The organism is Streptomyces sp. NPDC025833 (assembly GCF_055558055.1).
Genome location: NZ_JBVHNF010000001.1, coordinates 1 through 112858 on the forward strand (window position 1 = coordinate 1; position 112858 = coordinate 112858).

Annotated in this window: 95 protein-coding genes and 11 pseudogenes (1 of these 106 cut by a window edge); 53 read left to right on the forward strand and 53 right to left on the reverse strand. The window is 72.6% G+C overall.

The window, feature by feature from the left end; translation table 11 throughout:
- Together ACZ4K2_RS00005 and ACZ4K2_RS00010 are read left to right on the forward strand one after the other, a co-directional pair.
- Nucleotides 1-295: pseudogene (locus ACZ4K2_RS00005) on the forward strand (IS701 family transposase); the annotation flags it as partial.
- A gap of 660 nt (nt 296-955) precedes the next feature.
- Nucleotides 956-1222, forward strand: coding sequence for a GlsB/YeaQ/YmgE family stress response membrane protein (locus tag ACZ4K2_RS00010; protein ID WP_467769933.1), 267 nt, complete (start codon nt 956-958; stop codon nt 1220-1222).
- 181 nt (nt 1223-1403) lie between these two features.
- Here the strand turns inward: ACZ4K2_RS00010 and ACZ4K2_RS00015 are convergent, their stop codons facing one another.
- The 4 genes and pseudogenes from ACZ4K2_RS00015 to ACZ4K2_RS00030 form a co-directional block, all read right to left on the reverse strand.
- Entirely contained in the window at nt 1404-1925 is a 522-nt protein-coding gene (locus tag ACZ4K2_RS00015; protein WP_467477446.1) for a cobalamin-dependent protein, read from the reverse strand.
- A complete protein-coding gene (locus ACZ4K2_RS00020) occupies nt 1894-2280 on the reverse strand; it encodes a hypothetical protein (protein ID WP_467477448.1) in 387 nt (128 codons plus the stop codon). Before ACZ4K2_RS00020 ends, ACZ4K2_RS00015 begins: the two co-directional genes overlap by 32 nt.
- 17 nt (nt 2281-2297) lie before the next feature.
- Nucleotides 2298-2607, reverse strand: a pseudogene (locus tag ACZ4K2_RS00025) (M15 family metallopeptidase domain-containing protein); the annotation flags it as partial.
- Nucleotides 2571-4415: an APC family permease gene (locus tag ACZ4K2_RS00030; protein ID WP_467477450.1), complete on the reverse strand. Its 1845-nt coding sequence runs from the start codon at nt 4413-4415 to the stop codon at nt 2571-2573. The gene ACZ4K2_RS00030 and the pseudogene ACZ4K2_RS00025, both read right to left, overlap by 37 nt.
- Nucleotides 4416-4666: 251 nt before the next feature.
- Here ACZ4K2_RS00030 and ACZ4K2_RS00035 point away from each other — a divergent pair, with 251 nt between their 5' ends.
- The 3 genes from ACZ4K2_RS00035 to ACZ4K2_RS00045 all read left to right on the forward strand — a co-directional run bounded on the left by ACZ4K2_RS00035 (nt 4667) and on the right by ACZ4K2_RS00045 (nt 6752).
- Complete coding sequence (locus ACZ4K2_RS00035; RefSeq protein WP_467477453.1) at nt 4667-5467, forward strand: DUF4118 domain-containing protein; 801 nt, start codon at nt 4667-4669, stop codon at nt 5465-5467.
- Between the two features lie 473 nt (nt 5468-5940).
- Entirely contained in the window at nt 5941-6522 is a 582-nt protein-coding gene (locus ACZ4K2_RS00040) for an MmyB family transcriptional regulator (RefSeq protein ID WP_467477455.1), read from the forward strand.
- 35 nt (nt 6523-6557) lie between these two features.
- Nucleotides 6558-6752: an ATP-binding protein gene (locus tag ACZ4K2_RS00045; protein WP_467477458.1), complete on the forward strand. Its 195-nt coding sequence runs from the start codon at nt 6558-6560 to the stop codon at nt 6750-6752.
- Between the two features lie 139 nt (nt 6753-6891).
- Here the strand turns inward: ACZ4K2_RS00045 and ACZ4K2_RS00050 are convergent, their stop codons facing one another.
- A complete protein-coding gene (locus ACZ4K2_RS00050) occupies nt 6892-7461 on the reverse strand; it encodes a TetR/AcrR family transcriptional regulator (protein ID WP_467477462.1) in 570 nt (189 codons plus the stop codon).
- 103 nt (nt 7462-7564) lie between these two features.
- Between ACZ4K2_RS00050 and ACZ4K2_RS00055 the strand changes: the two genes are divergently transcribed.
- Together ACZ4K2_RS00055 and ACZ4K2_RS00060 are read left to right on the forward strand one after the other, a co-directional pair.
- Nucleotides 7565-8473, forward strand: coding sequence for an alpha/beta hydrolase family protein (locus tag ACZ4K2_RS00055; protein WP_467477465.1), 909 nt, complete (start codon nt 7565-7567; stop codon nt 8471-8473).
- 1321 nt (nt 8474-9794) lie between these two features.
- Nucleotides 9795-9965, forward strand: a pseudogene (locus ACZ4K2_RS00060) (NUDIX domain-containing protein); the annotation flags it as partial.
- Between the two features lie 165 nt (nt 9966-10130).
- Here ACZ4K2_RS00060 and ACZ4K2_RS00065 read toward each other — a convergent pair.
- Nucleotides 10131-10535, reverse strand: coding sequence for a hypothetical protein (locus ACZ4K2_RS00065; RefSeq protein ID WP_467769939.1), 405 nt, complete (start codon nt 10533-10535; stop codon nt 10131-10133).
- A 202-nt stretch (nt 10536-10737) separates the two neighbouring features.
- Here ACZ4K2_RS00065 and ACZ4K2_RS00070 point away from each other — a divergent pair, with 202 nt between their 5' ends.
- Entirely contained in the window at nt 10738-11001 is a 264-nt protein-coding gene (locus ACZ4K2_RS00070; RefSeq protein ID WP_467477468.1) for a transposase, read from the forward strand.
- A 34-nt stretch (nt 11002-11035) separates the two neighbouring features.
- Here ACZ4K2_RS00070 and ACZ4K2_RS00075 read toward each other — a convergent pair whose 3' ends face one another.
- Entirely contained in the window at nt 11036-11974 is a 939-nt protein-coding gene (locus tag ACZ4K2_RS00075; RefSeq protein WP_467477470.1) for a LysR family transcriptional regulator, read from the reverse strand.
- A gap of 97 nt (nt 11975-12071) precedes the next feature.
- Here ACZ4K2_RS00075 and ACZ4K2_RS00080 point away from each other — a divergent pair, with 97 nt between their 5' ends.
- Nucleotides 12072-12989 carry an EamA family transporter gene (locus ACZ4K2_RS00080; protein ID WP_467477473.1) on the forward strand — a complete coding sequence of 306 codons (918 nt, stop codon included), beginning with the start codon at nt 12072-12074 and terminating at the stop codon, nt 12987-12989.
- A gap of 400 nt (nt 12990-13389) precedes the next feature.
- Here ACZ4K2_RS00080 and ACZ4K2_RS00085 read toward each other — a convergent pair whose 3' ends face one another.
- Nucleotides 13390-13704 carry a hypothetical protein gene (locus tag ACZ4K2_RS00085; RefSeq protein ID WP_467477476.1) on the reverse strand — a complete coding sequence of 105 codons (315 nt, stop codon included), beginning with the start codon at nt 13702-13704 and terminating at the stop codon, nt 13390-13392.
- Between the two features lie 616 nt (nt 13705-14320).
- Nucleotides 14321-14527, reverse strand: coding sequence for a hypothetical protein (locus tag ACZ4K2_RS00090; protein WP_467477480.1), 207 nt, complete (start codon nt 14525-14527; stop codon nt 14321-14323).
- Nucleotides 14528-14686: 159 nt separating this feature from the next.
- On the opposite strand from ACZ4K2_RS00090, the pseudogene ACZ4K2_RS00095 reads away from it, so the two are divergent.
- A pseudogene (locus ACZ4K2_RS00095) lies at nt 14687-14797 on the forward strand (hypothetical protein); the annotation flags it as partial.
- 49 nt (nt 14798-14846) lie between these two features.
- Here the strand turns inward: ACZ4K2_RS00095 and ACZ4K2_RS00100 are convergent.
- Together ACZ4K2_RS00100 and ACZ4K2_RS00105 are read right to left on the reverse strand one after the other, a co-directional pair.
- Nucleotides 14847-15100: pseudogene (locus ACZ4K2_RS00100) on the reverse strand (IS630 family transposase); the annotation flags it as partial.
- Between the two features lie 70 nt (nt 15101-15170).
- The gene (locus ACZ4K2_RS00105; protein ID WP_467477483.1) at nt 15171-16925 is read right to left on the reverse strand and encodes an alpha-keto acid decarboxylase family protein; all 1755 of its coding nucleotides are present in this window, start codon (nt 16923-16925) and stop codon (nt 15171-15173) included.
- Nucleotides 16926-17488: 563 nt separating this feature from the next.
- Between ACZ4K2_RS00105 and ACZ4K2_RS00110 the strand changes: the two genes are divergently transcribed.
- On the forward strand, nt 17489-17830 hold the full coding sequence (locus ACZ4K2_RS00110) for a transposase (protein WP_467477487.1): 342 nt from the start codon (nt 17489-17491) through the stop codon (nt 17828-17830).
- 52 nt (nt 17831-17882) lie between these two features.
- Here the strand turns inward: ACZ4K2_RS00110 and ACZ4K2_RS00115 are convergent, their stop codons facing one another.
- Entirely contained in the window at nt 17883-19598 is a 1716-nt protein-coding gene (locus tag ACZ4K2_RS00115) for a long-chain-fatty-acid--CoA ligase (protein ID WP_467477490.1), read from the reverse strand.
- 508 nt (nt 19599-20106) lie between these two features.
- Here ACZ4K2_RS00115 and ACZ4K2_RS00120 point away from each other — a divergent pair.
- Both ACZ4K2_RS00120 and ACZ4K2_RS00125 read left to right on the forward strand, forming a co-directional pair.
- A complete protein-coding gene (locus ACZ4K2_RS00120) occupies nt 20107-21807 on the forward strand; it encodes a PHA/PHB synthase family protein (protein ID WP_467477493.1) in 1701 nt (566 codons plus the stop codon).
- A gap of 104 nt (nt 21808-21911) precedes the next feature.
- A complete protein-coding gene (locus ACZ4K2_RS00125; RefSeq protein WP_467477496.1) occupies nt 21912-23042 on the forward strand; it encodes a Glu/Leu/Phe/Val family dehydrogenase in 1131 nt (376 codons plus the stop codon).
- A gap of 258 nt (nt 23043-23300) precedes the next feature.
- Here the strand turns inward: ACZ4K2_RS00125 and ACZ4K2_RS00130 are convergent, their stop codons facing one another.
- The gene (locus ACZ4K2_RS00130) at nt 23301-24674 is read right to left on the reverse strand and encodes a transcriptional regulator (protein ID WP_467477500.1); all 1374 of its coding nucleotides are present in this window, start codon (nt 24672-24674) and stop codon (nt 23301-23303) included.
- A 1140-nt stretch (nt 24675-25814) separates the two neighbouring features.
- Here ACZ4K2_RS00130 and ACZ4K2_RS00135 point away from each other — a divergent pair.
- From ACZ4K2_RS00135 to ACZ4K2_RS00165, 7 genes and pseudogenes are all read left to right on the forward strand, one after another.
- A complete protein-coding gene (locus tag ACZ4K2_RS00135) occupies nt 25815-26714 on the forward strand; it encodes an alpha/beta fold hydrolase (protein ID WP_467477825.1) in 900 nt (299 codons plus the stop codon).
- Between the two features lie 2 nt (nt 26715-26716).
- Nucleotides 26717-28378 carry an FAD-binding dehydrogenase gene (locus ACZ4K2_RS00140; RefSeq protein ID WP_467477502.1) on the forward strand — a complete coding sequence of 554 codons (1662 nt, stop codon included), beginning with the start codon at nt 26717-26719 and terminating at the stop codon, nt 28376-28378.
- A 717-nt stretch (nt 28379-29095) separates the two neighbouring features.
- Entirely contained in the window at nt 29096-30877 is a 1782-nt protein-coding gene (ilvB, locus tag ACZ4K2_RS00145; protein ID WP_467477504.1) for a biosynthetic-type acetolactate synthase large subunit, read from the forward strand.
- 47 nt (nt 30878-30924) lie between these two features.
- Nucleotides 30925-31223: pseudogene (locus ACZ4K2_RS00150) on the forward strand (helix-turn-helix domain-containing protein); the annotation flags it as partial.
- Between the two features lie 151 nt (nt 31224-31374).
- A complete protein-coding gene (locus ACZ4K2_RS00155; protein WP_467477507.1) occupies nt 31375-31836 on the forward strand; it encodes a cupin domain-containing protein in 462 nt (153 codons plus the stop codon).
- A 554-nt stretch (nt 31837-32390) separates the two neighbouring features.
- A complete protein-coding gene (locus tag ACZ4K2_RS00160; RefSeq protein WP_467477509.1) occupies nt 32391-32894 on the forward strand; it encodes a hypothetical protein in 504 nt (167 codons plus the stop codon).
- Nucleotides 32895-33372: 478 nt separating this feature from the next.
- Nucleotides 33373-33699, forward strand: coding sequence for a hypothetical protein (locus ACZ4K2_RS00165; RefSeq protein WP_467477512.1), 327 nt, complete (start codon nt 33373-33375; stop codon nt 33697-33699).
- 186 nt (nt 33700-33885) lie between these two features.
- Here ACZ4K2_RS00165 and ACZ4K2_RS00170 read toward each other — a convergent pair.
- The 6 genes and pseudogenes from ACZ4K2_RS00170 to ACZ4K2_RS00195 form a co-directional block, all read right to left on the reverse strand.
- Nucleotides 33886-34230 (reverse strand): annotated as a pseudogene (locus tag ACZ4K2_RS00170) (hypothetical protein); the annotation flags it as partial.
- A gap of 99 nt (nt 34231-34329) precedes the next feature.
- Nucleotides 34330-34764 (reverse strand): fluoride efflux transporter FluC, encoded by a 435-nt coding sequence (locus ACZ4K2_RS00175; protein WP_467477514.1) that lies wholly within the window; start codon nt 34762-34764, stop codon nt 34330-34332.
- A gap of 124 nt (nt 34765-34888) precedes the next feature.
- Nucleotides 34889-35176 (reverse strand): DUF6510 family protein, encoded by a 288-nt coding sequence (locus ACZ4K2_RS00180; RefSeq protein ID WP_467477516.1) that lies wholly within the window; start codon nt 35174-35176, stop codon nt 34889-34891.
- Nucleotides 35177-35205: 29 nt separating this feature from the next.
- Nucleotides 35206-35958: pseudogene (locus ACZ4K2_RS00185) on the reverse strand (FAD-binding oxidoreductase).
- A pseudogene (locus ACZ4K2_RS00190) lies at nt 35958-36135 on the reverse strand (molybdopterin-dependent oxidoreductase); the annotation flags it as partial. The pseudogenes ACZ4K2_RS00190 and ACZ4K2_RS00185, both read right to left, overlap by 1 nt.
- Before the next feature lie 34 nt (nt 36136-36169).
- A complete protein-coding gene (locus ACZ4K2_RS00195) occupies nt 36170-36496 on the reverse strand; it encodes a hypothetical protein (protein WP_467477518.1) in 327 nt (108 codons plus the stop codon).
- 498 nt (nt 36497-36994) lie between these two features.
- Between ACZ4K2_RS00195 and ACZ4K2_RS00200 the strand changes: the two genes are divergently transcribed.
- Nucleotides 36995-37555, forward strand: a complete 561-nt coding sequence (locus ACZ4K2_RS00200; RefSeq protein ID WP_467477520.1) for a hypothetical protein — start codon at nt 36995-36997, stop codon at nt 37553-37555.
- A gap of 518 nt (nt 37556-38073) precedes the next feature.
- Here ACZ4K2_RS00200 and ACZ4K2_RS00205 read toward each other — a convergent pair.
- The 4 genes from ACZ4K2_RS00205 to ACZ4K2_RS00220 form a co-directional block, all read right to left on the reverse strand.
- Complete coding sequence (locus ACZ4K2_RS00205; protein ID WP_467477522.1) at nt 38074-38961, reverse strand: ACP S-malonyltransferase; 888 nt, start codon at nt 38959-38961, stop codon at nt 38074-38076.
- A gap of 1458 nt (nt 38962-40419) precedes the next feature.
- Complete coding sequence (locus ACZ4K2_RS00210) at nt 40420-42288, reverse strand: alkyl/aryl-sulfatase (protein WP_467477524.1); 1869 nt, start codon at nt 42286-42288, stop codon at nt 40420-40422.
- 34 nt (nt 42289-42322) lie between these two features.
- Nucleotides 42323-43498, reverse strand: coding sequence for an acyl-CoA dehydrogenase family protein (locus tag ACZ4K2_RS00215; protein WP_467477527.1), 1176 nt, complete (start codon nt 43496-43498; stop codon nt 42323-42325).
- A gap of 28 nt (nt 43499-43526) precedes the next feature.
- Nucleotides 43527-45089 (reverse strand): class I adenylate-forming enzyme family protein, encoded by a 1563-nt coding sequence (locus tag ACZ4K2_RS00220; RefSeq protein ID WP_467477529.1) that lies wholly within the window; start codon nt 45087-45089, stop codon nt 43527-43529.
- A 105-nt stretch (nt 45090-45194) separates the two neighbouring features.
- On the opposite strand from ACZ4K2_RS00220, the gene ACZ4K2_RS00225 reads away from it, so the two are divergent.
- A complete protein-coding gene (locus ACZ4K2_RS00225) occupies nt 45195-45791 on the forward strand; it encodes a TetR/AcrR family transcriptional regulator (RefSeq protein WP_467477532.1) in 597 nt (198 codons plus the stop codon).
- A 7-nt stretch (nt 45792-45798) separates the two neighbouring features.
- On the opposite strand, the gene ACZ4K2_RS00230 is transcribed toward ACZ4K2_RS00225, so the two are convergent.
- Nucleotides 45799-47145: an MFS transporter gene (locus tag ACZ4K2_RS00230; protein ID WP_467477535.1), complete on the reverse strand. Its 1347-nt coding sequence runs from the start codon at nt 47143-47145 to the stop codon at nt 45799-45801.
- A gap of 224 nt (nt 47146-47369) precedes the next feature.
- On the opposite strand from ACZ4K2_RS00230, the gene ACZ4K2_RS00235 reads away from it, so the two are divergent.
- Nucleotides 47370-47969 (forward strand): NUDIX domain-containing protein, encoded by a 600-nt coding sequence (locus ACZ4K2_RS00235; protein WP_467477538.1) that lies wholly within the window; start codon nt 47370-47372, stop codon nt 47967-47969.
- Here the strand turns inward: ACZ4K2_RS00235 and ACZ4K2_RS00240 are convergent.
- From ACZ4K2_RS00240 to ACZ4K2_RS00250, 3 genes are all read right to left on the reverse strand, one after another.
- Complete coding sequence (locus ACZ4K2_RS00240) at nt 47940-49250, reverse strand: outer membrane protein assembly factor BamB family protein (RefSeq protein WP_467477540.1); 1311 nt, start codon at nt 49248-49250, stop codon at nt 47940-47942. The two genes, ACZ4K2_RS00235 and ACZ4K2_RS00240, sit on opposite strands and share 30 nt — an antisense overlap.
- A gap of 84 nt (nt 49251-49334) precedes the next feature.
- Nucleotides 49335-51044 (reverse strand): serine/threonine-protein kinase, encoded by a 1710-nt coding sequence (locus ACZ4K2_RS00245; RefSeq protein ID WP_467477542.1) that lies wholly within the window; start codon nt 51042-51044, stop codon nt 49335-49337.
- A 253-nt stretch (nt 51045-51297) separates the two neighbouring features.
- Nucleotides 51298-51522: a hypothetical protein gene (locus tag ACZ4K2_RS00250; protein ID WP_467477544.1), complete on the reverse strand. Its 225-nt coding sequence runs from the start codon at nt 51520-51522 to the stop codon at nt 51298-51300.
- Between the two features lie 260 nt (nt 51523-51782).
- Here ACZ4K2_RS00250 and ACZ4K2_RS00255 point away from each other — a divergent pair, with 260 nt between their 5' ends.
- The 3 genes from ACZ4K2_RS00255 (at nt 51783) to ACZ4K2_RS00265 (ending at nt 53273) form a co-directional block, all read left to right on the forward strand.
- The gene (locus tag ACZ4K2_RS00255; protein WP_467477547.1) at nt 51783-51947 is read left to right on the forward strand and encodes a hypothetical protein; all 165 of its coding nucleotides are present in this window, start codon (nt 51783-51785) and stop codon (nt 51945-51947) included.
- A gap of 2 nt (nt 51948-51949) precedes the next feature.
- Nucleotides 51950-52225, forward strand: coding sequence for a DUF4190 domain-containing protein (locus tag ACZ4K2_RS00260; RefSeq protein WP_467477550.1), 276 nt, complete (start codon nt 51950-51952; stop codon nt 52223-52225).
- A 166-nt stretch (nt 52226-52391) separates the two neighbouring features.
- Nucleotides 52392-53273 (forward strand): DMT family transporter, encoded by an 882-nt coding sequence (locus tag ACZ4K2_RS00265; protein WP_467477552.1) that lies wholly within the window; start codon nt 52392-52394, stop codon nt 53271-53273.
- A 107-nt stretch (nt 53274-53380) separates the two neighbouring features.
- Here ACZ4K2_RS00265 and ACZ4K2_RS00270 read toward each other — a convergent pair whose 3' ends face one another.
- The 5 genes from ACZ4K2_RS00270 to ACZ4K2_RS00290 form a co-directional block, all read right to left on the reverse strand.
- On the reverse strand, nt 53381-54427 hold the full coding sequence (locus ACZ4K2_RS00270) for a cytochrome P450 (protein ID WP_467477554.1): 1047 nt from the start codon (nt 54425-54427) through the stop codon (nt 53381-53383).
- A gap of 123 nt (nt 54428-54550) precedes the next feature.
- Complete coding sequence (locus tag ACZ4K2_RS00275; RefSeq protein WP_467477828.1) at nt 54551-54631, reverse strand: tryptorubin family RiPP precursor; 81 nt, start codon at nt 54629-54631, stop codon at nt 54551-54553.
- Nucleotides 54632-55043: 412 nt separating this feature from the next.
- On the reverse strand, nt 55044-55547 hold the full coding sequence (locus ACZ4K2_RS00280; protein WP_467477556.1) for a carboxymuconolactone decarboxylase family protein: 504 nt from the start codon (nt 55545-55547) through the stop codon (nt 55044-55046).
- A gap of 164 nt (nt 55548-55711) precedes the next feature.
- Nucleotides 55712-57301, reverse strand: coding sequence for an alpha/beta fold hydrolase (locus tag ACZ4K2_RS00285; protein ID WP_467477559.1), 1590 nt, complete (start codon nt 57299-57301; stop codon nt 55712-55714).
- A complete protein-coding gene (locus ACZ4K2_RS00290) occupies nt 57298-58503 on the reverse strand; it encodes a serine hydrolase domain-containing protein (protein ID WP_467477562.1) in 1206 nt (401 codons plus the stop codon). Before ACZ4K2_RS00290 ends, ACZ4K2_RS00285 begins: the two co-directional genes overlap by 4 nt.
- A gap of 450 nt (nt 58504-58953) precedes the next feature.
- Between ACZ4K2_RS00290 and uppS the strand changes: the two genes are divergently transcribed.
- Together uppS and ACZ4K2_RS00300 are read left to right on the forward strand one after the other, a co-directional pair.
- Nucleotides 58954-59667, forward strand: a complete 714-nt coding sequence (gene uppS / locus ACZ4K2_RS00295) for a polyprenyl diphosphate synthase (protein ID WP_467477831.1) — start codon at nt 58954-58956, stop codon at nt 59665-59667.
- Entirely contained in the window at nt 59664-61166 is a 1503-nt protein-coding gene (locus ACZ4K2_RS00300; protein ID WP_467477564.1) for an oxygenase MpaB family protein, read from the forward strand. Before uppS ends, ACZ4K2_RS00300 begins: the two co-directional genes overlap by 4 nt.
- A gap of 25 nt (nt 61167-61191) precedes the next feature.
- On the opposite strand, the gene ACZ4K2_RS00305 is transcribed toward ACZ4K2_RS00300, so the two are convergent.
- Nucleotides 61192-62064 carry an SGNH/GDSL hydrolase family protein gene (locus ACZ4K2_RS00305; RefSeq protein WP_467477566.1) on the reverse strand — a complete coding sequence of 291 codons (873 nt, stop codon included), beginning with the start codon at nt 62062-62064 and terminating at the stop codon, nt 61192-61194.
- A gap of 409 nt (nt 62065-62473) precedes the next feature.
- Here ACZ4K2_RS00305 and ACZ4K2_RS00310 point away from each other — a divergent pair, with 409 nt between their 5' ends.
- The 9 genes from ACZ4K2_RS00310 to ACZ4K2_RS00350 all read left to right on the forward strand — a co-directional run bounded on the left by ACZ4K2_RS00310 (nt 62474) and on the right by ACZ4K2_RS00350 (nt 73330).
- Complete coding sequence (locus tag ACZ4K2_RS00310; RefSeq protein ID WP_014676832.1) at nt 62474-62629, forward strand: DUF6131 family protein; 156 nt, start codon at nt 62474-62476, stop codon at nt 62627-62629.
- Nucleotides 62630-63622: 993 nt separating this feature from the next.
- Nucleotides 63623-64396, forward strand: a complete 774-nt coding sequence (locus ACZ4K2_RS00315; RefSeq protein ID WP_467477570.1) for a polysaccharide deacetylase family protein — start codon at nt 63623-63625, stop codon at nt 64394-64396.
- 179 nt (nt 64397-64575) lie between these two features.
- Nucleotides 64576-65874, forward strand: coding sequence for an extracellular solute-binding protein (locus tag ACZ4K2_RS00320; protein ID WP_467477572.1), 1299 nt, complete (start codon nt 64576-64578; stop codon nt 65872-65874).
- Nucleotides 65871-66809, forward strand: a complete 939-nt coding sequence (locus ACZ4K2_RS00325) for a carbohydrate ABC transporter permease (RefSeq protein WP_467477575.1) — start codon at nt 65871-65873, stop codon at nt 66807-66809. Before ACZ4K2_RS00320 ends, ACZ4K2_RS00325 begins: the two co-directional genes overlap by 4 nt.
- Nucleotides 66806-67651, forward strand: coding sequence for a carbohydrate ABC transporter permease (locus ACZ4K2_RS00330; RefSeq protein ID WP_467477578.1), 846 nt, complete (start codon nt 66806-66808; stop codon nt 67649-67651). The genes ACZ4K2_RS00325 and ACZ4K2_RS00330 overlap by 4 nt, the downstream gene beginning before the upstream one ends.
- A 115-nt stretch (nt 67652-67766) precedes the next feature.
- Nucleotides 67767-68987 carry an imelysin family protein gene (locus ACZ4K2_RS00335; RefSeq protein ID WP_467477581.1) on the forward strand — a complete coding sequence of 407 codons (1221 nt, stop codon included), beginning with the start codon at nt 67767-67769 and terminating at the stop codon, nt 68985-68987.
- Entirely contained in the window at nt 68984-70207 is a 1224-nt protein-coding gene (efeB, locus tag ACZ4K2_RS00340) for an iron uptake transporter deferrochelatase/peroxidase subunit (protein WP_467477583.1), read from the forward strand. The genes ACZ4K2_RS00335 and efeB overlap by 4 nt, the downstream gene beginning before the upstream one ends.
- A gap of 175 nt (nt 70208-70382) precedes the next feature.
- Entirely contained in the window at nt 70383-72200 is a 1818-nt protein-coding gene (locus ACZ4K2_RS00345; RefSeq protein ID WP_467477586.1) for a phospholipase C, read from the forward strand.
- An 80-nt stretch (nt 72201-72280) separates the two neighbouring features.
- Nucleotides 72281-73330: a phosphotransferase gene (locus ACZ4K2_RS00350; protein WP_467477589.1), complete on the forward strand. Its 1050-nt coding sequence runs from the start codon at nt 72281-72283 to the stop codon at nt 73328-73330.
- Between the two features lie 24 nt (nt 73331-73354).
- On the opposite strand, the gene ACZ4K2_RS00355 is transcribed toward ACZ4K2_RS00350, so the two are convergent.
- Complete coding sequence (locus ACZ4K2_RS00355) at nt 73355-74245, reverse strand: SDR family oxidoreductase (RefSeq protein ID WP_467477592.1); 891 nt, start codon at nt 74243-74245, stop codon at nt 73355-73357.
- Nucleotides 74246-74324: 79 nt separating this feature from the next.
- A complete protein-coding gene (locus tag ACZ4K2_RS00360; RefSeq protein WP_467477595.1) occupies nt 74325-74507 on the reverse strand; it encodes a hypothetical protein in 183 nt (60 codons plus the stop codon).
- Between the two features lie 300 nt (nt 74508-74807).
- On the opposite strand from ACZ4K2_RS00360, the gene ACZ4K2_RS00365 reads away from it, so the two are divergent.
- Both ACZ4K2_RS00365 and ACZ4K2_RS00370 read left to right on the forward strand, forming a co-directional pair.
- Nucleotides 74808-75206: a VOC family protein gene (locus ACZ4K2_RS00365; protein WP_467477598.1), complete on the forward strand. Its 399-nt coding sequence runs from the start codon at nt 74808-74810 to the stop codon at nt 75204-75206.
- Between the two features lie 79 nt (nt 75207-75285).
- Complete coding sequence (locus ACZ4K2_RS00370) at nt 75286-76014, forward strand: hypothetical protein (protein ID WP_467477601.1); 729 nt, start codon at nt 75286-75288, stop codon at nt 76012-76014.
- A gap of 6 nt (nt 76015-76020) precedes the next feature.
- Here ACZ4K2_RS00370 and bla read toward each other — a convergent pair whose 3' ends face one another.
- A complete protein-coding gene (gene bla / locus ACZ4K2_RS00375; protein ID WP_467477604.1) occupies nt 76021-76950 on the reverse strand; it encodes a class A beta-lactamase in 930 nt (309 codons plus the stop codon).
- A gap of 126 nt (nt 76951-77076) precedes the next feature.
- Here bla and ACZ4K2_RS00380 point away from each other — a divergent pair, with 126 nt between their 5' ends.
- Nucleotides 77077-78054: a LysR family transcriptional regulator gene (locus ACZ4K2_RS00380; protein ID WP_467477607.1), complete on the forward strand. Its 978-nt coding sequence runs from the start codon at nt 77077-77079 to the stop codon at nt 78052-78054.
- A complete protein-coding gene (locus ACZ4K2_RS00385; RefSeq protein WP_467477610.1) occupies nt 78051-78986 on the forward strand; it encodes a serine hydrolase in 936 nt (311 codons plus the stop codon). The genes ACZ4K2_RS00380 and ACZ4K2_RS00385 overlap by 4 nt, the downstream gene beginning before the upstream one ends.
- A gap of 17 nt (nt 78987-79003) precedes the next feature.
- On the opposite strand, the gene ACZ4K2_RS00390 is transcribed toward ACZ4K2_RS00385, so the two are convergent.
- The 3 genes and pseudogenes from ACZ4K2_RS00390 to ACZ4K2_RS00400 form a co-directional block, all read right to left on the reverse strand.
- On the reverse strand, nt 79004-79657 hold the full coding sequence (locus ACZ4K2_RS00390) for a response regulator (protein ID WP_467477613.1): 654 nt from the start codon (nt 79655-79657) through the stop codon (nt 79004-79006).
- Nucleotides 79654-79776, reverse strand: a pseudogene (locus ACZ4K2_RS00395) (ATP-binding protein); the annotation flags it as partial. The pseudogene ACZ4K2_RS00395 and the gene ACZ4K2_RS00390, both read right to left, overlap by 4 nt.
- A gap of 885 nt (nt 79777-80661) precedes the next feature.
- Nucleotides 80662-81699: pseudogene (locus ACZ4K2_RS00400) on the reverse strand (sensor histidine kinase); the annotation flags it as partial.
- A gap of 240 nt (nt 81700-81939) precedes the next feature.
- Between ACZ4K2_RS00400 and ACZ4K2_RS00405 the strand changes: the two are divergent.
- Nucleotides 81940-82503 carry a GlcG/HbpS family heme-binding protein gene (locus ACZ4K2_RS00405; RefSeq protein WP_467477616.1) on the forward strand — a complete coding sequence of 188 codons (564 nt, stop codon included), beginning with the start codon at nt 81940-81942 and terminating at the stop codon, nt 82501-82503.
- A gap of 106 nt (nt 82504-82609) precedes the next feature.
- On the opposite strand, the gene katG is transcribed toward ACZ4K2_RS00405, so the two are convergent.
- Both katG and ACZ4K2_RS00415 read right to left on the reverse strand, forming a co-directional pair.
- The gene (katG, locus tag ACZ4K2_RS00410) at nt 82610-84835 is read right to left on the reverse strand and encodes a catalase/peroxidase HPI (RefSeq protein WP_467477618.1); all 2226 of its coding nucleotides are present in this window, start codon (nt 84833-84835) and stop codon (nt 82610-82612) included.
- A 33-nt stretch (nt 84836-84868) separates the two neighbouring features.
- A complete protein-coding gene (locus ACZ4K2_RS00415; RefSeq protein WP_467477620.1) occupies nt 84869-85306 on the reverse strand; it encodes a Fur family transcriptional regulator in 438 nt (145 codons plus the stop codon).
- Between the two features lie 929 nt (nt 85307-86235).
- On the opposite strand from ACZ4K2_RS00415, the gene ACZ4K2_RS00420 reads away from it, so the two are divergent.
- The 6 genes from ACZ4K2_RS00420 (at nt 86236) to ACZ4K2_RS00445 (ending at nt 91520) form a co-directional block, all read left to right on the forward strand.
- Nucleotides 86236-87384 (forward strand): acyltransferase family protein, encoded by a 1149-nt coding sequence (locus ACZ4K2_RS00420; protein WP_467477623.1) that lies wholly within the window; start codon nt 86236-86238, stop codon nt 87382-87384.
- 474 nt (nt 87385-87858) lie between these two features.
- Nucleotides 87859-88752 (forward strand): STAS domain-containing protein, encoded by an 894-nt coding sequence (locus ACZ4K2_RS00425; RefSeq protein WP_467477833.1) that lies wholly within the window; start codon nt 87859-87861, stop codon nt 88750-88752.
- Nucleotides 88749-89129 (forward strand): STAS domain-containing protein, encoded by a 381-nt coding sequence (locus ACZ4K2_RS00430; protein ID WP_467477625.1) that lies wholly within the window; start codon nt 88749-88751, stop codon nt 89127-89129. The genes ACZ4K2_RS00425 and ACZ4K2_RS00430 overlap by 4 nt, the downstream gene beginning before the upstream one ends.
- On the forward strand, nt 89129-89575 hold the full coding sequence (locus tag ACZ4K2_RS00435) for an ATP-binding protein (RefSeq protein WP_467477628.1): 447 nt from the start codon (nt 89129-89131) through the stop codon (nt 89573-89575). The genes ACZ4K2_RS00430 and ACZ4K2_RS00435 overlap by 1 nt, the downstream gene beginning before the upstream one ends.
- Nucleotides 89576-89580: 5 nt before the next feature.
- Nucleotides 89581-89865: a hypothetical protein gene (locus tag ACZ4K2_RS00440; protein ID WP_467769934.1), complete on the forward strand. Its 285-nt coding sequence runs from the start codon at nt 89581-89583 to the stop codon at nt 89863-89865.
- Nucleotides 89862-91520 carry a PP2C family protein-serine/threonine phosphatase gene (locus ACZ4K2_RS00445; RefSeq protein ID WP_467477632.1) on the forward strand — a complete coding sequence of 553 codons (1659 nt, stop codon included), beginning with the start codon at nt 89862-89864 and terminating at the stop codon, nt 91518-91520. The genes ACZ4K2_RS00440 and ACZ4K2_RS00445 overlap by 4 nt, the downstream gene beginning before the upstream one ends.
- A gap of 227 nt (nt 91521-91747) precedes the next feature.
- Here the strand turns inward: ACZ4K2_RS00445 and ACZ4K2_RS00450 are convergent, their stop codons facing one another.
- The 3 genes from ACZ4K2_RS00450 to ACZ4K2_RS00460 all read right to left on the reverse strand — a co-directional run bounded on the left by ACZ4K2_RS00450 (nt 91748) and on the right by ACZ4K2_RS00460 (nt 95106).
- Nucleotides 91748-94027: a catalase gene (locus ACZ4K2_RS00450; RefSeq protein WP_467477635.1), complete on the reverse strand. Its 2280-nt coding sequence runs from the start codon at nt 94025-94027 to the stop codon at nt 91748-91750.
- A gap of 421 nt (nt 94028-94448) precedes the next feature.
- Nucleotides 94449-94811 carry an Orn/Lys/Arg family decarboxylase gene (locus ACZ4K2_RS00455; protein WP_467477639.1) on the reverse strand — a complete coding sequence of 121 codons (363 nt, stop codon included), beginning with the start codon at nt 94809-94811 and terminating at the stop codon, nt 94449-94451.
- Complete coding sequence (locus tag ACZ4K2_RS00460) at nt 94753-95106, reverse strand: ANTAR domain-containing protein (protein ID WP_467477643.1); 354 nt, start codon at nt 95104-95106, stop codon at nt 94753-94755. The genes ACZ4K2_RS00455 and ACZ4K2_RS00460 overlap by 59 nt, the downstream gene beginning before the upstream one ends.
- Nucleotides 95107-95239: 133 nt before the next feature.
- Here ACZ4K2_RS00460 and ACZ4K2_RS00465 point away from each other — a divergent pair, with 133 nt between their 5' ends.
- Nucleotides 95240-96190, forward strand: coding sequence for a helix-turn-helix transcriptional regulator (locus ACZ4K2_RS00465; RefSeq protein ID WP_467477645.1), 951 nt, complete (start codon nt 95240-95242; stop codon nt 96188-96190).
- Nucleotides 96191-96335: 145 nt separating this feature from the next.
- Here ACZ4K2_RS00465 and ACZ4K2_RS00470 read toward each other — a convergent pair whose 3' ends face one another.
- The 4 genes from ACZ4K2_RS00470 to ACZ4K2_RS00485 all read right to left on the reverse strand — a co-directional run bounded on the left by ACZ4K2_RS00470 (nt 96336) and on the right by ACZ4K2_RS00485 (nt 102162).
- Nucleotides 96336-97157 (reverse strand): inositol monophosphatase family protein, encoded by an 822-nt coding sequence (locus ACZ4K2_RS00470; RefSeq protein ID WP_467477648.1) that lies wholly within the window; start codon nt 97155-97157, stop codon nt 96336-96338.
- A gap of 63 nt (nt 97158-97220) precedes the next feature.
- Nucleotides 97221-99005 (reverse strand): RICIN domain-containing protein, encoded by a 1785-nt coding sequence (locus ACZ4K2_RS00475; protein ID WP_467477650.1) that lies wholly within the window; start codon nt 99003-99005, stop codon nt 97221-97223.
- A 144-nt stretch (nt 99006-99149) separates the two neighbouring features.
- Entirely contained in the window at nt 99150-100307 is a 1158-nt protein-coding gene (locus ACZ4K2_RS00480) for an FAD-dependent oxidoreductase (RefSeq protein ID WP_467477652.1), read from the reverse strand.
- Between the two features lie 187 nt (nt 100308-100494).
- The gene (locus ACZ4K2_RS00485) at nt 100495-102162 is read right to left on the reverse strand and encodes a phosphodiester glycosidase family protein (RefSeq protein ID WP_467477655.1); all 1668 of its coding nucleotides are present in this window, start codon (nt 102160-102162) and stop codon (nt 100495-100497) included.
- Nucleotides 102163-102586: 424 nt separating this feature from the next.
- Here ACZ4K2_RS00485 and ACZ4K2_RS00490 point away from each other — a divergent pair, with 424 nt between their 5' ends.
- Nucleotides 102587-103588, forward strand: a complete 1002-nt coding sequence (locus ACZ4K2_RS00490) for a Ppx/GppA family phosphatase (protein WP_467477658.1) — start codon at nt 102587-102589, stop codon at nt 103586-103588.
- A gap of 121 nt (nt 103589-103709) precedes the next feature.
- On the opposite strand, the gene ACZ4K2_RS00495 is transcribed toward ACZ4K2_RS00490, so the two are convergent.
- From ACZ4K2_RS00495 to ACZ4K2_RS00510, 4 genes are all read right to left on the reverse strand, one after another.
- On the reverse strand, nt 103710-104264 hold the full coding sequence (locus tag ACZ4K2_RS00495; RefSeq protein ID WP_467477661.1) for a flavoprotein: 555 nt from the start codon (nt 104262-104264) through the stop codon (nt 103710-103712).
- A gap of 90 nt (nt 104265-104354) precedes the next feature.
- On the reverse strand, nt 104355-104915 hold the full coding sequence (locus ACZ4K2_RS00500) for a CGNR zinc finger domain-containing protein (protein ID WP_467477664.1): 561 nt from the start codon (nt 104913-104915) through the stop codon (nt 104355-104357).
- A 45-nt stretch (nt 104916-104960) separates the two neighbouring features.
- Nucleotides 104961-105155 (reverse strand): hypothetical protein, encoded by a 195-nt coding sequence (locus ACZ4K2_RS00505; protein ID WP_467477667.1) that lies wholly within the window; start codon nt 105153-105155, stop codon nt 104961-104963.
- Nucleotides 105156-105264: 109 nt separating this feature from the next.
- Entirely contained in the window at nt 105265-106308 is a 1044-nt protein-coding gene (locus tag ACZ4K2_RS00510) for an alpha/beta fold hydrolase (RefSeq protein WP_467477669.1), read from the reverse strand.
- An 820-nt stretch (nt 106309-107128) separates the two neighbouring features.
- Here ACZ4K2_RS00510 and ACZ4K2_RS00515 point away from each other — a divergent pair.
- From ACZ4K2_RS00515 to ACZ4K2_RS00525, 3 genes are all read left to right on the forward strand, one after another.
- Nucleotides 107129-109300 carry a glycoside hydrolase family 31 protein gene (locus tag ACZ4K2_RS00515; RefSeq protein ID WP_467477837.1) on the forward strand — a complete coding sequence of 724 codons (2172 nt, stop codon included), beginning with the start codon at nt 107129-107131 and terminating at the stop codon, nt 109298-109300.
- A 119-nt stretch (nt 109301-109419) separates the two neighbouring features.
- Nucleotides 109420-110628 carry a chitinase gene (locus ACZ4K2_RS00520; protein ID WP_467477670.1) on the forward strand — a complete coding sequence of 403 codons (1209 nt, stop codon included), beginning with the start codon at nt 109420-109422 and terminating at the stop codon, nt 110626-110628.
- A 248-nt stretch (nt 110629-110876) separates the two neighbouring features.
- Nucleotides 110877-111338, forward strand: coding sequence for a hypothetical protein (locus tag ACZ4K2_RS00525; RefSeq protein ID WP_467477673.1), 462 nt, complete (start codon nt 110877-110879; stop codon nt 111336-111338).
- A gap of 20 nt (nt 111339-111358) precedes the next feature.
- On the opposite strand, the gene ACZ4K2_RS00530 is transcribed toward ACZ4K2_RS00525, so the two are convergent.
- Nucleotides 111359-112858, reverse strand: the end of a protein-coding gene (locus ACZ4K2_RS00530; protein WP_467477676.1) for a pyruvate carboxylase. The gene runs 1875 nt beyond the window's last position; the window shows 1500 of its 3375 coding nt (coding positions 1876-3375); the start codon falls outside the window, past its right edge; its stop codon occupies nt 111359-111361.

Consider the following 112858-nt stretch of genomic DNA (forward strand, 5'->3'; position numbering starts at 1 on the left):
CGACCGGCTCGTACGCGTTGCCGGGCTCCGGTGGGCGATCGAGGAATGCTTCCAGGCGGCGAAGAACGAGTGCGGCCTGGACCAGTACGAAGTCCGCCGCTACGTCGGCTGGATGAGGCACATTACCCTGGCCATGCTCGCGCATGCCTTTCTCGCGGCCACGGCGGCACAGGCGGCGGCAAAGGGGGATGCAGAAACGGTTCCACCCTGGTTCCGCTCACCGTGGCAGAAGTCCGCCGGCTCCTGGCAACTGGCCCCGCACACCAGCCCCGCCCGCCTCGCATCCATGCGCTGAGATGGTCACGATGGCGGCGAAGGCGTCAGGCCGTGGCCCGGCACTGTCACTACCGACGACGATGTCATTCGTTGGAGGGGCGGTCCGGCAAGACCGCCCCTGACGTTCCAGCAGCCCACTACACTCCCGGCGATGCCTGTGACCAGGCAAGATAGCGAAACGCTGCTGGAGTACTAGCGCGACCCGGCCGCCCGCCGGGAAGCCACTGGTCTCCTGCCGCCGCCGGTCCTCGCCCACGCCGCGCTGCTCGCCGAACTCGTCCGCTTCCCGGCGCTGACATCAACCAGCTCGCGCTCGCGGCCCGTATCGACACCGGCGAGCCCGAAGCCGCCGGCGCGCTCGCCCTCTTCCTCGCCCGCGTCCGGCCTGAGGATTACTGACCTCGGCCGCAACTGCCCGGTGACCCGTGACCGCGAACCCGGACCGACTGACATCGAAGCTGGACCAGTCACCGAGTCCGCCGTCGGCCGGAGCGGCCGACGGGTCGGGTGCCGGGCGGGCCGGTGTCGGAGGGGACGGGACCTTGGTCCCGTGTGGAGTGCTCCCGAGGGGATATCCGTATGTCGCCGGTCGTCCGCGCGGAGCAACCGGCGGGCAGCTTCGGCGGAACCCCCCTCGGGCCTTCCCTGACACCACCAAAAGCAAAGGACGCACACCACCATGGGTATCATCGCCTGGATTCTCATCGGCCTCATCGCGGGCGCCATCGCCAAGGCACTCACGCCCGGCAAGGACCCGGGCGGCTGCCTCGTCACGATGCTCATCGGTATCGTCGGCGGTCTGCTCGGCGGCTGGCTCGGCAAGGTGATCTTCGGCGTGCACTCCATCAACGGCTTCTTCCACCTCTCGACGTGGATCGCCGCGGTCGTCGGCTCGGTGATCGTGCTCCTGCTGTACCGCCTCTTCACCGGGCGGCGGTCGCGCTGACCGCGACCGGCGATCCGCGTCCGTCCGTAGCCGCATTACTTGCCCGGGCCCGTGTCCGGACGCCGCATGTGGGACTCCGTATCCGGACAGCGAAACGGAACGGCATCGGCCCCGGGGGGGTTCGCCCCCGTGACCGGTGCCGTTCGCCGTTTCCCGGCGACAGAAGACGGACTGCCGCAGGTCAGCGCGCTGGAAGCGACCGAGGTAGTGGCTGGGAGACGAACAGCGGACGTCTCCGGGCCACGGCTCTCGTCTCGCCCTCGCCGACGACCAGAGCGGCGACGTTGTGGAACCGCTCGTCGCGCAGGACCTTGGTAGGGACGGCCTTGGCATGGTGCCCGCCAGCCATGACCAGGATCTCGGGGGCGAGCGCGGCGGCGATCCGTGCGGTCAGGTCGTACGTAAGCGCCAGCAGGTTGAACGCTGCAAACCGGGGCCGCAGCCCGTTGACGATCTCGGCGGTGCGCCCGATGCCCAGGCCGTGCGCCTCAGCGTCCAGGACGCCGACGTTGAGCCTGGCGAGGTGGGCGACGGTGGCGATGTAGCCCATGCCCAGGACCGGCAGCGTGAAATCGTTGACCCGGGCACGCCGGCCGTAGTCACGTAAGGGTGCGTTGACGAACAGGCAGTCGAGCACCCGGTCCGGGCTGGCTCCGGCTATCAGGGTGCGGTCAGGGACCGGTGCGCTCAGCGGTGCGGGCATGCGCCCCCCAGGTGAGTGTGGCCAGGGTAAGAGTGTGCAGGTCAGCGCGTTCGGAGCCGGCAAGGCGGCGCCAGGACTTCTCGAGGGCTCGGCCGGTCCTGTCGCGCAGCGGCCAGTCCAGGGACGGTGCGATACGCGCCGCCCAGGTACGCACGGCGAGGTCAGAGTGCGGGTAGACGGCGAAGTCGCCGGTGTAGTCGGCCGCGGCGGCATGGGCCGTCCACGGGCCGATGCCCGAGACACTCATCAGAGCGGCGGCGAGCCCGTCCGGCGACAGCTGCACCCAGTCCTCCTCGTGGCGCAGGATCGCGTCCACGGCCGCCCGCAGCTTGGGCCGGTGCAGCTTCGCACCCACCGCCGCGAACAGGCCTACGCCGTCAGCGCGCGCCCCAGATCCAGCTCACGGCCGTCCGCATCCACGAGCGTAAGATCCACTGCCGCTCCCGCGCTGTGCGGCGCGATCTCCGGTGGCGAGGCGAAACGGCTCGTCGCCGACCGAATTTGCTCGTCGGTCCATCCAGGCTGCTCAGCTCGCAAGCTCGCCGCGTATTTCTCGACGTAGCGGCGCTGCGACGCCCAGAGGGCGGTAGCCCTCGACCACCAAGAGCCCCAGGCCGGTCGGCAAGAGCTGAGACCTTGCCGTGGTCAGCGCGGCAGTGTGATCCGGAAGCGCAGGCGGCAGATGACCGCCTCGGTGTGGCGGCGGATGGCGCGGTCCAGGACTGCGCCGCGCCGGTTCTGCAGCAGGCGCTGCCATGCCTTGGGCAGGTGCATTTCGGGGATCAGGACCACCAAGTGGTCGTGGCCCTCCTCGGCACCGAGGGCGCACAGGTAGTCGACGATCGGCCTCGTCAGTGACCGGGTGCGGCTGTGCAGGACGGTGAGCGGCACGTCGGGTTGCCAGGTGTTCCATGCCTGGCGGACCTCATCGGCGGAGGGCGCTTCCGGATCCTCGGGGTGGACCACCGTGACGGCGCGTACCTGATCACCCAGTGAGAGGGCGGCGCTGATCGCCTCCTGGGTGAGTTTGTTGACCGCTCCCACCGGAACGACGACGAGGGAGCGGCGGTATTCCGGGCGGGCGGGGACCTCACCGAGGTGCAGGGCTGCGCCGATGCGCTGGTAAGTGTGGTGGACCGCTTCGAACAGCATGACCAGTACCGCGACGGTGACGAGGACGAGCCAGCCGCCTTCGTGGAATTTGGACACCATCTCGATGACCAGGGCCGCGGCGGTCAGAAGTGCGCCCAGACCGTTGAGGGTCGCGCGTCCGAGCCATCCGGTGTCGCCTTCCTCATGCCAGTGCCGGACCATGCCGGCCTGGGAGAGGGTGAAGCCGATGAAGACGCCGATGGCGAAGACCGGCACGAGCTTTTGCGTGTCGCCTTCGGCAGCGATGAGCAGGACTGTGGCGATCGCTGCGAGGGCGACGACGCCGTAGCGGTAGACCTGCCGGTCGGCGCGCAGCCCGAAGACGTGGGGCAGATGGTTGTCCCGGGCCAGCAGCGAGGCAAGCACGGGCATGCCTCCGAAAGAGGTGTTGGCTGCCAGCGCGAGCAGCACCATGGTGGCGAACTGCACAATGAAGAAGCCGATGTTGTGGCCAAGGGATGCCTCGGCCAGCTGCGCCAAAACGGTCTTGGTCCCGCTCGGCGCGACGTGGTACTTGCCGATCAACACCGACAGGCCGATCAGCATCGCGCCCAGCAGCCCGCCAAGGGCGAGCTCGGTGCGCTGGGCCCGCCTGACCCGGGGGCTGCGGAAGGTGGGAACGGCATTGGCGATCGCTTCCACCCCCGTCAGGGCCGAGCACCCGGAGGCGAAGGCGCGCAGGAGCAGCAACACTCCGACCGTCTGGACAGCGGGCGAAGCGGTGGGGTGCACGGGCTGGACAACCGGGTGCGAGCGCAGCAGGCCGCCCAGGATCACCGCTGCGATGGCCGCGATGAACACCACGGTCGGGGCGATCATCACCCTCGCCGACTCGGCCACCCCGTACAAATTGACTGCGGTGATCAAAAACAGGACCACGAGGCACAGCAGGACACGTTCGCCGTACAGAGAGGGGAAGGCCGAGGTGAGCGCCGCGATGCCGGCGGAGACCGAGACCGCGACGTTCAGTACATAGTCGATGATCAGCGAGGCGGCGGCAATCAGGCTCAGGCGCCGTCCCAGGTGGCGCCCGGCCACCGCATACGCGCCGCCGCCGTTGGGGAAGGCGGCGATCACCTGACGGTAGGAGAACGTCAACGCGGCCAGAAGCACAACAATCGCCAGCGTGACCGGCAAGGTGAAGCCGAGACCTCGGCTGCCGGCCACTGCCAGCACGACCACGATCGCCTCCGGCCCATAGGCCACGGACGCCAGAGCATCCAGCGACAGTGCCGCCAGCCCCTGCGGCACCGTCAGCCGGTCCCGCTCCCCGCGCTCGGTTCCGGAACCTGGCAGACGGCCGCCCCAGCCGTCGGCATTCTCAGCGCGTGCGGACACCAGGCCCCTCAAGTTCTGCCAGCCAGTCGAATCCCCCCGACTCTAGGACGCCGGGTGCCCGCTTCCCTGCTCAGGGCGCCAGAAGAGCGTGAAGCGCACCCGTGTGGCGCCGCCGGTGAGCGCCTCTTGCCGGTGGCGGTGCAGGACCACCGCGGGCGACCTCAGCCCCGTGAGGTGCTGCAGGTCCCCGCCCGCACGCCGCAGGGACATAACAGACACAGCGTGGTAAGCAGGTAACGGGAGGTACGCCGGTGACCGGTTTTCCGCTTCGTGACCGCATCGCGCTGGCAACAGCCGTGGCCGGACCGCTGCTGCTGGCGCTCCTCCTCGTGCCGTTCCGGGGCGGGGTGTCGAGCACGAACCTGGCCCTGATCCTGGTGGTGGCCATCGTCGCGGTCGCCTCTGCCGGCAACCGCCTCGCCGGCGGCCTGGCAGCCCTGTCCTCGGCCGTGTGGTTCGACTTCTTCCTCACCCGCCCCTACCAGAGCTTCACCATCAACAGCGGCGCGGACATCGCCACGGCGGTCCTGCTGCTGGCCGTGGGACTGGCCGTATCGCAGCTGGCCGCCCGTGCGCGGCGGCTGAAGGTACTCGTCGTCACGGATGCCGACTACCTGGCCCGCGTCCACGACACCGCCCGGCTCGCCCAGACCGCCAGATCCGCCGACGCGGTGGTCGACCACGTCAAGCAGCAAGTCACCGAGCTGCTGCAACTGCGGGGATGCCGGTTCGAGTACGGCTCTCTCCTCGGCCACCCTGCCCGTCTTGAACAAGACGGGCAGCATCACCGTCGGCCGCAAACGCTGGGACTTCGACCAGCGCGGCTGGCCCCACCAAGAAATCGAACTGCGAGCCAGCGCAGGCGGCCACTTCCAAGGCAGGTTCATGCTCACGCCCGCTCCGGACACCCGCCCCGATCTCCAAGCTCGCCTGGTCGCCGTCACCCTCGCCGACCAGGCCGCTGCCGCCCTGGACACGGCGAGGCCCAGCCCACAGGAGCAATAGCCTCCGGCCTCCTTGTACCAATCCCGGTACCGGACCCAGCCCTTTGACCAGCAACAACGTCGCTTGCAGCTGCGGGACCGACCGCCTGCTCGCAGATCTCTGCAGGAGGCGCTGCTCCGTCATGGAACCGTCCTTCACTTGACTACCGCGCCTGGCAGGCCGTCGTGGCGCTTGAGCCGTGACGGCCGCAGTATGGGAATCGGATCAGCGGCCGGATACGGGCCGGTCCGGGCTCGTACATGACCGGATCGGGAAGGTGGTCGGCGGTGGCTCGCGCTACCGGAGCTGGTGGAGGCCATGAACGCCCTCACGTCCGAAAGCCTCCTCGACCACGAGCGCGTGGAGCGGGAGGTAGTGGCCCGCGACCAGCAGGTCGTCAACGACTACAGCAAGGACTTGCAGCCCATGGCTGTGCGCAACGCGCGGGCGTACCTGCCGGAGAGGCCCCTGCGCGTCGCCGCACCGCACCGCCACCGCCGAGCACGACCATCTGTACCGGCTGGCCCAACTCCTACCGCCGGTGGGCGGGGTGATCTCTGACCATCTTCCGCCCGGCGTGCAGCGGGTGCTCGCCCGCCTCGGGGACGTGGCGGTTGCCGTGTTCGCGGCGGACTGGCAACTGGTGGGGTGGAACCGTGGGTGGGCGGCCCTGCTGGGCGACCCTGCCGCCTCGCCGCCTCGGCTGCGCAACTTCGCCCACGACCGGTTCCCGGTGGACGTCGGCCCCGCCCGCCTCGCACTGTGGCCGGTGACCGAGGCAGACCGCGACGCCACCGATGCCGCCGTCGTCTCCGATCTGCGCCGCGCGACCGGCCGATTCCCCCATGACAGTCGCTTGGCCACACTGATCCGTGAACTGAACACAGGTAACACGAGGTTCGCCGAGCTAAGGGCGACTGGTGAGGTGGCCGCGCACCGCGAGGACCACAAGGCAATCGATCACCCGTCGATGGGCCCGGTCATGGTCGACTGCGACGTCCTGACCGACGGCGACTCCAAGCTCAAGATCGTCATCTTGACCGCCATGCCCGGCAGCGAGGACGAGACGCAGCTCACCACGGTCACCGGTCCACCGGCCACAACGCGCCCGGACCCGTACTGACGGAACTGCGGCTCATCGAAGTAGTGGAGGTCGTCGTGTGGGACTTCGACCCGGTGCTGTCGGCGGCGAGGGCCTCGGACGCCGGCCGCGTCCGAAAGCACGGCTTGGAGAGTGTGATGGCCGCCGCGCAGGGCGTGGAAGCCCGGCGCGAGCTGGTCGGCAAACGCATCACCGCCCGCATCTCCCCCGCTGACGCTCCCGGCTTGGCCGGCACCCGCGACAAACCCTAGATGATCGATTCCAAGGGGTCAGCGATCGTAGGCGGCCTGCAGCGGGCGTGACCTTTCCGGCCAGCCTTCTGCGTGGGCGCGCAGCAGTGGACGGAGACCGGCGTGGCGGGTGCGGGCGGTACGGGCGCCGGGCCTGTCGTCATGCCGTGTTGCGGCATCCGGTGAGGAGAAGGGCGACCATGCGCTTGGCGTCGGCCTGGTCGTAGTCGGGGCCGGTGATGCAGAGGTTTCCTATGGCGCGCATGAGCGTGTAGGCGGTGATGCCGGGGCGAAGTCCGTCGTCGGCGGCGCAGGCGTCCAGCAGCGTCGCGCAGGCCGGGACCAGAGTGTCGAGCATGAGGGCGTGGAGGCTTTCCAGCCCCGGTTCTCCGGACCCCAGCGCCGCGCCGAGGCCGTGCTTGGTCACCAGGAAGTCCACGAACGCGTCCGTCCACAGGGTCAGCGCGGTGAACGGCGAGGCGGACTCCTCGAGGAGCCGGGGCGCGAGAGCGGCACAGGCGTCGATCTGGTGCCGGTAGACGGCGGTGACGAGGTCCGCGCGGGTCGGGAAGTTCCGGTAGACCGTGCCGACGCCGACCCCGGCGCGTTCGGCGATGTCACGGACGGGTGCCTGGATGCCCTGCTCGACGAAGACCACCGTGGCGGCCTCGAGTACGCCGCTGCGGGTGCGCTGCGCCTGTGCTTGGCGTACCCCGACCGACTCCGGCACAGATGCCTCCCTTTACTCGCGGAACAATGTTCCGCTAAGTTGGCGGAACGTCGCTCCGCCAAATTATGGCAGAGCCGCTCCGCAGAGAAAGCACAGGTCTCCCATGTCTTCGCGCCCCCTCGGTCGGCAGATCGTGTCGGTCAAGCCCATCACCGTTCCCGCACCTGGCCGCGGCATCGACCTGCAGGTGAAAGTCACCACCCCCCGGTCAGGCCAGGACTTGCCCGTGATCGTCTTCTCCCACGGCAACGCGTGGTCCCTGGACGGGTACGAGCCCCTCGTCGACCGGTGGGCCGCCGCCGGATTTGTCGTGGTGCAGCCCACCCACTTGGACTCCCGCCGCAACGCCATCGGCTGGGACGATCCGCGCTTCGCCACCATCTGGCGCGTGCGGATAGCCGATCTCCACGCGATCCTCGACAACCTCGGCAGCATTCTGGCGCAGGCCGACCTGGAGGCCCGCGTCGACCGTGAGCGCATCGCCGTGGTCGGCCACTCCTGGGGCGCCCAAACCGCGGGCGCCATCCTCGGTGCCCGCGTACTCGACGCCGAAGGTCTTCCCGGAGAGGACCTCTCCCACGCCTCGGTGTCGGCCGGCGCGCTGATCGCCGCGACCGGAACCGGCGACACCCTCACCCCGTTCGCCGCCGAGAACCTCCCGTTCATGAAGCCGGACTTCTCCACGATGGTCACCCCGGCCCTGGTCGTCGCGGGCGGCAAGGACCGGTCGCAGCTCTCCACCCGGGGGCCGGAGTGGTTCACCGACGCCTACCACCTCAGCCCGGCTCCCAAGAGCCTTCTCACCATCGCCGAGGCCGAGCACACCATGGGCGGCATCGCCGGCGAGAGGGTCGCCGAGACCACCGACGAGGATCCCGCCCGCGTCGTCCTCCTCGCCGACGCGATCTCCGCCTACCTCCGCGCGACCCTAGGCCTCGACGGCGCCGAGTGGACCGTCCTCGGCAGCACCGCCGAGGACGGCGACGGTACGTGGAGCATCGCTGGCAAGTAAGGGCTCGCAGAGAATCACCATGCTGGTTTGATCTTCGTGGGGCTGCTGCCGGCGAGGAATGTGGTGACGTCGGCGGGTGTCCGGAACCTGGCTGTTGAGGATGGAATGGTGCAGCCGTGCTCGGCCAGGAGCGGCTGGACTTGATCGGGTATGCGCGCTGGGGGGCCAGGGGGACGGGCATGCGGCGATCGCCTCCCCTACCGGGGCAGGGCGCGGGCGAGGTGGCGTGCGTGGTCGTCCTGGCGGTTGTAGGTGGCGGCGATGTGGCGCAGGAGGTCGGCGGTGGCGCGGTCTTGGTCGTTGGGAGTGCCGGTGCGGGCGGTTCCTGGCCGGTGGCGTTGCGGGCGGTGTCCAGGGTCAGGAGGTAGCGCATGCCGTTGCGGGTCTGGGCGGTGATGGTGTCTTCGCGCGGGGCGTCGGGCGTGGCGGCGACGAGGGCGGGGTGGTTGAGGATGGCCGCGGCGACGGCCTCGGTGAGCGCGGGTTCGGGCAGGAGGTCGTCGCCGGTGGGCTCGGCGTCCTGCATGTTCCGGATGTGGGTGAGGCCGGCCGTGCTGGTGAAGGTGACGGTGTCCTCGCCCGGTCCGGCGTCCGCGGCCAGGATGTGCGGGCTGCGGCGCAGCGCGTCGGCGACGCGGGCGGCGTCCTCGTCGGCGTCGGTTAACGGACTCTTGTCCCGGTCGATCAGGTGAGCCGAAGCTCGGAAGTTGTCACCAGGTGAGCCGGGTGAACTGGCGAAAGGGGCCCGGTCGAAGCAGCCCTGTTGTCACCAGCTGGGACGGGGGAAAGCTGCCCACGGCCAGCCGCAGTTTCGGCGCGAACTTCCAGCCGTCATAGTCGAGTTGAAATGGATTTCGGCTTCCTGATGAGATGATGCGGCAACAGAGTAGTCATCTGGTTTCCGTGTGATGCGGGGGTGTCATGGGAGCAAGTGAACTCGCCGCGGCCGCTGTCGAGGTCGCCCGAAACAGCGCAAACAGGGCAGGCGCGAATCCGGCATCGGAGGCGCCGACGACACCACCGCCAGGCCGGGGACGGGGATGCCTTCGTCGAACAGCTCGGCTACCCCGTGCTCCGCCTCGACACCACACGCCTCACCCCACAGGAGGCAACCGGCCTGATCCTCCAGCGCCTGCGGCAGCCAGCCGCTACCGTCGAGCCCACCATCCCCCGCCCCCGCTGAAAACGAGCCATGAGCACCCCCAAGACCGTCCAACGTCCCATCGTGGACGTCCACATCATCGTCCGCCAGAGCGACAAGATCCTGCTGTCCCAGCGCGGCGGCCCATACGGCCACGGCCAGTAGCACGCCCCGTCCGGGAAGCTCGACCCCGGCGAAACCCCCGCCCAGGCCGCCGTACGCGAACTGCCCGAGGAAACCGGCCTCAACGCCCGGCCCGACGCACTCAACCTGGCCCACTGCTTGACTCTGTCGGGAATCTTGGAGTTTCCCGGTGCGGCAGCATGGTCAACGGGCATGCTCGGCGCGTGACGGGCGTCCGGGGCTTTCGCCTGCTCAACTGGCCACCGTCTGCGTGCTGCAGTTGCTGCTCGGCCTGTCGGACCGGCAGGCTGCCGAGACGGTCCGCTGCCGCATCGACGTAGCTGGACGATCCCGGCTTCCACCACAGTGTCCTGGCCGACTTCCGCGACCATCTCACGGAAGACGACTGCTGACCGCCTCCTCAACCTCGCGCTGGCCCGCCTCACGGAGGCCGGACTGGTGCGCGAGCGCACCACGCAGCGCACCGACTCCACCCATGTCCTGGCCGCGGTGCGTGACCTGACCCGCCTGGAGGTGATCACCGAGGCGGTCCGTGCCGCACTCGAAGAGGTCGCCGGCATCTGCCCGCGCCTGTTGGACGAGCTGGTCGATGAGGACTGGGGGCTCTGCTACGGGCGGCCCGTCCGTCTGGGCAAGAATTCCACCAAGCCCATGACCCGGATCCTTGCCACCGGAAGCAAAGCCGTCCGGCTTCTCGAACACCTCCACCGGCACGGAACGGACCGCGCGTCCGGTCCTCGCGTCCAGGCCCTGCGCCAGATCATGGTGCAGAACCACCGCTGCGACGCCGCAGGGCACCTGCGCTGGCGCACCTCTGAGAAGGACGGCGGGCCCGGACTACCGCCCTCGTCCCGGGCGATCGTCTCTCCCTACGGCACCTCGGCCCGCTACGCACGGCACGGGCACATCATCAGCTGGAAGGGGTTCGCCGGTCACCTGACCGAGACCCGCGCTCCCGAGGGCCCCAACGTGATCACGGATGTCGCCACCACCGCGGCCTCCACCCACGGTAGTCAGGTGCGAGTTCGCCCACGGACACGGCGTGCGACGCCGCCGCTACCGAGGACAGGGAAAGGCCCACGTCCAGCACGTCCTGACGGCCATCGCCGTCAACATCGAGCGCCTCAGCGGATTGCCACCGACCGAGGACCTACCTACGCCCCGCCGACCGACTGCCTTCCAGAACTACCTCGACCAACACAGGATTCCTTGCCCGACGTCCTGGCGAACCGTGGGTGGTTGACTGCGGCGGCTACAAGATCCCTGACAAAGTCAAGCTAGGACTGTGCGGCGGCGGAGAGCGTGTCCGTGTGCGGCGAGACCCGCGGCCAGTGCGCGCGCAGGGTGCGGACCGTCTCGGCGATGGCCGGGCGGCGGGCCGCGCCGGTGCGCCACAGGGCGTACAGGCGGCGTACCGGCATCGGGTCGAGCGGTACCTCCACCACCCCAGGCGGCAACGGGCCCCGGCCCAGGCGGGGGATCAGGGAGATGCCGAGCCCGGCGGCGACCAGGGCGACCAGCGTCGGGTTCTCCTCGGCCTGGTGGACGATCTCCGGTTCGTGCCCGGCGGAACGCAGGGTGCGGACCAGCCAGTCGTGGCAGACCCGCCCCGGCGGCTGGCAGACCCACCGCTGCCCGCCCAGCTCCTGCCGCCGCACGGCCGTCCGCCCCGCGAAGGGATGCCCATCGGGGACGACCAGAGCGCACGGGTCGTCGCCGATCACCGCCTGCTCCACACCCGCCGGCGCGGGCAGCGGGGCGATGTCCCAGTCGTGTGCGACGACCAGGTCGACGGCGCCCTTGGCCACCAGAGCCACTGACAGGTGCGGGTCGACCTCGCTGAGCCGTGTGTCCAGCGCGGGGTGTCGTACCGCGAGTTCGGCCAGGACGGAGGGCATGAGGCCGCGCGCCGCCGACGCGAAGGCGGCGACGGTCAGCCGACCCGCCGGAATCCCGCGCCGCTCCTCCAGACGGGTTTCCGCCCGCTCCACGAGGGCCAGCAACTCGGCGGCTGTCTCCACCAGTTGGTGTGCCTCGTCGGTGAGCCGCACTCCGCGTCCCTCCCGCTCCAGCAGCACGGTGCGCGTCTCCCGCTCCAGCTTGGCGATCTGCTGGGACACGGCGGAGGGCGTGAAGCCGAGCGCTGCGGCGGCCGCGGCGACGGTGCCGTGCACGGAGACGGCGTGCAAAGCGCGCAGGCGCTGCAGATCGAGCACGGTGGGCTCCTCATCGGTCGATGATTAGTGATGCTTCATCCAACCATGCAACAATCATCGCTGGTGCTACATGGTCGTCGCAGACGATCCTCGACCCATGCGACCTCCCCACCTTTTCCTCGCGGTGCTCGTCGCGGCCGTCTGGGGCGTGAACTTCACCGTCATCGAGATCGGCCTCGACCACTTCCCACCGCTGCTCTTCTCCGCCCTGCGCTTCCTGGTGGCCGCGCTGCCCGCCGTGTTCTTCGTGGGCCGCCCCAAGGTGGCGTGGAAGTGGATCGTGGCGGTGGGACTGGTTCTGGGCGTGGCCAAGTTCGGCCTGCTCTTCATCGGTATGGACGCGGGCATGCCCGCCGGGCTGTCCTCGCTGGTGCTGCAGATACAGGCCGTCTTCACGGCCCTGTTCGCCACCGTCGCCCTCGATGAACGCCCCACCGGAGTAGAGCTCCTCGGCATGCTGATCGCCCTCGCGGGCATCGGCGCCGCGGCCGTCGACGAGGGGACATCCGGCCCGTTGGGCGCCTTCCTGACCGTCGTCGCCGCGGCAGCCTGCTGGGGCGTGTCCAACGTCCTGACCCGCAAGGCGGCCCCGCCCGACGCCTTGAATTGGATGGTCTGGGTGTCGACGGTGCCGGTGCTGCCGCTGCTGCTCCTCTCCCTCCTCACCGAGGGCCCCTCCGCCGAACTCGCCGCGCTGCGCGGCTTCGACTGGGCGGGCGCCGGAACGCTCCTCTACGTCGCCTGGGGCGCGACCGTGTTCGGCTTCGGCGCCTGGGGGTGGCTGTTGCGCCGCCACCCGGCGTCCACGGTCGCGCCGTTCTCGCTGCTCGTCCCCGTCTTCGGGATGTCCGCAGCGGCCCTGTTCCTCGACGAGTCGGTCAGTTTGCTGCGCTGGTGCGCGGCCGCGCTGCTGGTGGGCGGGGTGGCACTCACCACGCTCACCCCGGGACGCCGGACAGCCGCCACCGGGAACGAGGCCCGCACCACCCCCCGACGCACCCTCACGGACGCCTGAAGGGGCCGGCCGGCCACCGGCCGACCGGCACGCTCATTTGTTGTAGCCCCCGCTGTAAGACGACGGAGCACCCACGCGTCGGCGGGGAAGATTCTGCGACAGGCTTCCGGTCTTCCTCCCCCTTATGAGCTCATCGTGCTCGCTGTGCGTATCGGCCGACGTGTGCCGCACGTGGAGCCCGCTGGCCGCCCATCTGACCGTTCCGCCCGACCTTGACCTCGGCGGCCGGGCGGGGGCCTTGCGACGGCGCAGCGGTGCCCAGTCGCCCAGGGTGGCTCCAGTGGCATGCGACGGCAGCCAGCGGGCCTGCGCCAGGAGGTGCTCCCGGGCCCGGCTGGTCTGCGCGGCCCACGCCGGCCCGCCATGGTCCAGGACGGCGAACGTCAGGTTGACCGGAGGGTCAGAGGGTGCCGGTGATGGACCTGGAGCCGAATGTCCCGGCGATGCCCGAAGTGTTGACCTGCCTGGTCGGTGCCCAGTCGCCACCGGCGTGGCGGATGGTGTGCACCACGCGGTTGTCGGAGGTGGTCGCGGCGAACTGCAGCTCTCCGTTGACAGTGGCCACGCCGAGGGACTTGGTTCGGAGATTGCCGAGTTGGCCCGTCAGCTCTCCGAGGGGTTGCCAGTTTTCGTCGGCGTAGCGGATCGAGTGGTACTGGCGGCTGCCCTGATCGGTGGCGATGACGGAGTGCACCTCGTCGCCGATACCGGCCATGGACACGGAGGAGAGGGGGCCGGTCGTGCCCGTCGCCTGTGCGATGTCGCCCAGCCGGTCCAGTGACCGTCGTCGGTGCGAGAGGTGTGGTACGCCTTGCCGCCGCTGACGGCGACGACATGGAGACGGCCGCCGGCACTGGCGCTGGCTGCGGCCGTGACCGTGCCGACCGGGCCGACGACCGAAGCGATGTCGGCGAACTGCGTCCAGCGGCCGTCGGAGCGGCGCAGGGTGTGGAAGATCCGCCGTCCGCCACGACGACCACGTGCAAGTCGGTGCCGATGGAGACGGCGCAAATCCGGGTCACGTCACTGGGGACACCCGCGACGGCGCCGATATCTCCGAAGCCGCTCCATCTGCCGTCTGCCGCGCGGACGGCGTGCCGGATGCGACCGTCACCACCGAGTGCGACCACGTGGGTGTCGCCGTCGATTTCGGCAGCGGCAGCCGTGCGAATGCCGCCGATGTCCCCGAGCTTGCCCTGGACGTCGGAGAACCGGGTCCAGGAGCCGTCGGCCAGCCGGATGCCCTGGTGGAGGGTGGCTCCTGCCTGAACGAGGGTTGCAGCCTTCAGCCGGGAATGAGGGCACGTGCCTGCTGGATCCAGTCGTCCAGGTCATCGATCCGCACGGAGAGCGCGCCGGTGCGGGTTCCGGTGGCGGTACCGCGGCCGGGGCCCCTTTTCGCGGGCCCCGGCCGCGTGCTGGTCGGCCCGCACGATCGTGGAGTCCACCGAGACGGCCCAGTTGAGGTCCTCGTCCGCGTCGGACCGGGCCACCAGGGCGGTGAACACCCGCTCCCGAGTACCGTCGACTGCCCACATCCGCAGTCGGTTGGGGACGCCTCGCCCGTTGCCGTACTTCTCCGGCAGGTGGACCCACTGCGTGCCGGTCCGGGAGCAACGGCTCGATCCGCACAGACTTCGCGTCAGCCAACGGCACACCCGGGCCAACGACCGACTGATCCAAGCGAAACTGTTTAGGTCAACCCCGACTGCGGCCTGCAGACCCGCGGCTGGCCCGAGACCCGCACCTGCCTGGAGAATCTGGTCGCCGCCGCCCGCACCGTCCGCGTTGAGTTGTCCTCCTCGTGACCTGACCGGACACGGAACGGGGCCGGGGTGCCACGAGCGCCCCGGCCCGCACGGCGAACCGGGCGTGGGTGACGGTCGGGGAGTTCGCCGGAGCCGCCGAGCGCAGAGCTGCCATGCCGCCCTCGCGCCAGGCACGACGCCGTCGCTCCACCGACCGCACACTCACCCGCGGATCCTTCGCGATCACCGCCGCCTTCTCACCGCCGCCACCCTCTGCCCGGCCTGGAGCCGGATCCCCTCGCGAAACGCCCCCTGTCGGACTTCGTCGACCGCGCCCCGGCCGACGACACCACGGAGGTCCACAACGGGCCGCCGACCCGTCCGCTCCGGTCCGTGCGGAGCGCCCGCCGGGTCCACGGTGCTCCTCGGTTTCTCAGGCGACCCAGCGGGCCTTGTCCGGTCGGTTGACAGCCATGCGCGTCAGTGCCGCGGGAACGTCGTACCGGCTGGTGAACGCTTCGATCAGGACGAGGCGGTCGGTGGTGGCGTTGGCACGGGCGAGCGCGCGGTCCAGCGCGGTGCGGGTACGGGCCCGCAGCACGAGCGGATGCGACACACCGAGAGCGGACGGCACCTTGGTCCAGCGCCAGCGTGCGACGTCGTTGTACGGAGCACGCAGGCCGTGGGTGATCCGCTCGATGGTGTAGCCGTGGTTGTTGACCAGGATCACGATCGGCTTCAAGCGGTGCCGGTCGATGGTTCCCAGTTCCTGAGCGGTCAGCTGAGCCGCGCCGTCGCCGATGATCAGCACTCCGCGCCGGGAGGGATCAGCGAGTTGGGCTCCCAGCAGCGCGGGCAGACTGTAGCCGATGGAGGCCCACATCGGTTGGCCGATGAATCGTGCTCCTCGGGGGAAACGGCGGTCGGCGATGCCCAGTAGCGAGGTGCCCTCGTCGGCGACAACGGTGTGGTCCGGCCGTATGGCACCACCCACCGCGTACCAGAGGTAGGACTGGGTGAGCGGCCTGAGGGGGCGATGCGGTCGTGGCCGACCGGCCGCCGGCCGCCCGGGCAGCGCGGCCTTCACCGCGGGCGTCCGACGCGTCGGCTCCTCCGGCTCGTGGTGACCGGCAGCCGCGGGGCCGGTGTGTGCCGGGGCATGCTCTCGGACCAGATCCGTCAGCACGGCCAGACTCGTGACCAGCGGGATGTCCGGGAAGACGGCCCCGTTCACCCTCACGCTCGTGGGCCCGAGGTCGATGCCCGCCTCCGGGTCGAACCGGTATGTGAACTTGCCGGTGGTCATGTCGGCGAGCAGTACTCCGGCACGGATCAGCAGGTCTGCCTTATCGACGGCAGCACGGACATGTTTCTCGCTCATGGCCCCCGCGTACAGGCCGAGGAAGCCCGGAGCGCTCTCGTCGACGACGGTCTTGCCCGTCGCGAGGACCGCGTGGGGGAAGGCTCCGGCCCGCAGCAGGGCCGCCAGTTCCGCGCGGGCATGGAAACGGTCCACCAGGAAGTCGGCCAGCACCACCGCGCTCTGCGCGGCGGCGAGCCGAGCGCGAGCCGCGGAACGGAAAGCGTCCAGACTGCCCTGGTCGAGGGTGGGTCCGGGGGGTGCGGCCGGCGGCCGGGGCGGCGGGACGGTCGCCAAGGCGACGTCGCGAGGCACCCGGAGACAGCCGGGACGGCTCTCCCGCAGGCAGGTGGCCAGGACCCGGTCGAGTTCGCTGACGGCGTTGTCGGGGCGCAGGACGGCATCCGCGCAGACGACCTGCCGCTGGGCGCGAAGGAACCGGTCGAAGTCCCCGTCACCCATGCTGTGATGAACGGGCAGCCCGGTGCGCTCGGTGGCCTGTGTGGGTCCGACCACGATGTGCAGGACTGGTACGCGCTCCGCATAGCTGCCGGCCACCGCGTTGATCGCGCTCAGTTCCCCGACACCGAAGGTCGTCAGGAGTGCTCCGAATCCACGGGTGCGTCCGTAGCCGTCGGCCGCGTACCCGGCGCCGAGTTCGCTCGCGGCACCGACCCAGTTGACTCCCGGATGGGCGATCACATGATCGAGGACAGCGAGGTTGTAATCGCCGGCCACACCGAAGAGGTGGCCGACACCCAGGCCGTTCAGGCAGTTCAGGATGTGATCGATGACCGTCGTGCCGGCCTTCGAACGGTGCGCTTTCATCGGTCGGTCTCCTCATTTCTTGGGCGGATGACCCCACCGGACGTGTCCACGCCGTAGGAGGGCGCCGCTCATCCCGAGGTCACCGGAAGGTGCGCCGACTGCCACAGGCAGGCGCATGAGGGGGAGCGCGCGTCCGGGGATCGCTTGCTCGTGAGCCTGCTCGCGTGGTGGCAGTCTGGCGTGTGGCTCCATTGATGACTCACGACAGCGGTTGTTCATGACCGCGGGAGGCGCCTGCCGCGGCCGAACCTCGACGTCAATGAGCACGGGAGGCACCCGCCGGCACCCGGCCACGGCGCGACGACGGCAGCCACCTGCGCCCGTCGCCAGCGCTTTTGTTGCGAGCCACGGCCGAGCGGCAGACGGCATCTTGCGCGTCGCTACCGAGCTGCTGCCTGAAGTCGTGAACATCCGGCGCGGCCACCGCCTCCCGGCGACGTGAACAGAGCCAGGCGTGCGCGTGTTGCAGCGCCCTTGCAGAAGCCCCTCGGACGCTACGGCGCGGAGCGGATGCGACGGTCCGCCCGCTTGTGCCGTATCGGCGGGACACCATGATGTCGTCCATGGCAGAAAGGTTGTCGCAGCGTCTGGTCCCCGACCATTTGTGGGAGATGGTCGCATCGCTGCTCCCGGAGTTCACGCCGCGGAGGCAAGGGGGTGGCAGAGGGCCGCTGGACGATCGCAGTGTCTTCACCGCCGTGGTCTATGTGCTGTCGAGTGAGTGCGCCTGGCGTCGCCTGCCGTCGTCCTTCGCCGTCTCCCCGGCGACGGCGCACCGTCGCTTCACCGCGTGGCGCGAGGCCGGACTGTGGGAGCGGATGCGGCAAGCGGTGCTGGAGGGTGAGGGAGCCGATGACGAGAAGCAGTGGGCGTTGTCGATCGTGGAAGCGGCCGTGTCGCGCTGAGGACACGTTGCCGTGTGCGACCACCCCGCCTCGGACAGGCGGACTCGCCTCGTCACCTGCCCGCGTGCCTGGGCGGCGCGGTGAGGGAGGGACCACCGGCGCGCCGGGAGAGGTGAACGACGTCGAACTGGCCCTGTAGGTATTGGTCCTGGACACGACGCTTGTCGTACTTACCCACCGATGTCTTCGGTACCGTCGGCAGGATGGTCCAGCGTTCGGGCACCATCCAGGCGTCGACGTGGTGCGCGAGGTGGTCACGCAACTCCTCCGGGCCGACGTCGGCACCCGCGCGCAGGGACACGGCGGCCAGGGGCCGCTCGCCCCAGCGCTCGTCAGGCACCGCGACCACCACGGCTTCGAAGACGGCCGGATGCTCCATCAGCGTGTTCTCGAGGTCCACACTGGAGATGAACTCGCCACCGGACTTGATGACGTCCTTCACCCGGTCGGTGAGGGTGAGGAATCCGTCCGAGGAGATCCTTCCGATGTCACCGGTCCGCAGCCAGCCGTCGCCGGTGAAGTTGTCGGGCGGCCGGATCGGTGCGGCGTTCACTCCGCCGTGGTACGCGTAGGTGACGTCGGGACCGCATAGTTGCAGTTCGCCCATGCTTGTGCCGTCATGCGGCACGAGGACGCCGTCAGGACCGACGAGGCGGAACCTCAGCGACGGGGGGAACCGCCCCTGACTGACCCGGTAGGCCCACTCTTCGCCGGCGTCCAGTCCACCCGGAGGCACGGCCGCGCTGACCGCTCCCAGGGTTTCGGTCATCCCCCAGCCGTGCACGAACTGGATGGCGTGCCGGTCCCGGTAGGCGGCCATCAGGGCCGGCGGGCATGCGAAGCCGCCCACGAACACGGTGCGCAGGCTGCTGGTGTCGTGAGTATTCGTGTCGAGTTCCTCCAGGAGGGACGCCCACACCGTCGGTACGGCGGCGCTGAACGTGGGCCGCCCCCGCTCGATGATGCGAGCGAGCGACGCCGCCTGGGTGTGCACGTCGGGCAGCAGCAGGTCGGCTCCGGTGAGGAACGCGACGTGTGGTATGCCCCAGCCGTTGACGTGGAACATCGGTGCGATGGGGAAGAGGACGTCGCGCTGGCCGATGTCGTAATGGCTCGGGGCCACCAGTTGCAGACAGTGCAGGTACATCGCCCGATGGCTGTAGACGACCCCTTTGGGGTTGCCGGTCGTGCCGGAGGTGTAGCACACCACCGCGGCCGCGCTCTCGTCGAGTTCCTCCGCCCACGGGTAGTCGAGGGGGCCGTCGCTGATCAGTTCCTCGTAATCGTGCACCTCACCCGCGAACCCGGCGAGCAGTTCCCGGTCGCTCGCGCCGGCGACGACGATGTGCCGTACCGATCGGGACAGCTGGGGCAGCACCGGAACGAGTGTCCCGGCCAAGTCGGCGTCCACGAAGATGACTTCGTCACCGGCGTCCTCCAGCGTGTAGGCCAATTGCCCGGACGGCATCCGGGGGTTGAGCGTGTGCAGCACCGCGCCCATCGCGGGGACCGCGACGAACAGCTCCAGATGCCGGGCGTTGTTCCACATGAGGGTGCCGATGACGCTCTGCTCACCCGTCGGCCCGTTAGCGACGCGCGCACCGAGCCGGTCTCGTAACGCGTGCGCCAGACGGGCACCGCGCTCGCCCACCTCGGCGTAGCTGCGGCGGTCGAAGCCTTTCCCGTTCCACGTGGACACGCGCGAGGCGCCATGGACGCCAGAGCCGTACCGCAGGATGCGGGCGGCGGTGAGGGGAATGTCGGGCATGGTGCTCTGCACAGCGACCTCCGGTTGGGGTGTCGTGCCGGCGGACGGTCCTCTTGCCGAAGACCCTGAATTCCACGGACCAATGTATGTGCCCCCCGCTGCACACGTCCCCTCTCGAAACCGTCTCGCATGGTCGCCGGCAAAGGGAAGAATGCACCGGTCAAAGGAGACCGCTCCTGCTGACAGCATTCGGTCCGGCTCCCCGGCGATGCGCCCATCCGCCTGCCCTCGGAGAGCCGAACAGCACGGACACCTGCCGTCCCGCGCCCGGGAACCCAGCCGGGCACGGCTTGCCCCTATACCACCAGAAGAGACGCGCGGCAGTGGTCGTGAAGGTGGTGCGGACACTTACACGCCTCCCGTTCCACGCCCGCCGCATACGCGGAGCCCGCCTTGGCGGCCGACTGCTCCGTTCAATTCGCCAACACGCCTGCCGATGCCTCCCGCGCACTCCTAAATTCGCATTTCAGCGTCGGCATGACCGCCGGCGCGGCGAGGAGATACTCCGATGAGTCCGTGCGGCAGCGAACCTTATGCGTACGACGACCACGACCTGGATCCCGTCTTCCGGAAAGCACGAGCCACAGCAGGACGGTCTTCTCGCGCGGGACGGCTCCGCGAGCTGTTCGTGGCGTCCGAGTGCGTCCCGGATCCTGACGACCGGCGTTTCAGTGACCCGTCCTGGCGTACCGATCCCGCATACCGGCGGACGCTGCAGTACTACCTGACGTGCAGCCGGCTGCTTCTGGCAGCGGCGGAAGCGCCGTATCTGCCGGCCCGGCGGCGTCGGCAGGTGCAATTTCTCGCCCAGATCATCACGGAAGCCCTGGCCCCCGTGAACGTCCTCCCGGGCAATCCGGCGGCGCTGCGCCGTGGTGCGGCGACCAGGGGGGCCAGTCTGATCCGCGGTTCGGGCAACCTCCTGCACGACGTGGTGCGCCGCCGGGGCCGCCCGGCCAAGATGACGCCCGGCGCCTACCGGATGGGTGAGGACCTGGCCGCCACTCCCGGCCGGGTCGTGTACCGCAACGACCTGATGGAACTGATCCAGTACGAGGCCCAGACCACTCAGGTGCGCCAGGTGCCGCTGCTGTTCGTCCCCGCCTGGGTCAACAAGTTCTACATATACGACCTCGCTCCCGGCCGGAGCCTCGTCGAGTGGGCGGTTCGCGCTGGTTTCACCACCTTCGCCGTCAGTCTGCGCGATCCGCGGCCCGAACAGACCGGGCTCGGACTGGACGAGTACCTGCTGCGAGCCCCTCTGCGCGCCCTCGACGTCGTGCGTGACGTCACCGGATCAGCCCAGGCCCATCTGGTGGGAGTGTGCGCCGGGGGGCTGTTCGCCGCCTCCGCGGCCGCCTGGCTGGCGGCGGGGCGTGACACCGGGGTGGCATCACTGACCCTTCTGATGTCAGCGCTGGACTACGAGGACTCGGAGGGAGGTCAGAGGTCGTCCGAGGCGGAGGTGGAGGTGTTGACCCGCATGCTCTCCAACAAACAGGGCCTCGTCGACGGCGGGAAGATTAGTCTTCTCTTCGATCTGCTGCGCCCCAGGGAGACCATCTGGCAGCCGCTCGTCGACGGATGGCTCCTGGGTGAACGGCCGCGGCCCTTCGACATCTGGGCGTGGAGCGAGGACGGGATCGACGTGCCAGAGGTCCTCTTCCGGCAGACCATGGGGATCGCGGCGGACAACACCCTGGCGCATGGTCGGCTGCGGCTCGGTCAGCGGGACATCGACCTGTCCGCCGTGACACAGGACGCCTTCGTCGTAGCCGGCTCACGCGATCACATCGTCCCCTGGGAAACGGTGTACAGGAGCGCTCGGCTGCTCGGGGGTGACGTGGCTTTCCACCTGGTGCCCTCGGGACATGTCGGCGGCATCATCAATCCGCCACGTCCCAAGGCCGATTATCTCATCGGCCGGGACACTCTCCCTCCGGGACCCCAGGACTGGCTCGCCCACGCCGTGCCCCAGGGAGAGTCATGGTGGACGGCGTGGTCGAGATGGCTCGCCCCCCGTTCAGGCCCTCTCATCGCCGGTCGCACGATGGGCAGTACCCGCTACCCCGCCGGGCCCCCCGCCCCCGGAAGCTACGTGCTGCCGGCCGACGGCAAGCACACCGGCGGCCCGATTCACGCGACGGCCGCCGGTCGCGGCGCCCGGACCGCACCCTCCTCAGCCGGCCGACGGGCTCGCCGCCGGTGAACGCACGCAGCCCATCGCGCCCGGTTCCGACGGCGGCCCGGCCAACGCCCACAGGTTCTTCCTCCAGCACGACACGGACCTCTTCACCTTCGAGGAGAAGCACCATGCTCACCTTCGACCTCGGTTCACTCGTCGCCCGGTTCAACTCCGACGCGACCGACCACGAGCAGGTCGTCCTCTTCCAAGATCCCGCCTCAGACCTGAAGGGCTTCGTGGCCGTTCACTCCACCGCGCTGGGCCCCGCTCTCGGCGGCGTCCGCTTCCATTCCTACGCCGACGAGAGCCAAGCCCTGGCAGATGTGCTGAGGCTGTCACGTGGCATGTCCTACAAGAACGCTCTCGCCGGGCTCGACTTCGGTGGCGGCAAGGCCGTCCTCATCGGGGACCCCGAGCGGATCAAAACCGAGGAACTGCTGCTGGCTTACGGCCGGTTCGTGGCTTCCCTGGACGGCCGGTACGTGACGGCGTGCGATGTCGGCACTACTCCTGAGGACATGGAGGTGATCGCGGCCACCTGCTCGTGGACCGCGACCCGCACCACGGCGAGCGGCGGATCGGGCGATCCCTCGGTCTTCACAGCCCGCAGTGTCCTGCAGGCCATGAAGGCGGCGGCCGTCCACCGCTGGGGCACACCCGCCCTCCGGGGACGGACGGTCGGGATCACGGGAGTCGGCAAGGTGGGCCGCCTCCTGGTGGAGCACCTCTTCGAGGAAGGCGCCCGTGTGGTGGTCACCGACGTGCGGGGGGAGGCTGTGCGCCGCATAGCCGAGAAGTTCCCGGAGATCACCATCGTGGAGGACACCGTAAGCCTCATCCAGTTGAAGGAATTGGACGTCTACGCTCCCTGCGCGCTCGGCGGGGCGTTGAGCGACGACGTCGTCCCGCTGCTCAGCGCCGAGGTGGTGTGCGGCGCCGCCAACAACCAGTTGGCTCACCCCGGTGTGGAACGGCGGCTCGAGGAGCGCGGAATCCTCTACCTCCCGGACTACGTGGTCAACGCCGGCGGGGCGATCCAGGCGGCCGGAGGACTGCGCGGGGCCACGCTCGGTCAGACCGAGGCCAAGGTGGACAGGGTCTTCGACACCACGCTGGCGATCCTGCAACGCGCTGAGACGGAAGGCATTCCGCCAGGTGCGGCCGCTGACCGGATCGCCGAGCAGCGCATCGCCAGGGCGGCGAGCGCACGGGTCGCAGCGGGAGGCGGATCCTCACCCCGGCCCGGCCGCTTCGCCTGACCGGCGTGCGGCTCCCGCACTCTCGCGCACCGGCGGTGTCCACTCGGCGCCCTCCAGGCGTCTGCCTCATTGCGGTGAGGGGCCAAGGCGCGTTCGCAGCGGCCCGGCCCCTCGCCGCCGTGGTCCGTCGTCGCCGTCCGCGACGCCGCGGGAGTAGCCGGCAGTCGTGCGCTCGCTCAGGGGCGGTACGGATGCCGGTATCCGTGTGACCACCGGAAGCCGTGCTCGGTATGCTCGCGTGCTCGCTGCCGGACAGGTTCAGTAGTCGGCCTGTAACTGGAGGTTACGAGCCTCCTCTTGGAGTCCGGAAGCCTCCAGACGGCTGCGGAAGTCCTCCAGACGTCTGGTGCATTGAGCGGAGCGTATTCCGCGCAGCAGCCCGAGAGCCTGCGTGGCGGTGTCGCAGCTCCGCTCGACCTCGCCCAGTTGCAGCTCCGCCGAGGCCAGGAGGAGCAACCTGAGCACGCGACGCCGCGGCCTGTGGGGGATGTCCTCTCGCAGTGCTTCCTGAAGCCAGCGCACGGCGGTGTCCGGCCTGCCCAGGTCGTGGTAGCAGTGGGCCAGTTCCTGCGCCATGTAGGCGTAGCCGATGTGGGAGGACCAGTCCGGGCGCTCCTGACTGTCGAAGTCGTCCCGCTCCAGTGCGCCACGAGCCTGCCCGGCGGCCCGCTCACAGGCGGCCACGTCTCCCAGCAGGGCGTGACCGCGGGCCTCCGTCAAGTAGAAGACGACCTGCGAGACCGGGGTGATCCGCTGCCGGGTTCCCTCTCGTGCCACTCGTGCGAGCTGGACGCTCTCACTCGCGTTTCCGAGTTGCAGCGCCACGTGCCCCATCCCCGAGGCCATGACGTACCCCCCGAAGAGACGGTCACCGGCTGCCTGCGCCAGGCGCAGTGCTTGGATGTAGTAGAGCTGCGCCAGGCCGAACTGCCCGGTGTCCACCGTCATGGAGGCGGTGAGTTCCGTCAGCCGGGCGACAGCTTCGAACAGGGACCGCGCGGTCGTCTCCCGGTACGGGCCGGCGAGGAGTTCGGAGACGACACTGTCGAGGTAACGTACCGCGGTCAGGCGTATGCCTCCGCTGCCGAATTTGTGGTCCAGGTCGGTGAATGCCGCGGTCGTCGCCCACACGGCCGCGATGTCCCCGGAGCCGACCGCGGGAACACCCTCGATCCCGACATCGAGGTCCGGCTCGGCGATCAGCCAGTCACGGCTGGCCTGGACGAGTACGGAGGTCGCCAACTGGCGGCTGGTGGCGATGTTGCCGTACCTGGTGTCACTGCGCCACAAGGCGCAGGCCTGCTGCAGGGCGCCCGCCACCGTGGGTTCGAACCGCAACCCCACCGTAGGCGCCACACCCCGGACCGCGCTCATCCCGATGTCGTCGACGGTCACCATGCGCCCCAGTTTGCGCGACAGTGCTTCGGCAATGACATCGGGGGCTCGTCCGCGAGGTTGCTGGCCTTGAAGCCACCGGGCCACCGACGTCTTGTCGTACCGCAGATCAAGTCCCTGCTCCGCGCCGCAGGCATTCACCCGGCGGGCAAGTCCCGTACTGGAACACCCCGCTGCTTCCATCACGGCACGAAGCCGTTCGTTCGCCTCACGACCCCCGCGTGGTGGCACGGCCATAGCCTCGTCTCCTTCTCGTTCCAGTACCGATGTTTTCTGCCCACCCCCGTTGCCAGGCAGCACCACCAGAAGTCTTCTGGCTGGTTCTGACACACATAACGGCGGGCAAGACGCCGCGCCACTTCTCCGAGTACCGACGGAACCCGGGCCGAGGACCGCATGTTCCGCCGGCTCACGTGAAGGAATGGATGCGCTGTGTTTCGCGAATCGCTCCACAAACTCCGGATAACCGCGTGAAGGCGGTGCCTCGGAGACAGGATGAGGAACGAACGCTCCTCGGAGCGGAGAAGCGGAGGTCGAGGAAACAGCGAATCCACCCGATGCTTTCCCACGGTCTCGTCCGCATATCCCAAGTGGGATGAGGGCACCTCGACGGACGGACGGGGGCAGCGGACACCGGGAAAGCACATTCCGCCGGTCGTCCAGGTTGTTGAACAGAGCCCTCCTGCGGTCTGCCCATGGCCACGGCCCTACTCCCTCCTCTCACCGTGCCGAACCGGCCGGCAGCAGCGAGCGCGACGCGTTCCGGCGGCACCCGAGTCTCGAACCAGTGCACGGCAAACACACATTCGATGCAACAACCCCACGTCGGCGCACGGAAGGGAAGACTCTCTTCCTGACGCAGCGCGCCGGAGGGGTAGTACTGAGGCGTATGCGAGGGCAAGCGCGTGCTCCACAATGCTTCCAGGGGGGCGCGCGGGGGCGCGCGCATCCATTGCTCCGGTACAAGCGGGGAATAAGAGAGAGCAGACGAGCAATGATGCGCGCAGGGCGGAGCAGTAGGCGCTGGAACGGCCGACACGGTGCCGCCTCGGTGCGCACGTCCGCGAACACCGGCGCATGAGCAGGCGTACGCGCGCACGGCTCCGTCCCGCACCCGGAATCACCCCGCACGCCTGCCGGGGCCGGTAGGTCCGCGTTACGGTTCGTTACGTTCACCCGGCGGGTCACCAAGAAATCCCCCGACCATTCTGGGAATACGGGACCTGTGCGGCACTGCGTCGATACCATTTTCCACACGGGGACGGCCCATTACGGTCCAGTGCCGAGAGGTCCTTCACACATTCCCCGTTGGCATGGCATCGCGCCACGACGGGCGGGAGAGGGTCCGCGCCGGAACACCCAAGACGGGAGTACATGATGAAACGGCCTGTCCCCGAATGCGGGGAGACCCCGAGAGAACGCTGGGTCGACGTTGACGGCACACGAACCCGCTATCTCGAAACCGGACAGGGAGCCCCCGTACTGCTGATACACGGCGAAGGGAGCGTCTCGGAGCAATGGCACGGAATCCTCAAAGGTCTCGCCGCCAGTCACCGGGTCGTCGCGGTGGACCTACCGGGATACGGCTACAGCGAGCCGATCGCTGACGCCAGCCCCGCGGGAATGGCCACCTTCGTCTGGAATTTCGCCCGGGCGGTCGGCGTGGAGCGTCCAGCGGTCGCCGGACACTCGTTCGGTGGCGCCGTAGCGGTCCACATGGCACTGCAGCGGCCGGAGCACGTACCGTCCCTCGTTCTGATCAGCTCAGCCGGTCTGGGACGCGTCATCAATCCGGCGATGGTGATACTGGCCGTCACTCCCCTGGGCGACCTGACGAAATGCCTCATTCCCCGTCTCCCCTTCGGCCCGCGACTGCTCGTGGTCTCGGTGGCGGTGATAGGGGCGTCCCGTCCCTGGCGTCTCCCCTCCGCATGGTGGCGCAGCCAGGTCAAAGCCGTCTCCTCACCCGAGACACTGCCCTCGACCTTGCGCTCCCAGCGCTCCGCGGTCGGGGCCCTGGGGCAGAAACACCTGCTCACCGGACGGCTGTCCGAGCTGCCCATGCCCACCCTGGTGGCCTGGGGCCTGCAGGACCTCTTCGTCCCGTTCTGGCAAGGGATCGGCGCGCGCCGTCGTCTGCCCGACGGACAGCTCAAGGTCATTCCCTGCACCGGCCACCTGTTGCCCACGGAGGCCGCCGGCGAACTGCTGAAGACCCTCCGCCCCTTCCTGCGTCACTCCGGCCACAGCACGACGACGGCAGAACGAAGGCGGTGACCATGAAAACGGAAGCGGACGTGATCGTGGTGGGGGCGGGCCTCGCCGGTCTGGTAGCGACATACGAGCTGACCCAGGCCGGGCGGCGGGTCATCGTGGTCGACCAGGAGAACCAGGCGAACCTCGGCGGCCAGGCCTACTGGTCCGAAGGCAGCCTCTTCCTCGTCGACAGCCCCGAGCAGCGGCGGCTGGGCATCAAGGACTCCCACGAACTCGCACTGGCCGACTGGCTGGCCTCGGCCCGGCATGATCGCGACCCCGAGGACGGCTGGGCCCGCCGATGGGCCGAGGCCTACGTGGACTTCGCCGCCGGGGAGAAACGCGCGTACGTCCACCGGCTCGGGCTGGGTCTGCTGCCGCTCGTCGGCTGGATCGAGCGGGGGACGGGGACGGCCACCGGTCACGGCAACTCCGTCCCCCGGCTCCACTACACCTGGGGCAGCGGACCGGAGGTCGTGCGGACATTCCGAAGGCCGGTGCTCGCCGCGGCCGCACGCGGGTTGGTGACCTTCAGGCACAGGCATCGGGTGGACGACCTCGTCATCGAGGACGGCAGTGCGGTGGGTGCGCGGGGCGTAATTCTGGAACCGTCACGAGAACCCCGCGGCGTGCCGTCCTCGAGAAAGGAGACGGGGACGTTCGAGATACGCGCGCAGGCGGTTCTCATCACCTCTGGGGGCATGGGCGCCAACCGCGACCTGGTGCGTGCCCACTGGCCCGCCGACCGCCTCGGACCGATGCCGGCGTCGATGCTCACCGGGGTACCCGCACACGTCGACGGGCGGATGTTCCAGATCACCGAACGGGCCGGTGGCTCCGTGGTCAACCTCGACCGCATGTGGTTCTACAACGAGGGCCTGAGGCACTACGCCCCCGTATGGCCCGGCCACGGAGTACACCTCCTGCCCGGCCCATCGCCTCTGTGGCTTGACGCCACGGGGCGGCGACTGCCTCCTCCGCTGTTCCCCAGCCACGCGACCCTGGAGACGTTACGGCACCTCAGGCTGACCGGCTACGACCACTCGTGGCTCATCATGACCCACTTGATGGTGGACAAGGAATTCTCGCTGTCGGGTTCTGACCAGAATCCTGACCTGACCGGCAAGAACTGCGTGCTGCTGCTCCAGCGGTTCAAGAAGAGCACGATGGCTCCGGTGCGTGCGTTCTTCGAACGCGGCGAGGACATCGTCGTCCGTCGGACGCTACCGGAGCTGGTGGAGGCCATGAACGCCCTCACGTCCGAAAGCCTCCTCGACCACGAGCGCGTGGAGCGGGAGGTGGTGGCCCGCGACCAGCAGGTCGTCAACGACTACAGCAAGGACTTCCAGCCCATGGCTGTGCGCAACGCGCGGGCGTACCTGCCGGAGAGGCTCCTGCGCGTCGCCGCACCGCACCGCCTGCTCGACCCCGAACACGGGCCGCTGGTCGCCGTACGCCTGCGCACGCTCACCCGGAAGACTCTGGGCGGCGTGCAGACCACCCTCGACTCCCAGGTGGTGCGACCGGACGGGACGACTTTCGACGGTCTGTACGCGGCGGGCGAGGTGGCCGGATTCGGCGGCGGCGGCGTACACGGGTACAGCGCGCTGGAAGGCACCTTCCTCGGCGGCTGCATCTTCTCGGGCCGAGTCGCCGGCCGAGCCCTGGCACGGAACCTGGTGTGAGCCCCGGCCACCATCGCGTGTCGACCGCCGCAACGGACATCGTCGTCTCGGCCAACCTCCCCGAACCGCGGGCCCTTGCCCCCTGTGCCTGACCCGGCAACTGCTCGGTTCCCCGATCGACATCGACGCCCAATGTAGCGGAACACGGTAGTTAGAACCATCGGGTTGTGATGACCTGGTGGTTCATCCCGCGTGGGACATCCGTGCGAAGTAAATGGTCAGGCTTCTTGCAGCCTGCGGTGAATTGCCATCTTTGTCGGCACCAGTTTCGGGCAACCACCGCTCCGAGGTTCGAGGGGAAGCTTCTGTGGAGGCATGAGGTCGAGCGAAAGCCCGCGTACAGCGGGTCGTACGGCAGCAATCGAGAGTCAGCGGAAAAATCTATGTTCTCCACAGAGAATGGGAACGGGGCGACCGTGTCAAGCGCAGAAACAAGACGAACTGCATGCTCGCGCCCATTTTCAGCAGTGACCGGCTCGCACGACACATGTTCTACTTCCGTGAAAGACCAGTGCACAAGGGACGACACCACGGAAACATCGGCGGGAAGACAGGGTGGTCAGTCGACCAAAAAATGCGCTCCTCTTGACTCTGGCTGCGCGAACGTAAGGCGTAAACAAGCCTACTCGATAAAATCATGACGGGTTGCTGGTGAACTGGAGTGTCACCCATTTAAATCACAGGGAGAGAGAACTAATTCACCGAAGGAGGTCCGGGATGACCGGAGCGGCCGACCAACAGGACCTCACTCCCAACCGGACGTCAGGCGCATCCGAAGTGCTCGGGATGCTGCGGCAGGCCGGCGTGCGGGTGGTGTTCGGGATCCCCGGTGGAGCAAACCTTCCAATCTACCAGACACTCACGGACTTCCCCGACCTGCGGCACATACTCACCCGACACGAGCAGGGCGCCGGCCATGCGGCGTCCGGATACGCCCAGGCCACCGGCACCCTGGGTGTCTGTCTGGCCACCTCGGGTCCTGGAGCGACCAACCTGGTGACCCCGCTCATGGACGCCTACATGGACTCTGTCCCGGTGCTCGCCCTCGCCGGCCAGGTCGACAGCTCCCAGTTGGGCACGATGGCTTTCCAGGAGACCGATATCTGCTCCATCGTCGCGCCGATCACGAAGTACGCGGTCGAGGTTACCCGCGCCGAGGACGCTGCCGATGCTGTACGCGAGGCGATCGAACAAGCCCTCAGCGGGCGGCCCGGCCCAGCCCTTGTATCCCTGACCAAAGACGCGCTCGGCGGCACGACCGATGCGGCACCAGCCGGCCGGAAGGCCCCGGCTCCAGACGAACCGCCCCAACCTGCTGCGAGCCTGATCAAACAGGCCGCCCGGCATCTTCTTGACGCTGAGCGGCCTGTTCTGTACGTCGGTGGCGGCACGATCAAGGCGGATGCCGCTGCTCCGTTACGTGAAATCGCCGAGTTACTGAACCTCCCCGTGGTCACCACACTCATGGCACGGGGCGCCTTCCCCGACAGCCACCGTCAGCACCTGGGCATGCCTGGGATGCACGGAACGGTCGCAGCCGTGGCCGCCTTGCAAGAAGCCGACCTCGTCGTGGCCGTAGGAGCCCGCTTCGACGACCGGGTGACCGGAGACCTCGACTCCTTCGCTCCGCGCGCGGCCGTCGTACATATCGATGTTGACCGAGGTGAGCTGAACCGTAAACGGCGTGCCGCAGTGGCCCTGCACGCCCACTGCCATGCCGCCCTGACCGCGCTCATCGGCCAGGTGCGAGACACGCCGCCCGCCGGACACCCCGAGCGGCGGCTCTCGGCATGGTGGGAACGGCTGAACGAGTACCGCTCCCGCTACCCGCTCGGTTACCCAGACCGATCCGACGCACTCATGCCCCAGTACGTCATCGAACGGCTGGGGGCCCTCACCGCGGGGCCCACCACCGTGTACACGTCTGGCGTGGGCCAGCACCAGATGTGGGCGTCGCAGTTCATCCGGCACGACTATCCTCGTGCCTTCGTCAACTCCGGAGGCGCCGGCACCATGGGATACGCCATTCCCGCCGCGCTGGGCGTTCAGACGGCCCGCCCCGACGCGGAGGTTTGGGCCATCGACGGAGACGGTTCATTCCAGATGACCTGTCAGGAACTCGCGACCTGTGTGCACTCCCGCCTGCCGGTCAAGGTAGCGGTGTTCAACAACGCCTCTCTCGGTATGGTGCGCCAATGGCAGGATCTGATGCACGAGCAGAATTTCATCGAGACGGATCTCGACTCGTCTTTCACGCCGACCAGCCCTGACATCACCGCGCTGGCCCGCGCCTATGGTTGCGCCGCCTACCGCTGCGATCGTTTCGAAGAGGTAGACCGCGCCGTGCTGGCCGCCTCCGCGGTCCGCGACCGGCCGGCGGTGATTGAATTCGTCGTCGCCAAAGACGCCTTGGTGTGGCCGATGGTCCCCGCCGGCGTCTCTAACGACGAGATCTTGATCGCGCGTGGTCTCCGTCCCGACTTCGGCCCAGACTCCTAGAGGTTGTCCCGTTGTCCCCTAGCTGGTGGGGGGGCCGTTGGTTGGATATGGGTGGGGTGCTCTCAGCAGATGATCCGAAGTGGATCGATCCGTTCTCCGGGCTGACCGGGTCGCGTTTCGCCAGGTTGGTGGCGTTGGTGCGGCGTCGCGAGGGTGTGACGTGCAGCGTGGCCCGCCATGGCGGCTGTCGTTGGAGGACCGGGTGTTGCTGGTGACGACGTACTGGCGCACGAACCTGACGTTGCGGCAGGTGGCGCCGCTGTTCGGGGTCTCGAAGTCGGTGGCCGACCGGATCCTCGATCACCTCGCACCTCCGCCGGCCGTCTCGCCGGCACGTCGGCCGCGCACCTGACTCAAGGACAAGGACGCTGACCAGGCCATGCTCGGCATCTGACCCTCACCGGATAACCCACATCCCATACAGGACAACCTCTAGAAACCAGCCATTTTCGTCACAAGATTACAAGCAGCTACCCCTCGATTGAACGGAGTTGCACGTGGCTGACGCGGCCGATCCGCCCTCCGATGCGGACGCCCTCCGCGCGGCGTTCCCTCCACCACAGGCACCCGCCGCCCGTCACACACGACTCGCCCGCGGGCTCCTCCACGACGCCCTGCCCGATCTAGCCGACGACGTCACGTACGTGACCGTCCGTAGGATTGTCATACCCCCGGGCGGCACGACCGGCTGGCACTACCATCCCGGTCGTCTGCTCATTGTCGTCACCCAAGGTGTTCTCACCCACACCTACGCGGACCTGGAAGCCGAGACCGTCGCTGCCGGAAGTTGCCTGGTGGAGGCACGCGGTGCGGAGCACGTACACATCGGGACCAACCTCGGTGACACACCACTCGTGATGCACGCGATCTACTTCCAGCCCACTCCCGACAGCCCCCTCGCCATCCAGGTGGAGGCACCTCTCGCCCCTCACCGGCGCGGTAACACGGAACAGGGATAGGCGTCCGGGCAACTGGACGGCACGGGATGCGATGAAGGGGCCCCGCAGCCATGTCGGCAACAGCGGGCCAGCACATTCCGCACCGGACGCGTCGCGGATGCCGGAGCGTTCGCCGGTGCCCCCTCCGATACTCACCCAGCCGCAGAGGCGCCGATGGGGCCAGCCCCCCGTCGCGCAGGTCGCTGTCCCATCGGCTACGGAGAGCAACTGCTGCAGGCCGTGCGGGGTGGCGTGACCGACGTACTCGGCCAACTGCCAGGGTCCGCCTGCGAAGATCATCTCGGTGATGGATCACGGCGTCCTGGTACATCGTCATGAACTCACTGACCTCGGATGACGCCGCGGTCTGCGCACAGCTCTGGGCCCGGTATGACGCAGAGCAAGGCCTCGTTCACAGGGTTCGCACTGGCCGATTGTGACTATGGCCATGTGCGTAGAACGACCCTACCTTCTCTTCAGCGGTGAGAGACGCCTCAAAGTGGGACGTCCCGCCCATCTTTCTGGGAATGGCTATGCGGTTTTGTCCCCCCGTACCGGCGCTGAGGGTGATCGGCGTGGCCGTGCTCGCGTTAGCCGGACTCGCGGTTGCTCCTGGAGCCGGCGCCGTAGAACAGTCCCCCGTCGGCATCCAGTGCACCGGCAGCTCCCACGTGGACTACGATCCACCGGTCACGAACACGACGCAGAACGTCACGAACCACGTCACGGAGAACTTCTCCTGCACCTCGCTGTTCACGGCCGTGTCGAGCGGCACCGCCACGTCCAGCACGGTATTTCCCGCCAGTTGTCTGTTGTCGCTGACGCCGCTGGCACCATCGACGTTCACCTACTACTGGAACACGGGGCAATCCTCCACCGTCACGTTCAACAACTCGAATGTGGTCAAGGAAGCAGATGGCACCACCGAAGTCACTGCTACCGGATCTGTCACGACCGGCCTCGGACAGGGCAGCGCCGTGGTCAAGGTCGTCGTGCTGCCGCAAATCAGCCTGACTGCCTGTGCAACCACCGGAGTGGAAAGCGTCACCGGTCCGGCGACACTCACCATCCTCCCCTGACCGCAGCGGCGCAACGGTCGTAGCCTGCCGCGCGACCTGGACGCGCCTGCCGTACTGCGGCTTCCGGCACCTCGCTCACCGCACCATGACAGTAGCGCCTGGACGCCCGGGAAACGGCCGGCCTCCCGCCCGGGAAGGTGGCTGGGGCCGACCTGGCAGCGGTCGGGCTCAGCCTAGGTGGCCATCCGGCACAGCGGCCTGCCGCCGACCCTGGTCGTCTCCGACTCCGACGTCCTGCTCGACGGAGCCGGGACCTGCACCGGCGAGCTCCGCTCCGCCGGTGTCGACATCAGCACCTGCACCGCCCGCAAACCGTTCACGGCGTTATGTCGTCCGGACCGGCCGACCCTGCCGCTAGCTGCGGCTGCCGCGTCGGACCCCGCCGGAGCACGCGCTTTCCCGTGACCCGGCGCCTTCCTGGCAGGAAATCCGAGCCCTGGGACCGTAGGAGGGACCAGGTTTGTCGAAGGAGACAGCTATGCGCATCACCCGTACCGCACTCGCAGTCGCGGCAGCGACATCCCTGGCGGCGATCGGCCTGCTGGCCGCGCCAGCCTCCGCCACCACCGACCACGCCAACGGCACCCTCTACTACACCGATCTGGTCGGGGGCAGCCAGCAAGCCGTCGACCCCGAACTCGGCACCTGCAAGCTGGTGTCGACCGTCGGCACGAGCGTCGACAACCAGACGGACGCCACCGTGATCCTCTACACCGATACAAGTTGTGCCGTGCTCGGCAACCCGGTCTCACCCGGCAGCACGGTCACCTTCGTCTTCAAATCCTTCCGGTTCGTACGGCCTTGAGACATCGGTCTGGCGGGTGTCCGGTGGCCGGCTGCGTGACAGGCGGGACGTCGCGGACCAGCGCCACCGGGACCCGCCGTTCTCAGGACGGCTGGTTTCGAGCTGGCAGTGGGACTGCCGCGAGCTGCCGGAACCCGTTGGGGAAGAGGGAGGAGGACCGGCGCTCCGGTCCGCAGTCCGGATGCGTCAGGGCGATCCGGAGCAGACGGGTGGAGAGGACGGCGAGGTCGATCTCAGCCTCGGTGCCGTCGCAGCCGGACCCAGTGCCTGGATGCGTGTCCGGTGATCTGCCCCACCGCGAGCGAGGGTGCCACGGCGATTCGCCGCGAGATGCAGCGCGGCTGTACCGGGCCGGTGGGTGCGCACCAGATCGGTCGTCTCCCAGGCCAGTGTGGACCAGGTGGACAGGGCGCCGCAGACGCCGAGCGGGATGAGCGACTGTACCCGGGCCCGGGGGACCCACGTCTCCTCCAGTGTGATGTCGAGCAGCGGGCACGCGGCGCACTTCACGCCGAAGGTCTCGGCCGGGAAGGGACGCCGAAGCGTTGGCTTCGCGGCGGCTCCTGCCCCAGTAGCGGACCGGTGAGGCGAGGGCCGCGCCGAGCGCGGGCCCGGCCCCGGCCGAGGCCCTCACCGGCCACTCCGGGTGTTCCGGGCCAGCAGGCCCGCCGTCAGTGCCGCGCCCGCCGCGGTGGGGGCCGGTGCGCCCGTGACGGTGGCTGCGGCACGGACGACCGCGGTGGGTGCGTGCCCGTCGGTGAACAGGCGGCGGACGTCGGCGGAGAAGGCCGAGAAGGTGGTGAAGCCGCCGAGGAACCCGCTGCCCGGTACCGGGCCCGCCCACATCGGGCGGCGGCCGGGCTTGTGACTCAGAAGGTTCATCAGCATGCCCATGAACGCGCAGCCGGCCAGATCGACGGCCCATGTCGTCCACGAGATCCCGTTCCGGCCGCGGGGCCCGTCAGGTCGGCTCCGGCGCGCGCCGCCGCTCCGGCCGCGCCGCCTGCCGCCACCAGGAGCGTCATACGTGTGGTGAAGGCGCGAGACCAGCCGTGGGGACAGCATCGTCCGGGCTTCGCGGGGCGGTGCGGCCTGTGACGAGGAGGGACCGCTCCCGCCGGTGGACCGGCCCTTCAGGAGGCGACGGGTCGGCGACCGGCCGGGGTCCGCGGCGTCGCCGGGTTCCGGGTCACGGCGCAGCCGTCGGCACGCTGAGACGGAAAGCTCCGCCGCCGTTGCCCAGTTGAAGCCAGAGGAAGCCGGGCTGGGTGACGACCCGGACAGCGGTGTCGGCGCAGCCGGGGCAGCGGCCGGTGAGGCCCGGGCCCGGGCCGTACACGTGCAGTTGCCCGAGGGTCGCCGGCATGCGGCAGGTCGGGCACAGGCGCCAGGCCGTGGTGGGATCGACGGCGAACGCGTCGGCGAGCGGCCCGGCCAGTGCGTTTCCGTCGAGGTGCCGGGGGAAGGACTGGTGCACGGATTTCCCCTGACGGGTACGGGGGCGGTTCAGCCGAAGCGTTCCGTCCGGATCCGGCCGGCGGGGTGTCCGGCGGCCCGCAGGAGGTCGCCGGCGCGTTCGACGAAGCCGGTCGGACCGCAGAATTAGCAGCGAGCGCCCGGCGATGGCAGGCCCTCCAGGTGGTCCAGGGCGATGCGGCCGGCCGGGCAGCCCGCTCCGACGGGCGCCCGGCGGGGGTAGAGCACGCGTATGGACTCGTGGGGCCGCGGTGTGCCGAGTTCGTCGGCGTACCAGACCTCGTCGGGCTCGCGTACAGAGTGGAGGAGGGCACAGGGTGTTGCGGTGGTGGTGTCGCGGCGGGCCCGCAGCATGGCCATGAGCGGTACCACCCCGCAGCCGCCGACGACGAGTAGCAGCAGCAGCAGCGCAGTGTCGGCCGCACCGTCCCACACGAACCAGCCACCCAGCGGGCCCTTGATCTCGATCCGCGCGCCCACCGGCAGGTCATCGGCGAGGTAGGGCGACACCTCACCGCCGGGCACCGCCTGGACGCCCAGTTCGACCACGCCGCCGTCGGCGGGACGGGCCAGTCAGTAGCTGCGCACCGCCTGGTAGCCGTCATCGGCGGTGAGCCGGACGTCGACGTGCTGCCCCGGCAGGTGGCCCGGCCACTGGGGCACGTCGAAGCGGAGGGTCCTTCCGGTCTCCGTCTGCTTCTCCCGTTCCACGAGCCGGGCCGGGTACCATCGCCCGGGCCGCGCGAGCGTGGCCGGGTGGCCCGGCGTGTCCGGCGTGCTCATCAGTCCCTCCAGGCGCGCTGCTTCGCGCCACGGGTCTCCGTAGTCGTGGTAGCCGGCGGACTCCCGGAAACCCGGTTCGTCCTGGAGCGTCAGGCGCAGGCCCTTGACCCATTTGGCCGACTTCCAGAAGTACAGGTGCGGGACCAGCAGGCGGGCCGGCCCGCCGTGCGTCGGTGCGGCGGTGCCGGGCTGCTCTTCGTCGCACTGGGCGCTACTCGACGGCGCTGAATTTGACCGAGGCGTACTGGAAGTTGTTGAAGGAGTTGCCGGGATTGATGCGGAAGCCCTGTACGACGCAGCTGACGTCGCTGTAGACGGTGGCGACGGCATCGGTGTTGTTGGTGCCGCTCACCGAGAGCAGGTCGACGACGTAACAGGGTCCGAGGGTGGGGTTGTTGATCTGGCCGGCGCCGCCGATCAGTCCGGAGAAGTAGAAGGTGCCGTTGGCGTCGGTCTGCGCGGTCGCGGTCGCGGACGTGGCGGACGCAGTCGTCACGGCGAGCACGATGGCCCCCGTCATGACAGCGCGTATGAACATTTGCATGGTTCCTCCACGGGGCACGGTGGGCGCAGGACGACTCGCCCGTCTCTTTTGGAGGGTCAAGGAGGCCGTAGGAGAGTGCCATAGCTCCATCGGAGGGGCGCTCGTACAGCAAACGGTTTGCGCCGGGCGCGTCCCACACAGTCGACTCGTGTCTCCCCGAACAGCAGGTGTTCTCTCTTGCCGTGCGAACGGCATGCCGCCGTGGCGTGGTCTGCGGCCGTGCGTGGAGAAACGCCCGCTGGGTGCAGCGTGCGGAAGGCGTCGCGGTCGCCCGCGCACGGGGTGTGTTCCGCATAGGGAGTATCCGCACCCTCCATCTGGGCCATGGCGCACGGGGAATCTTGCGGGGACGGTACTCGGTACCGCCGTGACTGCGGTTCCCGCGCGGCTGGCGCTGTGGAGAGCCATGCGTTTCCGCTCCCTGACTCGTGGGGGCTTGTCGTTCACGTGCGCTCGCAGCGGCGCCATCTGCACCGAAGGAGGAGAAACCCCATGCGTGCTGCTTTTTCCAGGTTCGTCCCGCGTCATCTGTCCGCTGTGCTGGCGACAGCGCTCACCCTGAGCGTCGGGAGTTTTTTCGTGGCCCCCGCCGCACATGCGGCCGGCGTCGACATCGCCTGCCTCGTCGGCTCCTCGAACGTCACCTACGACCCGCCTCTGATCAACACCTTGCGCACCACGAAGACCACCGTCACGAACAACTTCGGCTGCACGTCACTGCTCACGGGAGTCAGCAGCGGAACGGCCACCGCCTCCCGCGTGGCGGAACTCAGCTGTCTCCTCGCCCTGACTCCCCCGACCGCCGCCTCTTCGGAGACGTACACCTGGAATACCGGCCAGACCAGTACCGCCACCTATGTCAGCACCACTGTGGTGCGCGCCGCCGACGGAACAGCGACGGTCACTGCCATAGGGTCGATCACCTCCGGTCTCGGCCAGGGCAGTTCCGCCAGCAAGATCGTGGTCATCCCGCAACTGAGCCTGACGGCCTGTGCCACGACCGGTCTCGAAGAGACGAACGGGAACGCCAGCTTGGTCATCGCGCCGGTCTGAAGCCACGGCGTAGCCCCTTCCGGGCAGGAGACACGGTCAAGGAGTTCAGGCCGCCGTCGGGCGCCTTGATGATGTGATGTGCCCCGTGCATGTACGAGCGTCGCGAACGCGGCGGGTCTCCTGGATCTCGGCGGAGGCTGTCTGATCGGCTACATCCGAATGGAGGCAGGGAAGGATTGTCGAACGCGATGCCTGTCGGTCACCGGCGCCGCCGCCCGGCCGAGCGCCTACGGTTCCGGTGAGGGCAAGACGGTCGCGTCCGCCGATCGAGCGCGCCGCCGCGGTCAGCATCCCCACCGCGCCGCTTTCCGCGCACAGCCGTGACGCGTCGGCGCGGTGCAGGGCCGTGAGCAGCGGTGGGCTGGTGGGTCCCCGGCACAGCCGCGGCGGGGCCGGCGAGGGCCGGTCCGGGGTCAGGCGGTAGAGCGCGGCGTGGTGCTCGGGGGTGCAGCGGTGCAGGACCGGCAGCCGTACGCCGACCGCAGTGGCCACCGTCCGGCAGTGGGCATGCGGTCGGCTCATTCCCATCGTACGGGCGTGACGAGTGGAGCACTGGGCTGCGCGAGTCGACCATCCCTATCCTTACTTACGAGTTTCCCAGTCCCACCCACTTCCTGGAATACGCAGCCCGGATAGCGCGTCATAATGTACTTGAGAGAGTCGGCCCACAGTACGGTGTCGGCGATCTGAGCCGACAGATGGACGAACATGCTATTCGAGCGGTGTGGTCGAGCAGTGCGGTTCGCCACAACAGGAAAGGCCGGTTTCTTCAGGGTGACACGCTCCAAAACTTCGGCGAAACGCCCAGCAGGCTCGGACATGTACCGGGAATGGAAAGGTACGGAGACTCCGAGGGGAATAACGCGGTCGGCGCCCACCGTCTGCAGTGCCGTAGCGGCGATTCCGAGCTGTATGCGGGGTCCTGCAAGGATCACCTCGCGGTGGGCGTTCACGGCGGCGATGTCCAGCCCGTCCATGAACCGCCAACGCAGGCAGGCCCGTATCTCTCCGACGGTCAGCCCTGTGACCGCGACCATTCCGCCATCGACCGCACTGGTCAGCCGGGCCCTTTGCATCACCAAGGCCAGCCCGTCACGAAAGCTGAGAGCATGTGCAGCGACGAGGGCGTTGAACTCGCCCAAGCTGTACCCGAGTGCACAATGGGGTTCCGCACCTCGGGTATCCACCCATTGGCGGCCGGCCATCGCATTGACTGCGAAGACAGCCGGCTGAGCATATAGGAGACAGGAGAGAGGGCGTTCAGGATCGCCCGCACAAAGTGTGCGCAGTGAATATCCGAGAACCTCATCGGCCTGTTCCACCATCGTCGGATACCGATCGAACAAGGTCGCACCCATACCAGGTCGCTGACAGCCGAGACCCGAGAAGACAAGGACGCTGGTCATAAGCGAGCCTCGATCGGCAACTGCGCCCCGGCTACGCTCGCGTTGCCACCATCATGCTCGGTAGCGTCGCCTCGGGTCGAGAGCATGCTGACCACCCTGACAACTTCACCGGCCCAGACGGCAGGCAGTCGCAACCTGCTGCTCCGCACTCGACTGCCGGCTGAGGTCTCCGTCATGCCGGAGGACGTGAGGACACCTCCTGCCGGGCCCCGCTGTGGAGGAGCGCCGATCGGTCCACCGACGGCATGGCGCGAAGCGGGACGCGAAGGCATGCCCGGAGAGCCGGACCGCCCGTGACTCCGCTGGTACCGAGAGGGGAAGGACAAGTGATACTCCATTCTCGATCATCTCCGGTTATCGCTTGCAGAACTCTCCGAAATGTCGCCCTGAAAGATCAGCCGGTCGTCCGGATGAGGGACACGGGCCGCTTGCTGTCCACTTCTCATCGCGCTACCGCTCCGGATGCACTGACGGCGAATGGATGACGTGGGGCTGCTCTCGGTAGACAAAAGCGCTGTTCTGTCGAGCTGCGGCACATGCGAAGGCTGGCCCGTGCCGCAGGTGATGCAAGCGAACCTGTGGCCACACGCACGGTGCTTATTCACTCAGGTCGCTGCACAGCACGGGAGGGGCAAGCCGAGCGACCCAACTCTCGAAAAGGGAGAACGCGGTGGACGCCTGCTTGGGCTCCGGCGGCGATCGATCAGGGTCGGGCGATCACATATCTGGAGCCATGCGCCTATGGAGAAGGGTCTCGGAGTCCTTGCGTACACCTCCCCCGTTATGTTTTCCGTGGTCCTGCAAGAGGGGCCGCTGGCCTAAGGCCAGGCTGCGCACGGTGCTGCGGTCGGCGTAGTCGGCGCACTGCCGGCGGATCCGCAAGTCGCTGCTAAGGCGATGGAGTTAAAGTGCAACGACACCGCCTACCGGCCGGTGATGGACGCGATCGACCTGCTCACCCGCTATCTGGACCAGTCGACCAAGGAGGGAGCGTTCTTCGACGAGGCGGAGCGGATTCCGCTGAGGGAGGTGGTGCCTGCGCAGTGGCGGGCGGCCGTGCTCGACGAGCGGGGCCGGGTGGAGCGCATCCCGTACGAGCTGTGCGTGCTGGTGCGCCTGCGGGACGACCGGGCCGAAGTGGGCGGTCGTCGCGTTTCGACACCCGCGGCCGCAGCCGCACCGGCCACCAGGCCGTGCGCACCCGCATGCGCACCGCCACGCACCGGGCTCCCGACGACGCGGTGGCCTGCCGGTCCAGCGTTCCCGCATGACGCTTCGCCTTCGTCGTCGGCATGTTCGCCTGGGGGATCCGGAACAAGTACGGCAGGCGGCGGTGAAATGGCCACGGCCCCGGGCGTCACCCCGATCGTCGTCGGCGGGGGCATCGCCCGCAACGGGCCGGCCGGCCGCGTCGGCGGACGGGACCGTGCCGGCGCCGGACCGGGGCCCGGGCGCTCGTCACGGGGTGACGACGGCGAACCGTGGGTCGGGGCGGTGCAGCAGTCCCCCGAAGGTGACGAGTGCGCCGACGTCACCCGTGATGGTGATCCGGCCCGTGCCGGCCGCGTCGGCGAGGGTGGTGCGGCGGCCGGCCACGTCGTCCAGTACCGCCCGGTCCAGGCGCAGGGTGGCGTGCGGGGCCTCGCCGCGGGGCGCGTCGCCGGGCATGGGGGTGAGCGCCCCGTTGGACAGCAGCAGGGTCCAGGTCTCGGGGGTCTGCCGCCCGGGGTGGGCGATCTCCCAGCGCAGCAGGAGCCGGCCGGCCCCGGCGGCGCGCGGCCCGTCGATCCGTACGGCCATGGACCGGAAGATCTGTTCGGCGGTCAGCGCGGCGACGATGTCCGGGGCGCCCCGTCCGGCCGCACCGCGTACGCCGTCGCGCAGTTCGGCGGCGCCGGTGAGGTAGAAGTTGCGCCAGGGGCCGCACTCGGCGCCCCGGCCGAGCCGCTCGAAGGTGGCGGCCTGGAGGGCACGGGCCCCGGCGTGTTCCGGGTCGGCGAACACGACGTGGTTCAGCACCTCCGCGGCCCAGCGCAGGTCGCCCCGCTCGTAGGAGGTGCGGGCCTTGGCGACCACGGCGTCGGCGCCGCCCATGAACTCGACGTAGCGCAGGGCGGCTTCGCGGGGCGGGTGCTGCCAGAGGTGGGCGGGGTTGCCGTCGAACCAGCCCATGTACCGCTGGTAGACGGCCTTGGCGTTGTGGCTGAGGGAGCCGTAGTACCCGCCGATGTGGGCGGCGTGCTCCAGGGCGGGCGGGAAGCGGAGTTCCTCGGCGATCTCGGCGCCGGTGTGCCCGCAGTTGATGAGGCGTACGCACTGGTCGTGCAGGTAGGCGTAGGCGTCGCGCTGTTCCTCCAGGAACCGGGCGGCCCTGTCCTGGCCCCAGGTGGGCCAGTGGTGGGAGGCGAAGACGGTGTCGGTGCCGTCGGCGAACAGGCGGAGGGTCTCGGTGAGGTACCGGGCCCAGGCGCTGGGGTCGCGGACCAGGGCGCCGCGCAGGGTGAGGACGTTGTGCAGGGTGTGGCAGGCGTTCTCGGCGACGCAGAGCAGGCGCAGTGCGGGGAAGTGGATGTTCATCTCCGCCGGAGCCTCGGTGCCGGGCGTGAGCTGGAAGACCATGCGGACACCGTCGACGGTCTCGCTCTGCCCGGTGGCGCGGATGTCGGTGGTGGGCGCGATGAGGCCGACGCTGCCGCGGGAGGTGGTCTGGCCGAGGCCGCAGCCGATCTGGCCGTCCGGGCCGGTGGGCAGCGCGGTGCCGTACATGTAGACGGAGCGGCGGGACATGGCGGGCCCGGTGATGACGTTCTCGCCGGCCGCGTGTTCCAGGAACCCGGCGGGCGCCAGCACCGGGAGGCGTCCGGCGGCGGCGTCGGCCGGGTCGGCGACGCCCCGGACCCCGCCGAAGTGGTCGACGTGCGAGTGGGTGTAAAGGACGCCGGTGACCGGGCGGTCACCCCGGTGCGCCCGGTACAGGGCGAGGGCCGCGGCGGCCACCTCGGCGCTGATCAGCGGGTCGATGACGAGGACTCCCCGGTCGCCCTCGACGAAGGTGATGTTGGACAGGTCGAGGCCGCGGACCTGGTAGACGCCCGGCACCACCTCGTACAGGCCCTGCCGCGCGGTGAGCCGGCTCTGCCGCCACAGGCCCGGGTGGGCGGTGGGCGGGCAGTCGGCGTCGAGGAAGGCGTACGCGTCCGCGTCCCAGACGGTACGGCCGTCCGCGTCGCGTACGACGCCGGGGCGGAGCCTGGCGATGAAGCCCCGGTCGGCGTCGGCGGCGTCCTGGTCGGCGGGGGCGGCGGGGGGCGGGGTGGTACCGGGCATGCGGTGTCCTCGGGTGGGGGTGCGGGGCGGCGGGTCAGGTGAGCGTGGCCAGTTGCCGGGCGATGCCGTTGCGCTGGATCTCGGAGGTGCCGGTGAGGATGCGGAACATGCGCATCTTGCGGAACAGGTACTCGATCTCGTTGCCCTGGGTCAGGCCCTCCTTGCCGTGGATCTGCACGGCCTGGTCGAGGATGCGGAACGCGGCCTCGGCCACGAACAGCTTGCACAGGAAGGCTTCCGTGCGCACGTCCTCGCCCCGGTCCAGCGCGGCCAGCGCGGCGTACGTCATGGAGCGGGCGGCGTAGAGGTCGGCGGCCATGTCGGCGAGCTTGTGCTGGATGGCCTGGAGCTCCATGAGGGGCCGGCCGCCGACGGTGCGGGTGAGGGCGCGGTCGCGGCTGAGCCGGAGGGCGCGGCGGGCGGCGCCGAGGGCGCTCGGGCAGTGCAGCAGCCGGTTGACGGTGACCCGGCCGAGGGCGATGCGCAGGCCGCGCCCTTCCTCACCCAGCAGGTTGGCGGCGGGGACGCGGCAGTCCTCCAGGACGATGTCGCTCTCGATGTGCTCGCCCGACATGGGGGTGGCGCCCTCCACGACGCGGCAGCCGGGGCTGTCGAGGTCGACGAAGAAGGCGGAGTAGGTGTCCTCGGTGCCGGCCGTGCGGGCGACGACGATGGCGAAGTCCGCGAACGGGCCGGCGGAGCTGAACACCTTGTGGCCGGTGAGCCGGTAGGAGTCGCCGTCCCGGACGGCGGTGGTGCGCATGGCGCGCACGTCGGAGCCGGCGTCGGTCTCGGTGAGGGAGAAGCAGCAGGCGCGCTCGCCCCGGACCAAGGGCAGGAGGTAGGTGTCCCGCTGGTGGGGGGTGGCGTGGCGGAGGATGTCGCCGGCCCGCAGCGGGCCGCCCATGTCGCCGAGGACGCTGTGTCCGAGGACCCGTCCGGAGGCCCCGACCTCCTCCTTCAGCACCGCGAGCTGGGTGGGTGTCAGGTTCCGGCCGCCGTACTCCTCGGGGAGGTGGATGCCGTAGAAGCCCAGTTCACGGCTGCGCTTCCAGACCGGTTCCAGGTCGGCGCGGGTGAGGCGGGAGTCGTGGGTGAGGCCGTTGTCCCGTTCGTGGGCGGCGAGTTCGCCGTCCAGGTAGCCGCGCAGGCGCTCGACCAGGTCGGCGAGGTACGGGTCGTCGGGGACGGGGCGGAAGGAGAAGGTCATGGCGCGGGGCTCCGGGGGTCGGGGAAGGTCAGTTCACGCGGCGGTCGGTGTGCGCCCAGTACGGTTCGCGGACGGCCTTGCGGTCGAGCTTGCCGTTGCGGTTGTAGGGCAGTTCGGGGACGAAGTCGACCGAGCGGGGCTTCTTGAAGCGGTCCAGGCGGGCGGCGCAGAAGCCGGTGATCTCCGCGGCGGTGACCTCGGTGCCCGGCCGGGTCACCACCACCGCCTTGACGGCCTCGCCCCATTCGTCGTCGGGTACGCCGATGACGCACGCCTCCTGCACGGCGGGGTGCTCGTACAGGACGGTCTCGACCTCGGTGCTGTAGATGTTGAAGCCGCCGGAGATGATCATGTCCTTCTTGCGGTCGACGAGGAACAGGTAGCCGTCCTCGCGCATCCAGGCGAGGTCGCCGGTGTGGACCCAGCCGTCGCGGAAGGTCTGGGCGGACAGTTCGGGGGCGCGCCAGTAGCGGCTGACGCAGTCCGGTCCGCGCACGATGATCTCGCCGACCTCGCGGGGCGGCAGGACGCGGCCCTGTTCGTCGACGACCCGGATCTCGGTGTCGTAGGCGGCCCGGCCGCAGGACCGGAGGAGTTCGGGGTCCTCGGTGACGGCGCGGGCGATGTCGGCGCCGGAGAGGCCGGCGACCACGCTGGTGGTCTCGGCGAGCCCGTAGCCCTGGGCGACGACCGGGCCGAAGAGGGCGACGGCGTCGCGCAGCCGCCGCGGGGAGACGGGGGCGCCGCCGATGCGGACGCTGCGCAGGGCGGACAGGTCGCGGCCGGCGGCGCCGGGATGGGCCAGGACCGCGTTGAGCATGGCCGGCACGAGGAAGGTGTCGGTGATCCGCTCCCGCTCCGCGGTGTCCAGGAACGCCTCGGCGCTCCAGGCGGGCAGGACGTGGGTGGTGGAGCCGCCGAAGACGCCGGCCAGCAGGACCATGCCGGTGGCGTGGGTGATGGGGCCGCAGGCCAGGTACCGGGTGTCGGGGCGCGGCCGGGACTCGTCGTTCATCAGGGTCTTGCGCATGTTGGCGAGCCGGTTGCCGGCGGTCTGCACGGCCGCCTTCAGCGCGCCCGTCGAGCCCGAGGTGAAGTTGAGGACGGCGGGCGTGTCCTCGTCGACGTCCACGGCGACGGGCCCGGTGTCCCCCTCGGCGAGCAGTTCGTCGTAGGCGAGGATCCCGGCGTCGCCGGGCGCGGGGTCCAGGGCGACCGGCAGGCAGCCGGTGCCGGACGCGGCGACGGCCGCCATGGCGTCCTCGCGGTGCGCCTCGTCGAAGACCAGGGCGCGGACGGGAGCGTCGCGCAGGATGTGTTCGATCTCGCCGCGGCCGAGTCGGGCGTTGACGGGGACGCGGACCACACCGGCCTTGTAGAGCGCGAACTCGACCTCGACGAGTTCGCCCCGGTTCCAGGCGAGGGAGGCGACCGCGTCGTCGGGTCCGATGCCCCGGGCGACGAGGGCGGCGGCCAGGCGGTTGGCGCGCTCCTCCAGCCGGGCATAGGTCCACGTCCGGTCACCGCAGACCAGGGCGGGGTGTCCGGGCCAGTGGCGGGCGCTGCGCGTGAGGTAGATGCCGAGGTTCAACGACGGACTCCAAGGGCGATGGGCGATCACTGGACGACTTCGTGAATGTTTTCAGACAGGCTGTTCGGAAACGCATGGACTGTCAAGAGTCCGTAGAATGCGGGGATGGCCGAGGACAGACGTATCCGCAAGACCCGGCGGGCCCTGCGGGACGCCCTGGTGGAACTGGTGCTGGAGAAGGGGTTCACGGCGCTGAGCGTCGAGGACATCACCCAGCGCGCCGACGTGGCGCGCGCCACCTTCTACAGCCATTTCCGGGACAAGGACGAGCTGTTCGCCCGGGTGACCCGCGACCTGCTGGACGAGCTGGACGAGCGGCTGCGGCCGGCGGTGGCGGAGAGCGCCGTCGGCTTCACCGGCAAGCCGGTGCTCCGGATGCTGGCGCACGCCCGCGAGGAGCGTGACCTGTACCGGATCGTGCTGCGCGGCGAGGGCGACGGGAAGCCGCTGCGGATGTTCACCGACGCGTGCGCCCGGGTCGCCGCCGCCGAGTTCCGGGGCCGTTCCGAGCGCAACGCGGTCCAGCCGCGCATCGACGCCGGACTGCTGGCGCGGGCCTGGGTCGGCGAGCAGGTGGCGGTGCTCCAGTGGTGGGTCGAGCACGAGACGGAGCCGATGCCCGCCGAGGAGGTCGTGCGCATGCTCCTCGACCTGGCACTGCGCGGGCGCTACTGGGCGACCGGGTTCGACCGGCCCGCCTGACCGCGTCTCACCCCTCCCCGCCGAGCGCCCTGGCGTCCCGGCCGGGCCGGACGGTGACCGCCGCCGCCGTGCCGCACACCGCGAGCACCGCGGCGGAGACCAGGAAGACGGTCGCGTACCCGGAGGTCTCGGTGCCCGCGCCGTCCACCAGCCGGCCGGTGAGGTACGGCACGAACATGCCGGGCAGCGTGCCGGTCGCCGCGACGACGCCGAAGACGGCACCGCGCCGCACGGCGGGGACGACGGCGGCCGTGGTGACGTAGTGCAGCGGCAGGGCGACGGAGTGGCAGGCGAACGCCAGCGCCACCAGCAGCAGTTGGACCGGGCGGCCCGGCGCGAACGGCAGCAGTGCGAGGGCCGCGGCCGACACCAGCACCGCCAGGCCCTGGGCGAGTCCGTCGGCGGCCGGACCCGAACGGCCGCGCCGCCTGCGCCGGTCCAGCAGCGCGGGGACGGTCAGCAGGAGCACCAGGCTCAGTACGGAGACGACGCTGACCATGCCCGACGCCCGTTTCACGGTCATGTCCAGCTCGGTGTGGAGATAGACGGGGAGCCAGGCGCCGGAGAGGGCCAGCGCCCAGTGGGAGCCGAAGGCGCTCAGGATGCCGCCGACGACCGTACGGCTGCGCAGCAGCCGGGAGAGCGGGGGCGGCTGCGCGACGGCGGCCCCGGCCGCGGGGGGCGCCGTCCGGTCCCGCACCGCCGGGAGCGTCTTCCGGTCCTGCCCGCCGTACGGCCCCTCCCGGCCGACGACGCACCACAGCGCGCCCCACACCGCGCTGGTGACCGCCAGCGCGATGAACGCCGAGCGCCAGCCGAAGTCCACGATGAGCCAGGTCAGGATGGGCGCCGAGACGGCCGTGCCGAGGGCCGCCCCGCCGATCTGGAGGGCCGAGGGCATCCCGCGCCGCCCCGGCGGGAACCACGCGTACAGCGCATGCATCGACATGGAGGCGGCGGGCCCCTCGGCGGCGCCGAGCAGCAGCCGGCCCGCGATCAGGGCGGGCACCGTGGCCAGCAGGGCGGGGAGCTGGGCGACCGCCCACAGGGCCGCCATGACCAGCAGCAGGGTGCGGGCCGGCCAGCGGGCCGAGAGCAGTCCGACGACCAGGCCGGTCACGCTGAACAGTACGTAGAAGGCGCTGGAGACCAGGCCATACGTGCTCTTCCCGATGCCGAGTTCGTCCATGAGCGGGACGGCCGCCAGGCCCAGGACGGACTTGTCGGCGTAGTTGATCATCATGAACGCGACGATCAGGCCGAGGACCAGCCAGGAGCGGCGCCGGTCGCGGGGCGGTCCGTCGGCCGGACCGGGGGCGGCGGAGGCACGGGGGGGAACGGGACGGACGACCACGGCGGCTCCACACTGAGTTCCGAAGTGTTGCAGCAATGTTTCCGGACGCGCTGTCCAGTAACTTGCTCCTGGTGCGGTAACGTAAGCCCCGCTTCGGACAGGGGTCAACGGTCGGGCGGGCGTTTTCGGGCGGCCGGACGGCGTTGCCCGTGCCGCGGGGCTCGTGTGCGGCGACGAGGGCGTCGTCACCCTCGACATCGACCCGCACGTCACCGCGGCCGCCCGTGAGCGGCTGCCCGCTCCCGGCCGGCGCCCGCGCGATTTTCACCGACGACGCCAGCCGAGTCCCGCTCGGCCGCTCCCGCCATGGCATGCTCGAACCGCCCGGCGGCAAGACCTCCGGCCCGGAAGACTTCGCCGCCGCGGCGGTCCGCGAGTTCGCCGAGGAGACGGGCCTGGTCGCCGACCCGGCGGATGCGAACGTGGTGACGATGCCGGTCGACGACAGCCACGGCGTCCCGCGGCTCACGGCCGTCGTCCGCACCACCGCGTGGACGGGCATCCTGGCCGATGCGGAGGCGGACGAGTTCGCCCGATGGGAGTTCTTCGACCTGCACGCCCTCGCCTGCGTCGGGGACGTCCTCGTCCCGGCCGCACTCGCGATCGACGGCGTGCGGCCCGGCACCAGCCCGGACCCGCCGCCTGTGGTCTCCTACCCGCTCGCCACCGAGCGGCCGCCCGTGCCGGGTGAGGCCGTCCGGCTGCACCACGCGATGGCCCAGACGGTGATCGACGGCGGCGGGGCCCCATCCGACCCCGTCCGCGACGCGCCGCGCACGGTGCGGGCGTCCCCGTCATCCAGCCGTCGTGTACGGCCCCTGTGAGGTCACCGCGGCGTACTCGTTCACCAGGAGCGGGGCCGCGCCGGGGTCCGGTTCCCGGTCCTCGCCGGTCCTGCCGTCCAGCACGATGGGGTTCCCCGGCCGGCCGTCCGTCAGCAGCCGGCCGTAGACCGCCCCGTGGAACGCGGTCAGGAGCAGCGGTGCCTCGCGGCCCCCGGTGTCGGAGACGCCGCCCACCCGCCACAGGCGCTTGCCGCTCGCCGCGCCGTACCCGGCCAGTTCCCCGCCCCCGGTGGTGCGCGCGAAGCAGACGGTGTAGGCCCGCTGGTCGTAGACGCAACGGTCGACCTCGTGCAGCCTCTCGCCGAAGCCCTCGACGTCCTCGGGCCGTCCGTCGGACATCCGCAGCACCTGGTCCCCTCCGTAGTCGGCGGGTTCGCTGACGTGGAGCAGCTCCGGGGAGAACGCTCCGACCCCGACGTCCGAGGTGAAGGTGTCCGACCGCCACCGCTGCCTCCCCGTGGCCGCGTCCAGCGCCGTCACCGCGGTCTCTCCCCCGGCGTGGTCCGTGCCCACGGCTTTCCCGCCCTCGACGAAGCGCCCCTCGAACTCGCCCCGCGCCCACACCCGTTCGCCGGTCGCCAGATCGACTCCGTACGTGGTCGGGTAGCCGAGATCACCACCCAGGACGAGCACGGCGGTGCTGCCCGAAACCCCCACGACCTCGCAGGAGTAGCCCCCCACCGGGATGTCCAGCGGGACCCGCAGCGCGGCTCGCCCGGAACCGGTGTCCACCGCGACCAGCTCGTACGTCCGGCTGTCGGCGGTGGTCCCGGTCCCCTCGACCACGGTGGGGAAGACGCCGACGGCCAGCCGCTTGCCGCCGACCGTCCCGGCACCGGGCCGGGCCCGTTCGCACAGCGGCGCCTTCGCCTCCGGGGTGCCCTCGGCGTAGTCCTCGGGCAGTGTCCCCCCGGGGCCCACGCCGTCGCCGACCCGCTCACCGGAGGCCAGGTCGACGACCACGATCTCTCCGCGTCCCGAGGCGTACGTGTACGCCTTCCGGCCGTCCAGCGCGACCGATGCGACGTCGACGCCGTCGAGATCCGCCGCGGCCGTACGGCTGAACCGCAGGGGCGGATCGTGCGCCACGAGCGGCGCGGTGGTCTCCGCCGGCTCGGTGCTCCCCGCCTCGGCCGTCCTGCCGCGGCCGGTGTCCTTCGCCCCGTCCGGCGGCCCGGCCTGGTGCCCTCCGCCGCAACCGACCGCGAACAGCAGTGACGCGGCCGCTACGGCCGCTCGCCCGCGCGATCCAGCGCGCATGCTTCCCCCTTCGGCGCCCGACTCGGCCGGAGCCGGGGCGGTCGACGGCGGCGGCGGAGCCCCCGGCCCCGGAGGGCCGCGGGGTCAGCGGCACGCCGATACCAGTCTCTCGGTGTCCTTCCGCAACTCCTTGTGCGCCTCGTCCAGCCCCGCCTTGTACGTCTTGGCGTCGGTGATGTCGTCCCGGTCCAGGGCGGCGTGGAACTTCGTCTCGTTCTCGCTCATCGTCCGGGACGAGCTCCCCATGTCGCGCAGCGCGGAGCCGACGTCCGCGTCGCCCGCGGCGTCCGCGGCCGCGTCGAGGTTGGCCGCGAGCGAGTTGAGGGAGGCGGCGGTCATCTTGTCGTACGTGCTCTGGTTGTTCTGGAGCACCCGTACGGCGCGTGCGCAGCCGTCGGGTGCGCCGTCCGGCGTCCGGGCCGTACCGGGACCGCTGTCCGGGGCACGGCTCGGGCCGTGGTGGACCCGGTCCGGTGCCGCCCCCGTCCCGACGGAGTCTGACGCTGAACCTGAGGGTGAGACCGAAGGCGGGGGCGCGGTCGCCGACGGCGTGGACGAATGCCGGAACCGGTCCCCGACGGCGTCGACCACCTTGCCCGGGCCGATCACGAAGAAGGCGGCCAGGGCGAGGGCGCCGATCAGCAGGAGACCGTCGCCCCAGCCGAACGCGGCGAGGGCCCTGATCCGGTCGGCACCGGGGCCCGCGGCCGGAGAACGCGCCGGTTCGGGCTCCTTCGCGGCCTTGGTCTTCGCGGCCTTCGTCTTCGCGGGCGCCGTCTTGACGGATGTCGTCCTGACGGACGCCGTCCGCGCCGGCTTCGTCTTCGCCGGCTTCTTGACGGGCTTCGTCTTCGCGGTCCCGCCGGTGTCCCGCGCCTTCTCCGGCCGGGCCGGTGCGAACCGCCCGGCGTCGAAGGCGCACAGGGTCGTCGCCACGTTCTCCGGCAGCCACGAGCCGGCGAGGGTGAGCGTCTGGCCCGCCGTCCGCTTCCTGGCGTACACCATGACCTGCTCGACCGACGGCCGCTTCTCCGGGTTGCGGGCCAGGCAGCGCTTGGCGACGGTCCGCAGCGGGGGCGGGCAGCCGTCCAGGTCGGGCGGCTCCTTGAGGGCCCGGTGGAACAGCGCCTCGGCGTTGCCCTCGCCGAAGGCCGCCCGTCCGGTCGCGGCGAACACGGCCAGGTGCCCGAGCGCGAACACGTCCGTGGCCGCGGTGACCGGCCGGCCGCGGATCTGCTCGGGGGACATGAAGGCCGGCGTGCCGACGCGGACGTGGGCGCTGCTGACCGAGGACGCGTCGGCGGCGTGGGCGATGCCGAAGTCGATGACCCGGGGGCCGTCCTCCGCGAGGAGGATGTCGGCGGGCTTGAGGTCGCGGTGGACCAGGCCGCACGAGTGGATCGCGGTGAGCCCCTCGGCGACCCCGGCCAGCAGCCGGAACACGGCGGGCAGGGGCAGCGGACCGTGTTCGGCGACCGCCTGCCGGAGGGAGGGGCCCGGCACGTACACGGTGGCCAGCCAGGGGAGCGCGGCCTCGCTGTCGGCGTCGACCACCGCCGCGGTGCAGAGGCCGTGGACCCGCCGGGCGGCCTCGACCTCCTTGCGGAAGCGGCGCCGGAACTCCTCGTCCTGGGCGTGGTCGGGCCGTACGACCTTCACCGCGAGCGCCCGGCCACCAGGACTGAAGGCGAGGTAGACCCGGCCCATGCCGCCCGCCCCGAGCCGCGCCCGCAACGCGTAGCCGCCCACCTCGACGGGATCGTCGTCGTCGAGCGGCGCGAACTGGACGGCCATCCCCTGTCCCCCGTGAAGCCACCGGACCGTACTACTGAGGTGTCCGGCAGCATCCCACGAACCGCGGGCCGGTACACGGGTTGCCAGCGGATTGCGCGTCACCGGCGCGGTTCCGCCCCACGTCCGCCGCTCCGTCGCAGCTCTGTCCGGCTCCGTCCGCCACCGGAACCCCGGCCGCTCGCGGCTCCCACGGCCGGAGGCGGCGGCCCGCCGGCCCCGCCGCGCCGCGGCGGACCGCCCGGGGCGCAGCGGGTCAGCGGGCGCCTCGCCGCCGCCGGCGCTCGCCGGCCGCCCGCGCCTTGGCGTTCAGCCGTGCCCGGCCCGCCGACAGCAGCAGCGCCACCGGGGTGGCGAGCAGACCGATCAGGAGAGCGTGGGTCCAGTCCATGCCGTCACGGCGGTACCGCAGCAACAGGACCATGAGGGCGTACACCAGGGCGACGACCGCTGCGGTTCTGATCGGCTTCTGCGGGTTCATGTCCTCCTGGTGCCCCCGGCCCGCGCCGGTATGGACCCGGTCCGGTCGGCGGCCGGACGGCCTCCGGACCGTCAGGAGGCCGCAACGGACGGGCAGTTGCCCGCGTGAGATGACTACCGGCGGGTAACCGGCGATGTCATGAGCACTTTCCACACTCGGCCGCAGCTGTTGCCGCCATCGCCGTCGCCCGGGTGGGCCGGTGGGCCGCCGTCCGCCGCCGCCACCGCCCTCGTCCCCGCTCCGGTCCCCGGGAGGTAAGCGTGCTGTTCCTGGTCGCCGCCCTGCTCCTGCTGGGCATCGTCGTCGGCTCGGCCGCCTACCTCCCCTGGCCCGTGACACTGGTGCTCGGCGCGGTCATCGCCGTCTGGCTCCTCGTGTTCGCGGGACGCGAGCGGCGCCGCCGCGACCGGACGAGGAGGGCCTGACCATGCGGCTGACCGCGCCCCCTTCGGCCCGTACGGGCCGGCGGGACACCGAGGGCATGGCCGTGGCCTCCTTCGTCCTCGGGCTCGTCGGGCTGCTCGTCCTGAACCTCGTCCTCGGCCCCATCGCCATCACGCTGGCCGTCATGGCCCTGCGCCGGGACACCCCGCGCCGGTTCCGCGCGCTCCTCGGCCTGGGGCTGGGCGTGGCGGACCTGGCCCTCCTCGCCGCCCTGACGGCCGTGCACGGTACGGCGTCCCTGTCGGTCTGGGGCGGCTGACCGGGGGCAGGGCCGACGGCACCGGTACGCCCTCCCCGCGGCCCGCCTCCCGGGCCCTCCGCGGTCACCGGCGGGGTCGGCCCGGACGGCGCGGCGGGGCCGCCTTCCGTAGGCTGAGGAGACCCGGTCCTCCCTCCGGGAGGCCAGCCGCAGGCGGGAGACGGTCGTGATCGAACTGGCCGCGGTGTTCGCGGTCGCCGGGGCGGCGAGCAACGCCGTGGGGACCGCGTTCCAGCGCAAGGCCGCGTCGGCCAGCAGCCGCGGCGGCCTCCGTCTGCTCGCGGAGCTGGTCCGCCGGCCGTTCTGGGTGATCGGCATGGCCGGCGTGGTCTGCGCCGCTGTGTTCCAGAGCCTGGCGCTGGTCAACGGCCCGCTCGCGCTGGTGCAGCCGCTGTTCATCCTGGAACTGCCCTTCGCGCTGCTCGTCGCCGCCCCGCTGATGCACCGGCGGCTGCCGCGCTCGGGCTGGTGGGGGGTCGGCGGCTGCGTGGCGGGCCTCGCCGTCCTGCTGATCGCCGCCGCCCCGCACGGCGCGAGCGACCAGGCGTCACTCGCCCGGTGGATCCCGGCCGTGTGCCTGTGCGTCGGCGCGATGACCGCCGCGGTGCTGCTGGCCGGCCGCGGGCGCCCGCCGGCCCGGCGCGCCGCGTCACTGGCCGCCGCCTCCGCGATCGGCAACGCGCTGACCGCCGCGCTGCTGAAGTCGGCCAGCGGGACCTTCGCCGACCAAGGATTCGTCGCGTTCCTGCGCTCCTGGCAGACGTACGGCTTCGCGCTGGCCGGCGCCGCCGCCGTGCTCCTGCTGGAGAACGCGTTGCAGGCCGGTCCCCTGGCGGCGGCCCAGCCCGCGCTGACCATCGGGGACGCGGTGGTCAGCCTCACGCTGGGCATCACCCTCTTCGGCGAACGGATCCGCACCGGGTGGTGGCTGGTGCCCGAGGCGTGCGGGGCCCTGCTGATCGTCGCGGGGGTGCTGGTCCTCAGCCGGGCCGTCCAGCGCATCTCCGTGCGGCCGGTCCCGGCCGAGGAGGCGGACCCCGTCAGGTGAACCCACCCAGGCGGCGGCGGCCCGCTCCTGCCGGAGCACCGGCGTCCTGCGGGCCGGGACGGCACCGGTGTGGTCGACGGCGCCCAGTGGCGGACGGGCCGGGGCCGTCAGCGCGGCCGGGTCAGCCGCACCTCCTCCACGCCCAGCAGACCGAGCAGCGGCACCTTCGCGACCCGCTGGCCGGGGTCGACGACCAGGCCGGAGTCGCGGATCAGGTCCAGCAGCAGTTCGGCCAGCGGCATGACCATGTGCCGACCCCAGCAGCGTTCCGAGGAGTGGCCGAACGGCAGGTAGCCCGGGGTGGCGTCGGGGTCGAGGCCGTCCCAGCGCTCCGGGCGGAAGTCGTCCGGGTCGTCCCAGAGCGCGGGGTCCCGGTGCGACAGCAGGGGCAGCACCAGGACGTCGTCCCGCGCGCCGATCCGGCCGTCGACGGCCGGGTACTCGGGCGAGGCGTTGCGCAGGATGTTCCACGAGGGCGGCAGGAGCCGCAGCGACTCCAGGACGACGTCGCGGTGGGACGTGCCGGGGGCGAACGGCGCGCCGAGCCAGAGCGCGTTGGCCACCAGGGTGGAGACGGTGAAGCACACCGGGGCCGCGGCCCTGCGGTACATGCCCATGGCGTACCGCCGCTCCTGGTACCCCCGCGCCTGCGCCGCGCGGCCCGCGAGACCGGTGAGCCGGGCGTCCGGGCGCGGCCAGCCGGGCAGTGCGGCACCGACCGCGATCACCGACCAGGTGAGTTTGGGGGTGAGCTCCAGGTTGCGGCTCATCAGCATCCGCAGCCGGTACGGGTCCCGGCCGAGGATGAGGTCGCGCAGGAAGAGGTGGCCGGTCAGCGGCCAGGGGCCGGCGAGGTCCACGTCCTCGCGCAGGGGTCCGGCGAGCGCCTCGCGCACGTCGTTGCCGATGGTGCGGGTGACCGTGGAGGCCTCGGTACGGGTGATGGAGCGCCCCTGCAGCGGCTTGAAGGTGGGACGTTCGGTCTCGGTCGCCCGGCGCGCGGCCAGGACGCGGTCGGCGACCTCCGGTCCCGCGACCCCGACGGTGTCGGGTTCGAGCCGGAAGACGTCCTGGCCCAGGTGCTCGCCGATCAGCGCGGCGAGCCGCGGGGCGAGCACGGTGGTGCGCGCACGCGCGGTGGAAGACGGCGGCATGGACTCCTCCGATGGGGGCGGGACGGGGGAAGGCGTGGGGCGGCGGGCACCGCTGTCCGGCCGGACCGCCGGGCGGCCCGACCGGACAACGATGTCACCGCCTGTGTGCGCGGCGGCGCCGGATCAGTACCAGATGTACCAGGCGTTGGCCTTGAGGCTCTTGCCCGCGGCAACCTTGTTGCGGATGGCGAAAAGAAGCTTCATCTCTGCACCTCCCCTCGGGGACGGACGGGTGACACGCGTCGTCCCCGGAGCGGTCCGGTGAAGATCACGCGTCGGCGACCCCCGGAACCTTCCCGTGCTCGTTCACCGGCTAATCACCAGAACGTTCAAAGACGCAGCCAGACAGTCACTTTCGGACTTTCGACGATCATCGGTGATCCGGTGTGACCCGCCGCTCCGGCGCGCGGAATCGCCGCCGCCCCGGAACCGCACGCACAGGTCGCGGGCCGTGCCGACTGCCCGGATGCCGGACAGCGCGTCGTCCGCAGCGGACGCGCGCGCCACCGCCGACGGCCGCGCGAGCGGCCGGAGGTTGGCCGGATACCGGCGCCCGTGCCGCCCGCCTCCCCGGCACGGGTCGCCCGCCCCCTCGCCCGGCACGCGGGCCACCGGCTCAGCGCTCGGCCCGTACCGGGTGGCGGCTCATGATCGAGACCCGGTTGAACGCGTTGATGGTCACGGCCACCCAGATCACCGCGGAGATCTGGTCATCGGTGAGGAGGTCCCGGGCCGCGGCGCAGGCGGCGTCCTGGGCGGCGGTGTCGGCGGCGGCGGTGACCGCCTCGGCCAGGGCCAGGGCGGCCCGTTCGACGGGGGTGAACAGGCCGGTGTCGCGCCAGGCGGCCAGCACGCCGAGGCGTTCGGGCGTGTCGCCCGCCCGCAGCGCGGCCCGGGTGTGCACGTGCAGGCAGTAGGCGCAGCCGTTCAGCTGCGAGACACGGAGGTTGACGAGCTCCACCAGGACCCGGTCGAGACCGGCCTCCGCGGCGACCGCGCGGACCGCCTCGGACGTCTGCACCAGGGCGTGGTACGCCTTCGGACTCTGCTTGTCGATGAAGATCCGCCGGGTGGCGCCGGCCGGGGCGGGACTGGACAACCTGGACTCCTCCGGACTCATTTTTGTTGAATCCGAAACTACCATGCCGCAGGGCGGCGGTCCCCCTCCGCCGCCCCGCCGGCCCGTCCGCCTGCCGACGCGTCCGTCCGCGTGCCGACGCCTCCGTCAGGCGGTCGACGGTCCGTCAGGCGTTCCACGCATCCGTCAGGCGGCCCACGCGCCCGTCAAGCGGTCGACCGCGGGCACGAGACGTCGCCGGACGGCAGACGGCCCGTCGCGAGGTAGGAGTTGACCGTCGTGTCGACGCACGAGCTGCCGAAGACCCCGTAGACGGCGTGCTGGTTCGCGCCCCGCAGGGTCACCAGGCGGGAGCTGGGCCAGTCGCGGCGCACCGTCCGGGCACCGTCGTAGACGGTGCGCGGGTCGCCGGTGGCGTTCACGAGCAGGGCCGGCAGGTCGTCGCGGATCGTGGTCACGCGTTCGCGCGGCGGGTCCCAGAACGCGCACGGGTTGATGTCGTTCGTGACGGGGGCGAACAGCCGGTCCCCCGTCCCGGCGCGGCGCAGGTCGCGCCAGTACGTCTCCGGGTCGCGGGGCGCGGCCACGTCCCCGCACAGGATGGCCGTCTGCGCGCTGCCGTACGCCGAGTCGTGCCCGGTCAGCAGGAAGTCGAGGGTCGAGGCCAGCCACGGGGACGGCGGGACCGGGCGGCCCTCGGCGGCGCGCCGCAGGTCCCGGATCCCCTCGGCGAAGCCGCCGTAGGCCGTGGGGTCGTCCTGCGAGAGGCCGTTGAACACGATGACGGGCAGGAGGTGCGCGTCGACCCGGTCGCGCCCGACGCGCAGCGGTGTGCGGGCGGCGGCCGACCGGACGGCCTCCACGGTCCTCAGCACCGCGCTCCCGGTGCGCCCCAGCCCGTAGGCCGTGTCGTGCGCGGCGGCCCAGTCCGCCCAGTCGCGCAGGGCGTGCCGGTTGGCCTGCTCGGTGCCCCGCAGCAGCCGGGGCCCGTAGCGGGCGGGGGCGGCGACGCCGTCCAGGACGACCCGGTCGGTGCGTCCGGGGAACATCGTCGCGTACACCTGGCCGAGGTAGGTGCCGTAGGAGTAGCCCAGGTAGGAGATCCTGCGCTCACCCAGCGCCGCGCGGATCACGTCCAGGTCGCGCGCGGTGTTCCGGGTGGTCGCGTACGGCAGCAGGTCCCCGGCGCGGGCGCGGCAGCGGCGGGCCAGGTCGGCGGCGAAGGCGGTCATCCGGTCGAAGCCCGCACGGCCGGCGCCGGCTCCGCGGATCATGCTGCCCGTCGGCCACCCGCAGTCCAGCGGGGTGCTCCGGCCGACGAAGCGGGGGTCCACGCCCACCACGTCGTAGCGTGCGCCGACGTCCCGCATCGCGCCGCGCACCCAGGGCGGGTCGCCGATCGTCTGTCCGCCGGGGCCGCCGCTGTTGAGTAGCAGCGCGCCGATCCGGTGGGCGGTGTCGGTGCCCCGGATCCGGGAGATCGCGACGTGGATCGTGCGGCCGTCGGGGCGGTCGTAGTCCAGCGGGACGGTGACGTCGGCGCAGCGGGCGCCGGCCCGTTCCAGTTCCCCGCCGGTGGTGTCGCCGGGCCCGAGCAGGCAGCTCTTCCAGTGGAGCCGCTGGTGGTGGAAGCGGGCCAGGGGGTCGCCGGCCGGGTGGGGCGCGGCGGACGGGGCGGGTGCGGCCCCGACGCCCACAGCGCCCGCCAGGGCGAGGGCGACGGCCGCGGCGAGCCGCCCGGCGCGGCGGCGCGGGCGCGGCCGGCGTCCGCCGTCCGGGGTGGTGGAGCGGGTCATGCGGCGGTCCTTTCGGTGGGTGCGTTCTCGCAGAGGGCCTGGTCGACGACGTCGAGTAAGTCCAGTTCGGCCGGGAGCGTGGCGGGCACCTCGTTCAGGGCGACGGCGGCGCGGCGGCCGTCCGGGCCGACGGCGACGAGCGCACGGTGCCCGCCCGGCACGGTCCCGGCGTGGCCCCACCAGGTGCCGCCGCAGGACAGCGGTGACGAGATGACGCCGAGCCCGTAGCGGGCGCCGGGCCAGAGCCGGTCCGGGTCGGCGGCCACCGTCCGCCGCATCTCGGCGAGTTGGGGTGCGGGCAGCAGCCGGCCGGTGAACAGGGCGGCGGCGAACCGGGACAGGTCGGCGGGGGTGGACACCAGGGCGCCGCCGACGCCGCCGAAGGTGGTGTTCCAGTCGGTGCCGTCCGTCTCGCGGCCGCCGTCCGCCGTGTAGTAACTGCGGGAGTGCGGGCCCCGGATGCGGGTCCCGTCACCCGGCCAGTAGGTGTCGCGCAGGCCCAGGGGCGCGATGACGCGGCGGGTGATCTCCGCCTCCGGGCCGCGGCCGGTGACCTCGCGGACGATCAGGCCGGCGACGAGGTAGTTGGTGGTCGCGTAGTGCCAGGCCCGCCGGGGGCGCGGCAGTTCCAGGGCGCGGGCGACGAGCCGGCGCGGCTCGAAGTGCCGGTACCGCAGGCGTTCGGGGTGTTCCCACTCGGGCGCGTCGAGGTAGTCGGGGAGTCCGCTGGTGTGCCGCAGGAGCTGGCGCACGGTGATCCGGCGGCCGTCGTGGCCGCCCCCGCGGATCAGGCCGGGCAGGTAGCGCTCGACGGGTGCGTCCAGGGACAGCCGGTGGTCGGCGGCCAGTTGCAGGACGACCGTCGCGGTGAACGTCTTGGTGACGCTGCCCACGCGGAGCCGGTCGGTGGCGTTCATCGGGCGGCGGGTGCGCAGGTCGGCCACGCCTTCGGTCACCGTCCAGCGGGCGCAGCGGGCGGCCGGGCCGGGGGTGGTCACCAGGACCGCGGCGCCGGCGATCCCGTCGTGCGCCACCAGCCGGTGCACGGACCGGGCCACCGCGGGGTGCGGGCCGCACGCGGGGGCCGCGGCCCGGGGCGGCTGGGCGACGGCGGCCGGTGCGGTGGCGAGCAGGCAGGTCGCGGCCACGGCGGTGAGGCCGGCGCGCCGGCGAAATGTGTTCTTCCGTAAGGGGATTGTCATGGGGACCCACGCTAGGCAGCGCACCGGGGGGTCCTCATTCCGGCAGGCAGGCGCATCGGTGCGGGGGGCAGCACCAGGGCGGAGGGGAGGCGAACCCCCGGTGCCGTTCCCCGCTCCGAACACGCCCCCGTCCCGGCGGCGGTCTCGGCGGCCGTCGGGTTCCGGCCGTTCCCGGGCGGGCGGGTTTGTCCGGCGGCGGGCCATGCGCCCGCGGCCTCACACAGCAGTGCCAAGGGTGAACCGCGGTCGTCGGGCCGTCCGCCGGTCCGCGGGCTGGCACGCTGCACGGGAGACGATCCGGCCCGGCACCCGAGCGCGGGCCGTGAGGTGGCGGAGGGTCCGCTCGTCGCCGCTGGGGGGGCAGGAGTGACGGTTGACGAGGTCGTCGGCGGTGCCGCCCCGCCGCCCGAGCCGGGCCGGGACCGGGGGCGCGGGGAGGGCCGCCGCGGGGTGCCGCGGCACGTCGCCTGCGTGATGGACGGCAACGGCCGCTGGGCGGCGCGGCGTTCGCTGCCCCGTACGTCGGGCCACCGTGCGGCGGAGACGACGGTGATCGACGTCATCGAGGCGGCGCGGACGGCCGGTGTGGAGTGGCTGAGCCTGTACGCGTTCTCCACGGAGAACTGGCGACGGCCCAGCGGCGAGGTGGACTTCCTGATGCGGCTGGTGCGCCGTGTGGTGCGCAAGCACGCCCCGCTGCTGCACGTGCGCGGGATCCGCTGCCGGTTCCTCGGGGTGGCCGATCCGCGCATCCCCCCGGCGCTGTCCCGGGACTTCGCCGATCTGATGACGCTGACCGCCGGCAACCGGGGCATGACGCTGACCGTCGCGTTCGACCACGGCGGGCGCAGCGACATCGTGGCGGCGGCCCGGTCGCTGATCCGCAGGGGGGTGCCGGCCGAGGCGGTGGACGAGCACAGCTTCGCCGCCCACCTCCCCTTCCCGGACACACCCGACGTGGACCTCGTGATCCGGACCTCCGGGGAACAGCGCATCTCCAACTTCATGCTCTGGCAGGTCGCCTACGCGGAGTGGGTCTTCCCGCCGGTGCTCTGGCCCGACTTCCGCGCGGCGCACTTCCTGGAGTGCCTGCACACGTACCAGCAGCGCGACCGCCGCTTCGGCGGCGTGACACCCGACGCGAACGGAGAGCGACGACCGTGACCGACACAGGCGGCAGGGCACACACCGACGGCGGCACCGGCGGCGGGCGGCGCGACCGGGGAGCCGGGGCGGCCACGCACGACGAGGCGCCCCTCTTCGGCCCGGACAGCCGGTTCCACACGTTCTTCCACGATCCGCGCTGGGCGCTGGCGATCGTGCGGGCGACCGTGCTGGAGGCCGCGCACCCGCAGATCGGGGGCGCCCTCGCCGACAACTCGACGTTCGTGACCCACCCGTGGCGCCGGCTGCGCAACACGATCGTGAGCCTCCAGCGCATGTTCGGCGCGGACGACGAGGTGCGGGACAGGGAGGCGAGACGGCTCAACCGGCTGCACGCGCGGCTGAAGGGCGCCGACGCGCGGAACCGGCCGTACGACGCGATGGACCCCGCGGTGCGGGCCTGGGTGGTGGCGACCCTGTTCGAGAGCAGCGTCACCATGTGCCGGCTCGGCGGGCAGCCGCTGGAGCAGGACCTGCTGGAGCGGCTCTACGCCGAGTTCCGGGCCTACCTCGCGGCGCTGGAGGGCAATGCCGACCATCTGCCGCCCACCGTGCGGGAGTTCTGGCCGTACTTCGACCGCGTCGTCGAGGAGGAGCTGGAGAACACGGAGGCGATGCGCATCATCCTCTACCGGCTCTTCGACCACCTCCCGGCGCCGCCGCTGCTGCACGGCCTGCCCACCATGTGGGCGGCCGGCCGCGCGATCGCGGGTCCGCTCGCCGGGGTGGTCACCGTGGCCTCCCTCCCGGAGCCCTTCCGCCGTCGGGCCGGGCTGCCCGAGACGCCCGGCGCCCAGACCCTGATGCAGAGCGCCTACCTGGCCGTGGGCCTCGCCCGCTTCCTCCCCGAAGGCTGGCTCCGCCCCGAGGGCATCGCCGGCTTGCTCACCCTCTCCCCCGGCGGCGACGATCCCCGGGCGGCGACGGTCGGCGCGCTGGCCGACCGGATGAAGCGGGCCGGGGCGCTGGTCCGGCTGCTCGCGCCCCTGCCGCCGGAGCCGGAGCCCGGCGCCCCGGCCGGCGTGCGCGGACCCGAGGAGTTCTTCCGGACCGTGCTGGACCAGACCGGGGACGGCTTCCTGGACTGGCCCGACCTCGCCGCGATGGCCCGCGAGGTCGCCGGCCGCCTCGACCTGGACGAGCCGGCCGAGACCCGGCTCTACGACGCGTTCGCCGGCTGGTGGCGCGAGCTGCAGGCGGCCCTCGACACGGACGGCGACGGCCGGGTCAGTGCCCGGGAGTACGCCGAGGCGGTGCCGGCGCTCGCCGGTCCCGCCCTGATCAGGGTCGCCGAGGTGCTGTTCGACGTCACCGACGCGGACGGCGACCAGCGGGTCGACGCGGACGAGTACCGGGCGCTGTTCCGCCGGGGCTTCGGGCGGGACGTGCCGGGTGCCGAGGCGTCGTACGGGCGCGCCGCGTTCGTCCGGGACTTCCTGTCCTTCATGTCCGGACGCGCGCGCTCGGGCCCGTACGACCCGGTGTTCGCCGAGGCGTGACCCGCGGCCCCGGCGGGGGTGTCCGTCAGCCGAGGCCGAGCACGTCCATGGTGTGCTCGGCCATGCGCCGCTCGCCGAGGGCGTTGGGGTGGACCGGGACGATGTTCCGCCCGAACAGGAGCGGTTCGATCCACCGGGTGCCCGCGGGCCGGCACGCGTCGTGTCCGGCGGAGACCGCGGAGAAGTCCACGTAGGTGGCGCCGCTCTGCTCGGCGGCCCGCCGCACGACGGCGTTGAGGTGGGCCTGGAGGGAACGCAGGTAGGGCACGTCACCGGTGGCGAGGGGCAGTTTCACGAAGCAGGACGGGTCCGCCGTCGCGGGCGTGATCCACGGGTAGCCGAGCACGGCCACCCGGGCGTGGGGGGCCTTGGCGCGGACGGCTGCGAGCGCGGACTTCAGGGCCGGGTAGGTGGCGGCTTCGATCTGGTCGTCGAAGGACGTGCCGTAGGTGTCCTCGCAGGGGCTGCCCTGGCCCGCGTGGAGGACGCCGGCGGTGCCGCAGGCGGTCACGGCGTTGATGAAGGTGCCGTTGTCGTTGCCGCCGATCGTCAGGGTCACCAGGTCCGTGTCCGCGGTGACCGCGTCGAGCTGCGGGGCGACGCCCGGATACTGGGATGCGGTGAAGTCCTGCGTCCGGGCGCCGCCGCAGGTGACGTCCGTCAGCCGCGCCCCCGTCCGGGAGGCGATGACGTGGGGGTAGTCGGCCGTGGAGCGCAGGCACAGCGGACTGCTCGGGTCGATGGGGAGGACACCCGAGGCGGCGCTGTAACTGTCGCCCAGCGCCACGTAGTTCAGGGGCGCGGTGGCCTGGGCGGGGGCTGCGGTGAAGCCGAGGGCCAGGGCGCCGACGGCCGCGGACGCCGCGGTGAGGACACGGCGCAGGGCAGGCATGGGCATGGGCTCTCCGTTCTCGGGACGGGACGCGGGCCGGAACGGGCACGGCGGTGCCATGAGCCCGCGGGGGTGGGTTCGCGGGACCGCGGAGACGGGTTCACGGAACCGCGGGGCGGGCCGGTCCGGTCGGGCAGGGTGTGCGGGCGCGGTGCGTGGGGGCGTGCGTGCGGGCCGGCGGAGGGTGGCACGGGGCCGCACGTCCGACGGTGACGGGAGACCGGCCGCGGGATTACCGCGCGGTTCTACCGATAGGTAATGTGCGGCCGCCGCTACGGGGAGTCAACATCGCGGACCGGACTTCTTGAAACACGGACCGCGGAGACCCGAAAGAAATATGGGACCTTGAGTGCGGTTTCAGCCGATTTCGGGGCACTCGGAAGACGGAAGCACCACTACCCGCTGGAGGCACGTCATGATCGCCCTCGGCATCATCCTGCTCATCATCGGCTTCATCACAGGCATCTCGATCCTGTGGACCATCGGCGTGATCCTGCTGGTGGTGGGAGCCATCCTGTGGATCATGGGGTCCATGGGACACGCGGTCGCCGGCCGCCGCCATTATTGGTGACACCGCGCACCGCGCTGAGTGACCCTTCCCGGCGCCTCCGCCCCGCGGGGCGGGCCGGGAGGGGCCGCGGCTCGATGGAGGTCGCGCAGGAGCGCCGGCTCGGCGCCGTGGTGCTGTATTTCCTGGTCGACCCGCCGGACGACGTCGGCGAACGGCTCGTCCGGGTCGCGCCGTAGGGGTAGGCGCGGTGGCCGGCCGCGTCCAGGGCGGCGCCGTCCGCGGCGAGCGGTGCGGACCGCCAGGCGGTGGCGCCCGCTTCCAAGGCCGCCGGCGTTTGGGCGGCGTCACGCCCCCGCTCCCCCGCCCCGGCCGGGAAGGCCGCCCGGGGGCCCCGGTCCGTCCATCCGCCCGCCGCCGCACCGGTCGGCAGCCGCGCACCGGCTCGCCCAGGTACTCCTCGCCGGACAGCGGCTCGACCCGGGTGCCCGACCCGTCGCCGCTGTCCATGACCGGCCCGCGCGGCCGCCCGAGGAGCCGCCCGCACGCGAAGTCGTACTGGCGCACCGGGAACTGGAGCCGGGACGGTGCCGCCCGCACCTCGCACGGCCGCCGTGCCCGGCGGCCCGCCGGCGGGGACTCCGGGGACACGGCCGGGCGGGCGCGCGCCGTACGGACCCCGCGTACGGCTCGCTCCTCGACGGAAGGGGCGTCCGGGCACCGTAACCGCGCCCCGGCCGAGCGGTGCCGCCCGGGTTTTCGCGCGGACCTCCCGCGGTCCGGCGGGGCCGCGCGACCCTTGTGCCTCGGTCGCGCGCGCTACCGGGGGCGGGTGCCGGGCACCGCGTCGCCCGCCACCGGCGGGCGCCCGCGACCAGGCCCTGCCGGCAACCCCGGCCCCGGCCCCCCGGTGCGCGCGGAACCCCCGGCCGGAGGCCACTGTCGCGGAACCGCCTCGGAATTGTCCGTGATCAGTAACAGCGGGATCCCCCGCCCGCACCCCACCGTCCTGCCACGTGCACGGAGTTCACGGACACAACAGGGGGCGGGGCGGACATGGCACGGCATGGCGGACGGGGTTGGTACGGCCGGGTGATCGCGGCGGCGGTCGGAGTGACGGCGGTGGCGGCGGCCGCCTCGGTGTGGACGGCGCAGGCGGGCCAGCCCGGCGGCGGGTCCGCCGCGGCGCAGGCCTCCGGACGGCCCGCCGCGCCGCGGACGGCGGCGGTGTCCCCGGTCATCGCCCACTCCTCCGAGGCGGGCGCGCGCGGCGTCAACATCACCATCGACGACGGCCCGGACCCGGTCTGGACCCCGCAGGTGCTGCAAGTGCTGCGCGAGAACGGCGTGAAGGCCACGTTCTGCATGGTCGGCCCCCAGGCCGAGGCCCACCCCGACCTGGTCCGGCAGGTGGTGGCGGCCGGCCACCGGCTGTGCGACCACACGGTGACGCACGACACCGCCATGGACAAGAAGTCCGAGGCGTACCAGGCACAGCAGATCATCGACGCGGAGCGGCAGATCACCAAGGCGTCGGGCGGCGTGCGGCCGATGTACTACCGGGCCCCGGGCGGTGCCTTCACCCCCTACAGCCGGAAGCTGGCCGCCTCGCACGGGATGCGGCCCCTGGGCTGGAACGTCGACTCCAAGGACTTCGAACGGCCGGGCAGCGAGGCGATCATCGCGACCGTGCGGCGCGAACTGCCAGGCGGTCCGACGATCCTCTTCCACGACGCGGGCGGCGACCGCTCGCAGACGGTGACGGCGCTGCGCAGCGTGCTGCCCTGGCTCAAGCAGCAGGGATACACCTACGGCTTCCCGGTGCGCTGAGGGACCCGTCCCGCACTGGGGCCTTTGTGACGGTTGGGCGTTGCACGGTGTGCGTCCCCCGGTCACAGAGTGGTTGAGACCTCTTGTGGGCGCGTTCATGCTGCCTCTAGCCTCCGAGGCGTTGTGCACAGCGAAACCATCATTGCGCATGTTGCAACGCCTCACCGGAGGAACACTCCATGAACCTGTCCGTCCGCTTTGTGGGGCTCACCGCCGCCGCCATCGCCCTGGCGACCGCGTGCGCGCCCCAGACCTCCGGCAACTCCGCCTCCGACACGGACGCGAAGACCGGCACCCTGCGCGTCTGGCTCTTCCAAGAGGTCGACAACCAGCCCAAAGAGCGCGTCGTCGAATCGGTGATCGCCGACTTCGAGAAGGCCCACGACGGCACCGACGTCCGCGTCGAGTACATCCCGGTGGAGACCCGCGCCCAGCGCGTCAAGGCCGCGTTCAACGACCCGAAGTCCGCACCCGACGTCATCGAGTACGGCAACACCGACACCGCCGGCTACGTGAAGGACGGCGGACTCGCGGACGTCACCAAGGACTTCGGCACCTGGAACGAGGCCAAGGACACCGACCCGACCGCCCGGCAGTCGGTCACCGTCGACGGCAAGGTCTACGGGGCGCCGTACTACGTCGGCATCCGCGCCCTGTACTACCGGACCGACGTGCTGCGCCGGCTCGGCCTCGGCGTACCCAAGTCGCAGGCCGAGCTGATCTCTACGGCGAAGCGGATCCATGCCGCCGAACCCGACCTGTACGGGCTCGCCGTCGGCGGCGCCTTCACCTACGGCGCGATGCCGTTCGTCTGGGCCAACGGCGGCCGGCTGGCCACCGGCACCAGCGGTTCGTACGCCTCCGCCATCGACAGCGCCGACTCCCGCAAGGGGATCAAGGCGTACACCTCCCTGTTCGGCGACGACAACTGCCCCGCCGCCAAGTGCGCGGGCATGACCGGCAACGACACGATGACCGCGTTCGCGTCCGGCAAGGCGGCCATGGTGATCGGCGGCAACTTCAGCCGCGCCGCCGTGGAAGCCGGCAAGACCAAGGGGAAGTACGCCGTCGTCCCGCTCCCCGGGGTGCGCCCGGGCTCCATCGCGCCTGCCTTCGCGGGCGGCAACAACATCGGTGTCCTGCGCAGCACTTCGCACCGCACGCTCGCCGTGGACCTGATGAAGCAGCTCGCCTCCAAGAAGGCGCAGCGCGAGCTCTTCGACGCCATGGGCTTCCTGCCCACCTTCACGGACGTCCGTCAGCAGGCCGCCGCCGAGGAGCCGTTCGCGAAGCCGTTCGTCGACACCCTCACCGCGGGCACCGAGTTCGTGCCGGCCTCGGCCGCCTGGGCGCAGATCGACTCCTCGCTGGTGCTGCCGACCATGTTCCAGGAGATCATCAGCGGCAAGAAGGACGTGGACGCCGCCTCCGGGGACGCCGCGAAGAAGATGAACGACGCCTTCGGGTCGGCCGGGTGACCCGGAAAGTGACCCGGCACACCGCACCGCCGCCCCCGCGCACCGGCCGAGGACCGCTCGCGCGCGGGGGCTGGACCCCCTGGCTCTACCTCGCACCGGCCCTCGCCGTCCTCGGCGGCCTGCTGGTCTACCCGGTCTACCAACTCGGGCTGATCTCGTTCCTCGAATACACCCAGGCCCAGGTCAGCGGTGGCGCGCCGACCTCCTTCCGGGGCCTGGCCAACTACACGCAGCTCTTCGGCGACGACCGGTTCTGGCAGGTCCTGCTGGCGACGGTCGGCTTCGCGGCGGCCTGTGTGGTCTGCACGCTGGCGGTGGGCTGCGCGCTCGCCGTCCTGCTCACCCGGGTCCGCGCGGTCCCCCGGCTCGCCCTGATGCTGGCCGCGCTGGGCGCGTGGGCGACACCGGCGATCACCGGCTCCACGGTCTGGCTGCTCCTCTTCGACCCCGACTTCGGCCCGGTCGACCGCATCCTCGGGCTCGGCGACTTCTCGTGGACGTACGGCCGCTACAGCGCCTTCGCCCTGGTCCTGCTCGAAGTGGTCTGGTGCTCCTTCCCGTTCGTGATGGTCACCGTCTACGCCGGCATCCGCGCCGTGCCGGCCGAGGTGCTGGAGGCCGCCGCGCTCGACGGTGCCTCGCAGTGGCGGATCTGGCGCTCGGTGCTCACGCCGATGCTGAGACCGATCCTGGTCATCGTCACCGTCCAGTCGGTGATCTGGGACTTCAAGATCTTCACCCAGATCTACGTGATGACGGGCGGCGGCGGCATCGCCGGGCAGAACCTGGTGCTGAACGTCTACGCCTACCAGGAGGCGTTCGCGTCCTCCCGGTACAGCCTCGGCTCGGCGATCGGCGTCGTCACCCTGCTGATCCTGCTCGCCGTCACGCTCGGCTACCTGCGGCTGCTGCGGCGGCAGGGGGAGGAACTGTGAGCCTGCCACGTTTCGCGGTGCGCCGTCCCTGGCGGCTGGCCGCGGAGGCGACGGCGCTGCTGGTCGCCGCGGTCGTCGCCTTCCCGCTCTACTGGATGGTGCTCAGCGCCCTCAAACCGGCCGGGGAGATCGAGTCCACCGAGGCCAGGCCCTGGACCTCGTCCCCCTCGCTCGACTCCTTCCGGCGCGTCTTCGAACAGCACGCGTTCGGGCGGTACTTCGCGAACAGCCTCCTGGTCGCCGGGAGCGTCGTGATCGCCTCCGCGCTGATCGCCTTCCTGGCGGCCACGGCCGTGACGCGGTTCCGGTTCCGCTTCCGGACCACCCTGCTGATCATGTTCCTGGTGGCGCAGATGGTGCCGGTGGAGGCGCTCACCATCCCGATGTTCTTCCTGATGCGCGATGTCGGGCTGCTGAACACGCTGGGCTCCCTGGTCCTGCCGCACATCGCCTTCTCGCTGCCGTTCGCGATCTGGATGCTGCGCGGGTTCGTGCAGGCCGTACCGGAGTCACTGGAGGAGGCCGCCTACCTCGACGGGGCGAGCCGCGCCCGGTTCCTGTGGCGGATCCTGCTGCCGCTCGTCCTGCCGGGCCTGGTGGCCACGAGCGTGTTCTCCTTCATCTCCGCCTGGAACGACTTCCTGTTCGCCAAGTCGTTCATCATCAGCGACACCTCGCAGTCGACGCTGCCGATGGCCCTGCTGGTCTTCTTCAACTCCGACGAACCGGACTGGGGCGGGGTCATGGCCGCCTCCACGGTGATGACGATCCCGGTGCTGCTCTTCTTCGTCCTCGTCCAGCGGCGCCTGGTGTCCGGGCTGGGCGGAGCGGTGAAGGACTGACGGCCCGCCGGTTTTGCCGACCGGCCGTCCGCCTCCGCGCAGTTGCCTAGCATGGAGGGCGAGCGGCACCCCGTCGCCGCACGGATCGGCGCGTTGGACGTCCGGGAGGCCCGTCATGCCGTTGCCCCGCCCCGGCAGGCGGCCGCCCCGTGCCCGGGCGGCCGCCGCGCGGCGGATCGCCCTCGCCGGCCTGGCCGCCCTGGCCCTGGCCGGCGTCCTGGCGGCCGTGCTGACGGGAGCCGGCCGGACCGGCCGCACCACCGGCGGCGGCCCGCGGCACACCACCGTCGAGGTGTCCCCGAGCCGCTGCGGCCGCGGCTGGACCCGGCCGGAACCCGGCCTGCGGACGTTCCACCTGCACAACACCTCCGGCACCGCCGCCGAGGTCTACCTCACGGACCCCGACACCGGGAAGGTGTACGGCGAGGTGGAGGGCCTCGGCCCGGGGACGACCCGGCCGCTGACCGTGCGGCTGGGCACCGGCACCTACGCCTTCGCCTGCGTGCCCGACGACGCGGACGCCGTCACCGGGCCCCGGGTGCGCGTCACCGGCGGCCGGCGCGGCCCCGGCGCAGCCCCGGTCACCCTGCACGACCTGATCCCGCCCGCCCTCGCCTACCAGAAGTGGGTCGGCGGCGGACTGGACGACGTCGTACGGCTCACCTCCCGGCTCCGGGCGGCGATCGACGGCGGCGACCTCGCCGCCGCCCGGTCGGCCTGGCTCCCCGCCCACCTGCGGTACGAGCGGCTGGGAGCGGCGTACGGCGCCTTCGGGGCCGCGGACGCGCGGATCAACGGCACGGACGCGGGCCTGCCCGGCGGGGTGCGCGACGAGGACTTCGCCGGGTTCCACCGCGTCGAGTACGGCCTGTGGCACGGCGAACCGGCCGCCCGGCTGCGCGCCCCCGCGGCCGCCCTGGCGCGGGCGGTGACCGGGCTGCGGGACGACTGGGCGCAGGCCCGGATGGACCCCGCCCAGCTCGGGCTGCGCGCCCACGAGATCCTGGAGGACACCGTGCAGTTCGAGCTGACCGGCCGGACCGACTTCGGCAGCGGCAGCGGCCTCGCCACCGCCCGGGCCAACCTGGACGGCACCCGCGAGGTGCTGTCCCGGCTGCGCCCGCTGCTGGCCGGCCGGTACCCGGACGCGGCCGGCCTCGACCGGGACCTGCGGCGCGCACGGCACCTGCTGGACGGCTTGCGGCGGGGCGGGCGCTGGATCCCGCCGGCGGCACTGGGCCGGGCCCGGCGGGAGCGGGTGAACGCGGTCTTCGGCGACCTGGTGGAGCGGCTCGCGTCGGTGGCGACCCTGTGCGACCCGCGGAGGGCCGGGTGAACGGCACCGGACCGTCCGGCGGCCTGGGCCGGCGCCGTTTCCTGCGCGGTGCCGCCCTCGCCGGTGCCGGGCTCACCACGAGCGCCGCCGCGCCCGGCACCACGGGACCGGCCACGCCCCCCGTCGCCCCCTTCCACGGGGTGCGCCAGGCCTCCGCCTTCGCGGCCCCGCGCCGTACCTGCGTCCTCGCCGCCCTCGACGTGACCGCCGCGGGCCGCGCCGAACTCACCGACCTGCTGCGCACCCTCACCGACCGGGCCCGCTTCCTGACCTCCGGCGGTGTCCCGGACCCGGTGGGCGTCACCGGCCCGCCCGCCGACTCCGGGGTGCTCGGCGACCGGCTGCCGGCCGGGCGGCTGGCGGTGACCGTCGGCGTCGGCGCCTCCCTCTTCGACGACCGGTTCGGGCTCGCCGCACGGGCGCCCCGCCGGCTGACCGCCATGCCCGCCTTCCCGGACGACGACCTGCGGGACGACTGGTGCCACGGCGACCTCAGCCTCCAGCTGCACGCCGACGACCCGGACACCGCCCTGCACGCCCTGCGGGACATCGCCCGGCACACCCGCGGCGGCCTCCAGATCCGCTGGCGGCTGGACGGCTTCACCAGCCCGCCCCGGCCGTCCGGCACGCCCCGCAACCTGATGGGCTTCAAGGACGGCACCGCCAACCCGGACACCGCGGACACCGCGGAGATGGACCGCCTGGTGTGGGTGGGCCGCGGCGCGGGTGAGCCGGAGTGGGCGGCCGGCGGCACCTACCAGGTGGTCCGGCTGATCCGGATGCTGGTGGAGTTCTGGGACCGGGTCGCGCTGGCCGAACAGGAGCGGATGGTGGGCCGCGCCCGTGCCTCCGGCGCCCCGCTGGACGGCGACCACGAGGACGACGCGCCGCGGTACGCCGACGATCCCAAGGGCGACGTCATCCCGCTGGACGCGCACATCCGGCGTGCGAACCCGCGCACCGGCGCGACCGCCGGGCAGCGGCTGCTGCGCCGCGCCTACAACTACGACCGGGGCATGGACGGCAACGGCAACCTCGACATGGGCCTGCTGTTCTGCTGCTACCAGCGGGACCCGGTCCGGCAGTTCGAGACCGTGCAGCGCCGTCTGGCGGGCGAACCGCTGACGGACTACGTCGTCCCGTTCGGCGGCGGCTACTTCTTCACGCTGCCCGGCGTCCGGGACGCCGCCGACTGGTACGGGCGCGCCCTGCTGGGCTGACCCGCCCGGGCGGGCCGCGGGGGGGGCGGGTCAACACATCGTCAAGAGTGGCGCGGACACCCCTGACCGCGCCTTCGTCCGTGCGCGACCATGGCTGTGCCGCCGCGGTCCGCGCCGGGCGCGGCGGCCGTGCCCGCGGCACGCACCGGCGTTCCCGTCCGGAGGTTCAGCCAGCATGGTCAGCAGGGGAAGAGGAGCAGCGGCGCGGGGGCTCGCGGCGCTCGCCGGGGCCGTCGCGCTCACGGTGGGCGGCGGCACCGCGCCGGGCCGGGCGGCGGCGCCCGCGGCCCGGGCGACCGCGACGCCGATCCAGCACGTCGTCGTCATCTTCGACGAGAACAACTCCTTCGACCACTACTTCGCGACCTACCCGAAGGCCGCCAACACCGACGGCACCAGGTTCACCGCGGCCGCGAACACCCCGAAGGACATCGACACCCTCGCCCACGCCGGGCTGCTGAAGCGGAACCCGAACCAGTACGCGCCCCGGCGGCTCTCCCCGGCACAGGCGCTGACCTGCGACCAGAACCATTCGTACGGCGCCGAGCAGTACGCGGCCAACGGCGGCAGGGCCGACCGGTACGTGCAGAACACCGAGGTCGGCAAGTGCAGCGGGGGCCTGTTCGGCGAGCCGGGCCTGGTGATGGACTACTACGACGGCAACACGGTCACCGCGCTGTGGAACTACGCCCAGCACTACGCCCTGTCCGACCGGTCCTTCGGTTCCACCTACGGCCCCTCCACGCCCGGGGCGATCAACCTGGTCTCCGGCAACACGCACGGCGTCATCTCCGTGGACCCCGCCACCGGCAGGCAGACGCGCGTCCCGGACCCGTTCGCGGTGAAGTCCCCCGACGCCAGGGGCGTCGGCACGATGATCAACGACCCGGACCCCGCCTTCGACGACTGCTCGGACAAGGACCACACGAGCCGCAACGCGCTGGCGGCCATGCGCGGCCGGAACATCGGTGACCTGCTGAACGCCGGGAAGGTGACCTGGGGCTGGTTCCAGGGCGGTTTCCGGCCGTCGACCGCCTGGAACGGCAGGGCCGGATCGTACGCGAAGTGCCGCACGGCCCACACCAACGTGGGCGGGAGGGCCGTCGTCGACTACAGCCCGCACCACAACCCGTTCTCCTACTACAAGTCGACGGCCAACCCGCACCACCTGCCGCCGAAGAGCGTCGCGGAGATCGGCCGCCCCGGACCGGCCAACCACAACTACGACCTGAGCGACTTCTCGGCCGCGCTCAGGGCGGGCCGGCTCCCGGCCGTCAGCTTCGTGAAGGCGGCCGAGTACCAGGACGGCCACGCCGGGTACTCCGACCCGCTGGACGAGCAGCACTTCCTGGTGAAGCAGATCAACGCGATCCAGAGTGCGCCGCAGTGGCGGTCCACGGCGATCGTGGTCGCGTACGACGACTCCGACGGCTGGTACGACCACGCGTACGTCGCCCCGCGCAACGGCTCCGCGGACACCTCGCCGGGTCCGGGCGGCAGGGCCACCGACAGCCCGGCCTGCCGGAGGGGCCCGAGCCCGGCCGGGGGCTACGCCGACCGGTGCGGCCCCGGCACCCGGCAGCCGCTGCTGGTCATCTCGCCGTACAGCAAGGTCAACAAGGTCGACCACACGCTGACGACGCAGGCGTCCGTCACCCGGTTCATCGAGGACAACTGGCACACCGGCCGCGTCGGCGACCACTCCTTCGACGCCACGGCCGGCCCGCTCACCGGCCTGTTCGACTTCAAGCACCCGAACAACCGGCGGGTGCTGCTGAACGCGAACGGCTCCGTCCGGTCCGTCGGGCCGATCCGGCCCGTCGCCGCCGTGGCCACCCGCATCACCCCGGGGCCCGGCATGCGGACCGTGGCGGCCACCACCCGCCCGTCCCGGTTCCCGGCGCTCCCGGTCGGCCTCGGCGCGGGCGCGCTGCTCGCGTGCGGCGCGGCCGGCGCGTACCTCGCCGTGCGGCGCGGGCAGCGCACCGCCTGATCCCGCCCGGCGCCCGTCGGGGGCGCCGGGCGCGGGAAATCCGCTGGCCGGGGCCCCGGGCGCGATGCTGGGATGGGGAGATGGAAGACGTGGGCGCGGTGGCGGCGGGTGCGGTGAGCGCGGAGGTGGGCACGGAGGTGAGCGTGGACCGGGGCGGTTACCCGGACGCGGTGACACCGTGGGAGCGGGAGTCCTGGCGGGCGGCGGCGCTCGGCTGGGTGGACGGGCGGCTCGCCGCGCACGGCCTGCGCGCGGCGGGCCCGCCGCGGGTGCGGCTGCGGCCCTGGTCCGTGCTGGTCCGGGTCCCCGTGGCGGGCGGGCCGGCCGTCTGGTTCAAGGCGAACCCGCCGGCCAGTGCCTTCGAGGGACCGCTGACCGCCGCCCTGGCCCGCTGGGTGCCGGAGCACGTGCTGTCTCCGCTGGCCGTCGACGCGGGGCGCGGCTGGGCGCTGTATCCCGACGGGGGCGAGCTGTTCCGTACCGTGCTCGACCGCGGGGAGGGGGAACCGCGGGAGTGGGAGGCCCTGCTGTGCCAGTACGCACGCGTGCAGGCCGCCCTGGTGGCGCACACGGAGGAGATCGAACGGCTGGGTGTGCCGGCCGCCCGCACCCCCGGGCTGCCCGTGTTCTTCGACGAACTGCTCGCCGGGAGCACGGCGCTGCGTCCCGGCGAGCGCGCCCGGCTCACGGCGCTGCGGCCCCGGCTCGCGGACTGGTGTGCCGAGCTGGCCTCGCTCGGCGTCCCGGACACCCTCGACCACGCCGATCTGCACGACGGCCAGCTCTTCCGGCCGGCGGCGGGCCGGTTCACCTTCTTCGACTGGGGTGACGCCGCGGTCTCCCATCCGTTCTGCAGCCTGCGCGTCACCGCCGAGCGGGCCGTCGACCGGCACGGTCCGCGGGTGCTGCCCCGGCTGCTCGACGCGTATCTGGAGCCGTGGACGGGCGGCGGCCGCACGGCGGCGGAACTGCGGCGCGCGGCGGCGCTCGCCTGGCGGCTGAGCGTGCTGAGCCGGGCCGCCGCCTGGGGCCGGACGTTCCCGGGCGCCTCCGGCGCCGGGCCGGGGGCCGGGGAGAGCGCGCGGTGGCTGCTGGCGCTCCTGGCCGAGCCGCCGTTCCGGGCCGGCTGACCGCCCACCGCCCGGGAGCGGCGGTCAGGGCAGCGGGGTGCCGCCGGTCGCGTTGAGGATCTCCCCGGTGATGTAGCCCGCCTGCGCGGAGGCCAGGTAGACGTAGGCGGGGGCCAGTTCGGCGGGCTGGGCCGGGCGGCCGAGCGGGCTCTGCTTGCCGAACTCCGCCGTGTCGGGCAGCGTCGCGGGGATGAGGGGCGTCCACACGGGGCCCGGTGCGACCGCGTTGACCCGGATGCCGCGCTCGGCGAGCATCTGGGCCAGCCCCTGCGTGAAGGTGACGATCGCGCCCTTGGTCATGGCGTAGTCCAGCAGGTGCGGGCTCGGCTGGTAGGCCTGCACCGACGTGGTGTTGAGGACGCAGCCGCCGGCGGGGATGTGCGGCAGCGCGAACTTGGTCAGCCAGAACATCCCGTACAGGTTCGTCCGCAGCACCCGGTCGAACTGCTCGGTGCTGATCGCCTCGATGCCGTCCGGCTGGGACATCTGGTAGGCGGCGTTGTTGACGAGGACGTCGATCCGGCCGAACTCGGCGACCGCGCGTCCGATCAGCGACCGGCACTCGTCCTCGTCGCGGATGTCGCAGGACACGGCGACCGCCCGGCGTCCCGCCTCCTCCACCAGCCGGGCGGTCTCCCGGGCGTCCTCCTCCTCCGCGTCGAGGTGGGTGAAGAGGACGTCGGCACCCTCCCGGGCGAAGGCGAGCGCCACCGCCCGTCCGATGCCGGAGTCCCCGCCCGTGATCACGGTCTTGTGGCCGTCGAGCCGGCCGGCTCCGCGGTAGGACTCCTCGCCGTGGTCGGGCGGCGGGTCCATCGGTCCGGTCCAGCCCGGGTGCGGCTGGTCCTGGGAGGGGAAGTCGGGGCGGGCGTGCCGGGTGACCGGGTCGGGCCGGTCACCGTGCTGGTCCGTCACGGGGGCCTCCTGTGTCTCGGGGGGACGGGTCAGGCGGCCGGGTTCCCTCCTCGCGCCGGTCGAAAAGCGTTCGCGCCGGTCAGGCCGTGGGAGCGTGCGGTCCCGCGGCGCGCATCCGGTCCCGGCGGGCGAGGTTGTAGAGGCGCAGGAGGTGCTTCGCGACGGCGCAGGGCGCGGCGTCGGCGTGGCACTGGCGGCACGTCCGCAGGTGCCGCTCGTAGGTGGAACGCGCTTCGTCCAGCGCGTCGTCGACAGTAGACATGGACTTTCTCCGGGCTGGGCGCGTCGGCTCGGCGCGCCAAGTTGACTGACGGGTAACCCGGGATAGGTGATCATGTTACTGGCGGTACTGGGAAACTCGTGCCGCGTCGGCTCCCGGGAGTGCCTTCCTGCAGGTGAACTCGCCTGTATGCGAGTGGTGTTGGCGGCGGCCGGGGGGACGCGGCACACGTCGCCGGCCGGGTGTCCGGGCGGTAGGCTGACCGTACGGCGTCGCGTGCCGGTCACCGGCCGGGTGAGGCATGGAGGCGCCCGTGAGACTGCCCTCGGAGGCATTCCACCCATGTCGGTCGAGTTCAACCACACCATCGTCCACGCCCGGGACAACCGGGAGTCCGCCGAGTTCCTGGCGAACATCCTCGGGCTGGAGGCCGGTCCCGAATGGGGCCCGTTCGTCCCCGTCGCCACGGGCAACGGGGTGACCCTGGACTTCGCCACGATCCCGGCGGAGTCGATCGTCACGCAGCACTACGCGTTCCTCGTCTCCGACGAGGAGTTCGACGCGTCCTTCGCCCGCATCCGGCAGGCCGGCCTCACCTACTGGGCCGACCCGCACCGCAGGCAGCCGGGCGAGATCAACCACCACGGCGGGCGTGGCCTGTACTTCATGGATCCGGCCGGACACGGCATGGAGATCATCACCCGCCCGTACGGCAGCCATGAGCAGCCCGCGGGCTCCTGAGGAAGCGGGCCGGGCCGGAGCCTCGGTCCCGGCCCGGCCCGGTCGGCAGGGCCCGGCGGACGCACGGCACACTGGCCGGATGGACGACTTCGAGCCGGTCCGCCGGAATCCCGCCCCGGAGTGGTACGGACGGCTGCGGGTGCAGGCCGACGACCTCTCCCCCACCCGCTGGCCCGACGGACGCGGACCGCGCCGGGCCGCCTTCGGCACGGTCGCGGGCATCACGGCACCCGGCTTCGCCGCCTACGCCCGGATCCTGCACCCGGCCCGGCTCGACGACCGGCCGGTGCGCTGGTCGGCCGTGGCCGCCGCCCACGGCACACGGGTGACGCCGGGCGCCCGCTGGCATGAGGTGGTCGGGGCGGACGACCTCTACGCCGGGCGCTCCGCTGCCGGCCTGCCGGGCGTGTGGGACGAGGCTGCCGCCGAGGGCCCGACCCCGCCGGACGTCGCCCGGGCCCTGCTGCCCGTGCTGGAGCGGCACACCCGGACCCCGGAGCGGTGCTGGTTCGGGCTATGGGAGGGCTACGGACGCCTGGACTGGGACCGGTTCCCCAGGTTCCGGACGCCGCACCGGGACGAGGTCCTGCTGGCCGGCCGGCTGGCCGACGCGGTCTCCCCGACCCTCCCGGACGAGTACGCCGAGCTGCCCGACCTGTGGTGGCCGCAGGACCGCGCCTGGTGCCTCGGCGGGGACACGGACCTGGTCAGCACCTACGTCGCCGGCTCGGCGGAGCTGGTCGCCGAGCTGCTGGCCGCGCCGGACCTGGAGGCGCACCCCGTCTCCCCGGACGACCTGCTCGACTGAGCCGGCTCACTCACCGGGGGCGACGACGCGCGCCGCGAGCCGCGCCGCCTCCTCGATCAGCCTCTCGTCCACCGCGGCGTCCACGGTGGACCTGGAGGTCAGCACGGCCAGCACGACCGGGGTCCCGCCGGGCGTCCAGGCGACGCCGATGTCGTTGGCCGTCGCGTACGAGCCCGTGCCGGTCTTGTCCGCCACGGCCCAGTCCCGCGGCAGCCCGGCCCGGAACCGCGCCGCGCTCGTGGTGTTGCCCTTCAGCCAGCCGACGAACCGGTCCCGGTCGGCGGGGGCGAGGGCCCGGCCGAGGGTGAGGCGCTCCAGGCTCGTGGCGGCGGCCTCGGGGGTCGTGGTGTCGAGCGGGTCGCCGGGGACCGCGGTGTTCAGCTCCGGCTCCCACCGGTCGAGCCGGCTCACCCCGTCGCCGAGCGAGCGGAAGAAGCGGGTGAGGCCGGCCGGGCCGCCGATCTCCCGGAGCAGCAGGTTGCCGCCCGCGTTGTCGCTGTACCGGATCGCCGCCGCGCACACGTCGGCGACGGACATGCCGGTCGCCTGGTGCGCGTCCGTCTGCTGCGAGTTGGGCATGCTGTCGTGCGGCGGGTAGTGCAGCACCCGGTCCAGCGGCGCGCAGCCGGCCGCGTCGCGCAGCACCGCCGCCGCGGCGAACGCCTTGAACGTCGAGCACATCGCGAACCGCTCCCCCGCTCTGTGGGCCAGGGTCCACCCGGTGCGGACGTTGCGCGCGTACACGCCGAGCCGGGCGTCGAAGCGCCGCTCCAGCTCGGCCAGTTCGGCCCGTGCGGCGCGCGCTCCGGTGCCGGGGCGGGCGGCCGCCGCGGGCGCGGAGAGGGCCGTCGCGGTCACGGCGGCGCCGGTGACCGCGAGGCCGGCCCGGAGCAGGCCGCGGCGCGGCAGCGGGGCGGGGCGGGTGTGGCTGGTCATGGTGGAGTCCTCCCGGATCGTGTGCCGTCTGGGCCGGTCTTCGACGCCCCCAGCGAAACAGCCGGGACCGGGTCATGTCCAAGAGGGAACTTGGTACGTCCCATGCCGAATTGATATATGTGCGGGATGGACATGCTCACCCACCTGGAGGCGTACGTGGCGACGGCCGAGGAGGTGAGCTTCTCCCGCGCGGCCGACCGGCTCGGCATCGCCCAGCCGCTGCTCAGCCGCCGCGTCAAGACCCTGGAGGAGCACTTCGGCGGGCCGCTGTTCGATCGCTCCCGGCGGCAGATCGCGACCACCGAACTCGGCGTGCTGCTGCTGCCGTACGCGCGGGACGTGCTCGACCGGGCGCAGCGGCTGCGGCAGGCCGCCCGGTCGGCCCGGCGGTCCCGGGTACGCGCCGTCGGTGTGCCCGCGGACTGCGCCCCGGCCGCGCTGGCCCGGGCCCTCCGCGCCGGCACCGAGCACGGGATCACCCTCGGCATGCGGGAACTGCCGCCCCTGGAGCGGGAGTCCGGGCTGGCCGACGGCTCCCTCGGGTACGCGCTGGTGCGCACCGCTCCCGAACGGGCCGCGTTCCGGGCCCCGTCGGGGCTGGCGTCCGCACCGGAGCCGGACGCCGGCGACCGGGCCCGGCGGCGCACCGTCCACCTGGAGGACCTGCGGCCACGGCGCGGCCGTGCGGCGGACCGCGCCGCCCCGGCACCTCCCCTGCTGCTCCTGGCCGAGGACCGGGTGCCGTACTTCGAGGACAGGTTGACCCGTGCGGCCGCGCGCGCCGGGCTGCCCGAGGGCCGGATCCGGGCGGCCGGCCCGGCGGCCACCGCGCTCGCCGAGACACTGGCCGGGCGGGCCCTGCTGCTGTGCTCCGAGCCGTTCGCGCGGCAGCACGGGGCGCGGTGGACACCCCTGGCCGACACCGCACTGCACCGGGGCTACGACGTGAGCGCCGCCCGGGACCGGGACGGCACCCGGGAGGTGCCGGACTGGCTGGCCGCACCGCTCGCGGCGGCCGTGGGCGCCGTGTCCCGCCGGAGCGGAGCCCCCGGTCCCGGCACCCGGGACGAGGACGCCGCCGCACGGCTGGCGGCGCGCGGATGAGCGCGGCGGCGGAGCGGCACCCGGTGTACACCGGTGACCACGGCGGCCTCCTGGACGTCGCCGAGGGCATCGCCGCGGAGTGGGCCGCGCTCGGCGTCCGCGGCTCCTTCCTGGCCCGCAACCTCGACACCGGCGAGCAGCTCGGCTTCGACGTCGAGGAGCCGACGCCGCTGGCATCGGTGGTGAAGGTGCCGGTCGCCCTGGTGGTGCTGGACCGGATCGCGACCGGGGCCCTCGACCCGGCGCGCCCGGTGACGGTGGACCCGGGCACGAGCAGCGTCGGTCCCACCGGGCTCGCCGCGTTCCGGTACCCGGCCACCGTGGCCGTCGGCGACCTGCTGCTGCTGATGCTGTCGGTGAGCGACAACGCCGCCGCGGACGCGCTGCTCGGCCTGGTGCCGGTGGCGGAGGTCGACGCGCGGCTGCGGGCGTGGGGCTGTGACGGGATCCGGGTGCGGCACGGGATGAACCACCTGTACGAGTGTGCGGCCGGGGCCGCCGGCAACGACTTCTCCCTCGCCCTGGAACTGGCCCTGCGGGACGAGCGGGCCGACGGCCACACCATCGAGACGCTGGACCCGGCCCACGGCAACGTGGGTACGGCCGCGGCACTCGTGGACCTGCTGCAGCGGGTGTGGCGCGGCGGGATCGCCGGGCCCCCGGCGACGGCGGAGCTGCGCCGGCTGATGGGGCTCCAGGTCTTCACCCAGCGCCTGGCGAGCGAGCTGCGCGCGGACACCCTGCGGTGGAGCGGGAAGACCGGTACGTTCCTGCACCTGCGGCACGAGATCGGGGTGGCCGAGGCCGATTCCGGGGACCGGGTGGCGATCGCCGCGCTGACCCGGGCGAACCGCCGCGCGGGGCTGGCCGCGGACGTGGACCTGGCGATCGGGGCCGCGGGGCGGGAGGCGTTCGAGGCGCTGCGGGGGTGAGATGAGGTGCGGCCCGGTCAGGGCAGCAGGCGCTGCTCCTTCGCCACCGCCACCGCGCCCGCCCGGGTGTCGACGCCGAGCTTGTCGTAGATGCGGCGCAGGTGCGTCTTCACCGTGGCCTCGCTGATGAACAGGGCACGGGCGATCGCGTGGTTGGACAGGCCGCGGGAGAGGTGCGCGAGGATGTCCCGCTCCCGCGGGGTGAGGGCGGGGCGCGGGTTGCGCAGCCGGGACATGACCCGGTCGGCGACCGGGGGTGAGAGCGCCGGGCGGCCCTGGGCTGCGGCGTGGATCGCCGCGAACAGGTCCTCGGCGCGCTCGGCCTTCAGCAGGTAGCCGGTGGCGCCCGCCTCGATGGCGCGGGTGACGTCGGCGTCGGTGTCGTACGTGGTCAGGACCAGGACGTGCGGGGCGGGTGGCGCGGCGCGCAGCCGCCGGGTGGTCTCGACGCCGTCGATGCCCTCGCCCAGTTGCAGGTCCATCAGGACGACGTCCGGAGCGGTCCTGCGGGCCAGGGCGAGAGCCTCCTCACCGCTGCCGGCCTCGCCGACGACCTCGATGTCCGGCGTGCTGTGCAGCAGCGCCAGCAGTCCGGCGCGTACGACGGCGTGGTCGTCGCAGACGAGGATCCGCACCGGCGTCCGCGCGGCCGTCTCGGGGTGGTGGGTCATCGGGGCTCCAGGGGGATGGCGGCCGACAGGGCCGTGCCCTCGCCCGGCGCCGACTCGATGGTGAGAGTGCCGCCCAGCTGCCGCAGCCGGGCGCGGATGGCGGGCAGACCGTACCCACGCGACTCGCCGACGGCGGAACCGGCACCGACGCGGGCCGCGGCTCCCGTCCCGGGCACGGGCTCGGGCTCGGCAGACGTGAGGGTCCCCCGCCCGGCCCCGCCGACACCCGCCGCCCCACCGCCACGGGCAGCCGTGGCGTCGGCCCCGGAGCCGACGACGGCGCGCGCCACGGCCCCGGACCCGGCGGCCTCCGAACCGGGCTCCCCTGAACCGGGGGCCGCGGACGCGGGGCCGACGTTGGCGGGCGACACGGCCCCGGGCCTGCCGGCCTCCGAACCGGCCGCCCCCGGACCAGTGGCTTCGCACGCAGGGCCGACAGTGGCGGGCCGCACGACTCCGGGCGCCCAGGCCCCGAGCCCAGCCGCCTCCGCACCGGACACCCCCGCACCGGGGGCCCCGGACGCAGGGCCGGTGACAGAGGGCGCCGCGGCCCCGGACCCGGCGGCCTCCGAACCGGCCGCCCCCGGACCAGTGGCTTCGCACGCAGGGCCGACAGTGGCGGGCCGCACGACTCCGGGCCCCCAGGCCCCGAGCCCAGCCGCCTCCGCACCGGACACCCCCGCACCGGCGGCCGCGGACGCAGGGCCGGTGACAGAGGGCGCCGCGGCCCCGGACCTGGCCGCCCCCGAACCGGCGGCCGCGGACGCGGGGGCCCCGGACGCGGAAGGCTCCCGCGTGGCGGTGTCCGGGGCGCGCGCCCCGGAGGCGACGGCACCGGCCGCGGCGGGCGCGACGGCCCCGGGGCCGGACGTGCCAGGGGCCGGAGGCGCCTGCCCGGCGGAAACGGGAGCCGGGGTCATGGGAGCGGCGGACTCCTGCGTGCCGGGGTTACGGGCGGGCCCCGGCGCACCGGGGTCGCGGGCCGGTCCCGGCGTGCCGAGGGCCAGGGCCGGTCCCGGCGTGCCGGAGACCTGGGCCGGTCCCGGCGTGCCGGGGGTGTGGGGGGCGAAGCCGTGGCCGTCGTCCGTCACGTCCAGGACGATCTGGTCGTCCAGGCAGGTCAGCGTGAGTGTGGCGGTCGTCGCCGCCGCGTGTTCGCGGACGTTGGCGAGGGCGCCCTGCGCGATCCGCAGCAGGGCCGACTCGACGGGGGCGGGCAGCGTGTCGGGCGGGCTGCCCTCGGCGTGGACGCGGACGGTCAGCGTCCCGGTCGTCTCCCGCTCGGCGACGGCGCGCAGGGCCGCCAGCAGCCCCCCGCCCTCGGCCAGGTCGGCCGGGGTCAGGTCGTGGACGAAGCGGCGGGCCTCGGCGAGGCTGCGCTCGGCGATCGCCGCCGCCGTGCGGACGTGCTGCCGGGCCGTGCCGGGCGCGGTGTCCCAGAGGCGGTCGGCCGCCTGGAGCAGCATGCGCTGGCTGGACAGCCCCTGCGCGAGGGTGTCGTGGATCTCGCGGGCGAGCCGTTCGCGCTCGGCGAGGGTGCCCTCGCGGCGCTCGGTGGCGGCGAGATCGCGCCGGGTGCGGACAAGGTCGTCGATCAGGGCGTCCTGCCGGGCCGCCTGGCGCTGCATGACGACGAACACGGTCGTCGCCACGGCGGCCACCGCCGGCGGTGCCAGCAGCACGTTCGGGTCGGGCCAGCCCGCGAGGTCGAGCTGCGCGGCCACCGCGAGCGCCGTCAGCAGGGCCACCAACGGGATCGCGGCGCGTGCCGGCAGCGTGCGCAGGCCGGTGTAGAACAGCGGCACCGCGCACCACGCGAAGGACGGGGCCAGGACGACGAGCAGCGCCCAGGCCGCCACCACCAGGCCGAGCCAGGCCAGCCGGCGCGGGGTGGGCCGGGTGCCGAGGACGGCCCCGAGGACGTAGAGCACGGCCAGCAGCGCGGACAGGGCGGTCACCCAGGGGGTGTGCGGTCCTTCGGCGTGCCGGGCCAGGTAGCGGACGACGGACGCGGACAGCAGCACGAAGAACGCCGTGTGCATGACGACCGTGAGGGCGCGGGTGTCGGCGCGCTCGGGTACGGCCACCGCCGTCACCTCCTGGACTCCGCTCTGAACTGGGCAAACACCTCCCATTGTGCCCAGCCGCGGTGGTCGCGGGGTCATCCGTTCGGATGACGTGGGGGACAACCGGTCCGGCGACGGGACGCGGCGGTGCCGGGCCCGAGGATCGGTATCGGGAGCGACCCAGCCCCCGCCCCGGTCCTACTGGAAGGTCCCCACATGTCCAGCCGCAAGAAGCAGTCCGCCCGCACCCGTGTCCTCGTGGGCGGTGCCGCCCTGGCCGTCGTCGGTGCCGGTGTCGTCGGCACGGTCGCCGCCAACGCCGCCGACTCCACGGGCGCCGCCCCCGCCGCCCCCGTGGCGGTCCGCGGCGGCGAGCTGACCCAGAGCACGCACCTCACCCTGGACGCCGCCACGAAGGCGGCGCGCGCCGCGATCACGGCCGCCGAGAAGGACGGCCGGCAGGTGTCCGTGGCGGTCGTCGACCGCAACGGCAACACCCTGGTCGTCCTGCGCGGGGACGGTGCGGGCCCCCAGTCGTACGAGTCCGCCGAGCGCAAGGCGTACACCGCGGTCTCCTGGAACGCCCCCACCTCGGAGCTGGCCGGGCGGCTGGCCCAGGCGCCGACCCTGAAGGACATCCCGGGCACCCTGTTCCTGGCCGGCGGCACGCCGGTGACCGCCAAGGGCGCCCCGGTCGCGGGCATCGGCGTCGCGGGCGCGCCCTCGGGCGACCTGGACGAGCGGTACGCCCGTGCGGGCGCGGCGGTGCTCGGCCACTGACGCCGGGCCCGCGTACCCGGACGGCGGAGCGTCCGGTTCCCTCCCCGGCGGGGACGGAACCGGACGCCCGGTCCGCCTGACCGGATCACCGGTCAGGCGGCGCGGGTCACGCGACGTCGAAGCGGTCCGCGTCCATGACCTTGTGCCACGCGGCGACGAAGTCCTTGACGAACTTCTCCTTCGCGTCGTCGCTCGCGTAGACCTCGGCCAGCGCGCGCAGCTCGGAGTTGGAGCCGAAGACGAGGTCGGCACGGCTGCCGGCCCACTTCACCTCGCCGGTGTCCGCGTCGCGGCCCTCGAACGTGGTCTGGTCCTCGGAGGTCGACTTCCACGTGGTGCCCAGGTCGAGCAGGTTCACGAAGAAGTCGTTGGTGAGGACGCCGGGCGTCTTGGTCAAGACGCCGAGCTGCGACTGCTGGTAGGTGGCGCCGAGGACGCGCAGACCGCCGACGAGGACGGTCATCTCGGGTGCGCTGAGGCCGAGCAGGTTGGCCCGGTCGAGCAGCAGGAACTCGGCCGGCAGGCGGTTGCCCTTGCCGGTGTAGTTGCGGAAGCCGTCGGCGGTCGGCTCCAGCGCCTCGAAGGACTCGGCGTCGGTGTGCTCCTCGGTGGCGTCCACGCGGCCCGGGGTGAAGGGGACCGTGACCTGGAAGCCGCCCTCCTTGGCGGCCTTCTCCACGGCGGCGGCGCCGCCGAGGACGACGAGGTCGGCGACGGAGACCTTCTTGGCGCCCGAGGAGGCGTTGAACTCCTGCTGGACGCCCTCCAGCACGCGCAGCACCTGGGCCAGCTCGTCGGGCTCGTTGACCTCCCAGCCGCGCTGCGGGGCCAGCCGGATGCGGCCGCCGTTGGCACCGCCGCGCTTGTCGCTGCCGCGGAAGGTGGACGCGGACGCCCAGGCGGTGGTGACCAGCTGGGTCACGCTGAGGCCCGAGTCGAGCAGCTTGGCCTTCAGGGTCTCGATGTCGTTCTCGTCGATCGGCTCGCCCTCGGGCTCCGGCAGCGGGTCCTGCCACAGCAGCGTCTCGGCGGGGACCTCCGGGCCGAGGTAGAGCGACTTCGGGCCCATGTCGCGGTGGGTGAGCTTGTACCAGGCGCGGGCGAAGGCGTCCGCGAACTCCTCCGGGTTCTCGTGGAACCGGCGGGAGATCTGCTCGTAGACCGGGTCGAAGCGCAGCGCCAGGTCGGTGGTGAGCATCGTCGGGCGGTGCTTCTTCGCCGGGTCGTGCGCGTCGGGGATGATCTCCGGGGCGTCCTTGGCCACCCACTGGTGGGCGCCGGCCGGGCTCTGGGTCAGCTCGTACTCGTACTCGAAGAGGTTCTTGAAGAACCCGTTGCCCCACCGGGTCGGCGTGCTGGTCCAGGTGACCTCCAGGCCGGAGGTGATGGCGTCCCCGCCCTTGCCGGTGCGGTAGGTGCTCCGCCAGCCCAGGCCCTGGTCCTCCAGCGAGGCGGCCTCGGGGTCGTCGCCGACGTGGTCCGCCGGGCCCGCGCCGTGGGTCTTGCCGAAGGTGTGGCCGCCGGCGATGAGGGCGACGGTCTCCTCGTCGTTCATCGCCATGCGGCGGAACGTCTCGCGGATGTCGCGGGCCGCGGCGACCGGGTCCGGGTTGCCGTTCGGGCCCTCGGGGTTGACGTAGATCAGGCCCATCTGGACGGCGCCGAGCGGGTTCTCCAGCTCACGGTCGCCGGTGTAGCGCTTGTCGTCCAGCCAGGTGGTCTCGGGACCCCAGTAGACGTCCTCCTCCGCCTCCCAGACGTCCGCGCGGCCACCGGCGAAGCCGAAGGTCTCGAAGCCCATCGTCTCCAGGGCGACGTTGCCGGTGAGGACGAGGAGGTCGGCCCAGGAGAGGCTCTGGCCGTACTTCTTCTTGACCGGCCACAGCAGACGGCGGGCCTTGTCGAGGTTGACGTTGTCCGGCCAGCTGTTCAGCGGGGCGAAGCGCTGCTGTCCGGCGCCGGCGCCGCCGCGGCCGTCGCTGATGCGGTAGGTGCCCGCGCTGTGCCACGCCATGCGGATCATCAGGGGGCCGTAGTGGCCGAAGTCGGCGGGCCACCAGTCCTGCGAGGTGGTCAGCACCTCGGCGATGTCCCGCTTCACGGCGGCGAGGTCGAGGGCCTGGAAGGCCGCCGCGTAGTCGAAGTCCTCGCCGAGGGGGTTCGCCACGGCCGGGTTCTTGGCAAGGATCTTCAGGTTGAGCCGCTCCGGCCACCACTGGCGGTTGCCGCCGCCCTGGGTCGGGTGCAGGGCCCGGTCGTGCGCGACGGGGCAGCCGCCGCTCCCCTCGTCCGCCTTCGCGTCTGTGACGATCGCGTCGTGGTTCTCAGTCATGGCAATCCTTCCGAACTGTGCGCAACTCGGTGCTCAGGAAACGCGGTCGGTGGAGCAGTCGGGGCAGGTGCCCCAGTAGACGACCTCGGCCTCGTCGATGGCGAAGCCGCGGTCGTCGGAGGCGGTCAGGCAGGGCGCGTCACCGACGGAACAGTCGACGTCGGCGACGGCGCCGCAGGACCGGCACACGGCGTGGTGGTGGTTGTCGCCCACGCGGCCCTCGAACCGGGCCGGGTGACCGGCCGGTTCGATGCGGCGCACGAGACCCGCGGCCGTCAGCGCGTGCAGCGCCTCGTAGACGGCTTGCAGGGAGATGTGGCCCACGCGATCGCGGACTCCGTGGGCGATCGCCTCGACGCCGAGGTGGTCGCCGACCCGGACGGTCTCCAGCAGCGCGACGCGGGCCGCCGTCACACGCAGGCCGGCACCGCGCAGTTCCTCGGCGGTGGTCGGTGTCGGGGAGGCGGTCATGCGGCGAACCTATCGTCATAAACACGAAGGGTTCAATAAAATGAACGATCCAATTCCGGCCGTGTGCCGGCGCCCGCCGCCCGTCCCGCCGCGGCCCCGCCCGGCCCGTGCCCGGACCTCCGGGCACGGCGGTCGCGGCACCCCGGCCGGTCCGCTCCCGGCGGAACCGCGCGCGGGCGGACGGCGCCACGGCGGCCGGTCCGGCCGGTGTCCACGGAGTGGGCCGGGGGGCGGCCGGCGGGCGGACGGGGAGCATGCCCGCATCATGTGGCCCCGCCCGGCGCCGGCGGCGCGGCGAGCCGGACGTTCCTCCGAAGGGGTGAGCGGGGTCAGCGGGTCTCCCGCCGGCCCCCGCGGGCGGACGGCGCGGATGTCCCCGCGCATCCGGGCGGCGCTGAAGGCCGTGCCCGGTGTCCCGCCCTCGCCCACCGTGTACACCACCCCGTGGTGCCGCGGCCCGCCCCGTACCGCGCGTCCTCCTCCCCGGCCGCCCTGCGCGGCGCCGGCCCGGCCCGCGGGCAGCACGGTGGCGGCGAGGCCCGCGGCGGCCAGGCCGGTCAGGAACTGCGCGCGTTCGATTCCCGTCCTCCTCTCCATGGAGATCACCCTGCCGGGGCCACCGGCACGACGCCGTCGGCCGGCGGTCTACGGACCGGGGCCGAAGGGCGGGGATCCGGCCCCGGAAGCCGGGGCGCGCCCCGGCCGGCGGTCCGCCCGTGCGCCGGCGGCCGCCGCCGGTGGGGGCGCGTCCGTCAGCGGGCCGGGCACACCTCACTCGTGCGGGTGCACCGGTCCCGCCGTCCGTGGCATCCACGGCGGTCCGTCGTTCGGCAGCAGTGTGACGTTCGGCATGCGGCGTGATGAATCCGGGGCGAGCGGGCACGGTACCCCTTCATGCCCCACGCGAACCCCCTCCGGCAGGTGATGTGATGACCACGGCGACGACCCGGGTACTCCGGACGCCGCCCACCCGGGCAGACCCGGCGCCACCGGCGCCACCGCCCTCCCTGCCCTCCCTCACCGGGTTGCGCTGGATGGCGGCGCTGCTGGTGTTCGGCCTGCACGTGAACAACTTCGGCTACCTCGGCGGCACCAGCGGCAAGCTCGTGGCCTGGGCCTTCAGTCCCGGCGCCACCGGGGTGTCGTTCTTCTTCGTGCTGTCCGGCTTCGTGCTGACCTGGTCGGCGCGCCCCCGCGACCGGGCGCTCGCCTTCTGGCGGCGGCGTGTCGCCCGGATCCTCCCGGTGCACCTGGTCACCCTGGCCGTCGCCTTCGTCCTGGCGGTCACCGTCATGCACCAGGCCCGGCCCACCACCGGGCAGACGCTGGCCAACGCGCTGCTGGTGCACTCGTGGTGGCACCCGTGGTGGCAGACGCTGAACCCGGTGAGCTGGTCCCTGGCCTGCGAGGCGTTCTTCTACGCCGCCTTCCCGGCGCTGTTCCTGCTGCTGCGCCGGCTCGGGGCGCGCGGCGCCACCGCGCTGGGCGGGCTGTCGCTGGCGGCGCTGCTGGTGCTGGCCTGGGCGGACTACCACCACTGGTGGTCCCAGTCGATCTACCCGCTGCCGGCCGCGCGACTGCCCGAGTTCGTGCTCGGCGCGGTCACCGCCCGGCTGGTGCTGCTCGGCCGCTGGCGCGGGCCCGGCCTGGAGGCGTCGCTCGCCCTGGCCGTCATCGGCTACTTCATGGTGCCGCAGGCCACCCACGGCGGCTATCCCGCCATCGTGTGCACCATCGCCGGTTTCACCCTGCTCATCCCCGCGGCGGCGGTCGCGGACATGAAGGGGCTGCCGTCGCTGTGGCGGCGCCCGCGGCTGGTGCGGCTCGGTGAGCTGTCGTTCGCCTTCTACATGATCCACCTGCTGGTGCTGCGGACCTCGACCGTCCTGCTGGGCCGCAAGCCGCACTTCGGCTTCCTGCCGGGGACGGCCGTCGTCGCGCTGCTGTTCCTGGTGTCCCTCGCCCTGTCCTGGGTGCTCTACGAGGCGGTGGAGTGCCCGGCGCGGCGGCTGCTGCTGCGCCGCCGGCCGGCCCCGGCCGCGGCCCGCGGCGAGGTCCCGGTGTCCGGGCGCGACTGACCGCGGTGGGTCGCACGCGCGGGTGACGTCGGCAACAGTGAGGCAAGTCCGACGGGTTTCGGGGTAGGCGGCTGTCCGACACCGGCCCGGCGGCACACATCGGCGGGCCGGCACCGTTGGGACGCACCGAAGGAGCCGAGACGCGTTGCGTGGGAAGCAGACCCCGGGGGGCCGGCGGCGGGCGCGGCGACGCCCGTCCTGCGGCGCTGCCGGCCGGCGGCCCGCCCCGCGGCCCCCGGTACGGCCGCCGGTGCCCGCCCGGGCACCGGCGCCGCCGCGCGCCCCCCGGCCCGGCCACCGCACCGTCCGGCCCGCCACGCCAACTCCCCCCACTAGTAAGGGAGTTGACGTGGCTGTGGTGTGCTCGGAGCGGGTTTGGCCAGGTCGGACGCCGGGAGTTACGGTGGGCGGCCGGCGTCGATCGGGTTCGGAGGGCCGGCCGGCCGGCGCACCCGGGCTGGGCGAGAGGAGATGATGACAGTGCCCGAGCAGGACGCGGACGCGTCGGCACCACGCGTCGTGAGTTCCTTCCTGGAACGGCGCAGGGAGCAGATCGCCCGGCGCTGGGCCGACGCCCCCCTGTTCCGCTCCGTCTTCACCGTCTCCCGCGACGAGGCGGTCGAGGCGTGCAAGGCCGTGGTGGACGCGCTGGCCGAGGTGGCCGCGAGCGGACGGCTGGAGGACATCACCGCCCCCGGCTTCGGCACCGTGCGCGACCAGCTCGGCCGGATGTCCGCGAACCGGACCCGCAGCGGGTTCACGCCCGCGCAGATCGCCGGGGAGGTGGCCGCACTGCGCGAGCCCGTGACCGGATTGCTGCGCGCGGAGTTCGCCGACCCCGCGGCCCCGCCGGCCCAGGAGCCGGTGCTGGCACTGACCCTGCTGCTGGGCACGCTGCGCCTGGTGGTGATGGAGACGGCGCTGGAGGCCGACGCGGACCTGATCGAGCGGCAGCGGCAGCAGCTCCTGGAGGTGGCCACCCCGGTCATCGCGCTGTGGGAGGGCACGGTCGCGGTGCCGCTGATCGGGACGCTGGACAGCGCGCGCAGCCAGGTCGTGATGGAGTCGCTGCTGGAGGCCGTCGAGGAGCAGCGGGCCAGGTACGCCATCCTGGACATCACCGGGGTCTCGGCCGTCGACTCGCTCGTCGCGCAGCACCTGATGAAGACGGTCGCCGCGGCCCGGCTGATGGGCGCCGAGTGCATCGTCTCCGGCGTCCGACCCGCGATCGCGCAGACCATCGTGCAGCTCGGCATCGACCTGGGCCCGGTGCAGACCCGCGCCTCGCTGGCCGACGCGCTCGCGTACGCGCTGGGCCGGCAGGGCGTCGAGATCTCCCGCACCGGCGAGGGTGCGAGTGCCCGGTGAATCCCCCCGCCCCCGCCCAGCCGACCCCGGCGCCGGTGCTCGCCCTGGGCGACGTCGCGCTCGTCTCGCTCCAGGGCGAACCGCACGACGGCACGGCCGACCGGCTGCGGCACGACATCACCGCCCGCATCGCCACCGGCCGGGTGACCGGTGTGGTGCTCGACGTCTCCGGGATGGACGTGGTCGACCCTTTCCTCGGCCGGGTGCTGGCGGAGATCGCCTCCGCGGCCCGGCTGCTGGGGGCCCGCACGGTCCTGGCCGGGATGCGGCCGGCGGTGGCCGTGACCCTGGTCGAGCTGGGCCTCGCGCTGCCCGGCCTGGTCAGCGTCCTGGACGTCGAGCGCGCCCTGGAACTGCTGTCCCGGGAGGGGAGCTGATGCGGTCCTCCGGACAGGCGTCCATGACGAGCCTGCCCATCGGCTCGGACGCGGACCTGGCCCGGGTCCGGCGGCAGGTGCGGCAGCACGCGGCCGAGCTCGGCTTCGGCCTGGTGCAGCAGACCAAGCTGGTGACGGCGGCGAGCGAGCTGGCCCGCAACACGCTGGTGTACGGCGGCGGCGGGCGGGCCGACCTCACGGCCCTGGACGACGGCCGCGGCCGGGGCCTGCGGATGTCCTTCGTCGACAGCGGCCCGGGCATCCGCGACCTGGAGCTGGCCATGACCGACGGCTACACCACCGGCGGCGGCCTCGGGCTCGGGCTGAGCGGTGCCCGGCGGCTGGTGCAGGAGTTCGCCGTCGACACCGAGCCCGGCCGGGGCACGACCGTCACGGCCGTCGCCTGGGTGGCCCAGGTGCGCGCGTCCCGCCCGGGGGTGAAATGAGCCGGGTGCGGGAGATCCCGGTGCACGACTTCACGCGCGTCCGGGACACGCGGACGGCGGCCCGCCAGGCGGCGGGGCCGGCCCCGCCGCGCCCCGACGACGTGCTCGTCCCGCACAGCGACGGCCTGCCCGGCCGCCGGACACCACCGGAGGACCCCCTGCTGCTCCCCCACGAACCGTCGGTGACGGCCGCGGCGCTCCTGCGTGCCGCGGGCAGCCCCGCCCGCCCCGTACGCGACGACGCCACCGTGGCCGTACTGGCCCACCGACCACCGGACCGACGCCCATGACATCCGCCTCCGCCCACCTGACCATCACCCGCGCCGCCGACGCGGCCCGCGCCCGCGCCCTGCTCGCGCGGCTCACCGTGGACACCGGGGTGCCCGCGCCCGAGCGCGCCCGGTTCCTGACCGCGTTCGGCCGCCGGCTGCTGCGCGGCGTCGACGCGGGCGGCACGGAACTCACCGTGGCCGCCGCCGGCGGGGAGCTGCGGGTGGCGCTGGACGGACCGGAGCCCTGGCGGCACACCGTCGCCTGCCCCTCCCCCCTGTCCGGCCCGCTGCCCGGCCCGGACGACGCGCCGCTCGCCGAGGCGCTGCTGGACGCCGACGAGACCGCGGCCGCGCTGCTGGACGGCCTGACCGAGACGGAGGAGCTGCTGCGGCTCCACCGCGAGGAGCTGCACCAGACCAACCAGGGCGTACTGGCGCTGCACGCCGAACTGGACGCGGCCGCGCTGGCGCAGCGCGAACTCCTGGACGCCGAGCGGGCGGCCCGCGCCGAGGCGGAGAAGGCGCGCCGGCTGCTGACCTTCCTGGCCGATTCGAGCGCCCTCCTCAGCGCCTCGCTGGAGCACGAGGACATCCTGCGCCGGCTGCCCGAGCTGCTGGTCCCCGAGTACGCCCGGTACGTGGACGTGTGGCTGCTGGGCGAGGAGGCGGCCTCGCCGGGCGAGCCGGCGGCGGTGGCCGCGGTGCGCACCGGCCGCCCCCAGCACGCGGGCCCGCACCCCGGTGGGCTCCCGGGCGTGGACGACCTGCCGGCCTCGGCGCTCTTCCCGGACCGGCCGGTGCTGTGCCTGCCGCTGCTCACGCGCACGGTGCAGGGCGTGCTGACGCTCGCCGCCCCCGGCGACCGGTTCGACCCGGACACCACGGTGATGCTGCTGGAGCTGGCCCGGCGGGCGGGTACCGCGCTGGACAACGCCCGCCGGTACGAGCAGCACCGGGACGTCGCCGAGGCCCTCCAGCGGGCCCAGCTGACCGACCTGCCCACCACCCCGGGCCTGGCGCTGGCCGCCCGCTACCTGCCGGCGACGCACGGCCTGAACATCGGCGGCGACTGGTACGACGCGTTCTCGCAGCCGGACGGCAGCGTGCTGACGGTGATAGGGGACGTCACGGGGCACGGGCTGCGCGCGGCGGTCATCATGGGCCAGCTCCGCACCGCCCTGCGGGCCTACGCCGTGGAGGGCAACGGCCCGGCGCGGATCCTCACCCTGCTGCACCGGATGCTCCGCCACCAGGAGCCGGAGCTGTACGCGACCTGCGCGATCGCCCGGTTCACCCCGGGTGAGCCGGGGGTGGTGTGGGCCGCCGCGGGGCATCCGCCGGGCGTCATCCGCGGCCCCGGGGGCGAGATGCGGGTACTGGAGGAGAAACCGGGGATCATGCTGGGCGTCCCGCTGCCGTACGAGTACGAGGAGCACGCCGTCGATCTGGCGGCGGGGTCCACGCTCGCGCTGTACACGGACGGTCTGGTGGAGCGGCGGTCGGCCGGGATCGACGCGGGCATCGACCGGCTCGCCCGGGCCATGGGCTCCCTCGGCCCGGCGGAACTGGCGGATCTGGACACGGCGGCCGACTCGCTGCTCAAGCCGATGCTGCACGACTCCGAGCACGACGACGACATCTGCCTGCTGCTGTGCCGCACCGACCGGGCGTGAACAGCACCGCGCCGGCCCCCGGTCGCGGGGGCCGGCGCACGGCGGGTGCCGGCCGGAGCCGCAGGCGCTGCCGGCGGCGGGGTTCGACAGCCCGGCGCCGAAGACGCGTGTCCTGCCGCACTGCTTGACGCCGGGGCGCCGCCGTCACGACCGCGTCGGGCGCCGGCCGCCTCTCCTGGTACGCCGTCCGGGCCGGGCCCGGACGGCGTGTTCCCGCGTCCGGCCGGTCAGGCGGCGGACGGGAAGCGTTCCCAGACCCGGTGCGCGCCCAGCAGCTGGGCGAGCTGCTGGAACACGGCGGTGGCCTCGTCCCCGGCGACGACGCCGGGTGCTTCGAGCGGGATGGCGGCCGCCTCCAGTGCCGCCTGTCCGCCCTTGGCGGCGCCGATGGCCTTCCCGTGCCGGTACGCCTCCGCCAGCAGCAGCCCGACACGCGGGTCCGGTGTGCCCGGCAGGCTGGTGGGCTGGCCCGCCTTGGCGTCCCGGGCGCCGTAGGCGTCGGCGCCCACGCCGGGGGTGCCGGCGACCAGCAGCGCGTCGAACTCCACGGAGCGCGCGGTGTTGTAGGTCCGCTGGACGGTGAGGGCGTCGGAGCCGTCGCCGAGGGTGCCGCCGACCGGGGCGATGATCAGCGGGACCATGCCGCCGTCGAGCACCGCCTGGCGGACGGCCCGCACGCCGTCGAGGTCGCCGTCGGGGCCGGTGACGATGCCGATGATCCGGCCGTCGGTGGGCCAGGTCCGCCCGACCTGGGAGAGGGCGGGGCTCGGCGCGACGTCGGCCAGCGGCACGGTGGGCTCCGGGGCGGGCAGGCCGAGACCGGCGGCGACGCCCGCGCACAGCTCCGGGTCGATGTTCGCCAGGACCTGCAACGCCCGCTCCCGGATGGCCTGCTCGTAGCACTTGCCGAGTTCGAAGGAGTAGGCGCCGATGATGTGCTCGCGCTCCACCGGGCTCATGCTGAGCCAGAACCGGCGCGGCTGGCTGAAGTGGTCGTCGAACGACTCGGGTGCCTCGCGGACCTTGGTGGCCTCGGGGACCCGCACGGGCGCCTCGATGTACGCGCCCATGTCCGCGCCCGCGGTGAACGGGCAGCCGCCGTCGAGGGAGTTGGGCCGGTAGGGGGCCACGCCCCGGTGCACGGCCGTCTGGTGGAAGCCGTCGCGCAGCATGTCGTTGACCGGCGCGTGCGGCCGGTTGATCGGGATCTGCGGGAAGTTGGGGCCGCCCAGCCGGGTGATCTGGGTGTCCAGGTAGGAGAAGAGCCGGCCGGCCAGCAGCGGGTCGTCGGTGACGTCGATGCCGGGGACGAGGTGGCCGACGTGGAAGGCGACCTGCTCGGTCTCGGCGAAGAAGTTCGACGGGTTGCGGTTGAGGGTGAGCAGGCCGATCGGCTGCACGGGGGCCAGTTCCTCGGGGACGAGGTTGGTGGCGTCCAGCAGGTCGATGCCCTCGAAGGTCTGGTCGGGGGTGTCGGGGAAGGTCTGGATGCCCAGTTCCCACTCCGGGTAGGCGCCCGCCTCGATGGCGTCGTACAGGTCGCGGCGGTGGAAGTCCGGATCGACGCCGTTGACGATCTGCGCCTCCTCCCACACCAGGGAGTGCACGCCCAGCTTCGGCTTCCAGTGGAACTTCACCAGCGTCGTGCCGCCGGCCGCGTCGACCAGCCGGAAGGTGTGGACGCCGAAGCCCTCCATCGTGCGGAACGAGCGCGGGATGCCGCGGTCGGACATGTTCCACAGCGTGTGGTGGGTGGCCTCGGTGTGCAGGGTGACGAAGTCCCAGAAGGTGTCGTGGGCGCTCTGGGCCTGCGGGATCTCCCGGTCCGGGTGCGGCTTGCCGGCGTGGATGACGTCCGGGAACTTGATGGCGTCCTGGATGAAGAACACCGGGATGTTGTTGCCGACGAGGTCGAACACGCCCTCGCTGGTGTAGAACTTCGTGGCGAAGCCCCGGGTGTCGCGGACCGTGTCGGAGGAGCCGCGCGAGCCGAGCACGGTGGAGAAGCGGACGAACACCGGGGTCTCGACGTCCTCGGCGAGGAAGGCGGCCTTGGTCACGTTGGCCGCGGTGCCGTAGCTGCGGAAGACCCCGTGCACACCGGCGCCGCGGGCGTGGACCACGCGCTCGGGGATGCGCTCGTGGTCGAAGTGCATGATCTTCTCGCGCAGGTGGTGGTCCTGGAGGAGCACCGGGCCGCGGGGTCCCGCCTTGAGGGAGTGGTCGGTGTCGTACAGCCGCGTGCCCTGGGCGTTGGTCAGGTAGGCGCCGCTCTGGGCCAAGCGTGCCTGGTCGGCGCCGGTCGGCTGGCCGGTCGGGGAGACGGTGGCCGGGCCGCTCTGGTCGGGCTTGGGCGGGAGCGGCTCGTGCGGCTCGGTCGGCTCGGCGACCGTCGGCGACTGGGAGCCCGGCTTGCCCGGGATGCCGTCCTCCGGGCCCGCGGGCCCTCCCTGCAGGGCGTCCGCCACCTTGTCCGCCGCTCGCTTCAGGGGGTTCGTCTCGCTCATTCGGTCCTATTCCTTCGCTGGTCACGGGGGCGGGCTCGGCACAGGCGAGGGGTGCCCGATACGCGGTGGCCACGCCGGGGGCGTACGGCCGACGACTGGTCATTACGGGTGGAACGTGAAGAAAAGAGGGCCGACCGCGGCCCCCGTACCGAGGTCCCCGGGCCGGGGCGTCCGAAACCGGGAATCGCGATGATTTCCGGTCGGGGTGAAATCGGACCGTCTCATGTCGAGTTGCCGAAACGGCAGGCCCGCCGGACGCAGGGGTCCGGACCCGGGGACGCCCGGCAGGGCCAAGTGCCCCCCACCGAGGACGTCTTCGTCAGCAGGGCCGGCTTCTTGACCCGGAGCGGACGCACGTACCGGCCGTCCGCACACGTCACCCTAGGCGCTGACCCGGGACCGCGCAGTTCGAATGGGCCGGTCAGGGGCGCGCCATGACGCGCAGGGTCTCCAGGGAGGAGTCCGCGGCGTCCGGGACGAGGAAGCCGTGCGCCATGCCGCTGCGCAGGTAGTCGACGACCGCCTCGGTGATCACCTCACCGGGTGCCACGGCGGGCACGCCCGGCGGGTAGGGGCTGATCGTCTCGGCGGCGACGCGGCCCACGGCCCGTTCGGCGGGCACCGGGTTGCACCCCCGGCGGACCACAAACCCGGCGGCCCGGCGCCTTCCGAGGGCCCCGGGGGGGCGCGTTCGGGCGGAACCGGGCGCGGGGGCGGCGCGGCGCTCAGGCCGGCCGGCCGCAGCGGACCTCCCACTCGTCGTGCTGCCCGCCGGCCCCGTCACGGGTGCGGGCGTGCTCCACCGCGCCGGGCAGGGCCTCGCGGATCACCTGGGGCAGCCCGCCGCGGGCGGGCCATTCCACCAGGCAGCGCGCCACCTCGCGCAGTTTGATGTTGGTGTGCTGCGAGACGTGCTTGAGGACGTCCCAGCCCTGCTCGGGTCTGAGCCGGGACATGGTGATGACCACGCCGATCGCCTGGTCGACCAGGGCGTGCGAGACCAGGGCCTGCCGCAGTTGGTCGACCTCCGCCTGGAGGGCCTTCAGCCGGTCCGTCGCCTGCTCGTCACGTCCGATCATGTGATCACCTTGAGCAGTGCCGCGGCCGGGTGCCAGCCGCTGGGCGAACGACTGGGCTCGACCCTGTACAGAAAACGAAAAAGGACTGGTCAGCCGATACATACGAGCGTCGGGAGCGGGCAGGGGAAGCTGCATGGAATCGCTCACCTTCGACAGCGACGACCTGGACGAGACGGAGGACTTCTTCAGTCAGGCCTACGCCCGGATGCGGATCGGCAGCGGCACCCCCGGCTCGAACCGGGCCCGGGTCCACCGCTGCGGCCTGGCGTCGATGAGCGTCGACGACCTGGTCCTGGACTTCGAGATGGAGTACGCGGTGAATCCGCTGGGCCGGATCTGCCTGTTCGTCCTGCACGAGGGGACCGTTCCGGAGCACGGATTCCCAGGCGTCGAGGACTCCTACGGCCCGGGTGACGCGGTGCTGTTCGCCCAGCCGGACCTGCCGTACTGGGGGCGCATCCGCAACGCCCGCTACACCGTCACCATGCTGGACCCGGCGCTGCTCTCCCAGGTGGCGGCCGGTCCGGACGACTCCCGGCCGGTGCGGCTGACCGGTCACCGGCCCCGTTCGGCGGCGGCCGCGCGGCAGCTGACGCGGACCATCAGCCACCTGCGGGACACGGTGCTCACCGATCCCGAGGTCGCCGACCAGCCGCTGATCGCCGCCACCGCCACCCAGCACCTGGCGGCGAGCGTCCTGGGCGCGTTCCCCAACACGCTGGACGAGCCCGCGGGCGCCGGTCAGGACGACCTGCACCCCGCGGTACTGCGGCGCGCGCTCGCCTACATCGACGACCACGCGGACCGGCCCGTCACGGTGGCCGACATCGCCGCGGCGGCCCATGTGACGGTACGCGCGCTCCAGTACTCCTTCCGCCGCCACCTGGACACCACCCCGCTGGCCCAGTTGCGCCGGGTGCGGCTCGCGCACGCCCACCACGACCTGGTCGCGGCCGACCCCGCAACCGGGGCCACGGTGACGCGGATCGCGGCCCGCTGGGGCTTCCACCACCCCGGCCGGTTCTCCTCCCTGTACCGGGACACCTACCGCCGGGCCCCGAGCAGGACCCTGGCCGGCGACTGACGCGCGCCCCGCCCGGCAGCGGGTCTCCGGGCGGGACGCGGCCGGCGCGGGACGCCCGGTCCGGAACCAGGCGCGCGACAAGCTTCCGGCAGTCGTCTCCCGCACCCGGCGCGGCGGAGGGGCAGGTGGACCGGAGCCCGCCGGCTCAGGCCCGCCGCGACGGCTCGGCCTGGTTTTCGACCAGGTCCAGCAGGGCGGCGTGGGTCTCAGCGTCGGCCGCCGCGATCAGCCCGCCCGCCCCGGTGTGGACCGGTTCGCCGTACAGCCCGGTCACGGTGCAGCCGGCGGCCCGGCACAGCGCGATGCCCGCGGCGAAGTGCACGCTGTCGGTGAGGTCTCCGTCGGTGACGTAGGCGGCCCGGCGTCCGGCGGCGACCCAGGCCACCGCCAGGGTGCTGGAGATGACCCGGGGCCGGAACCGCCGCTGGAAGCCGGGGTCGCCGAGCAGCCCGGCCGCCCGGAAGCCGGGCGCGTTCGGGAACGGCGGGTCGAGGTTGACGTCCACCAGCGCGGACGCGGCCGTGGGCACCGCCTCGGTGTCGGCACCGTCCCGGCGGACCCGGGTCCGTTCCCCGTCGGTCCAGAACACCTCGCCGCCGAACGGGTCGGCCGTCGCCGCCGCCGTGACGTCCGGGCCCACCCGCAGCGCCACGTTCACGCCGACGAGCATGGTCCCGACGGCGTAGTTGAGGGTGCCGCACAGCGGGTCGACCAGCCAGCGCCGGCCGGCCCCGGCGGCGCCGCCGGGGCCGCTCTCCTCGGCCGTGACCGCGTCCCCGGGCCGGGCGGCGCCCAGCACGTCGAGGACGGCCCGCTCGGCGGCGACGTCCGCCTCCGTCGCGAAGTCGCCGCCGGACTTCTCGTACCGCTCCAGCCGCCGCCCGTACAGCTCGCGCACCACCGCCGCGCCGGCCAGGGCCGCGGTCACCGCCAGCCGGGCGTCGGATTCCCCGTGAGTGATCGACATGGGCGCAGCTTACGGAGGAGCCGCCCGGCCGCCGCGGGAAGGGGTTCGGCCGAGGGGGCCGGTCTAGGGGGCGGGTGACAGGGTCAGGGTCTGTTCCGCCGCGGTGCGTCCGGCGCCGGGGGAGGACGTGCCGGCGGCCGTCCAGGTGCGCAGCGGGGTGGTCTCGGCGAGCCGGCCGGCGGTGCCGGACAGGCCCAGCACCAGCCCGCTGTAGCGGTTCACCAGGCGGTAGGTGCCGTCGGCCGTGGTGCACGGGATCACGAACCACTGCTGGCCGACGGCCGGTCCGCCGGCCGGGGCCGGACCCGCCGTGGGCCGGGCGCCCCAGGCGCGGCCGGCCGGCCGGGAGGAGTCGACGCCGAGCAGCCGGCCGGTCGCCGCGTTGGTGAGGGTGAAGGCGCCGTCGCCGGTCGGGGTGAAGGACCACGCGGCGCGGGCGGAGCCGGTGGACGGCGCCACGGAGGTGACGGCGGTACCGGCGGACTCCTGGGCGAGGACACGGCCCGTGCCGCCGGCGACGCGGTACCGGCGGCCGGGCTCCACCGGCGGGCGCGCGGGCGTGGAGGGGGTGACGGTGAGGTCGACGTACTCGCCGGACGAGCCGTGGGAGCAGCCGAAGGAGCAGTAGGCGCGGAACGTCCGGCCGACGACGGCGGAGCCGGTGCGGGTGGCGCCGTCCAGGAACCAGCGGTACCAGGAGGCGGTGGTGTAGTCACCGGTGTCGCCGATGAGCCGCCACTTCTGGGTGGCCAGGTCGTCGGTGGCGTACAGGTACTGGGGGGCGCCGCCACTCTGGTCGACGGCCTGCGGGGTGCCGAGGTAGCGGCCGAGGTGGGCGTCCCAGGCGATGTTCATCACGAACAGCGGTGACGTCGGGGGCATCCTGCCTGCCGCGATCTGCTCGGCGGCGGTACCGGGGGTGGCCGGGTCGTACTCGGCGGAGGCGGGGGTGTAGCCGGTGGGGTGGGCCGCGTCGACGGGGACGATGTTGCTCTCCCGGCCGCCCGTGCCCGGCTGCGACCAGGCGCCGTCGTACCACTTGCGCCAGGAGCCGGGGGCCATCTTCGCGGCGATCGGGGCGCGGGCCACGTGCTCGTGGAACGCCTTCCAGCCGCCGTTCTTGTCGACGATCCGCGAGCCGTAGTAGACGTAGAAGTAGCCGGAGGCCGTGTCGGCGAACAGCCGCTGGTCGCCGTCGCCGTAGGAGTACGTCTGCTGCGGGAAGGCCGTGGTGTCGCCGCGCTTCGTGCTGTACGGCGAGGTGAGCACGTGGTCCTTGACGGTCCAGGTGAGCCCGCGGTCGGTGGAGACGGCGTAGTCGACGGCGTCGTAGTGCAGCCCGTCGCCGAAGGGCTGCGGCGTGAACTCGTTGTGCACCAGGCCGTACCAGTCACCCGTGTCGGGGTCGATCCACACCCCGGACAGGTCGCAGTAGTTCTTCTGCGCGTAGTGCGAACCGCTCGGGGCGTAGCTCGCCTCGCGGCCGGTCGGGCTGTTGTTGCAGCGCCAGGTGGTGTCGTCGTTGCGGTCGGCGGGGCGGGCCGGGTCCACGGCCTCGCTGAGCTTCCTGTCGTAGGTCGCGGTGTCGAAGTCCTTCCCGGTGTAGAAGTCCCAGACCCGTGGGTCGTCCGCGCCGTAGAGCGCGGCGGACTGCTGGTAGTGGAAGGTGCCGTCCCGGTCGAGGTACGGGGTGGCGGGCGTGTCCGTGGGGTGGGTGAACGGTACCGGTGTTCCGACGGTCACGGTGTAGCCGGCGGCGCCGGGGGGCGCGGCCTGCGCGGGGGACGTGGTGCCGCCGCCCAGGACGAGGGCGAGGGCCACGGCCACGGCGCCGCCTGTGCTGCTCAACAGTGGCACGGGAGCTCCTGATTGCCGAAGGTCGGATGCCACGGAACGATCCGGCCGCGGCCCGGTCCCGGCAATGGACTCCCGTGCGCCGCCTCTTGCACTTTCGCACCGGGGACCCGGCGCACCTCCGCCGGGGCGGTGCGGTCAGGCCAGGGTGGGTGGGGTGGCGGGCAGCGGTGTGTCCCAGGCCAATTGGGCGGCGAGCCGCTCGTCCGGGCCCGCGGCGGGCGGGCCGGACGGCGCGCGGGTGCCGCGCGAGAGGCCGCCGCTGACGGTGATGTTGTGCTCCACCCGCGGTCGGCGGTGCCGCTCGTAGGACGCCACCGCGGCGTCCGGGCCGGGCTGGTCGCGCAGAGCCTTGGCCAGGACGACGGCGTCCTCCAGGGCCATGGAGGCGCCCTGGCCGGTGGCCGGGGAGGCCGCGTGCGCCGCGTCGCCGACGAGCAGCACGCGACCGGTGTGCCAGGTGGTGCCGAGCGGCAGTTCCGTGGCGTCGGTGGCCGTGATCGCGTCGGCGGCGGCCTCGACCAGGGCGGCGGCGGGCGTGGCGTCCGCCCGCAGCAGCGGCAGCAGCCGGCCGCGCAGCACGGCGGGCGGCGCCGGGGGCGCCCCGGCGGGCAGCGGCTCGCCGCCGACGCGGGCGAACCAGTACGTCTCCCCCGCCGGGGACACCGCGTACCCGAAGGCGGCCCCGCTGCCCCGCACCATGGTGATGGCGCCGTCCGGGCCCGGCGCGGACGCGGCCCCGGTGCCGGTGTAGCCGTAGTAGACGCGCTGCCCGGCGTACCGGGGCCGCACCCCGGGCACGAGCAGCCGGCGTACGGTCGAGTGCACGCCGTCGGCTCCGACGAGCAGGTCCCCGGTGGCCGCGGTGCCGTCGGCGAAGTGGGCGGTGACGCCGTCCGGGCCGCCGGTCACGGACACCAGCCGGGCACCGTGGCGCAGCCGGACGCCGCGCCGGACCGCCTCGCCCTGGAGCGCGGCGTTCAACTCGCCGCGGCGCAGGCAGCGGTAGCGCAGGGCGGGGTCGGCCGCCTCGCCCATCGGCACGTGCGTCACCTCGGCGCCCCCGCTGTCCAGCAGCCGCAGGGAAGTCAGCGGAAAACCGACGGCCGTGACGGCGTCCGTGGCGTCCAGCGCGGCCAGCGCGCGCATGCCGTTGCTCGCCAGGGTCAGGAAGGCGCCGATGTCCTCGGCCGAGTCCGGGTGGGCCTCGAACACGGTGCTGCCGAAGCCGGCCTTGCGCAGTGCCAGGGCGGTCGCGGTCCCCGCGATGCCCCCGCCGATCACCAGTACTCTCATCGCACCCGTTCCGGTCGCCCGCCGCTGTCGCGCGCCGGCAGCGGTCGTGACCATCCAAGGGGAGCGGCGGGCGTACCGGGACGTCCGGGGCCGGGATCCGGACACGGCCGGCGCCCCGCCGCGGTCCCGGACCGGGCCGGCGGCGGTGCGGGGCCGGCCCGGTCGGGTCGTGCGGTCCCGGAGGGCGTCAGCGGGCCGCCGGGACGACCTGGACGGTGTCGCCGACGGGGCGTTCGCCGGCGGTGTCGGACGGGTGGTTGACCAGTGTGCCGTTGACGGTCATCGTCGTGGAGCCGCCGCCGTCGAGGTTCATCGCCTGCACGGCGCCGAGGGACTTCATGAAGGCGGCGGACTCGTAGAGGGTGTATCCCTCGCTGCCGCTCTTGTGCCGCCCGTCGACCGTCGCCAGGATCAGCCGGCCCCGCTTGTCGAGGCCCGCCAGGGTGCGGGGCTTGCGGACGTCGGTCCACCCGTACCCGAAGTGCGGGTACTGGGGGTCGACCACTCCCTCCGCGGCGGCGCCGATGTCGATGCGGCCGTCCTTCACCAGCGTCGGTGCCGCGCCGGCGATCGAGTCGCCGCGGCCGAGGGTGACGCGCTTGCCGTCGGCCGTGCGGACCACCTCGCCGACCTGGACGGTGGTGCCGGGCTTGGCGTGCGCCGTGAGCCAGGTCCCGGCCCGTCCGATGCCCTGGAGCACGCTCCCGCCCGCGGGCACCCGGCCGCCGCGCGCACCGGTGGAGACGACCCGCCCGGACGCGTCGAGCACGGCCTGTCTGCCGGGCCCGGTGGGCAGGGCGGCCCCGAAGGCGGGGGTGAAGCGGACCAGGTCGTCCGCGAGGTGGCAGCGTACGTCCTGCCAGGGCAGCGGGCTGGGCGTGCTGCCGGGCCGGCCGCACCCGAGGACCGTGCCCGGCACCCGGTTGATGCCCTGGATCTGGAAGGCGGCCTGCCCGGACCGGGCGGTGGCGGTGCTCGTGAGGCGGGCGATGCGGACGTTGCGCCCGCCGTCCCCGATGAGCAGCGCGGACCGCGAACCGGACGCCATCGAGCCCAGTACGCCCCGGTAGGCGCCGATCCCGGACATGGTGCCCGGCACGCCGTCGCCCGCCGACACCACGAAGAAGCCGCCGTTGACCCCGACCAGGGAGCCCAGTTTCCGGGCCACCGCCGAGGTGGTCTCCCGGCGCGTCACGTCGCCGTCGTGGGTGACCTCGACGCGTCCCCCGAACGTCTTCGGGTCGATGACCGCGACCTGGGCGTTCTCGCGGTCGGGCAGTTCCTGGACGTTGTAGCCGGTCCAGTTCAGGACGGTGTGGAAGCCGGCCGCGTCGATCGCCGAGGCCGCCTGCTTCGCCGCCGCGTTGGTGGTGAAGCGGCCGACGCGGACCCGGTACCCCATCAGTCCTTGCGGGGTGTCGGCGTACCGGGGCCACTGCACGCTCTCCACCCTCGGCTCGAAGCGGGCCTCGGTCAGCTTGCGGGCCGTCTCGTCGGCCCAGCGGCGGGTGCCCACCTCGGCCCAGGCGGCGGGCGAGTCCGGGTCGGCCACGGGCCAGCGGGTCCTGCTCCGGGTCTGGACGGTCACCGTCCAGGAGTGCTTGGAGGCGGAGTTCAGGATGACTCCGGTGCGGACCGTGACCCCGGGGGCGAGGGTCCTGGTCGTCCAGCGCTCGGTCGCCGCGGGCTGCGCGGCCCGTACGGCTTGCGCGGCGGGCGCCTCGGAGACGGGGCCCGCCTCCGCCGCGCCGGACAGTAACGCCGGTGCCGTCACGGCGAGCACGACGGTCGTCGCGACTCGGGCACGGACGTGAGCGGAGCCCCGTGCGGCACCCTGGGCTTGGGAACGACGCATGCGCATGCACCTCACGAACGGTTCGGGCGCGACAACGCACCTCGGCAACTGTCGTCCACTTCACCGGCCGGAAGTGACAACCGCCGCGTGGCGAATCGAAGGAAGTACGACAGGCAGGTGAACTCGGCAGCGCCGCGAGGGGGGGGTCAGTCGATGTCTTCCCCGGCCCTCACCGGCACACGCGGAAGGCCGGGGACCGGATCGCGCCGTTCGGCCGGTGCTCGTGGCCGGAACACGGCCGCCCGGGGCCCGCGTCGGCGGGCCGCCGCGTGCGCACTCCGCCGCCGGACCGGGCGCCCGGCGCACCGCCTGACCGGCCGGGTCCGCCGCGCGCGCCGGTCGCGGTGCGCGCGGCGGGCCCGGCGTGCACCGGGACGCCCCCCGTGGAAGGCGTCGTCGCCGGTGGAGTGGGTAGGTGCCGGCCATGCGGGTGAGTGTGGTGGATGCGGGTTCGAACACGGTCCGGTTGGTCGTCGCCGACGTGGAGGGTGGCGTTCCGCTGCCCGTGCACACGGTGAAGTGGAAGCTGCGCCTGTCCGAACAGGTCGGCCCGGACGGCACGATCGCCGACGAGGCGGTGGAGCGGCTGGTGAAGGCGGTGGGCGCGGCGGGCGCGACGGCCCGAAGATGGCACGCGGCGGGGCCGCTGGCCTTCGCCACGACGGTGGTCCGCACCGCCCCGAACCGCGACGAGGTGCTGCGCCGGGTGGCGTCCGGGACGGGAATCCGCATGTGCACCCTGCCCGGTGAGACGGAGGCCGAGCTGACCTTCCTCGCGGCCCGCCGCTGGCTGGGCTGGAAGGCGGGCCCGCTGGCGCTGCTGGACATCGGCGGGGGCTCGCTGGAGGTGGCCTTCGGACGGGGCCGGCTGCCGGACTTCGCCGCGTCGCTGCCGCTCGGCGCGAGCCGGCTGACCCGGGAGTACCTGAGCCTCCAGGATCCGCCCGGGCCGGACGAGCTGAAGGAGCTGCGGCGCCGGGTCCGGCACGAACTGCGGGACGTGGCCTCGCGGATCCGCTGGGAGGGGCCGCGGACCACGGCCGTCACCTCCCGTACGTTCCAGCAGCTGGCCCGGCTGTGCGGGGCCGCGCCGGGGCGCTACGGCCCGTTCGTGGAGCGGGAACTGATGTGCCGTGACCTCGGCGGGGCGGTGCGGGCGCTCGCCGCGCTGCCGGCCGCCGAACGGGCGCTGCTGCCCGGCATCTCCGCGCCGCGCGCCGCCCAGAGCCTGGCCGGAGCGGTCGTCGGGCACACGGCGCTGAAGCTGATGGGCCTGTCCCGGGCCGTCGTGTGTCCGTGGGCGATCCGCGAGGGCGTGCTGCTGCGGTACGGCGAGGACGGCGCCGACTGGTGGACGGACGCCACGGCCGCCACCGCGGCACCGGCCCCGGCGGCCTCGCTGCGGATAGCGAGCCCGTCGGCGTGACCGGCGGGCAGCCGGGGCGGGCGGGGGTCCGTGCGCTCCTCTCGCGGAACGCGGGCGCGGTTCAGGGCCCGGGGTGACGGTTCAGGGCCCGGGGTGACGGTTCAGGGCGCCGGGTGCGGGTTCACCGCGCGGGGTGTGCCACGGCGGCCAGCAGTTCCAGGGCCTCTTCCCAGCGGAAGTGGCCCGCCGCTCCAGGGGTTCCGGCCCGGTGGGGCTCCCAGGAGCCGATGAGCACCCCCATCCCGCGCAGCCGGTCGAGGCTCTGCCGGTAGGCCGGGTGGGCGGCCTGGGCGGCGTTCAGGCAGGGCAGCGCCACCGTCGGGACGCCCATGCCGTACGCCTCGCACAGGATGCCCAGGGCGAGGGTGTCGGAGACGCCGGCGGCCCACTTGTTGATGGTGTTGAACGTGGCGGGGGCGACCGCGATGGCGTCCGCGGGCGGCAGGGGGCGCGGCTCCCCCGGCAGCCGCCAGGCGGAGCGGATCGGATGGCCGGTCCGCGCCTCGACCGCCCGCGCGTCGATGAAGCCCAGTCCCTGCGGTGTGGCGACGACGCCGACGTCCCAGCCCGCCTCCTGCGCCGCGGTGATCAGCTTGCCGACGTCACCGGCGACCCCGCTCGCGCAGACGACGACGTACAGGAACGGCTTCTTCTCCGGTGCGGTCGGATCGCTCACGCGGGGCCTCCGGTCGGCGCTGAAGGGGCTACGGTCCCGGCAGCCTACGACGGCCTCCGCGCCCGGCGGACGGCTCCGGGGCGCGGGCGCTCACCGGGCCGGCGCGGCCGCGGACCTCCGGCGGGCGCGGTAGGCCGCCGCCTTGATCCTGTTGCCGCAGGACTCCATCCCGCACCACTGCCGGCGCATGCCCCGCGAGCGGTCGATGTAGGTGCGGGTGCACTCGGGGTTGCCGCACTCCTTGAGCAGGGGCACGTCCGGTCCGCTCAGCAGCTCGACGGCGTGCCGCGCCACCAGGGAGAGGGCTTCCTCGGGGGTGGCCTGCGTCCAGCGGCCCGCCGGGGTGAGCTGCGGCACCGCCGGTGGCCTGCGTGCCGCGTCGTTCACCACGGCCAGCGCCGCCCCGTCGTACTCCTCGCCGAGCCGGCGGGCGGTGACCAGCCGGTAGACGGCCTCCCGGACGGCCGTGGCCCGTTCCACGTCGGCCTCCCGGGCGGGCGCGACCGCGTCGACGAGGCCGGACTCCACGTACCACGCGGTCAGCCTCTCCGGCGTCGCGAACATCTCGAAGCGGACGGAGCGGCGGGCCCGGAGCGTGGCGGCGAAGTCGAGCGCCGGGTGCCCGCAGACGAAGACGTGGTCGAGGTTCACATCACCATTCTGGCCGGTGACCCGGGGGCCGGGCAAGGACCCCGCTCACAGCCCGAGGTCGAGGGCGAGGCAGGAGAAGGACGTCCACGACCGCTCCGGGTCGTGGCCGTACCGCGCCGGGTCGTGCGGCGCGGCCGGCCTCTCCTCGGTCATGTCCTGGAAGCGGATGCGCTCGGGCAGTGTGCCGAAACGCGCTCGGCGGGCGGCCGCGGCGCTCTCCGCGGCGGGCGGGTTCTCCATGACGTGGCTCCGTTCGGTCCTGGTCCGGTGTGGGGGCGGTCGGCATCCGGTCCGCGTGGCGTGCGGGTCACCCCTCGGGCGGGTGAGCGGGAGGGCGGGCCGCCGGGGGTCAGAGGCGGTCCGCGTCGAGTACCGCTCGGGCGAAGGCGGCGGGGGCCTCCTGGGGGACGTTGTGCCCGATCCCCGTCAGGGTCCGGTGCTCGTACGCGCCCGTGAACCTGTCCCGGTACGAGGCGCCGCCGCCGGGAGCGGTGAAGGGGTCCCGCTCGGCGTCGAGGGCGATGGTGGGCACCCCGATGGCCGGACGCGCGGCGAGCCGCTCCTCCAGCCGGTCGTAGCGGCGCTCGCCGTCGGCGAGGCCCAGCCGCCAGCGGTAGTTGTGGATGACGACGGCCGCGTGGTCGGGATGGTCGAAGGCCGCCGCGGTGCGTGCGAAGGTGGCGTCGTCGAAGTCCCAGGTCGGGGAGACCGTGTCCCAGACGAGCCTGGCCAGGTCGTGGCGCAGGGCCTTGTCCTCCATGGCGAGCCGGCCCCGCTCGGTGGCGAAGTAGTACTGGTACCACCAGACGTGTTCGGCCGCGGGCGCCAGCGGCCGGAGGTTCGCCCGGCGGTCGGTGACGAGGTAACCGCCCACCGGGACGAGGGCCTTGCAGCGTTCGGGCCAGAGCGCGGCGATGATGCCGGCGGTGCGCGAGCCCCAGTCGAAGCCCGCCAGGACGGCCCGCTCGATCCTCAGGGCGTCCATGAGGGCGACGACGTCGAGGGCGACGGCCGACTGCTGGGCGTTGCGGGACGTCCGGCCGGAGCGGAACCGCGTCGTGCCGTGGCCGCGCAGGTACGGAACGATCACCCGGTAGCCCTCCGCGGCCAGCAGCGGGGCGACGTCGACGTAGCTGTGGATGTCGTAGGGCCAGCCGTGCAGGCAGACGACGGCGGGGCCGCGGGCGGGGCCGAGTTCGGCGTAGCCGACGTCCAGCAGGCCGGCCCGGACCCGTTTCAGGCGGGGGAACGAGGTGTGCGCGCCGGGCGCGGCCGGTGCCGCGGTCCCGTCGGGTGCGGCGGCGGAGGCGGCCCGGGCCCCCAGCGGACCGCTCAGCGAAACGGCCGCCGCGCCCGTGCCGAGCACCCTGCCGAACGTACGCCTGTCGATCATCTGAACCCTCCGGGAGTCCGTCACCACGTTCCGTTCCGGGCGACCACTGTCGCAGAGCATGCGTCACCGGTCAAGACGGTGACGAAGTACTTCGGCACATTATTGCGCGCCAACTCCCGGCGACATTGCGGCCTTCCACCCTCGAAAGCTCACCGACCAGACAGGTGACCTCTCCACCCCTTCACCCTCGGCACCTCAGGCGCTATTGACATGAACCTGCACGACCCCGAGGCTTCATGCTTGAAGTTGCTTGATTGGCGCTCATTTCGAGCTGTTCCGAGCAACACCGTGCAGCAACACCGCGTAACGAACAGTCAGTCCGCAAAGGTGCGAGGGGAGCTGTTCCGCCGTGCGAAGACTCCGACACCGTGTGCCGTGGCCGGCCTGGATACCGCTGGGACTGGCGGGCGTCCTGGCCGGGACCGCGCTCGTCGCCCCGGTCCCGGCCCAGGCCGCCGCCACCGCGACCGGCGCCGTGCTGGACGCCGCCCATGCCCGCGTCGACTGGCGGAGCCCGGTCTACGCCAAGGGCACGGGCGGCGGCCCCGAGAAGTGCCCCGCAGCCGACGACGACCCGGACGGCCGGGTCTGCGACCGCTTCGACCTGACCGTCTCGGTGCCGGACGGCTACTGGGACGACAACCCCGAGGGGGGCGTCCCGCTGTCGATCGCGTGGGAGCACCCCTCGGACGACTTCGACCTGTACGTCTACGACGACCACGGCGAGCAGGTGGCGTCCAGCGCGGGCACCGCCGATCCCGAGGCCACGGTGATCCCGCGGGCGTCGGGGACGTACCACGTGGTCGTGGTGCCGTACGACGTGCGCGACGGCTCCGTCACCGGGACCGCCTACCTGCCCGCGACCGAGGACGCCGGGGACCTCACGTCCTTCCGCGGCGGCGACGGCAGTTACACCATCGGCGCCGGCCGGCTGACCGCGCGCGCGGACTTCCTGACGGACGGCCGGCTGCGGCTCCAGGCCGACCCCTCGGGCTCGCTCGGCGACCCCGCCGGCACCGCCATCGTGCGCGAGCGCCCCGCACTCCAGCGCCGCACGTCCACCTTCGACGCGGGCGCGTACTACGGCATCCGCTCCCCCGACGCCGTGCTGCGCGTGTACAAGAAACCGCTGCGGTTCGGGCTGTACGCGCCCGACGACCGCACCCGGATCTGGCAGGAGGACAAGCCGCTGCGCTGGTCGACCGGCGGGATGCGGCAGAGCCTCGTGCGCGGCGCCGACGAGCAGTTCTTCGGCGGCGGCGAGCAGAACGGCGGCTTCTCGCACCGCGGGCGGACCGTGTACGTGGCCAACAGCTTCGACTGGAACGAGGGCGGTTACAACAACTCGCAGCCCTTCTACCTCTCCAGCGCCGGCTACGGCGTCTTCCGCAACACCTTCGCGCCCGGCGTGTACACCTTCGGCTCCCCCGTCACCACCGGGCAGCAGGAACGGCGGCTGGACGCCTACTACCTCCTCGGTGACGCGAAGCAGGTCATCGGCAAGTACACGGCGCTGGTGGGCAAGCCCTTCATGCCGCCGGTGTACGGCCTCGAACCCGGCGACTCCGACTGCTACCTGCACAACGCCAACCGGGGCGAGCGGCACACGCTGGACGCCCTGAAGGTGGCCGACGGCTACACCGAGCACGGGATGCCGCTGGGCTGGATGCTGGTCAACGACGGGTACGGCTGCGGCTACGAGAACCTGGGGCAGACCGCCGAGGGCCTGAGGGACCACCACGCGCAGCTCGGCCTGTGGACCCAGGACGGCATCGACGAGCTCGCCGACCAGGTGAAGGCCGGCCAGCGGGTGGCGAAGCTGGACGTGGCCTGGGTGGGCAACGGCTACAAGTTCGCGCTCGACGCATGCGACGCGGCGAAGAAGGGCATCGAGGACAACAGCGACGCCCGCGGTTTCGTGTGGCTGCCGGTGTCCTGGGCGGGCGCCCAGCGCTGCGGGGTGCTGTGGAGCGGCGACCAGAAGCTGTCCTGGGACTACATCCGGTGGCAGATCCCGACCTACGCCGGCGCGACGATGTCCGGCATCGCCTACAACACCGGTGACGTGGGCAGCATCTACCGCCACGACGCCGAGATGTACACCCGCGACCTCCAGTGGAAGGCGTTCCTCCCGGCCGTCATGACGATGGACGGCTGGGCGAGCGACATCACCACGGGCAAGCCGGCCGATCAGCAGCCCTGGGTGGACGGCGAGCCGTACACCTCGGTCAACCGCGCCTACCTCCAGCTCAAGGAGCGGCTGCTGCCGTACATGTACACGCTGTCCGCCCAGGCTGCGAAGACCGGTGTGGGCGCGGTGCGTCCGCTGTGGCTGGAGTACCCGGACGACCCCGCCACCCTCGGCGCCGGGGCGAAGTACGAGTTCCTGTCCGGTCCGGACTTCCTGGTCGCGCCGGTCTACGAGCACTCCGCCACCCGCGACGGCATCTACCTGCCGAAGGGCACCTGGACCGACTACCGCACCGGCCGCACCTACCGGGGGCCCACCACGGTCGACGGCTACCACGCCCCGCTGGACACCCTGCCGCTGTTCGTGCGCGAGGGGGCGATCGTGCCCATGTGGCCGAAGGGCACGACGAGTTGGCAGACCCGTGACCGGCACGAGCTGGACTGGGACCTGTACCCGGCCGCGCACGGCACCAGCCGCTACACCCTGTACGAGGACGACGGGGTGAGCCGGGAGTTCACCGGGGGCGCGGCGGCCACCCAGCGCGTCTCGATGCGCGCGGACGCCCGCGGCACCACCGTGACGCTCGGCGCGAGCGAGGGCGACTACGCGGGCAAGGTGGACGCCCGCGCGTACCGGTTCACCGTGCACGGCGGCCCGGCACCCGCGCGGGTCCTGCTGGACGGGCGCCGGCTGCCGCGCGCCGCATGGTCGTACGACGCCGCCACGCACGTCACGACGGTGAGCACCCCGCGCCTGCCGCTCGACGGCGCCTTCACCGTGCGCCTGGTCGACGGAAGGTAAAGGAAACGTATGGTCTAGTCCAAAGAGCAATTTGGTCTAGTCCAACTCATTGACGTGACCTCAACAGTTACCCGAGGGTGGGGCTCCCCGATCGGGGTCCCCACCCTCTGGAGGCACGCATGAGACGTCTTCGGGCATGTCTGGGCGCGACGGCTGTCGTGGCCCTCGCCGCGGCCGGCACCACCGCACTGGTCGCGGGCAACGCCTCGGGCGCGACCACCGCGCTCGACAACCGCTGGTACGCCGCCGCGCCCTACCTGATGCCGCAGGACAACAACCCGCCGGACGCGGCCGCCATCATGGACGCCACCGGCCTGAAGGCGTTCCAGCTGGCCTTCATCCTCGCCCCCAACGGCGGAGGCTGCACGCCCACTTGGGACGGCACGGCCCCGGTCTCCTCGGACACCGCGGTGCGGTCGGTGATCGACGGCATCCGGGCCAAGGGAGGCGACGTCTCGGTCTCCATCGGCGGCTACGGCGGCACCAAACTCGGTCAGGCCTGCGCCGACCCGGCGTCCACCGCGGCGGCCTACCAGCAGGTCATCACCAAGTACGGCCTGCACGCCATCGACTTCGACCTGGAGGAGCCGGAGTACGAGAACACCGCGGCCATCAGGAACGAGATCGGCGCCGCGAAGATCCTCCAGCAGAACAACCCGGGGCTGTACGTCTCCGTGACCACGGCCGGCACGGCGGACGGCACCGGCTGGTTCGGCAAGCAGATGCTGCTGGAGGCCAAGGCGCAGGGCTTCACCCCCAACAACTTCTCCATCATGCCGTTCGACGGCGGGTTCAACGGGGCGGCGAGCCAGACCAGCGCGCTCACCAACTTCAACGCGGTCCTGCGGTCCACCTTCGGCTGGGACGAGGCCACCGCCTACGCCCACGAGGGCTTCTCGGGCATGAACGGGCGCAGCGACACGGGTGAGTACTTCTCGCAGGCCGACTTCCAGACGGTGCTCGACTACGCCACGAGCCACCACATGGACCGGTTCACCTTCTGGTCGCTCAACCGCGACCGGCAGTGCACCCCCGCCGACAACGGCGGCCGGACGTCCGGCACCTGCTCCAGCGTGGCGCAGGGCCCCTGGGACTTCGCCAAGTTCTCGGTCAAGTTCGCCGGGGTCACCCCGCCCACCACCACCCCGACGCCCACCCCGACCCCGACTCCGGCTTCCTGCAAGTCGGCCTGGAACTCGGCGACGGCCTACACGGGCGGCAGCGAGGTCTCGTACAACAAGCACAACTGGAAGGCCAGGTGGTGGACGCAGAACGAGGCGCCCGGCGCCTCGCAGTGGGGGCCGTGGGAGGACGAGGGGGCCTGCTGACCCTCCCGGCGTGACGGGTCCGGCACCTCGGACCATCGGGGACCAGGGACGTGTTCGGAGTTCACCACCCTGAACACGTCCCTTTCCGCGGGCGCCCGTCACGGCCTCGGCGGGCCTGGCCGGGTGCCCGCGGAACCGGCCGCGCCCACCGTCGGCAGGCGCCCCGACCTGCGCGACTGGTGCGAACGGCGGGACGGTCGTAGCGTCAGGAGGACGCGGTCGGACACGGCACGACAGTGGGAGCGGCCATGCGCGGATCACTGATGGGAACGGCGGTCACCCTGACGGCGGGAGTCCTGCTGACAGCGAGCATGACAACGGCCACGGCCGGTCCGCCGGACCGCGCGACGACGCCTTCGTGGCCCAGTCTGTCCCAGCCCGTCCTGGTGGACTGCCTGTGGCACCGCACCGTCCGCCCCGAAGACTTCCTGCTGGCCTGCGGTGACGGCAACAGCCGCCTCACCGATCTCCACTGGAGCCAGTGGAGTCCCGGCAAGGCGACCGCCGTGGGCGTCAACATGGTCAACGACTGCGTGCCGTACTGCGCGGCCGGCACCTTCCGGTCCTATCCGGTGACGGTCCGGCTGAACGGCTCGCAGACCTGGCGCAAGCACCCGGAGTTCACGCGCTTCGTGCGGCTGAGCCTGACCTACCCGGGGGCCCGCCCCCAGGGCTACCAGCAGGTCATGTCCTACCAGCTCTGGGACTGACGGCCGGCCCCCGGCCCTCCTCAGGCCAGTTCCACCAGGAGGTCGCCGCCCTCCACCTGCTGGATGCGGTTGATGGCCAGGCGGGCCACCCGCCCCGCCTTGGGAGCCGTGATCGTGGCCTCCATCTTCATCGCCTCGATGGTGGCGATCGTGGCACCGGCCGCCACCTCGTCGCCCTCCGTGACCGTCAGGGTCACCACACCGGCGAACGGGGCGGCGACATGGCCCGGGTCGGCGCGGTCGGCCTTCTCGGTCACCGGGACGTCGGTGGCGGCGGCCCGGTCCCGGACCTGGATGGGGCGCAGCTGGCCGTTCAGCGTCGACATCACGGTCCGCATGCCGCGCTCGTCGGCCTCGCCGACCGCCTGCAGCTCGATCAGCAGCCGCACGCCGGGATCCAGGTCGACGGCGTACTCCTTGCCGGGGCGCAGACCGTAGAAGAACGCCTTGCTGTCGAGCACGCTGGTGTCGCCGAAGCTCTGCCGGTGCGCGTCGAACTCCCGCGTCGGACCGGGGAACAGCAGCCGGTTGAGGGTGGCCCGGCGGTCCTTGCGCAACCCGTCGCGGTCCTCCGCGGACAGCTCCGGGGCGGGCTTGGGCGCCGCCCGGCCCCGCAGCGCCTTGCTGCGGAACGGCTCCGGCCAGCCGCCGGGCGGGGTGCCCAGCTCGCCGCGCAGGAAGCCGATCACCGAGTCGGGGATGTCGTACGTGTCGGGGGCCGCCTCGAAGTCGTCCGGGGAGACGCCCGCGCCCACCAGGTGCAGGGCGAGGTCGCCGACCACCTTCGAGGACGGGGTGACCTTGACCAGGTGGCCGAGGATCCGGTCGGCCGCCGCGTACATCGCCTCGATGTCCTCGAAGCGGTCGCCGAGCCCGAGGGCGACGGCCTGGGTGCGCAGGTTGGAGAGCTGGCCGCCGGGGATCTCGTGGTGGTAGACGCGGCCGGTCGGGGAGGCGAGGCCCGCCTCGAAGGGGGCGTAGATCCTCCGGACGCCCTCCCAGTACGGCTCCAGGTCGCCGACCGCCTGGAGGTCGAGGCCGGTGGGCCGCTCGGAGTGGTCGGTGGCCGCGACGATCGCGGACAGCGACGGCTGCGAGGTCGTACCGGCCATGGAGGCCACCGCGCCGTCCACCGCGTCGGCGCCGGCCTGGATCGCGGCGAGGTAGGTGGCGAGCTGGCCGCCCGCGGTGTCGTGCGTGTGCAGGTGGACCGGCAGGTCGAACTCACGGCGCAGCGCGGAGACCAGCTTGGCGGCGGCCGGGGCGCGCAGCAGGCCGGCCATGTCCTTGATCGCGAGGATGTGGGCGCCCGCGTCCACGATCTGCTCGGCGAGGCGCAGGTAGTAATCGAGGGTGTAGAGCCGCTCCGCCGGGTCGTTCAGGTCGGCGGTGTAGCAGAGGGCCACCTCGGCGACCGCCGTGCCGGTCTCCCGTACGGCGTCGATGGCGGGCCGCATCTGGCCGACGTCGTTGAGGGCGTCGAAGATGCGGAAGATGTCGATGCCGGTGGCCGCGGCCTC

Bases quoted from the DNA above. Each gene is read 5' to 3' on its own strand.
- ACZ4K2_RS00070 (WP_467477468.1), top strand. From the start codon at position 10,738: ATGTCGCCACCACCGCGGCCTCCACCCACGGTAGTCAGGTGCGAGTTC.
- ACZ4K2_RS00290 (WP_467477562.1), bottom strand. From the start codon at position 58,503: ATGACAATCCCCTTACGGAAGAACACATTTCGCCGGCGCGCCGGCCTC.
- ACZ4K2_RS00175 (WP_467477514.1), bottom strand. From the start codon at position 34,764: ATGCTGTCCCCACGGCTGGTCTCGCGCCTTCACCACACGTATGACGCT.
- ACZ4K2_RS00480 (WP_467477652.1), bottom strand. From the start codon at position 100,307: ATGAGAGTACTGGTGATCGGCGGGGGCATCGCGGGGACCGCGACCGCC.
- ACZ4K2_RS00405 (WP_467477616.1), top strand. From the start codon at position 81,940: ATGTCCAGCCGCAAGAAGCAGTCCGCCCGCACCCGTGTCCTCGTGGGC.
- ACZ4K2_RS00365 (WP_467477598.1), top strand. From the start codon at position 74,808: ATGTCGGTCGAGTTCAACCACACCATCGTCCACGCCCGGGACAACCGG.
- ACZ4K2_RS00055 (WP_467477465.1), top strand. From the start codon at position 7,565: ATGTCTTCGCGCCCCCTCGGTCGGCAGATCGTGTCGGTCAAGCCCATC.
- ACZ4K2_RS00245 (WP_467477542.1), bottom strand. From the start codon at position 51,044: ATGGCCGTCCAGTTCGCGCCGCTCGACGACGACGATCCCGTCGAGGTG.
- katG (WP_467477618.1), bottom strand. From the start codon at position 84,835: ATGACTGAGAACCACGACGCGATCGTCACAGACGCGAAGGCGGACGAG.
- ACZ4K2_RS00350 (WP_467477589.1), top strand. From the start codon at position 72,281: ATGGAAGACGTGGGCGCGGTGGCGGCGGGTGCGGTGAGCGCGGAGGTG.
- ACZ4K2_RS00200 (WP_467477520.1), top strand. From the start codon at position 36,995: ATGCGTGCTGCTTTTTCCAGGTTCGTCCCGCGTCATCTGTCCGCTGTG.
- ACZ4K2_RS00460 (WP_467477643.1), bottom strand. From the start codon at position 95,106: ATGATCGGACGTGACGAGCAGGCGACGGACCGGCTGAAGGCCCTCCAG.
- ACZ4K2_RS00420 (WP_467477623.1), top strand. From the start codon at position 86,236: ATGACCACGGCGACGACCCGGGTACTCCGGACGCCGCCCACCCGGGCA.
- ACZ4K2_RS00490 (WP_467477658.1), top strand. From the start codon at position 102,587: ATGCGGGTGAGTGTGGTGGATGCGGGTTCGAACACGGTCCGGTTGGTC.
- ACZ4K2_RS00165 (WP_467477512.1), top strand. From the start codon at position 33,373: ATGCGCATCACCCGTACCGCACTCGCAGTCGCGGCAGCGACATCCCTG.
- ACZ4K2_RS00360 (WP_467477595.1), bottom strand. From the start codon at position 74,507: ATGTCTACTGTCGACGACGCGCTGGACGAAGCGCGTTCCACCTACGAG.
- ACZ4K2_RS00425 (WP_467477833.1), top strand. From the start codon at position 87,859: ATGACAGTGCCCGAGCAGGACGCGGACGCGTCGGCACCACGCGTCGTG.
- ACZ4K2_RS00105 (WP_467477483.1), bottom strand. From the start codon at position 16,925: ATGAAAGCGCACCGTTCGAAGGCCGGCACGACGGTCATCGATCACATC.
- ACZ4K2_RS00280 (WP_467477556.1), bottom strand. From the start codon at position 55,547: ATGAGTCCGGAGGAGTCCAGGTTGTCCAGTCCCGCCCCGGCCGGCGCC.
- ACZ4K2_RS00310 (WP_014676832.1), top strand. From the start codon at position 62,474: ATGATCGCCCTCGGCATCATCCTGCTCATCATCGGCTTCATCACAGGC.
- ACZ4K2_RS00250 (WP_467477544.1), bottom strand. From the start codon at position 51,522: ATGAACCCGCAGAAGCCGATCAGAACCGCAGCGGTCGTCGCCCTGGTG.
- ACZ4K2_RS00415 (WP_467477620.1), bottom strand. From the start codon at position 85,306: ATGACCGCCTCCCCGACACCGACCACCGCCGAGGAACTGCGCGGTGCC.
- ACZ4K2_RS00120 (WP_467477493.1), top strand. From the start codon at position 20,107: ATGAGTCCGTGCGGCAGCGAACCTTATGCGTACGACGACCACGACCTG.
- ACZ4K2_RS00435 (WP_467477628.1), top strand. From the start codon at position 89,129: ATGCGGTCCTCCGGACAGGCGTCCATGACGAGCCTGCCCATCGGCTCG.
- ACZ4K2_RS00505 (WP_467477667.1), bottom strand. From the start codon at position 105,155: ATGGAGAACCCGCCCGCCGCGGAGAGCGCCGCGGCCGCCCGCCGAGCG.
- ACZ4K2_RS00285 (WP_467477559.1), bottom strand. From the start codon at position 57,301: ATGACCCGCTCCACCACCCCGGACGGCGGACGCCGGCCGCGCCCGCGC.
- ACZ4K2_RS00445 (WP_467477632.1), top strand. From the start codon at position 89,862: ATGACATCCGCCTCCGCCCACCTGACCATCACCCGCGCCGCCGACGCG.
- ACZ4K2_RS00370 (WP_467477601.1), top strand. From the start codon at position 75,286: ATGGACGACTTCGAGCCGGTCCGCCGGAATCCCGCCCCGGAGTGGTAC.
- bla (WP_467477604.1), bottom strand. From the start codon at position 76,950: ATGACCAGCCACACCCGCCCCGCCCCGCTGCCGCGCCGCGGCCTGCTC.
- ACZ4K2_RS00345 (WP_467477586.1), top strand. From the start codon at position 70,383: ATGGTCAGCAGGGGAAGAGGAGCAGCGGCGCGGGGGCTCGCGGCGCTC.
- ACZ4K2_RS00135 (WP_467477825.1), top strand. From the start codon at position 25,815: ATGAAACGGCCTGTCCCCGAATGCGGGGAGACCCCGAGAGAACGCTGG.
- ACZ4K2_RS00225 (WP_467477532.1), top strand. From the start codon at position 45,195: ATGGCCGAGGACAGACGTATCCGCAAGACCCGGCGGGCCCTGCGGGAC.
- ACZ4K2_RS00125 (WP_467477496.1), top strand. From the start codon at position 21,912: ATGCTCACCTTCGACCTCGGTTCACTCGTCGCCCGGTTCAACTCCGAC.
- ACZ4K2_RS00320 (WP_467477572.1), top strand. From the start codon at position 64,576: ATGAACCTGTCCGTCCGCTTTGTGGGGCTCACCGCCGCCGCCATCGCC.
- ACZ4K2_RS00240 (WP_467477540.1), bottom strand. From the start codon at position 49,250: ATGCGCGCTGGATCGCGCGGGCGAGCGGCCGTAGCGGCCGCGTCACTG.
- ACZ4K2_RS00335 (WP_467477581.1), top strand. From the start codon at position 67,767: ATGCCGTTGCCCCGCCCCGGCAGGCGGCCGCCCCGTGCCCGGGCGGCC.
- ACZ4K2_RS00510 (WP_467477669.1), bottom strand. From the start codon at position 106,308: ATGATCGACAGGCGTACGTTCGGCAGGGTGCTCGGCACGGGCGCGGCG.
- ACZ4K2_RS00080 (WP_467477473.1), top strand. From the start codon at position 12,072: ATGCGACCTCCCCACCTTTTCCTCGCGGTGCTCGTCGCGGCCGTCTGG.
- ACZ4K2_RS00115 (WP_467477490.1), bottom strand. From the start codon at position 19,598: ATGCCCGACATTCCCCTCACCGCCGCCCGCATCCTGCGGTACGGCTCT.
- ACZ4K2_RS00205 (WP_467477522.1), bottom strand. From the start codon at position 38,961: ATGACCAGCGTCCTTGTCTTCTCGGGTCTCGGCTGTCAGCGACCTGGT.
- ACZ4K2_RS00305 (WP_467477566.1), bottom strand. From the start codon at position 62,064: ATGCCCATGCCTGCCCTGCGCCGTGTCCTCACCGCGGCGTCCGCGGCC.
- ACZ4K2_RS00450 (WP_467477635.1), bottom strand. From the start codon at position 94,027: ATGAGCGAGACGAACCCCCTGAAGCGAGCGGCGGACAAGGTGGCGGAC.
- ACZ4K2_RS00465 (WP_467477645.1), top strand. From the start codon at position 95,240: ATGGAATCGCTCACCTTCGACAGCGACGACCTGGACGAGACGGAGGAC.
- ACZ4K2_RS00315 (WP_467477570.1), top strand. From the start codon at position 63,623: ATGGCACGGCATGGCGGACGGGGTTGGTACGGCCGGGTGATCGCGGCG.
- ACZ4K2_RS00470 (WP_467477648.1), bottom strand. From the start codon at position 97,157: ATGTCGATCACTCACGGGGAATCCGACGCCCGGCTGGCGGTGACCGCG.
- ACZ4K2_RS00140 (WP_467477502.1), top strand. From the start codon at position 26,717: ATGAAAACGGAAGCGGACGTGATCGTGGTGGGGGCGGGCCTCGCCGGT.
- ACZ4K2_RS00215 (WP_467477527.1), bottom strand. From the start codon at position 43,498: ATGACCTTCTCCTTCCGCCCCGTCCCCGACGACCCGTACCTCGCCGAC.
- ACZ4K2_RS00110 (WP_467477487.1), top strand. From the start codon at position 17,489: ATGGCAGAAAGGTTGTCGCAGCGTCTGGTCCCCGACCATTTGTGGGAG.
- ACZ4K2_RS00015 (WP_467477446.1), bottom strand. From the start codon at position 1,925: ATGCCCGCACCGCTGAGCGCACCGGTCCCTGACCGCACCCTGATAGCC.
- ACZ4K2_RS00390 (WP_467477613.1), bottom strand. From the start codon at position 79,657: ATGACCCACCACCCCGAGACGGCCGCGCGGACGCCGGTGCGGATCCTC.
- ACZ4K2_RS00195 (WP_467477518.1), bottom strand. From the start codon at position 36,496: ATGTTCATACGCGCTGTCATGACGGGGGCCATCGTGCTCGCCGTGACG.
- ACZ4K2_RS00010 (WP_467769933.1), top strand. From the start codon at position 956: ATGGGTATCATCGCCTGGATTCTCATCGGCCTCATCGCGGGCGCCATC.
- ACZ4K2_RS00260 (WP_467477550.1), top strand. From the start codon at position 51,950: ATGCGGCTGACCGCGCCCCCTTCGGCCCGTACGGGCCGGCGGGACACC.
- ACZ4K2_RS00385 (WP_467477610.1), top strand. From the start codon at position 78,051: ATGAGCGCGGCGGCGGAGCGGCACCCGGTGTACACCGGTGACCACGGC.
- ACZ4K2_RS00130 (WP_467477500.1), bottom strand. From the start codon at position 24,674: ATGGCCGTGCCACCACGCGGGGGTCGTGAGGCGAACGAACGGCTTCGT.
- ACZ4K2_RS00520 (WP_467477670.1), top strand. From the start codon at position 109,420: ATGAGACGTCTTCGGGCATGTCTGGGCGCGACGGCTGTCGTGGCCCTC.
- ACZ4K2_RS00210 (WP_467477524.1), bottom strand. From the start codon at position 42,288: ATGCCCGGTACCACCCCGCCCCCCGCCGCCCCCGCCGACCAGGACGCC.
- ACZ4K2_RS00085 (WP_467477476.1), bottom strand. From the start codon at position 13,704: ATGGCCGGTATCGGCGACGAGGTGCACTCCGTCATCGCCACCGATCAG.
- ACZ4K2_RS00380 (WP_467477607.1), top strand. From the start codon at position 77,077: ATGGACATGCTCACCCACCTGGAGGCGTACGTGGCGACGGCCGAGGAG.
- ACZ4K2_RS00090 (WP_467477480.1), bottom strand. From the start codon at position 14,527: ATGTGGGCAGTCGACGGTACTCGGGAGCGGGTGTTCACCGCCCTGGTG.
- ilvB (WP_467477504.1), top strand. From the start codon at position 29,096: ATGACCGGAGCGGCCGACCAACAGGACCTCACTCCCAACCGGACGTCA.
- ACZ4K2_RS00270 (WP_467477554.1), bottom strand. From the start codon at position 54,427: ATGCCGCCGTCTTCCACCGCGCGTGCGCGCACCACCGTGCTCGCCCCG.
- ACZ4K2_RS00485 (WP_467477655.1), bottom strand. From the start codon at position 102,162: ATGCGTCGTTCCCAAGCCCAGGGTGCCGCACGGGGCTCCGCTCACGTC.
- ACZ4K2_RS00275 (WP_467477828.1), bottom strand. From the start codon at position 54,631: ATGAAGCTTCTTTTCGCCATCCGCAACAAGGTTGCCGCGGGCAAGAGC.
- ACZ4K2_RS00525 (WP_467477673.1), top strand. From the start codon at position 110,877: ATGCGCGGATCACTGATGGGAACGGCGGTCACCCTGACGGCGGGAGTC.